97 protein-coding genes, 13 pseudogenes and 2 riboswitches (2 of these 112 only partly in view) are annotated in these 115,343 nt (G+C 37.4%); of the genes and pseudogenes, 26 read left to right on the forward strand and 84 right to left on the reverse strand.

The genetic code is table 11. The features are described from left to right. The 7 genes from gcvPB to glyA all read right to left on the reverse strand — a co-directional run. Positions 1–733, reverse strand: the 5' end (the start) of a protein-coding gene (gene gcvPB / locus QFZ72_RS28075; RefSeq protein ID WP_307440336.1) for an aminomethyl-transferring glycine dehydrogenase subunit GcvPB. The gene continues 758 nt to the left of window position 1, outside the view; only the first 733 of its 1,491 coding nucleotides appear in the window; the start codon lies at positions 731–733; its stop codon lies beyond the left edge, outside the window. Further along, positions 726–2,078, reverse strand: coding sequence for an aminomethyl-transferring glycine dehydrogenase subunit GcvPA (gene gcvPA, locus QFZ72_RS28080; protein WP_307440337.1), 1,353 nt, complete (start codon positions 2,076–2,078; stop codon positions 726–728). The genes gcvPB and gcvPA overlap by 8 nt, the downstream gene beginning before the upstream one ends. Before the next feature lies 1 nt (position 2,079). Beyond that, the gene (gene gcvH, locus QFZ72_RS28085; RefSeq protein WP_307440338.1) at positions 2,080–2,475 is read right to left on the reverse strand and encodes a glycine cleavage system protein GcvH; all 396 of its coding nucleotides are present in this window, start codon (positions 2,473–2,475) and stop codon (positions 2,080–2,082) included. A 140-nt stretch (positions 2,476–2,615) separates the two neighbouring features. Further along, positions 2,616–3,731 (reverse strand): glycine cleavage system aminomethyltransferase GcvT, encoded by a 1,116-nt coding sequence (gene gcvT, locus QFZ72_RS28090; protein ID WP_307440341.1) that lies wholly within the window; start codon positions 3,729–3,731, stop codon positions 2,616–2,618. Between the two features lie 14 nt (positions 3,732–3,745). Beyond that, positions 3,746–4,627: an L-serine ammonia-lyase, iron-sulfur-dependent, subunit alpha gene (gene sdaAA / locus QFZ72_RS28095; protein ID WP_307440343.1), complete on the reverse strand. Its 882-nt coding sequence runs from the start codon at positions 4,625–4,627 to the stop codon at positions 3,746–3,748. Further along, positions 4,627–5,145 (reverse strand): serine dehydratase beta chain, encoded by a 519-nt coding sequence (locus tag QFZ72_RS28100; protein ID WP_307440345.1) that lies wholly within the window; start codon positions 5,143–5,145, stop codon positions 4,627–4,629. The genes sdaAA and QFZ72_RS28100 overlap by 1 nt, the downstream gene beginning before the upstream one ends. A 15-nt stretch (positions 5,146–5,160) precedes the next feature. Continuing rightward, positions 5,161–6,411: a serine hydroxymethyltransferase gene (gene glyA / locus QFZ72_RS28105; protein ID WP_307440346.1), complete on the reverse strand. Its 1,251-nt coding sequence runs from the start codon at positions 6,409–6,411 to the stop codon at positions 5,161–5,163. 94 nt (positions 6,412–6,505) lie between these two features. Further along, positions 6,506–6,626, reverse strand: a riboswitch (glycine riboswitch). Positions 6,627–6,628: 2 nt separating this feature from the next. After that, positions 6,629–6,735, reverse strand: a riboswitch (glycine riboswitch). 1,056 nt (positions 6,736–7,791) lie between these two features. Between glyA and QFZ72_RS28110 the strand changes: the two genes are divergently transcribed. Next, entirely contained in the window at positions 7,792–7,989 is a 198-nt protein-coding gene (locus tag QFZ72_RS28110) for an IDEAL domain-containing protein (protein WP_307440347.1), read from the forward strand. A 510-nt stretch (positions 7,990–8,499) separates the two neighbouring features. Here QFZ72_RS28110 and QFZ72_RS28115 read toward each other — a convergent pair. Next, positions 8,500–10,200, reverse strand: coding sequence for a pyruvate oxidase (locus QFZ72_RS28115; protein ID WP_307440349.1), 1,701 nt, complete (start codon positions 10,198–10,200; stop codon positions 8,500–8,502). Positions 10,201–10,778: 578 nt separating this feature from the next. On the opposite strand from QFZ72_RS28115, the gene QFZ72_RS28120 reads away from it, so the two are divergent. The 4 genes from QFZ72_RS28120 (at position 10,779) to QFZ72_RS28135 (ending at position 13,610) form a co-directional block, all read left to right on the forward strand. After that, the gene (locus QFZ72_RS28120) at positions 10,779–11,327 is read left to right on the forward strand and encodes a TetR/AcrR family transcriptional regulator (protein WP_307440350.1); all 549 of its coding nucleotides are present in this window, start codon (positions 10,779–10,781) and stop codon (positions 11,325–11,327) included. A gap of 2 nt (positions 11,328–11,329) precedes the next feature. Further along, complete coding sequence (locus QFZ72_RS28125) at positions 11,330–11,653, forward strand: DMT family transporter (RefSeq protein WP_307440351.1); 324 nt, start codon at positions 11,330–11,332, stop codon at positions 11,651–11,653. Positions 11,654–11,674: 21 nt separating this feature from the next. Then, the gene (locus tag QFZ72_RS28130) at positions 11,675–12,022 is read left to right on the forward strand and encodes a DMT family transporter (protein WP_307440353.1); all 348 of its coding nucleotides are present in this window, start codon (positions 11,675–11,677) and stop codon (positions 12,020–12,022) included. A gap of 583 nt (positions 12,023–12,605) precedes the next feature. Continuing rightward, positions 12,606–13,610, forward strand: coding sequence for a DUF3231 family protein (locus QFZ72_RS28135; RefSeq protein ID WP_307440355.1), 1,005 nt, complete (start codon positions 12,606–12,608; stop codon positions 13,608–13,610). A 738-nt stretch (positions 13,611–14,348) separates the two neighbouring features. Here QFZ72_RS28135 and QFZ72_RS28140 read toward each other — a convergent pair. Continuing rightward, positions 14,349–14,870 (reverse strand): hypothetical protein, encoded by a 522-nt coding sequence (locus QFZ72_RS28140; RefSeq protein WP_307440357.1) that lies wholly within the window; start codon positions 14,868–14,870, stop codon positions 14,349–14,351. A gap of 205 nt (positions 14,871–15,075) precedes the next feature. Then, a complete protein-coding gene (locus tag QFZ72_RS28145) occupies positions 15,076–15,528 on the reverse strand; it encodes a JAB domain-containing protein (protein ID WP_307440358.1) in 453 nt (150 codons plus the stop codon). Positions 15,529–16,588: 1,060 nt separating this feature from the next. Between QFZ72_RS28145 and QFZ72_RS28150 the strand changes: the two genes are divergently transcribed. Next, on the forward strand, positions 16,589–16,927 hold the full coding sequence (locus QFZ72_RS28150) for a hypothetical protein (RefSeq protein WP_307440360.1): 339 nt from the start codon (positions 16,589–16,591) through the stop codon (positions 16,925–16,927). 162 nt (positions 16,928–17,089) lie between these two features. Here the strand turns inward: QFZ72_RS28150 and cntE are convergent, their stop codons facing one another. From cntE to QFZ72_RS28215, 13 genes are all read right to left on the reverse strand, one after another. Next, complete coding sequence (gene cntE / locus QFZ72_RS28155) at positions 17,090–18,268, reverse strand: staphylopine family metallophore export MFS transporter CntE (RefSeq protein WP_307440362.1); 1,179 nt, start codon at positions 18,266–18,268, stop codon at positions 17,090–17,092. A 166-nt stretch (positions 18,269–18,434) separates the two neighbouring features. Further along, on the reverse strand, positions 18,435–19,181 hold the full coding sequence (locus tag QFZ72_RS28160) for an ABC transporter ATP-binding protein (protein ID WP_307440363.1): 747 nt from the start codon (positions 19,179–19,181) through the stop codon (positions 18,435–18,437). Beyond that, on the reverse strand, positions 19,168–19,992 hold the full coding sequence (gene cntD, locus QFZ72_RS28165; RefSeq protein ID WP_307440665.1) for a staphylopine uptake ABC transporter ATP-binding protein CntD: 825 nt from the start codon (positions 19,990–19,992) through the stop codon (positions 19,168–19,170). Before cntD ends, QFZ72_RS28160 begins: the two co-directional genes overlap by 14 nt. After that, positions 19,992–20,885 (reverse strand): staphylopine uptake ABC transporter permease subunit CntC, encoded by an 894-nt coding sequence (cntC, locus tag QFZ72_RS28170; RefSeq protein ID WP_307440365.1) that lies wholly within the window; start codon positions 20,883–20,885, stop codon positions 19,992–19,994. Before cntC ends, cntD begins: the two co-directional genes overlap by 1 nt. Further along, on the reverse strand, positions 20,886–21,818 hold the full coding sequence (gene opp1B / locus QFZ72_RS28175) for a nickel/cobalt ABC transporter permease (RefSeq protein ID WP_307440367.1): 933 nt from the start codon (positions 21,816–21,818) through the stop codon (positions 20,886–20,888). 126 nt (positions 21,819–21,944) lie between these two features. Beyond that, positions 21,945–23,570, reverse strand: coding sequence for a staphylopine-dependent metal ABC transporter substrate-binding lipoprotein (gene cntA / locus QFZ72_RS28180; protein ID WP_307440369.1), 1,626 nt, complete (start codon positions 23,568–23,570; stop codon positions 21,945–21,947). 340 nt (positions 23,571–23,910) lie between these two features. Then, entirely contained in the window at positions 23,911–24,219 is a 309-nt protein-coding gene (locus QFZ72_RS28185; RefSeq protein ID WP_307440370.1) for an FbpB family small basic protein, read from the reverse strand. Between the two features lie 29 nt (positions 24,220–24,248). After that, positions 24,249–25,187 carry a CobW family GTP-binding protein gene (locus QFZ72_RS28190; RefSeq protein WP_307440372.1) on the reverse strand — a complete coding sequence of 313 codons (939 nt, stop codon included), beginning with the start codon at positions 25,185–25,187 and terminating at the stop codon, positions 24,249–24,251. A 132-nt stretch (positions 25,188–25,319) separates the two neighbouring features. Further along, positions 25,320–25,742 (reverse strand): Fur family transcriptional regulator, encoded by a 423-nt coding sequence (locus QFZ72_RS28195; protein ID WP_307440374.1) that lies wholly within the window; start codon positions 25,740–25,742, stop codon positions 25,320–25,322. Next, entirely contained in the window at positions 25,739–26,542 is an 804-nt protein-coding gene (locus QFZ72_RS28200; RefSeq protein ID WP_307440378.1) for an MBL fold metallo-hydrolase, read from the reverse strand. The genes QFZ72_RS28195 and QFZ72_RS28200 overlap by 4 nt, the downstream gene beginning before the upstream one ends. Next, positions 26,539–27,003: a Fe-S cluster assembly sulfur transfer protein SufU gene (sufU, locus tag QFZ72_RS28205; RefSeq protein ID WP_307440381.1), complete on the reverse strand. Its 465-nt coding sequence runs from the start codon at positions 27,001–27,003 to the stop codon at positions 26,539–26,541. The genes QFZ72_RS28200 and sufU overlap by 4 nt, the downstream gene beginning before the upstream one ends. A gap of 30 nt (positions 27,004–27,033) precedes the next feature. Then, positions 27,034–28,017, reverse strand: coding sequence for a CobW family GTP-binding protein (locus QFZ72_RS28210; RefSeq protein ID WP_307440666.1), 984 nt, complete (start codon positions 28,015–28,017; stop codon positions 27,034–27,036). Between the two features lie 26 nt (positions 28,018–28,043). Then, on the reverse strand, positions 28,044–28,430 hold the full coding sequence (locus QFZ72_RS28215) for a (2Fe-2S) ferredoxin domain-containing protein (protein WP_307440385.1): 387 nt from the start codon (positions 28,428–28,430) through the stop codon (positions 28,044–28,046). A 190-nt stretch (positions 28,431–28,620) separates the two neighbouring features. Between QFZ72_RS28215 and dcd the strand changes: the two genes are divergently transcribed. The 4 genes and pseudogenes from dcd to QFZ72_RS28235 all read left to right on the forward strand — a co-directional run bounded on the left by dcd (position 28,621) and on the right by QFZ72_RS28235 (position 30,775). Then, positions 28,621–29,193 carry a dCTP deaminase gene (dcd, locus tag QFZ72_RS28220; RefSeq protein WP_307440387.1) on the forward strand — a complete coding sequence of 191 codons (573 nt, stop codon included), beginning with the start codon at positions 28,621–28,623 and terminating at the stop codon, positions 29,191–29,193. Positions 29,194–29,213: 20 nt separating this feature from the next. Continuing rightward, the gene (locus tag QFZ72_RS28225) at positions 29,214–29,735 is read left to right on the forward strand and encodes a MogA/MoaB family molybdenum cofactor biosynthesis protein (protein WP_307440391.1); all 522 of its coding nucleotides are present in this window, start codon (positions 29,214–29,216) and stop codon (positions 29,733–29,735) included. Next, a pseudogene (locus tag QFZ72_RS28230) lies at positions 29,734–29,892 on the forward strand (Tn3 family transposase); the annotation flags it as partial. The gene QFZ72_RS28225 and the pseudogene QFZ72_RS28230, both read left to right, overlap by 2 nt. Positions 29,893–30,400: 508 nt before the next feature. After that, positions 30,401–30,775, forward strand: a complete 375-nt coding sequence (locus QFZ72_RS28235) for a hypothetical protein (protein ID WP_307440394.1) — start codon at positions 30,401–30,403, stop codon at positions 30,773–30,775. Positions 30,776–31,149: 374 nt separating this feature from the next. Here the strand turns inward: QFZ72_RS28235 and QFZ72_RS28240 are convergent, their stop codons facing one another. Next, positions 31,150–31,530 (reverse strand): potassium channel family protein, encoded by a 381-nt coding sequence (locus QFZ72_RS28240; protein WP_307440397.1) that lies wholly within the window; start codon positions 31,528–31,530, stop codon positions 31,150–31,152. A gap of 105 nt (positions 31,531–31,635) precedes the next feature. On the opposite strand from QFZ72_RS28240, the pseudogene QFZ72_RS28245 reads away from it, so the two are divergent. Beyond that, positions 31,636–32,989, forward strand: a pseudogene (locus tag QFZ72_RS28245) (TrkH family potassium uptake protein). A gap of 525 nt (positions 32,990–33,514) precedes the next feature. On the opposite strand, the gene QFZ72_RS28250 reads toward QFZ72_RS28245, so the two are convergent. The 6 genes and pseudogenes from QFZ72_RS28250 to QFZ72_RS28275 all read right to left on the reverse strand — a co-directional run bounded on the left by QFZ72_RS28250 (position 33,515) and on the right by QFZ72_RS28275 (position 39,934). Next, positions 33,515–34,030 carry a hypothetical protein gene (locus QFZ72_RS28250; protein WP_307440399.1) on the reverse strand — a complete coding sequence of 172 codons (516 nt, stop codon included), beginning with the start codon at positions 34,028–34,030 and terminating at the stop codon, positions 33,515–33,517. A gap of 178 nt (positions 34,031–34,208) precedes the next feature. Then, entirely contained in the window at positions 34,209–34,607 is a 399-nt protein-coding gene (locus QFZ72_RS28255) for a DUF3888 domain-containing protein (RefSeq protein ID WP_307440402.1), read from the reverse strand. 369 nt (positions 34,608–34,976) lie between these two features. Continuing rightward, on the reverse strand, positions 34,977–36,248 hold the full coding sequence (locus tag QFZ72_RS28260) for a metal-dependent hydrolase family protein (protein ID WP_307440404.1): 1,272 nt from the start codon (positions 36,246–36,248) through the stop codon (positions 34,977–34,979). A gap of 73 nt (positions 36,249–36,321) precedes the next feature. Then, positions 36,322–37,509, reverse strand: a complete 1,188-nt coding sequence (locus tag QFZ72_RS28265) for a hypothetical protein (RefSeq protein WP_307440405.1) — start codon at positions 37,507–37,509, stop codon at positions 36,322–36,324. A gap of 44 nt (positions 37,510–37,553) precedes the next feature. After that, complete coding sequence (locus tag QFZ72_RS28270) at positions 37,554–38,744, reverse strand: amidohydrolase (RefSeq protein WP_307440408.1); 1,191 nt, start codon at positions 38,742–38,744, stop codon at positions 37,554–37,556. Between the two features lie 4 nt (positions 38,745–38,748). Next, positions 38,749–39,934 (reverse strand): annotated as a pseudogene (locus QFZ72_RS28275) (amidohydrolase). A gap of 251 nt (positions 39,935–40,185) precedes the next feature. Here QFZ72_RS28275 and QFZ72_RS28280 point away from each other — a divergent pair. Then, positions 40,186–41,136 (forward strand): LysR family transcriptional regulator, encoded by a 951-nt coding sequence (locus QFZ72_RS28280; protein ID WP_307440409.1) that lies wholly within the window; start codon positions 40,186–40,188, stop codon positions 41,134–41,136. Positions 41,137–42,907: 1,771 nt separating this feature from the next. Here the strand turns inward: QFZ72_RS28280 and QFZ72_RS28285 are convergent. From QFZ72_RS28285 to QFZ72_RS28325, 9 genes are all read right to left on the reverse strand, one after another. Continuing rightward, positions 42,908–44,098: an MFS transporter gene (locus QFZ72_RS28285; RefSeq protein WP_307440411.1), complete on the reverse strand. Its 1,191-nt coding sequence runs from the start codon at positions 44,096–44,098 to the stop codon at positions 42,908–42,910. 106 nt (positions 44,099–44,204) lie between these two features. Further along, a complete protein-coding gene (locus QFZ72_RS28290) occupies positions 44,205–45,305 on the reverse strand; it encodes an alkene reductase (protein ID WP_307440413.1) in 1,101 nt (366 codons plus the stop codon). Between the two features lie 80 nt (positions 45,306–45,385). Next, on the reverse strand, positions 45,386–45,649 hold the full coding sequence (locus QFZ72_RS28295; protein ID WP_251438192.1) for an ArsR/SmtB family transcription factor: 264 nt from the start codon (positions 45,647–45,649) through the stop codon (positions 45,386–45,388). 438 nt (positions 45,650–46,087) lie between these two features. Further along, on the reverse strand, positions 46,088–46,285 hold the full coding sequence (locus QFZ72_RS28300) for a hypothetical protein (RefSeq protein WP_251438193.1): 198 nt from the start codon (positions 46,283–46,285) through the stop codon (positions 46,088–46,090). A 195-nt stretch (positions 46,286–46,480) separates the two neighbouring features. Further along, positions 46,481–47,149, reverse strand: coding sequence for an NAD(P)H-dependent oxidoreductase (locus QFZ72_RS28305; RefSeq protein WP_307440415.1), 669 nt, complete (start codon positions 47,147–47,149; stop codon positions 46,481–46,483). Continuing rightward, positions 47,133–47,420, reverse strand: coding sequence for an ArsR/SmtB family transcription factor (locus QFZ72_RS28310; RefSeq protein WP_307440416.1), 288 nt, complete (start codon positions 47,418–47,420; stop codon positions 47,133–47,135). The genes QFZ72_RS28305 and QFZ72_RS28310 overlap by 17 nt, the downstream gene beginning before the upstream one ends. 493 nt (positions 47,421–47,913) lie before the next feature. Next, the gene (gene fabF / locus QFZ72_RS28315; RefSeq protein WP_251438195.1) at positions 47,914–49,161 is read right to left on the reverse strand and encodes a beta-ketoacyl-ACP synthase II; all 1,248 of its coding nucleotides are present in this window, start codon (positions 49,159–49,161) and stop codon (positions 47,914–47,916) included. 716 nt (positions 49,162–49,877) lie between these two features. Further along, positions 49,878–51,164 (reverse strand): IS110 family RNA-guided transposase, encoded by a 1,287-nt coding sequence (locus tag QFZ72_RS28320; protein WP_307440417.1) that lies wholly within the window; start codon positions 51,162–51,164, stop codon positions 49,878–49,880. Between the two features lie 258 nt (positions 51,165–51,422). Beyond that, on the reverse strand, positions 51,423–51,842 hold the full coding sequence (locus QFZ72_RS28325) for a hypothetical protein (RefSeq protein WP_307440418.1): 420 nt from the start codon (positions 51,840–51,842) through the stop codon (positions 51,423–51,425). A gap of 570 nt (positions 51,843–52,412) precedes the next feature. On the opposite strand from QFZ72_RS28325, the pseudogene QFZ72_RS28330 reads away from it, so the two are divergent. Continuing rightward, positions 52,413–52,577 (forward strand): annotated as a pseudogene (locus tag QFZ72_RS28330) (radical SAM protein); the annotation flags it as partial. A 160-nt stretch (positions 52,578–52,737) separates the two neighbouring features. On the opposite strand, the gene QFZ72_RS28335 reads toward QFZ72_RS28330, so the two are convergent. The 5 genes from QFZ72_RS28335 to QFZ72_RS28355 form a co-directional block, all read right to left on the reverse strand. Further along, positions 52,738–53,502 carry an SDR family oxidoreductase gene (locus tag QFZ72_RS28335; protein ID WP_307440419.1) on the reverse strand — a complete coding sequence of 255 codons (765 nt, stop codon included), beginning with the start codon at positions 53,500–53,502 and terminating at the stop codon, positions 52,738–52,740. 246 nt (positions 53,503–53,748) lie between these two features. Continuing rightward, the gene (locus QFZ72_RS28340) at positions 53,749–54,570 is read right to left on the reverse strand and encodes an NmrA family NAD(P)-binding protein (protein ID WP_307440421.1); all 822 of its coding nucleotides are present in this window, start codon (positions 54,568–54,570) and stop codon (positions 53,749–53,751) included. Then, positions 54,567–54,962, reverse strand: a complete 396-nt coding sequence (locus QFZ72_RS28345) for a MerR family transcriptional regulator (RefSeq protein ID WP_307440422.1) — start codon at positions 54,960–54,962, stop codon at positions 54,567–54,569. The genes QFZ72_RS28340 and QFZ72_RS28345 overlap by 4 nt, the downstream gene beginning before the upstream one ends. A gap of 381 nt (positions 54,963–55,343) precedes the next feature. Continuing rightward, entirely contained in the window at positions 55,344–55,766 is a 423-nt protein-coding gene (locus QFZ72_RS28350; RefSeq protein WP_307440424.1) for a hypothetical protein, read from the reverse strand. A gap of 242 nt (positions 55,767–56,008) precedes the next feature. Then, on the reverse strand, positions 56,009–56,869 hold the full coding sequence (locus QFZ72_RS28355; protein WP_307440426.1) for an arylamine N-acetyltransferase: 861 nt from the start codon (positions 56,867–56,869) through the stop codon (positions 56,009–56,011). A gap of 296 nt (positions 56,870–57,165) precedes the next feature. On the opposite strand from QFZ72_RS28355, the pseudogene QFZ72_RS28360 reads away from it, so the two are divergent. After that, positions 57,166–58,117: pseudogene (locus QFZ72_RS28360) on the forward strand (IS3 family transposase); the annotation flags it as partial. Between the two features lie 81 nt (positions 58,118–58,198). Here the strand turns inward: QFZ72_RS28360 and QFZ72_RS28365 are convergent. Continuing rightward, complete coding sequence (locus tag QFZ72_RS28365) at positions 58,199–58,747, reverse strand: recombinase family protein (RefSeq protein ID WP_307440667.1); 549 nt, start codon at positions 58,745–58,747, stop codon at positions 58,199–58,201. Positions 58,748–58,894: 147 nt separating this feature from the next. On the opposite strand from QFZ72_RS28365, the pseudogene QFZ72_RS28370 reads away from it, so the two are divergent. Then, a pseudogene (locus tag QFZ72_RS28370) lies at positions 58,895–58,987 on the forward strand (ComEC/Rec2 family competence protein); the annotation flags it as partial. Between the two features lie 189 nt (positions 58,988–59,176). Here the strand turns inward: QFZ72_RS28370 and QFZ72_RS28375 are convergent. From QFZ72_RS28375 to QFZ72_RS28425, 10 genes and pseudogenes are all read right to left on the reverse strand, one after another. Further along, on the reverse strand, positions 59,177–61,099 hold the full coding sequence (locus tag QFZ72_RS28375; RefSeq protein WP_307435313.1) for a PTS fructose transporter subunit IIABC: 1,923 nt from the start codon (positions 61,097–61,099) through the stop codon (positions 59,177–59,179). Between the two features lie 15 nt (positions 61,100–61,114). Next, a complete protein-coding gene (locus QFZ72_RS28380; RefSeq protein ID WP_307435316.1) occupies positions 61,115–61,993 on the reverse strand; it encodes a ketose-bisphosphate aldolase in 879 nt (292 codons plus the stop codon). Between the two features lie 17 nt (positions 61,994–62,010). Next, positions 62,011–63,876, reverse strand: a complete 1,866-nt coding sequence (locus QFZ72_RS28385; protein WP_307435318.1) for a BglG family transcription antiterminator — start codon at positions 63,874–63,876, stop codon at positions 62,011–62,013. 639 nt (positions 63,877–64,515) lie between these two features. Then, a complete protein-coding gene (gene lpdA / locus QFZ72_RS28395) occupies positions 64,516–65,928 on the reverse strand; it encodes a dihydrolipoyl dehydrogenase (RefSeq protein WP_307440428.1) in 1,413 nt (470 codons plus the stop codon). Between the two features lie 47 nt (positions 65,929–65,975). Further along, positions 65,976–66,245 (reverse strand): annotated as a pseudogene (locus QFZ72_RS28400) (hypothetical protein); the annotation flags it as partial. Positions 66,246–66,382: 137 nt separating this feature from the next. Continuing rightward, positions 66,383–66,811, reverse strand: a complete 429-nt coding sequence (locus QFZ72_RS28405) for a PaaI family thioesterase (RefSeq protein WP_307440430.1) — start codon at positions 66,809–66,811, stop codon at positions 66,383–66,385. Positions 66,812–66,861: 50 nt separating this feature from the next. Beyond that, positions 66,862–67,125 (reverse strand): MFS transporter, encoded by a 264-nt coding sequence (locus QFZ72_RS28410; protein ID WP_307440432.1) that lies wholly within the window; start codon positions 67,123–67,125, stop codon positions 66,862–66,864. Between the two features lie 244 nt (positions 67,126–67,369). Further along, complete coding sequence (locus QFZ72_RS28415) at positions 67,370–68,068, reverse strand: SDR family oxidoreductase (RefSeq protein WP_307440435.1); 699 nt, start codon at positions 68,066–68,068, stop codon at positions 67,370–67,372. Positions 68,069–68,266: 198 nt separating this feature from the next. Further along, positions 68,267–69,025, reverse strand: a complete 759-nt coding sequence (locus QFZ72_RS28420) for an SDR family oxidoreductase (protein ID WP_307440436.1) — start codon at positions 69,023–69,025, stop codon at positions 68,267–68,269. Between the two features lie 188 nt (positions 69,026–69,213). Then, positions 69,214–69,678, reverse strand: coding sequence for a MarR family winged helix-turn-helix transcriptional regulator (locus QFZ72_RS28425; RefSeq protein ID WP_307440438.1), 465 nt, complete (start codon positions 69,676–69,678; stop codon positions 69,214–69,216). 471 nt (positions 69,679–70,149) lie between these two features. On the opposite strand from QFZ72_RS28425, the gene QFZ72_RS28430 reads away from it, so the two are divergent. Further along, complete coding sequence (locus QFZ72_RS28430; RefSeq protein WP_307440440.1) at positions 70,150–70,701, forward strand: recombinase family protein; 552 nt, start codon at positions 70,150–70,152, stop codon at positions 70,699–70,701. Positions 70,702–70,720: 19 nt separating this feature from the next. Then, positions 70,721–72,043 (forward strand): annotated as a pseudogene (locus tag QFZ72_RS28435) (DUF4158 domain-containing protein); the annotation flags it as partial. A gap of 145 nt (positions 72,044–72,188) precedes the next feature. On the opposite strand, the gene QFZ72_RS28440 reads toward QFZ72_RS28435, so the two are convergent. After that, complete coding sequence (locus tag QFZ72_RS28440) at positions 72,189–72,773, reverse strand: recombinase family protein (protein ID WP_307440442.1); 585 nt, start codon at positions 72,771–72,773, stop codon at positions 72,189–72,191. Between the two features lie 1,122 nt (positions 72,774–73,895). Here QFZ72_RS28440 and QFZ72_RS28445 point away from each other — a divergent pair. The 4 genes from QFZ72_RS28445 to QFZ72_RS28460 are packed head-to-tail and all read left to right on the forward strand — an operon-like array spanning position 73,896 to position 78,069. After that, the gene (locus tag QFZ72_RS28445; protein WP_307440668.1) at positions 73,896–75,494 is read left to right on the forward strand and encodes a spore germination protein; all 1,599 of its coding nucleotides are present in this window, start codon (positions 73,896–73,898) and stop codon (positions 75,492–75,494) included. After that, a complete protein-coding gene (locus QFZ72_RS28450) occupies positions 75,481–76,707 on the forward strand; it encodes a Ger(x)C family spore germination protein (protein ID WP_307440443.1) in 1,227 nt (408 codons plus the stop codon). The genes QFZ72_RS28445 and QFZ72_RS28450 overlap by 14 nt, the downstream gene beginning before the upstream one ends. Positions 76,708–76,712: 5 nt before the next feature. Then, entirely contained in the window at positions 76,713–76,946 is a 234-nt protein-coding gene (locus QFZ72_RS28455) for a hypothetical protein (RefSeq protein WP_307440445.1), read from the forward strand. 16 nt (positions 76,947–76,962) lie between these two features. After that, positions 76,963–78,069, forward strand: coding sequence for a GerAB/ArcD/ProY family transporter (locus tag QFZ72_RS28460; protein WP_307440447.1), 1,107 nt, complete (start codon positions 76,963–76,965; stop codon positions 78,067–78,069). Positions 78,070–78,865: 796 nt separating this feature from the next. Here QFZ72_RS28460 and QFZ72_RS28465 read toward each other — a convergent pair. From QFZ72_RS28465 to QFZ72_RS28535, 15 genes are all read right to left on the reverse strand, one after another. Next, a complete protein-coding gene (locus QFZ72_RS28465) occupies positions 78,866–80,674 on the reverse strand; it encodes a reverse transcriptase domain-containing protein (RefSeq protein WP_307440448.1) in 1,809 nt (602 codons plus the stop codon). A 539-nt stretch (positions 80,675–81,213) separates the two neighbouring features. Continuing rightward, complete coding sequence (locus QFZ72_RS28470) at positions 81,214–82,311, reverse strand: C40 family peptidase (RefSeq protein WP_307440450.1); 1,098 nt, start codon at positions 82,309–82,311, stop codon at positions 81,214–81,216. Next, positions 82,298–82,474, reverse strand: a complete 177-nt coding sequence (locus QFZ72_RS28475) for a hypothetical protein (protein ID WP_307440451.1) — start codon at positions 82,472–82,474, stop codon at positions 82,298–82,300. The genes QFZ72_RS28470 and QFZ72_RS28475 overlap by 14 nt, the downstream gene beginning before the upstream one ends. A 1-nt stretch (position 82,475) precedes the next feature. Next, positions 82,476–82,931, reverse strand: coding sequence for a hypothetical protein (locus QFZ72_RS28480; RefSeq protein ID WP_307440453.1), 456 nt, complete (start codon positions 82,929–82,931; stop codon positions 82,476–82,478). A 24-nt stretch (positions 82,932–82,955) separates the two neighbouring features. After that, on the reverse strand, positions 82,956–85,259 hold the full coding sequence (locus QFZ72_RS28485; protein ID WP_307440455.1) for a CD3337/EF1877 family mobilome membrane protein: 2,304 nt from the start codon (positions 85,257–85,259) through the stop codon (positions 82,956–82,958). Then, the gene (locus QFZ72_RS28490) at positions 85,256–85,690 is read right to left on the reverse strand and encodes a hypothetical protein (RefSeq protein ID WP_307440457.1); all 435 of its coding nucleotides are present in this window, start codon (positions 85,688–85,690) and stop codon (positions 85,256–85,258) included. The genes QFZ72_RS28485 and QFZ72_RS28490 overlap by 4 nt, the downstream gene beginning before the upstream one ends. Beyond that, entirely contained in the window at positions 85,687–88,260 is a 2,574-nt protein-coding gene (locus QFZ72_RS28495; RefSeq protein ID WP_307440459.1) for an ATP-binding protein, read from the reverse strand. The genes QFZ72_RS28490 and QFZ72_RS28495 overlap by 4 nt, the downstream gene beginning before the upstream one ends. Next, the gene (locus QFZ72_RS28500; protein WP_307440460.1) at positions 88,238–88,666 is read right to left on the reverse strand and encodes a conjugal transfer protein; all 429 of its coding nucleotides are present in this window, start codon (positions 88,664–88,666) and stop codon (positions 88,238–88,240) included. Before QFZ72_RS28500 ends, QFZ72_RS28495 begins: the two co-directional genes overlap by 23 nt. Before the next feature lie 26 nt (positions 88,667–88,692). Next, the gene (locus tag QFZ72_RS28505; RefSeq protein WP_070874648.1) at positions 88,693–88,914 is read right to left on the reverse strand and encodes a hypothetical protein; all 222 of its coding nucleotides are present in this window, start codon (positions 88,912–88,914) and stop codon (positions 88,693–88,695) included. Positions 88,915–88,937: 23 nt separating this feature from the next. Then, on the reverse strand, positions 88,938–89,477 hold the full coding sequence (locus QFZ72_RS28510) for a conjugal transfer protein (RefSeq protein ID WP_307440465.1): 540 nt from the start codon (positions 89,475–89,477) through the stop codon (positions 88,938–88,940). Next, on the reverse strand, positions 89,458–89,913 hold the full coding sequence (locus QFZ72_RS28515; RefSeq protein WP_307440466.1) for a conjugal transfer protein: 456 nt from the start codon (positions 89,911–89,913) through the stop codon (positions 89,458–89,460). The genes QFZ72_RS28510 and QFZ72_RS28515 overlap by 20 nt, the downstream gene beginning before the upstream one ends. 105 nt (positions 89,914–90,018) lie before the next feature. Beyond that, complete coding sequence (locus QFZ72_RS28520) at positions 90,019–90,354, reverse strand: hypothetical protein (RefSeq protein WP_307440468.1); 336 nt, start codon at positions 90,352–90,354, stop codon at positions 90,019–90,021. 54 nt (positions 90,355–90,408) lie between these two features. Further along, entirely contained in the window at positions 90,409–91,299 is an 891-nt protein-coding gene (locus tag QFZ72_RS28525; protein WP_307440470.1) for a replication-relaxation family protein, read from the reverse strand. A 14-nt stretch (positions 91,300–91,313) separates the two neighbouring features. Continuing rightward, positions 91,314–93,932 carry a type IV secretory system conjugative DNA transfer family protein gene (locus QFZ72_RS28530; RefSeq protein ID WP_307440471.1) on the reverse strand — a complete coding sequence of 873 codons (2,619 nt, stop codon included), beginning with the start codon at positions 93,930–93,932 and terminating at the stop codon, positions 91,314–91,316. 915 nt (positions 93,933–94,847) lie between these two features. After that, positions 94,848–96,404, reverse strand: a complete 1,557-nt coding sequence (locus QFZ72_RS28535; protein ID WP_307440472.1) for a primase C-terminal domain-containing protein — start codon at positions 96,402–96,404, stop codon at positions 94,848–94,850. 1,092 nt (positions 96,405–97,496) lie between these two features. On the opposite strand from QFZ72_RS28535, the gene QFZ72_RS28540 reads away from it, so the two are divergent. The 3 genes and pseudogenes from QFZ72_RS28540 (at position 97,497) to QFZ72_RS28545 (ending at position 101,184) form a co-directional block, all read left to right on the forward strand. Next, entirely contained in the window at positions 97,497–99,338 is a 1,842-nt protein-coding gene (locus tag QFZ72_RS28540) for a hypothetical protein (RefSeq protein WP_307440474.1), read from the forward strand. A gap of 803 nt (positions 99,339–100,141) precedes the next feature. Next, positions 100,142–100,271 (forward strand): annotated as a pseudogene (locus QFZ72_RS29715) (carbon-nitrogen hydrolase family protein); the annotation flags it as partial. Between the two features lie 241 nt (positions 100,272–100,512). Beyond that, positions 100,513–101,184, forward strand: a complete 672-nt coding sequence (locus QFZ72_RS28545; protein ID WP_307440476.1) for a GNAT family N-acetyltransferase — start codon at positions 100,513–100,515, stop codon at positions 101,182–101,184. 125 nt (positions 101,185–101,309) lie between these two features. Here the strand turns inward: QFZ72_RS28545 and QFZ72_RS28550 are convergent. From QFZ72_RS28550 to QFZ72_RS28575, 5 genes and pseudogenes are all read right to left on the reverse strand, one after another. Continuing rightward, positions 101,310–101,452, reverse strand: a pseudogene (locus QFZ72_RS28550) (enoyl-CoA hydratase); the annotation flags it as partial. Positions 101,453–101,784: 332 nt separating this feature from the next. Next, positions 101,785–102,156, reverse strand: coding sequence for an iron chaperone (locus tag QFZ72_RS28555; RefSeq protein ID WP_307440478.1), 372 nt, complete (start codon positions 102,154–102,156; stop codon positions 101,785–101,787). A gap of 207 nt (positions 102,157–102,363) precedes the next feature. Beyond that, positions 102,364–102,492: pseudogene (locus QFZ72_RS28565) on the reverse strand (SDR family NAD(P)-dependent oxidoreductase); the annotation flags it as partial. A 443-nt stretch (positions 102,493–102,935) separates the two neighbouring features. After that, positions 102,936–103,994, reverse strand: a complete 1,059-nt coding sequence (locus QFZ72_RS28570) for a hypothetical protein (protein WP_307440480.1) — start codon at positions 103,992–103,994, stop codon at positions 102,936–102,938. Positions 103,995–104,254: 260 nt separating this feature from the next. After that, the gene (locus QFZ72_RS28575) at positions 104,255–104,749 is read right to left on the reverse strand and encodes a DinB family protein (RefSeq protein WP_307440482.1); all 495 of its coding nucleotides are present in this window, start codon (positions 104,747–104,749) and stop codon (positions 104,255–104,257) included. 417 nt (positions 104,750–105,166) lie between these two features. Here QFZ72_RS28575 and QFZ72_RS28580 point away from each other — a divergent pair, with 417 nt between their 5' ends. Together QFZ72_RS28580 and QFZ72_RS28585 are read left to right on the forward strand one after the other, a co-directional pair. Next, on the forward strand, positions 105,167–107,017 hold the full coding sequence (locus tag QFZ72_RS28580) for a CocE/NonD family hydrolase (RefSeq protein WP_307440484.1): 1,851 nt from the start codon (positions 105,167–105,169) through the stop codon (positions 107,015–107,017). A gap of 372 nt (positions 107,018–107,389) precedes the next feature. Next, positions 107,390–107,536: pseudogene (locus QFZ72_RS28585) on the forward strand (hypothetical protein); the annotation flags it as partial. Positions 107,537–108,047: 511 nt separating this feature from the next. On the opposite strand, the gene QFZ72_RS28590 reads toward QFZ72_RS28585, so the two are convergent. The 8 genes and pseudogenes from QFZ72_RS28590 to QFZ72_RS28625 form a co-directional block, all read right to left on the reverse strand. Beyond that, on the reverse strand, positions 108,048–109,337 hold the full coding sequence (locus QFZ72_RS28590; protein ID WP_307440486.1) for an MFS transporter: 1,290 nt from the start codon (positions 109,335–109,337) through the stop codon (positions 108,048–108,050). A 571-nt stretch (positions 109,338–109,908) separates the two neighbouring features. Beyond that, positions 109,909–110,922, reverse strand: coding sequence for a sugar kinase (locus QFZ72_RS28595; protein ID WP_307440488.1), 1,014 nt, complete (start codon positions 110,920–110,922; stop codon positions 109,909–109,911). A gap of 6 nt (positions 110,923–110,928) precedes the next feature. Continuing rightward, the gene (locus QFZ72_RS28600; protein WP_307440490.1) at positions 110,929–111,576 is read right to left on the reverse strand and encodes a bifunctional 2-keto-4-hydroxyglutarate aldolase/2-keto-3-deoxy-6-phosphogluconate aldolase; all 648 of its coding nucleotides are present in this window, start codon (positions 111,574–111,576) and stop codon (positions 110,929–110,931) included. A gap of 31 nt (positions 111,577–111,607) precedes the next feature. Further along, positions 111,608–112,456: an SDR family oxidoreductase gene (locus tag QFZ72_RS28605; RefSeq protein ID WP_307440492.1), complete on the reverse strand. Its 849-nt coding sequence runs from the start codon at positions 112,454–112,456 to the stop codon at positions 111,608–111,610. Then, a complete protein-coding gene (gene uxuA, locus QFZ72_RS28610) occupies positions 112,450–113,529 on the reverse strand; it encodes a mannonate dehydratase (protein ID WP_307440494.1) in 1,080 nt (359 codons plus the stop codon). Before uxuA ends, QFZ72_RS28605 begins: the two co-directional genes overlap by 7 nt. A gap of 190 nt (positions 113,530–113,719) precedes the next feature. Continuing rightward, entirely contained in the window at positions 113,720–114,379 is a 660-nt protein-coding gene (locus QFZ72_RS28615) for a GntR family transcriptional regulator (protein ID WP_307440670.1), read from the reverse strand. Positions 114,380–114,499: 120 nt separating this feature from the next. Continuing rightward, positions 114,500–114,625 (reverse strand): annotated as a pseudogene (locus tag QFZ72_RS29720) (Tn3 family transposase); the annotation flags it as partial. Positions 114,626–115,049: 424 nt separating this feature from the next. Then, positions 115,050–115,343, reverse strand: the 3' portion of a protein-coding gene (locus QFZ72_RS28625) for a MerR family transcriptional regulator (protein WP_307440495.1). Its footprint extends 129 nt past the window's final position; only the last 294 of its 423 coding nucleotides appear in the window; the start codon falls outside the window, past its right edge; its stop codon occupies positions 115,050–115,052.

Consider the following 115,343-nt stretch of genomic DNA (forward strand, 5'->3'; position numbering starts at 1 on the left):
CATCATAGTACAGTAAACCACCTGATTCATGCACTACTTGAGAAATTTCCATAATTTCCTTTTCAAAAAGTCCAAGTGTATTTGGATTGGTCAGCATTAGGGCTGCAGTATCACTATCCATATGTTTCTTTAATTCTTCCAAATCGACTAATCCATGTTCATTAGATGGAATCGTAACCGTTTTAAAACCTGCCACTGAAGCACTGGCAGGATTGGTACCATGAGCTGTGTCTGGAACAAGTACTTTAGTTCTTGTCTCTCCTTTTTGTTCAAGGTAGTTTTTGACCATCATTAAACCGGTCCATTCTCCATGAGCTCCTGCTGAAGGCTGTAACGTCACCGCATCCATACCTGTAATTTCAGCCAAATCTTCCTGCAATTCATATAAAAGCTTGAGTGCTCCCTGCACCGTTTCGGCTGGCTGATACGGATGAATGCGGCTAAAACCTTCGAAACGAGCCACATCTTCATTAATCTTCGGGTTATACTTCATCGTACAAGAACCAAGTGGATAAAAACCATTATCAATCCCGTGGTTTTTATTGGAAAGTGCTGTGTAATGGCGAACAAGCTGAAGCTCTGATACTTCTGGGAGTTCTGCTGGTATGTTACGAATCAAATGCTTGGGAAGCTTATCTTGTAAATCAATTTTATCGACGTCACTTTCTGGAAGGCTTGAACCAATACGACCTGAACGACTGATTTCAAAAATTATATCGTTGTATTCAACCATGTACAACCGCCTCCAATACATTTACAAATTGGTCAATCTCTTCTTTTGTCCTCTGCTCTGTTACCGCAATGAGCATTTGATGTCTAAAGCCGTAATCACGGTCTAAATCAAATCCACCGATGATTCCTGCTTTTAGAAGCTTGTCATTGACTTCCTTAGCCGGAAGTGGGAGCTCAACAATAAATTCATTAAAGAATGGTGCTTGATTCATAATCTTATATCCTTTTTCCTTAAGACGATTTGCCATGTAATCAGCTTTATCAAAGTTCAGCTTTGCCATATGGCGTATTCCTTGCTTTCCGAGTGCCGTCATACAAATGGAGGAAGCTAGTGCATTTAACGCCTGGTTTGAACAAATATTGGAGGTGGCTTTATCACGGCGAATATGCTGCTCACGTGCTTGCAATGTTAGCACAAATCCCCTATTGCCTTGTTCATCTGTTGTTTGACCCACGATACGTCCGGGTATTTTACGCATAAACTTTTTATGAACCGAAAAATAACCACAGTGCGGACCTCCAAAGCTCATCGGTATCCCTAAAGGCTGCATATCACCTATCACAATGTCTGCTCCTAGATTACCAGGTGGCTGCAAAAGCGCTAATGCCAGTGGATTAGCACTAACGATCAACATAGCTCCATCTCTCTCGGCAACTTTCTTAATTTCTGTTAAATCCTCAATAGAACCAAAAAAATTTGGATATTGAACAATAACAGCTGCTGTGTCTTTATCGATTTGTTCTTGCAGTTTCTGTAAGTCTGTACAGTCCGCAGCAAGATTTACCTCTTCCACTGTATACCTTTGACCATCTGCTACTGTCTCTAAGATGGCACGCGATTCCGGGTGAACCGCCCTTGATACAAGTACTTTCGAACGTCTTGTTGATGCAATGGCAAGTGATGCTGCTTCTGCAAGGGATGTAAAGCCATCGTACATGGAAGAATTGGCAACATCCATTCCTGTCAGCTCACAAACCATGGTTTGAAATTCAAAAATGGCTTGTAATTCACCCTGGCTAATTTCCGGTTGGTAAGGGGTATAAGCTGTATAAAATTCAGAACGGGAAATCATATGATTCACAACACTTGGAATGTAATGATCATAGGTGCCCGCACCAAGAAAGATCGGGTAGTGATTGGCATGTTTGTTTTGCGAAGCAAGCTGATGCATCTTTTTCAACAGAAGTGGTTCAGGAATCGCATTAGCTATGTTTAAATCCCCTTCCAGACGAATTTCATCCGGGAGATCTTCAAAAAGTTCATCTGTCGAAGAAATTCCTAGAAAGGACAGCATTTCCTCTTGATCTTGTTTTGTATCAGGAAGGTAACGATAAGTCGCTGTCATCTTATTCCTCTCCTTTATTCACAAACGTTTTGTATTGATCTTCATTTAGAAGTGCTTCTAATTCTTCTGAATTTGATATTTCCACTTCTACCAGCCATCCTGCTTCATATGGCTGTTCGTTAATCATTTCAGGCGCATCATCTAACTCCTCGTTTACCCGAACTACCGTACCGGATACAGGGGAATAGATTTCTGAAGCTGTTTTAACCGACTCGATCGTTCCCATTGATTCATTAGCCGTTACTTCATCATCCACTTCCGGATTTTCAACAAAAACGATATCACCTAATTGTTTTTGGGCATAATCAGAAATTCCAATACGCACTCGGTTTTCATCTAATTGCAGTACCCACTCATGTTCCTTGCTATATAATAAGTTTGCTATTGATTTTGTCATTGTCTTTCTTCCTTTCATCCACTTTTAAATTTTATAATATTCAGTTTTTACCAGCCGTAAAGTGCTGGCTTTTTCGTGCATGGTTATCTAAAAATAATCAATTTTTTTGAAATTGCCACACTCTTACTCTATTAAAAATGCTAATAACCTTTTTTATAGAACGGTGATTTTACCACAATAGCATCGACCATCCGCTTACGTATTTCTACTTTAAGTTGCGTTCCTATTTCAGCATATTCTGCTGATACAAGTGCGAGACCCAAGCTTTTCTTTAAAGACGGTGAATGGGTTCCGGATGTAATAAAACCTATTGCCTCTGCCCCTTCAGAAAACACTTTGTAACCGTGACGAGGAATGCCCCTTCCTGTCATTTCAATTCCAACTATTTTTCTTCTTAATCCTTCTTTTTTTTGTGCTGTAAGTATGTCTTTGCCGATAAAATTACTTTCTTTGTTCGTTTTAACAGCAAAACCGATTCCAGCTTCAAGAGGGCTGATTTCTTTTGTGAGCTCTTGACCATAAAGAGCAAGACGTGCTTCAAAGCGAAGAGTGTCACGTGCACCCAGTCCACACGGCTTTAAACCTGTTCCTTTTCCTGCTTCTAGAAGCTTAATCCAAAGTGCTGGCGCTTTATCCGCTGCTAAATAAAGCTCAAAGCCGTCCTCCCCTGTGTATCCCGTACGGGAAACAAGCACCTCCGTAATGCCATCCAGTTTGACATGTTGAGCAAAGTGGAAAACATGAATTCCCGATAAATTGATATCCGTTAGCTTTTGTAAAATGGCTTCCGCCTTTGGGCCTTGAATAGCAATCTGCGCGATTTCACTTGACATATTATGAAGCGTCACATCTCCTTTTATATGCTGCTTCATCCAGTCGTAATCTTTCTCAATGTTTGCTGCATTAATCACGAGTAAATATTTATCATTTCCCAGCTTGTAGACCAGTAAATCATCAACTGTCCCGCCAAATGGATAACACATCGCGGTATATTGTGCTTGATTGATGCTAAGCTTTGTTACATCGTTTGTGACAAGGTAATTAATAAACCTTTCCGCATCTTTACCTTCAACAAGCACTTCCCCCATATGAGAGACATCAAAAAGTCCTGCTTCCTTTCGGACGGCCTCATGCTCTTCTAAAATGCTTGAAAACTGTACTGGCAGTTCCCATCCTCCAAAATCAATGACTTTTGCGCCGTATTTTTCATATGTTTCAAATAGCGGTGTTCGCTTCAATCCGGTTACAATACTCATGGCTACACCTCCAATTAAGATCTCTTGCTAAATAATTTTTCTTTTACCTTTTTACCTGTTTCTGTCATTGCAAGACCACCAAGTGCTGTTTCTCTAAGTGTTCGAGGCATTTCTTTTCCAATCTTGTACATGGCTTCAATGACTTCATCACATGGAATGCGGCTTTCCACTCCTGCGAGAGATAAATCAGCTGCAGAAAAGGCAATGGATGTACCAATCACATTCCGCTTAATGCAAGGTACTTCAACAAGCCCTGCAACTGGATCACAAACGAGACCTAACAGTGATTTCAAAGCAATTGCTGTTGCATTCACCACTTGTTTTGGGGTGCCGCCTTTTAACTCAACTATGGTCCCTGCCGCCATCGCTGTTGCAGAACCGACCTCTGCTTGGCATCCTCCTGCTGCTCCTGATATAAAGGACCGGTTGGCAATGACATACCCAAGAGCACTTGCTGTAAACAATCCCATGACTAAGTCTCTGTAGGAAGTTCCGTCATTTTTGTGAAGCGAAAACAATACTCCGGGTAAAATACCGGCCGCTCCTGCTGTCGGAGTGGCCACAATGACTCCCATTCTTGCATTGCTTTCAGATGTCGCCAGTGAGAAAGTCATCGCATCGCTTATATAACTTCCTGAAAGTGAGTTACCTTGATTCACGTAATTGTTCATTTTAACGGCATCACCGCCAGAAATACCACTAGGTGCAGCTGAGGCATCTTTTTTACCGCTCTCAACAGCTTCCTGCATTTTAAGTAACCGTTCTTCCATCATGCGGATGATCGTCTCTTGATCTCTCCCCGATTTTTCTATCTCCATCATCAACATGACTTCACCAATCGTTTTCTGGTTTTGTGTACAAAATTCAATCAGCTCGTTCATTGACCGAATTTCCATCATGCACCCTCTAACGACGCTTTTTTCACCACATATGGGTGATAGCGTGCTGCGAGTAGCGAAAAGTCATCGCTAGTGCTTAAACGAATATCAAACATTTTATCGTCAATCATAAAGATTTTGGATAAGCCGCCCCCAAGGGAGGCACCACCTACTTTTACCAGCCATTTCCCTCGTTTCGCCGTAATGACCGTTGTATTCGGATGTTCAAAATAAGGGCAGCTGTCTTCAAACTGAATTTCGTAATATAGTCCATATTCTATAGTTTGCTCAATGGCATATTTAATCCTAGAGTCATCTGTATCCATGCCTAGCAATCCGCCAAGAAGGGCTTTATCTGTTCCGTGACCTTGATAGGTTTCTGCAAATGAATCGTAGAAAACAATGTTCGCCTCTTCCGGGCAACCACCTAATAGTTCATGAATGAACTTCCCAATCGATACAACACCAGCAGTATGAGAACTAGACGGCCCTACCATGATAGGGCCGATAATGTCAAAACAACTTTGAAATTCCATGATGTTTCTCCCCTCTTAGACCGTTATAGGCTGTTGAAACAATGGATATCCGTTACAAATCGCTTTTGTTGTTTCTTTTGCTTTTTCTAACACGACTGTATCTCCTTTACTCTTTAAAACAGCTGCGATCACTTCTCCGATTTTAACCATTTCTTCCTGCTTCATACCGCGTGTCGTTAAAGCTGCTGTTCCCATTCGGATGCCGCTTGTGACAAATGGGTTTTCAGTATCATAGGGAATCGTGTTTTTGTTGACTGTAATACCGGCTGCTTCTAGTAATCTCTCTGCTACTTTTCCAGTTAAATTCCAAGGACGAACGTCTAATAGAACGATATGGTTGTCCGTTCCACCCGAGACAAGAACCGCGCCTTCTTTCCTTAAAGTTGAGCCAAGTATTGCTGCGTTTTCAATGATTTGTTTAGCATAGATCATAAAGCTCGGTTCCAAGGCTTCTTTAAAGGAAACCGCCTTTGCCGCAATAATGTGCATGAGAGGCCCCCCTTGAATCCCTGGGAATACAGCTTTATTTATTTTCTTTATCATGTCTTCATCATTTGTTAAAATGATTCCGCCGCGTGGACCGCGCAATGTTTTGTGCGTGGTGCTTGTCACCACATCTGCATATGGGATGGGCGATGGATGAAGACCTGCTGCCACAAGCCCGGCAATATGTGCCATATCCACCATCAGTTTAGCACCAACTTGATCTGCAATTTCTTTAAAACGTGCAAAATCTATCGTTCTTGGGTAGGCACTTGTCCCCGCAATAATCAATTTTGGTTTTTCTTTTTTCGCGATTGCTTCAAGCTCATCATAATCTATCAAGTGAGTATCTTCTCTCACACCATAAGACACAATATCAAACCACTTCCCAGAGATGCTGACGGGACTTCCATGTGTTAAGTGTCCACCATGTGAAAGATTCATCCCCATCACTTTATCGTTAGGCTGAAGCAGTGCATAAAAAACAGCTAGATTTGCTTGTGCACCTGAGTGCGGCTGTACATTTGCATACTTGGCACCAAAAAGCTTGGTTAGACGTTCAATCGCTTTTTGTTCTGCCACATCCACATATTCGCACCCGCCATAGTAACGCTTCCCAGGATAACCTTCTGCATACTTATTAGTGAGGACAGACCCCATGGCTTCCATTACCTCTTTACTCACGAAGTTTTCTGATGCGATTAATTCTAACGTATTATGTTGTCTTTCTCTTTCACTTTCCATGGCATTATAAATCTCTGAATCATAGTTTTGCAGACTCATTAACATATCCTCCTCTAGTTTTTCTTCTAAGCTCCGTTTTTCCTTTCCTCACACAAAAAAGACAGAGGAAAGGCATGATAAATATCTTGCCTTTCCTCTGTCCTTTTTACCTGAGAGATTACCTTCTGTATGAAAATGTTACAAAAAATTCGGTCTTGTAACAACCTTTCATCAAAAAGATTCCCCTTTGGTGGCTTTTCAGCTCTCTCCAGAGGTGCGTCCAATTGCAGTCTTTTTTACCTGAGAGTTTCTATCCCAAGGTTATTTTGGGACTTGCTCCTTCGGTGCCGAATAGATTACTTCGGTCTCTCCCACAATCATCATCCGCTGTTATTATTTTACTTTATTAGTTGTATATTAACGGACTTTAATAAAAAATTCAATAATTATCTGAAAAAATTTTATTTTCAGAAATTATAACATGAACGATATAGAGCTTTTCTGACACATCATAAATATTCGTTGGACTTTCTTGGGTAACTGCCGTAGAAAACCAATTCTTCAAATTATTCAGCTTGTGGCCCTTACACTGGATTGGTCCTTCAAAAAGGTAGTAAAAAAAGACATCCAATCCTTTTTTCCTTAGAACATTAAGCTTTAAATTTAGGGGGATTAGTATTACCAACTGCACAGGTAACAATGGTTAGTATTCCATTTCCATTAGTCCGGGTATCTATGCTGCTATAGCTCATAAACCAATCGTTTGTTTATTACGTTAACAACAATAACAACAATAACAACATATATAATGATATATATGTTTTAGTATACAATAAAGTTAAAAACAACACAGTTCACATTGTTATTTTGAAACTTAATCTAAATAGGAAAAGTAGAATCTATCAAATGGATAGATTCAATCACCATGGTTATATGGAACAAAATTGTAAAATGGGAAATTCGTTAACCAAAGGGGGAAAGAGTAATAATAATGTATTTCTTTCAGATAAATCATATATGTCGACATATGTATTATCGTATATATCATCAATATAATTGTCTTCATTTTATGGTTAAATGATATGAAATCTAAAAAGTATACTCTAAATAGCTAACAGAGTGGTGTTTTTTAAACCCTGTAAGCAGTAATAAGATCGTTAAGCTTTAAACGGATCAATAAAGTGAGAGATTTTCTCTTCACTGAGATATAAGTAAGTCAATTCATTATTTGATTCCATATTAAGTAAACTGAAAGAATAGTATTTTTTGAGATAAATTAAAAATATTCTTGTTTAAAGACCATAACTGAAGGTTTCAATGAGTTTACACTTTAAATGTAAACTCATTGGTTATATATACCATGAAACTACCAAAACAAAATAATTGAATAGTCTGAAAATCATTAGTATAATAGAAAAAAGGTCAAGGAGTTGGTTTCCTATGGAAAGGAATTTGCTTAACATACCACCACAACCCGAAGTAAACGTCACGGATTCTGAATTTGCTGAAATGGTGTTAAACAAAGCCCTTCGTAATTTCCGAAAAGAGCAAATCCGAAAAGAGATTGACCAGTCATTACAGGATCGAAACAAAGAAGAATTCCTACGATTAACAGAGAAATTGAAAAATATTTCTTAAAATGTTGTATTATTTCGAGATGATTTTGAAATGAACTTAACATAATCAAATGTTATCGGCATACTAAAAAGGATCTTCGTTGAAGATCCTTTTGTGCTGGCTTATTTAATTAATGCACCCTTTAGTTCAACAATCATTATTTCACACCACCGTATAATTATCTTCCAATGTCCTTATTTTTGGTCAGATATTACTCCAAATGTAGAGGCTTTAATATATGTTTGTCCTTGTAATGATCCAGTTGCTCAGATGTCCCAGTTACAACAACTCCAATAATTTCCACATCACTTTTTTTCTCCTCTATAAAAAACTGGATAGCCATGTTCGGCTAATAAATCAATATACAAATTAACATATGTTTTGACATATATTAATTTGTATATGTCAAAAACATTATTAATAATAAATTATTGTTGCTACACTAAATTATATAACTAGTTACTAGTTATATAATGATGAAAAAATTGATACAGGATGAGAATTATGCTCATCCTGTATCAATTTTTGGTTTTAGAGTGGTGGCTTATGGATTGTTCCTTCCTGAAACAACTCTTTTAGCATGTGACGGGCATAACCTTTAGCCTGTCCAAATGTTACTTTTGCGGGTAACGGCGCTTCACTTGCATCCACAATAACATCAATAATACACGGTTTTTTTGCAGATATCGCTTTTTTCAATGCAGGTAGTAAATCCTCTGGGTGTTCTACATGATATCCTATTCCTCCGCAAATATCAGCATAACGGGCAAAATCTGGGTTATGTAAATCGGTACCAAATTCAGCATTGCCCATTACTTCTTGTTCGAATTTAATCATTGCAATTTTATGATTATTAAGAACAATTACTACAAGTGGAAGATTATATTTTACAGCGGTGACAAAGTCATTCATCATCATTTGGAAACCGCCATCCCCACAAATTGCAAATACCTGTTTATCCGGATAAGCGATCTTTCCAGCAATTGCTCCAGGTAAGCCGCATCCTAATGTTGCTAGCCAGCTTGAGATGACAAACTTTTGATTTGTCATGTTGAAATGGCGAGCCATCCATACAGTAACATTCCCTACATCGACAGAAAGAATGGCATCATCATCTGCAACTTTCTGCAGGGCACGAATGACACGCTGAGGTTTAATTGGTATTGAATCGTCTTGTTCCTGCTCATGTAATTTTTGCCGCCACTCTTTTAAATTTGCCTGACATTCATTAAGAAATGAACCATCATTATGATCTTCAACCAAGGTAATGAGGTTGTTTAAAGTTTGATAAGCATCACCTGCTAGTCCAACATCAACGGCATAACGTTTTCCGATCTGAGATGGGTCATTGTCTAAATGAATGGTTTTTGCATTTTTAGGTAGATATCCTGTAAATGGGAAAGATGTGCCAATCATAATTAACGTATCAGCTTCTTCCATTGCCAAAGTTGCTGGTTTGGTGCCAATTAACCCAAGTCCTCCTAAACAAAAAGGATGTTCATCTGGAATAACACCTTTACCGGGTAGACTAAGAACAATTGGCGCTTTCATTTTTTCAGCAAATGTAAGGAGAGATTGACTTGCACCTCTAGCTCCTTTTCCTGCTAAAATAACAGGCCGTTTTGCTTCGTTTAAGATTTCAATAGCTTTCTTTACATCTTTTTCTTGAGGAAGTATGTTGGACTGAACATAAAAAGAACTAGTTAGCCTAGCATGTCGCTCGACTTCAAAATTTGGTATATCATCAGGAATGATAAGAACGGAGACACCTTTTTTATCATAAGCTGTTCTTATTGCCTGATTTACTACCGCTGGGAGTTGTTCCGCTGACATAACCATTTGACTATATACGGCTACATCCTTAAAAAGGTTGGCCAGATCGATTTCCTGAAAGAAATCTGTTCCCATTAAATCTGTTTCTACCTGTCCTACAATGGCTAATACTGGAGCTTTATCTAGTTTTGCATCATAAAGTCCATTTAATAAATGGATTGCACCAGGTCCAGCAATCCCCATACACACACCCAGTTTACCTGTTAATTTTGCATAGGCTGCTGCTGCTAAAGCACCAGCTTCTTCGTGCCTAACCTGTATAAAATTAATTTGGTCTTTTACCTTTCTTATGGACTCAATTAAAGTATTTATCGAGTCCCCCGGCATTCCATATATATGATCTACCCCCCAATCTATCAAAAGGTCCATCATATAGTCACCTGCAGATGCTCTAAACATAATATACCTCCTAGCTTTTTTGACTAGTTGGTATTATTTCCAATATGTTATAAAATCATTTATTTATGAAGCATTAGGGTTATTGACTATAAATTATTCTAAAAATACCGCGAACGAATCTGCTTACAATTTTATTAAGAGTCACCAGAAATAAGGCTAAATTTTTAAGACATTGTGAATGTTTAAAAAAATGACAATACGTAACAAGCAGTCTTAATGGTTTGTGATCATTCTTTACAATTCAGAAGCACGTGGAGACTGTTGTAAAAAAGAAAACAAAAAATTTTTACACATCTAAAAAAACTGGATAGCCATATTCGACTATCCAGCACTTTATATAGTACTTGTAAAATTTATTCAGCAAGAATTCTTAAGCTATCACCTTAAGCAAACCTTAGCTTGTGCTTTTATAGCCAAATTCCTATCTTTTTGATTTCCTGTAACCGGCAGCTATGGCCTCGGCCTGGGTGCAAAAACCTAAATCGGATTACTTTAGCAGTCATTACGTTGATAAAAAACCGTCCAGACGGTACAATAAAAATAATTAATGTTAATAATCAACTAAGGAGAGAACTTCAATGGAATCAAGAGCCGATATTAAGCGTCGTCTTATTTTAGATACGGCAAAAAAAATTGTAATGGAAAATGACTATAACGCTTTGACTTTAGACGCGGTAGCTAAACAAGCAGGAATTAGTAAAGGTGGTTTGTTATATCATTTTCCAAATAAAGAGCTACTTATGAAAGGTTTAGCAGAATACGTTCTTGAAGAATATGAAAAGAATTTCAAAAAATACGGAGAGAATGATTCAACTAAGACAGGAAAATGGACTCGTGCATTAATAGAAGTTACTAAATTTGATTTAGAACATAATGCTGAACTAAATGTAGGTCTTTTTGCTGCCTCCATCTTAGACCCAGAGATGTCTAAAAATATTTCCGATAGGTATAAGTCTACCCTAAAAAAATTAGAAGATGATGGGATAAATCCATTAACTGCAACTATCATCAGATTAGCGTTAGATGGACTTTATTACTCGCAAACGTTAAATGTAGCTCCTTTGGAAAAAGAAAGGGTAAATGAAGTGATTCAACAATTATTGAAAATGTCAAAAAGTGAGGGATAACTATGAATGCTTATTTACTATTAGCAATATCCATTGTAAGTGAAGTATTTGGTAGTTCAATGCTTAAAGCCACAAACGGATTCAAAAAAATCCTACCTTCTCTTGGTGTAATATTTGGATACGGGATAGCTTTCTATGCTTTATCTTTATCATTAAAGACGTTGTCACTTGGAGTGGCTTATGCCATTTGGGCAGGATTAGGAACAGCACTAACAGCATTAGTTGGAATTGCCATATTTAAAGAGAAGTTTAATGGCAAAAAGCTCTTTGGGCTGGTTTTGATTATCGGTGGAGTGATTTTATTAAATGTTGGCGGAGCACATTAATTCTAAAGAAGGGGAAGGGATATGAAGGGTTATATTTATTTAACGGTTTCAATTATTGCAGAGATTTTTGCTACTATCATGCTCAAACTGTCAGCTGGATTTACCGTTTTATTTCCGTCTGTTGGAGTAGTTGCTGGTTATGTACTTGCGTTTTATTGCTTATCATTATGTCTTCGTACAATTCCATTGAGTTTAGCTTATGCCATTTGGTCAGGAGTAGGAACAGCTTTAACTGCTTTAATAGGTGGAGTTGTATGGGGAGAAGTTTTTAGTGCTTTCAAGGTATTGGGGATTATATTGATTATAGGTGGAGTTGTAATATTGAACTCATCTAAAAATACAGGTGCAGAAAAAGAACTTTCAAACTAAGGTTCTTTTATTTTCGTGCTTCAACTAACTCCCTCTATAAAGAAAGGAATAACTCTGGATTTCTAGCTTTTTCTTAAGGTTTCATCATGATTTGACATCAAAGTTATGGATGTAAGTTAAAAATAAGGATATTTTTGGTTTGTTAAAGAAAAAAAGTCCTTAACTACCTAACCATGGTATTTTGAACAAAATGACCTCAATTCAAATCCCCCTTTAACGGAATAGTATTTTTACACTTTTTTCTTATTGGCTTTGTTAAGTAGTATTGTTGTTTTTCAGGTATAAAATATGGGAACGTCCGATTTGGACGTTCCCGTTCTTATTCCATTAAAGCCCCCGATTGTGGAATATCATTTATGTTGTCTTATTGAAGAAAAGCACCCGTTTGTTTAAGTGTAATTCTTCACAATCTTTAAATTAGTTTTAAGTAAAGTAAAATTATTCTTGGAAAAATCGCAAGTGAAAAATCGGCTAATTATTCTAAATTAAACTTTACATCTAATCTTAAAACTGGTCATCTTTTTATAAATCAGAAATTCATATCTCTTGGTGAATTGGTAAATAATATCCAAGAGGTGACAGGATGGAAAAGGATAAATTAAAACTCACATCTTCCGAAATTGGAACTTTGTGGGGAGAGTATGTAAATGGAACAGCTGTTGATATTGTAAATAGATATATGATTTCTATTATTGAGGACGAGTCAATAAAAGCCATTTTCGAGGATGCTATCAAGACTTTCGAAAAGCAAAAGAAACAAATCGTTACTTTTTTGGAGAACGAGAAATTTCCAGTTCCAATTGGATTTACTGAATCTGACCTCTTTAAAGGTAAACAGAGGTTGTTCACGGATATATTTTGCCTAAATTATTTACATATCATGACATTACATGGTTTGCTAGGACACTCAACTTCATTGGGCGTTTCTGTAAGAGAGGACTTACGGTATTTTTACGACTCTTGTGATAATGATGGGAAAAGGATGTATCATCAAACAATTGATTTATTGCTTGAGAAAGGGAGTTTTCAGAGAGATCCGCTTTTTTACCCTACCAAAAATCCTGAATTTATTTCTAGCCAAGATTTCACCGATGGATTTTTCGGAAAGGGTAGAAAATTAGCTGCAACAGAAATCATCAGTATTTCTTTCAACCTTAAAAAAAGTATTATGGCTAAAACTCTTTCTATCGCATTTAGTCAAGTCGCTCAATCAAAAGAAGTAAGAAAATTTTTAGAGGATTCCGAGAAAACGGCTGATCAACAAATAAAAGCCTTTTCAAAAATCATGCAGACGGATAATTTACCAGCTCCTAAATCGTGGGAAACAGAAGTGACAACTTCAACGGACTCTCCTTTTTCCGATAAGCTAATAATGTATCATATTGGTTTCTTGTACCAAGCTGCACAGGCGTATCACGGATTAGGTTTAGCATCAGCCATGCGAGCAGACCTTGTCACGGCTTATGAAAGCATCATTTTAAAAAATCTAATGGTAACAAAAAAATGGTTTAATATTATGGTACAAAATAAATGGTTAGAACAGCCTCCACTTGCTCCTAATAGAAAAGAAATTGCAAAAGAAAAATAATATTTGAATATGTGGGGATGACCCAATGAATAAAGTTGGTTTAAAAAAAATTTACACAATACTAGTCAAGGTAATTTGTTTCAGTAGAGTTTCCTAAGTCTACAAAAGAAAACTCAGTTTATTTTCATGGAATATTTAAGTACGCATCCGAATTATCGGGTGCTTTTTTATTGTGCTTTTAGTGAAGCCACTTCGGCAGAAATGCCTTCCATTTTCAATTAAACTTACCTTGAATGGCTTATTCAACAATCCTGGCCCTTTAACGGAATAACGTTTATTCCGACGTTAACTTAATTACCTAAATTTGCTGCTGAATTATTAATGCGAAATTGCACATCTTTTAGCCAGTTTGATATGCCCCTAATTAAGTAGTTATAAAAAAAACAAAAGCATGACACAAAGTATATCCAGAGTATGCGAATGTATTGATAACGACCCAATTGAGATATGAAAAGGTTTATTTAGTTAAATTTCAACCAAAATATGCTGGTTTAGGTTAAATACCTGGTTATTAAACAATTTCAATCCACTTTATCTTTTCAGGATCCCAATGAAATTCAATTATACTGTTATTCTTATAAAGAGAATTAATTTTCTCTTTAACTTGTTTCTCCTCCATGAATATTAACATCTTACAATTCCGTAATTAACAATTACAGTTTTTGAGAAAAAATTTACATAAACTTCAAATAAACTTTTTTTATTTATTAGCAAAGACAAAAAGATCCTACCGTGTATTCACGGGTTCTTTTCGTTCTTTACAACACGCTCTGTGCGAATAATCATTGGCCACCTTTTATCGTTCTTGATGTTCTCTAAATACTGAACCAAATACGTTTCCGTTATTCTTACAGGTACATATCCTAATCGCTGTCGGATGATATTTTCAACAACAAACATCTTTTTAGACAGATATATATAATTTCTGCCGGTTTCTTTTTCTATCTTTTTATATCGATCTGTATCTTCTTGTTCACCTGCCCGATGAAAAGTTTTCATATGGTGATACATTTCTCTTCTCTCTTTTCTGACGAACTTTAATAAATACAAAAGTTCGTAAGTTGAAAAAGTCATTAATTCCTGAGTGTTCTTATCAATATAATGATCGGCTACAAATTCCCTCACCCGTACTTTCAGCCTTTCATTATTCTGCATTGCCCTATTTGAATTCACTCTCATATCACAGAACCCGCAGTAATACTGAAATTCATTCATTTTTTTTATGTCACTTCCGCAATACGGGCACGTTATCTTTTTCATACTTGCTCTCCTCCTTAATGGATTGAACATGGTAATGAACTTTGGAAAAAGCTGCGTCAGCAGCCAATTACAGGCTCGATGCCTGTTAGATCTTATCCTTGAAAAAACGAATGTTTTTCTTCTATTCGTAGAGGTTTATAAATTCATTCACAATCTTAAAACTCTTATATTATATAAACAAAGGGGCAACGCCCCTTTGTCTTTCTTAAAGATAGCCTTTTTCTTTCAAGCTTATGTGGTTTCCTTTATGAGTTACAATGATATGGTCAAGAAGCGCTATTCCTAAGGTCTTCCCTGCATCAGCAATTCTCCTTGTAACTTCTATATCTTCTATGCTTGGTGTTGGGTCGCCGGAGGGATGCTGATGACTGACGATAATAGAGGCCGCATTGTTTAAAATAGCTGATTTCATCACTTCTCTTGGATGAACAACACTTGCATTTAAACTTCCAACGTGTGCCCGATGTAGCCCTATTACCTCATTTTTTGTATTAAGCATCATGACGAGAAACACTTCTCTGTCCTCATCTGCAATATAGGATGCCGCAAGCTTCTCTGCATCCATTGGGGAAGTGATTTTGTATGCGGCAAAAACTTCTTTTGCTTCCCTGATTTCCTGTCTGATTCGCACCACTTCAAAGATAGATTCTAAAGTCATTATTCATTCTCCTTTATGATTTTGGATTTTTCTTTTCCTTATTTCTGAGAGTTTTAAGGTTGTTTCCTATCCTCCTTTTCTTTTAAGTCCTGGGTTGTCCATTATGAAGCCGAAACGCTGATGTTCCCCAAAGGGGGATGATTTTTCCCCTTTTGCAAGGAGAACGAAAAACACGCATAGTCAATTGGTCAAGGGTGGTTTGAGCACAAAAACTTTTTTATGCTAGCAAGCAATCTTATAAAAAAGTTTTTTGCCCCTTGAACGATTGGCTCGCCGTCTTCGTTTCCTGCCGGAAAGGTTCGGGTTCCTGCCGGCTGGAGATGTAGTCGGCTAGCGCTGTTTTACGATTCGGATTCAAAAGGGAAAAGCACAATAAAAAGCAGCCACGAATGGCTGCTTACCTTTTGATCACTTATTCTTTAATTTTTTATATGTAGAATTTCAGGTTTCCGGCTCGTTCGGTATGGCGGCTGGCCGCAAATGGAACAGGAACCTGTGGAGTGTTAGGCGAAAGCCTTACAGCCCGCGGTTATCGGTCCATTTAATGCCGAAGCGACACGATACAGAATGACAGAAAGATGTTATTCCCTTTCTGATCAGTCTGTATCGTGTCGCCAAAATAAATAGCTTTTAAAAAGGAAATAGGCCTAACAGTGCTTCATAGAGTCTTCATTTTTATACTTATATGTTTAAACAAACGTTTATTTAAATATTTGTTGTTCATCAAAAACAGTTCCTCTAAACACGCTAAGCAATTTGGTTAAGTAATTTTTAATTTAGTTACTATTACTAGTTGTAATTCTTTCGTTTTTAAAAGCGTTCTTGGGGATATCAATAATGTCCCATGTAGTAATAATACCAAGTAAGCTTTCATGTGATTTCCCATTTTGGGTGATTAGTAAGGCATCCAATTTTTATCAATATGATTAAAATTGGATGTTATTATTTATAGTTCTGCTAGTTAAATCATTTTTTATGATATTAAAGATTAAATTTCTATTTTGATTCATTTAAGGAAATACTTTAAAAGAACAAATAAGACTGAGGAGGGATAAGAGAAATGGAAAACGCTATCCATAAAGGAGAACATCCGCATCGACATAGCATAGCTTGTGGGCATACCAAAATTCAACATGATGATCATATTGATTATGTCCATGACGGTCATCTTCACCGTGAACATGAAGGTCACTGGGATGAATGTAAGATCCCAATCAGTGAGACTAACCCTGATCATTGTAAACCGATTACTTGCGGTTGTAACCATGAAAAAGATTGTGGACATGAATTGGTTCCACATGGGGATCATATGGACTATATAATAAATGGAAGATTACATCACGTTCATAATGATCATTGTGATGACCATGGACCAGTCGAAATCGTTACAATAAAATAACCAAAAAGGGGTCCTACACTACAAGGACCCCTATAAACTCTTTTAAACTAATATATTTACATTAAGTGCGGAGTTTCTTATCTCTGAATAGTTATAGCGAGTTCTTTGGCTCCGTCCACTTTGACATTGTATATTATGAAACTTTGAGAAATTTCTCTATATTTACCCAACAAATATTTTTCGTCGATCATAGGCAAAAATAATCATCGCCGTACCTAAGATCGCACAAATAATATACATAGATGAGTATGAGAAAATATCAGCCATAGGCCCCATAATGACACCTCCTAGCGAAACACCTAAATCAGCCATAGCAATAAATAAACCTAGTAACACATTGCGGTTCATCTGCGGCAAGACAAAGCTTAAATACGTTGTTAATGTTGGATAAATGAGTGCCTGTGCGATCCCCATTAACATTGCACCAGCATAGAAAAATACAGCTCCACCCGTTGTAGCAAAGCTTACACATTGCGCGGCTAATGCTAAAAGAAACATAGTCCCCATGATAAAAAATGGATGCCATTTTCCATCTGAAGGAATTTTTTTTCTTAAAGCAAAACGTGCAAAGACAACAGTACCGGCCTGAAGCATCAGATAAATTCCGGCATTGCCGCTTTTCAATTGCATTGCGTACAGCGGTATAAAAGTAGTAATAGCCCCAAATACAACGGAAGAAACTAACATCAAAACGCTGCATTTAAACAAATACGGATTTTTTATTAACTGACCAAATGACTTAAACATACTTACTCCCTGTTCCATACTATTTGTAACAGGTTGATCCTTTCTTTTTTCCATTTTGGCACTATAGCCAACTACTCCTGTAAACAGAGCAATTGCTATCATCACGATTGTGAAATAATCCATCCCGCCTTGCCAAATGCCTAATGCCAGTAGGGGGCCAATTATACCTGGTATATAAGAGAATAAAGAATAAAGTGAAATGCCCTGAGAACGGTCCTTCTCTGGCAGTGCATCAATAATACCTATTTGTAATGCCATCGAAAAGAAAGCTGTTGAAACACCTTGTAACATACGGGCAACTAAATAGCCCCCTAATCCAGTAAACGTATATAGGATTAAAGCAAACCCATTAATAATAAGAAGAATGCGTAACACTTTTATCGGTCCATGTTTTTGAATAATATGACCTGCCCATGGTCGAAAAAACATGGTTGTAAACAAATATGCCCCCATGATCAAGCCAATAGTTGTATTGCTGGCTCCTAATGATTCCCCTTGTAAAGGGATAAGAACATTTAGTATCGAGTTGGCACTAAAATATAGAAGAACCAACAGATACAAACGCAGAAAGGGCCAAGACAGCGCTCCACTCACTATTTACTCTCCTCCTAAAAAAGTTCTTTGACTTTTTGTAGTTAATCTGCTCTCCTTTCGAAGTCTTTTCATTACACACAAAATCTGTATTTCTTTCCTATTTACTCTGCGAAAGACTGAAAATGTGGATATTCCTGCTTGTCTTACTTCGTCTTTAAAAATACTATTAAAACGTTATTAACGCCTGTAATAATTTCCTTGCGTACTCTGACTGAACGTCCTTTAATTGTTCGATTTGTACCGTTTCTTCAATTTGACCATCTCTAAAAATAATGACTCTTTCACAAATAAAAGCAGCCGCCTGTATGTCATGGGTTATAAAAACATAACTCATGTTGTAGATTTTTTTTAATTCTTTTAATAATTCAAGGACCTGTGTTTGAACAGAAACATCTAAAGAACTGATGGCTTCATCCAATAAAATACATCTAGGTTCTGTAGAAATGGCTCTTGCAATACACACCCTCTGAACCTCTCCTCCTGATAACTCATTAGGATATCTTTTTCTATAAGATGGATTTAAACCAACTTGATGTAATAGATGATCAATCTTATTTTCATTTTCTTTTGTTACCTTATTTTTCATTTTCAATGGCTCCATAATGGCTTCTTCAACAGTGAAGAATGGATTAATGGAAGATTTATAGTCTTGAAAAACAGCGCTGATATTACCTAATCGCACTTCTCTATTTTCTACATCCTTTCCCTCAAACAGAACGTTTCCACAATCAGGCTTTTCAATTCCTAGTATCAAACGCCCTAATGTTGATTTTCCACTTCCGCTTTCTCCGATAATACCGAGACATTCCCCTTTCTTACATTCAAAACTAACATTCTTTAAAACGTTCTGTCTTTCTGAAGAAAACAATCCACCTTTTTTATAGGACTTCTCAACACCATCAACCTTTAGCAACTATAGCTCCTCCCTCCATTAATTTCTTAAAGTTATTACTCAGGGCTAGTCTAGTAGACACTAAATATTTCGTGTAGTCATGTTCCGGTTCTGAAAAAATGACTTGTGTACTCCCTCTCTCGATAATTACTCCATCCTTCATTACTAATACTTCATCCGCAATTTTTCTTACAACTCCTAAATCGTGTGAAATAAAAATCATCGAACAGCCCATTCTTTCTCGCAACTTGATAAACTGTTCAATGACCTCGAATTGCGAAATAGTATCAAGCGCTGTTGTCGGTTCATCAGCGATAATAATGTCAGGCTCTAAGACGATTGCTAGCGCAATCATAATTCGCTGCAACATTCCTCCAGATAGCTGATGTGGATATTTGTTCATAATCTCTACCGGATTTTTCAGCATGACACTCTCCATGGCATCTTTCATTTTTACTTCCATTTCTTTTTTACTCCAGTCGAAATGTTCATCAAGTGTTTCCTTTAAATGAACACCAATCACACAAGAAGGGTCAAATGCACTCATCCCATTTTGTAAAATCATGCAAAGGTTTCGTCCCCTTTTCTTTCTCATCTCCTTTTCGGAAATTTTTGTTAAGTTCTCTCCTTTAAACAAAATATCCCCTGATTGGCGAAGCGAGAACCTATTTAATCTCATGATTGACCTGCAAGTAACTGACTTACCGCTTCCGCTTTCTCCAACTATTGAAAGGCAGCTTCCTTTCTTTACATTGAATGAACTATTATGGATTATCTTCTTACCCGTATGAACATCCCATATCTTTAGGTTTTTAACTTCTAATATATTTATCATTTAATCTCCACCTCTTGTTCTTGAATCTTCATTTTAGATAGAGGCATATTGTGTTTGTTTTTGCAGTTTACTAATTTAGGATCTAAAGCAACTTGAAGGGCATCAGATAAAAAATTAAAAGCTGATACGACAACTATGATGGCTAAACCGGGTGCTAACATTAACTCAGGTCTTGTAAACATCACTTCCCTGGCCTCATTTAACATCATTCCCCATTCAGCATTTGGAGCTTGAATGCCTAAGCCCAGGAATGAAAACCCTGAAATTTGCAAGATCATCGAACCAATAGAACTGCTTGAAATGACGGCGATATCAGAAAATGTAACAGGCACAATGTGCTTATAAATAATTTTTATATCACTTAAACCAGATGCTTTTGAGAATTTTACATAGTCTAATTCCGCATACTGCATAACAGAAGTTCTGATGATACGAGCAAACCAAGCCCATTTAATCAAAATAAATGCAATCAATATATTTTCAAGACCCACGCCCAAAATACCAATAATCGCCAACGCCATAACGTATCCCGGAAATGAAAGCATGATGTCACACATTCTCATAATAGAGGCATCTATTTTCCCTCTAAAGTAGCCTGCTAGAAAGCCTAATACAGCCCCAATCAAAACAGATATGAATAAGGCGACTAGCACCCATAAAATGCTAGGGCGAATCCCATAAATTAATCTCGATAAGATACATCGACCAAGGTGATCATTACCTAATAGGTATTCCCACGAAGAGGTTGCATACCGAAGGCTCATATTTACTTTGTTAGGATCATGTGGGGCAAATATAGGAGCAAATAGCCCAATGACTATTGTTACAAAAATGACGAATAGAGATATAGTACCTAGCTTATCTTTACTTAAATTTTGCATGATTCTCATTTAGAGTTCATTCCTTAATTTAGGATCCATCGCAGCATTTATTATGTCAGAAATCGTATTAAACAAGACAAAGGCTACTGCTAATATAAGAACATACGCTTGGATAATAGGGAAATCTCTGCTTAGTATCGCTCTAACACTTAGACTTCCTAACCCTGGCCAAGCAAAAACGTTTTCTATCACGACTGTACTTCCCAATATAATGGGTATAGCCATACAAAAAATCGAAACGGCAACTTGCAATGAATTTCTTAAGATATGAATGGTGATTTTCCTCTCTGTTAAGCCACATGCCCTTCCATAAAGTACATAGTCTTCATTTAAATTGCTTAACATTGAACTTCTAACGACCCTAAAATAAATGCCTGCATAACTTATCGCGATGACGATAACCGGTAGAATGTAACTCTTATAGGAATTCATACCGCTTGTTGGCAACAAATCCAATTTAACAGAGAAATACCAAATCATCAGAGATGCCAGCCAGTATGACGGCATCGCCGTTAGGAAAAATGAAAATCCTCTTACTGACTTATCCAATATTTTTCCTGCTTTCATCGCACAAATAACACCTAATAGTATGGATAAAACAATAATGACAACAGATGAAACGAACGTTAACTTGAACGTATTCAGAAATGCTGGACCTATTAATGACCAAACTGGTTTTCCTGTTACATATGATTCCCCAAAGTCCAACTGTAAGCAGGCAATAACCCACTCAAAGTATCGTATGATAAATGGTTTATCCATTCCAAATTTCTCTTTCGTTTGAGCAATTAATTCATCAGTTATAGTTGGAACACCTTGTGCTTGCAATACCACTTCGGCTGGATCTAAGGGAGAAAGATTAATTAACACAAACGTAAAAAATGAAATGACCAGAAGCAAAGGGATTGAAATGAATAGCCTTTTAATAATGTAACTTCCCATACAAAATCTCCTTTAAATAGAAAATCACTAGAGCAACACACATGTATCTACATTTTTATAAATTTAAATAAAAAGATTTACTCTTCACATAAATAAAAGGGGAAAGATCCCCCTTTTTTTAATTTTCTATTTAAAGTTCATTTGCTCAAATGGTAACTCAAATTGTGTTTGCTTAAAGGAAATGTCGTTTAACCTTTTGGGAGCAACTACAGTGACACTGCCATTTGATATTGGAATAAAGACAGCTTCATCATGAACTATTGTCAAAATATCAGCATATAACGATTTTCGTGTTTCCTCATCCGTGGACACCATTACTTCATCAATTTTTTTGTAAAGTTCATCTGCTTTCGCAATGCCACTTGTCGTATGTAAGTAAGAAGCCTCAGAAGTAAAAGCAGAAATTGTACTTTGTGGATCATACGCCAGACCCCATGTTTGATTGAATAATAAATCATAGTCACCAGTTGATCTTCTATTAGCGATTGAAGTTGATTCCTCACCGATAATCTCTAGCTGAATACCTGTCTCTTTTAATGAATTTTGAATAAATTCAGCCTGTGTTTTTTGGGAAGAAGAATTGCTGTCATAATAAAGGTTCATTGCTAATTTTTTGCCATCTTTCGTTCTAACTTCAGCACCATTACCTAATTCCCAGCCGGCTTCTTCTAATATCTCTTTCGCTTTCTCTAAATCGTAGCCTCGTTTCTTCAAATCGACATCTGCATAATTGACATTAGATGAAAACAATTTATCGGCTACTGTTTCTGTACCATTTAAAATATCCTTACTAATTGTTTTACGATCGATAGAGTACCAAATCGCTTCACGAACAGCTTTTTCACTTACTGGGTTATCAGATTGACTACTATTAGCTACGATCATTTTCGTATTCATTGGTTCACTTTTAACAAATTGATAATCACCAGATTCAACTAATTGATTCATTGCTTCGACATCAAGACTGTCTGCACCTCGATCATCTGTAAATGCAAAGTTAACTTCCATTTTTTGCAAGGCTAAAAATGTCGTTTCCCCTGCTGGAAGAACTTTAGAAGTAATTTTCTTGATTTTAGGTGAGCCACCCCAGTAGTTTTCATTGGCTTCGAAAGTGGCAAACTCATCCGTTTTATGATCAGTGAGAACGTACGGTCCTGTACCGTTGTAGCCATTTACGCCGTCTTTTGTTTCCCCGTCAATGAAATTTTTGGGTGACAGGAATACATAAGGTCTAGTCATAGACAATTCAACCAAAGTTGGATAATAGGCTTCTGACAGAACTAATTCAACGGTATACTCATCTACTACATTACAACTCTCTATTTTTGTTGATAGCTTAATCCAGAAATGCTTTTCTGGATTATTTTGTACAGCCTCAATATTCTTCTTCACTGCTTCTGCGTTAAATGGTTCCCCATCATGGAATTTCACATCTTCCCTTAAATGAAACGTGTATACTTTTCCATCTTCTGAAACTTCCCAGGACTCGGCAAGTAAAGGCTTAATCCCCTCTTCCGTATTTTCAACTAATGATTCATACACCATTCCTTGAGCTGGCATTGAACCTGGGTACAAATGAGGATTCATATCGTTAATATCTTTGGCTGATGCATAAACTAATTCGTTTTCACTATTAGCTGCATCACCATCCTTTTTCTTACCATTAGACTTTTCCGAAGTTGCAGAGCAGGCAACTAGAATAGTTAAAACCAAAAAAACGAGAACTGCTAATTTATATCTTTTACTAAACAATATAATTCCTCTCCCTTTAGCCTTACTTTACTTAATTTGAACGTGACTTTTTTTATTGACCCAATATGATCTCCATTCACCCCTTCTATAAATCGAAATGATTACTATTTAAATAGTATATAACCTCTTAGTTAAATACAAGGACTAAAATTGTAAGGACTTACCGGTTAACTTTCATCTTTATTGTAACCAAGCTCGATTACCGATTTGAAGATATTTCCAAATACAGAATTCCCCTTTGAACACACTATGTGAAACCCTGACCAATCTAAAACTACGAGTGAAACTTAAATCCCCTTAATATCATGTCTGATTCCGTTTTATGATTGGCAGAGGCCTTTCATTTATCAACCTTTTGGCTTTTTATGTTTGTTGAGCCTGCCCTTTTATTATCTATTTTTGTATAAATTTCTTCTAATAAGTCAGGATCCTCTGAAATAGACCGCTTATTTTCATCTACTAATTCTTTAAAGTTTTTCTTTCTCATCATTTTCTCCTCTTCAATGACATGACGAAACTCTCTTTCCAAGTCACTAAGGCAAAGCTCGTATAATTTTTCTTCGGTCTCCATGTCTGTTCCAAGTTGCTGAAGTTGGCTGATGATGAACTTTTTTCTATTTTCAACGGCATTTCGCAAGATAGCCCCCATAAATGGTTCACCTTCAAATATATATTCGATTAAGAAAGGATCCCCTGATCCTTTTCAAGGGTCATTAATTCCTTTTTTAACCTTTCCTTATCCAAATGATCTCCAATCAAAACTAAATTGGTCGAAAACCTAATGGATTGAGCAAATATGTATGGAACTCCATAGGAATATTGAATCAAGTGGGTACGAGAGTCTTCCTTAAAGCGTAGAAATCCTTTTATCCTAAAAACGTTAGGCGACATGGCTTTAAGCCAATTCTCAAAGGCTTCTCGATGTATTTCTACTTGAAATTGATAGGTCATGGTTTGGATGTGCAGGTGATGATGGACATGCATCTGTTCTCTGCTTTGATCGTCTTTCACTTCCCGTCTTGTTCGGAAAGTGGATATTGGTACATCCGCAAACGTGGTGATAGATAGCTGTGCCCTGGGGTTTAATTCTTTTATTTCTGTTTGAATGTCTGCTAATTCCACTGAAGACACACAGTCTGCTTTATTAAGCAAGATGTGGTCTCCATGCCTTACTTGTTCCGCTAATAACTTTTGAAGCTGATTGTTTAATCTTGCTCGATCTAGCCACCTTTTAGCATCGACTAAATTAATAATGGATTTCACCTGAACGTAAGGGGCAATGACAGGTGATAAGCATGCGTCCAATATTTCGATCGGATGAGCAACACCTGTAGCTTCAATATAAATAACATCCGGCTGCTCTTGCTGGTACAACATCAAAAGCTGAATCTCCACTTCGTCTTTCATCGTACAGCAAATGCAGCCATTTAAAAGCTCCGTAAGGGTAACATCCGACCCGATTATTCCTGAATCAACCGAGTATTCTCCTAGTTCATTCATTAATACAGCGACTTTACGGCCTTTCTCTTTCTCTTTCATCAATAAGTTTTTCAATAAGGTCGATTTCCCACTACCTAAAAATCCAGCTAAGATATAAATTTCAACATTTTTTTTCATATACATTCCTTCTTTCTTGCTTTCCAATAACATCCAGTACCTTTTTAGAAATAGGAAATTGCAATAAGGCAAGACGTTCGGATTTGCTAGGTAAGTTAACTAATAATCTCTCCAACTATGAATAATTTTGATTTATAAACAGGAAGGGCATAGTCCGTAAACTTCAAACTTATGATGATGGACGGTACATCCCTCAAGGGATGGATCTATCAAAGACATGGGAGATATCGAAATTTCTTTAGCAGATAGACATTTTTTGCATATAAACAAGTGCTGGGGAGATTGCTCATCGCTTTTTAAATAATAGAGACATTCTCCATCGCTGTAAGTGAACTCCATCATTCCTAAATCAGAAAATAAAGAAAGATTTCGATAAACGGTATCCGTACTAATGTTTCCTAAGGTCCGGTAAAGATGTTTGGTAAGGCGTTTAGCCGAAATCAACTGATTTCTTTGCTTAAGAAAATAAGATAAAATCTCCAACCGCTTCGGGGTGCATTTGTAGCCTTTTTCTTTTAAGATAGCTTCGCATACCTCCAATAGCAAAGGAATCATCTCCTCTCCTCTACTGCGGAAACCCACTCCCACTGTCCATCCCTTATTTCAACATGGCCTAATCCGGGAAAAGGATAGTGGCAGACAAACAGCAGCGTTGAATGTTTATGAGCTTCTTCCAGAAAAGAGGTACGTGTTTGTTGCCCTATTTCTGGTGATACCTCGGCCGCAATATGAGACGGTAAGTGCTGCAAAGCACTCGGATAACTGAGAATATCAGAAGCAACGAATAAGCTTTTTCCCTCTGACTTAATAGAGACGGCCAGATGACCTATTGTATGACCGGGGGTATGCTGAAGACGGATGCCCGGATAGATTTCAAAATCCGAGGAAGCCAAAACAATTTGATTTTTAATTGGCCTTAATTTATCATGTTCTTTCGATTCAGGCCGGTTCATCCAATAGTTCCATTCTTCCTCTCTAATAATATGATTGGCCTTGGGAAAAACCGGAATCCCTTTATGCGACACTCCTCCAATATGATCCATGTGACCGTGAGTGATAATAACCGTGTCAATGTCCTCTGGATAAATCCCCTCTTCTTGAAGACGCTCTAGCAATTGTCCGCTTGTTGGCAGGTACTCCCTCCCGAAACCAGCGTCCACCAGCATCTTCCTCTCCCCTGTATCAACGAGCAAAAAGTTAAGGGGAGCAACAAAATGATTTGGAATATCTTCAATGATTTTTTTCGGTGTGTCTGCAAAAAAGAATTCCTTAGATACTGGAAAAACCCCGTCCGACAATACGATTAAATTGAATGTCCCAATTTGGAAATGCCAGTTTACTAACTCTTTTATCATCTCCCTCCCCCTCTCCTAATTGAAGGAATTTGATAGTCCTCTTCATCCTTTAGAATTTTATCGAGTGCTTGCCACGTCATCAATGCACAGTTATGCCGTGCTTTAAGTGCATGGACTCCTTGCAGTGATAAACTATCTTCTAAATCTACTTCATCTGTCACATCCCCATTGCGGATGAGCTGCTCAAATGCGTTCCTAAGTCTTGCAATTTCTTTTAAAGACTTATTTTCGATCAATTCTGTCATCATAGATGCAGAGGCCATACTAATGCTGCAGCCCTCACCAATGAAGGCTGCTCTCTTAACTCGATCCTCTTTAAGATCTAAATAAAGGGTCATAACATCGCCGCAGGTAGGGTTTTTATAATGAACTTTTCGAACATGATTCCCGTCCAATTCTTCAAAATTTCTCTTGTTCCTGTAGTGGTCCATGATAACTTGGCGATACAGGTTATCAAGCATAGATGAAGTTCTCCCTTCAGTTTTTTGCTTTTAGTTTGCTATGCAATTTTTAAACTGTCGTTCCAGCTCTCCTTTGTCCAGATCCTTTCCAATGAAAACAAGCTGACTTAATTTTGGTTCTGTTTCTTTCCATTTTCGATCCGGATGTCCTGAAAACAACATATGTAGTCCTTGAAAGACAATTCGCTGTTCCATTCCTTTCACATGAAGAATGCCCTTATACCGCAGTAAGTCCTGCCCTTTTTCACGAACAAGGTAGCTCATCCAGTGATCTACCTTTGCCATATCAAGAGGTTTTTCTTCCTGAAAAGCGATGGATGATACCGTATCATTGTGGTGATGGTGGTGATGGTCTTCCAAAAAATGCGGGTCAATTTCAAGCTTTCGACTGACATCAAACGTATTAATACCAAGAATATCTTTCAAATGAATTTGGCAGTTTTGAGCATGTATTCTTTTCGCAGCTGGATTGATGCTAGATATTCTTTGTTCTAGAATATTCAGATCCTCTTTAGATACTAAGTCTTTTTTATTTAGAATGATCACATCTGCGAAAGCAATTTGCTCCTGTGCTTCATCATGATCATCTAAGTGTATAGTGACATGTTTGCTATCGACCACTGTGACAATACTGTCTACTTCAAATTTTTCAGATAACATGTCGTCCATAAAAAAGGTCTGGGCGACTGGTGCAGGATCAGCAAGGCCTGTTGTTTCAATTAATATTCGATCAAATTTCACTTTTCCTTGATCCATAGAAAAAACAAGAGTACGCAGAATGCGAATTAAATCTCCGCGAACGGTGCAACAAATACATCCATTGTTCATCTCTAAGATTTCTTCATCAGAATCAACAACGAGCTGATTATCTATCCCAACTTCTCCATACTCATTGACAATGACTGCAACTTTTTGGTTATGTTTCTCGGTCAATATTCTGTTTAAAAGAGTTGTTTTCCCGGCTCCTAAATAGCCTGTCAAAATCGTCACCGGTATTTTTTTCGAAGACAGCATATTCATTTTTTTCATCTCCATTGGGCTTATTTTGAGACTCTAATGACGTTTTCCTTTTCCTTTTGAACTCCTTTTACAGCATGAGGAGATCGGTCAAAACCGCTCCCATTAAAGACATGGCTTACCTTTTCCTTATATACCTCTCCTTCAAGAAGAGAGTCGACAAAACAAGAGGCCTCTTGCGGCTGTAAGTCCATATACCAGGTTCCCGATGGATAATCGATGACCACACACTTATCATGACATCGTCCATTGCATCGTGTCCGAGTCGTGTGAATGACCTCATCCAAGTCTCGGTCCGAAATCTCTTTTCGGATGACTTGGGTTAATTCTTCTGCTCCGGCTTTATTACAGCTGCTTCCGTTGCAAAGCATCAAATGATGTTTTGTGTTCGTTAAATCCCATGTAGCCATATGTGTGTCCTCCTTATCACCTTACGATCGTTTAAATCAATGGCGGTCGATACATAATCAGGCACCTTAAAAAAACTTGTTCAAATTGAAGAGAAGTGGTAGATTATGAATAACCATTATAAATCGTAATCATTACGTTTTGCAAGTGGAGTGTTTACTATCTTTTCAATAACCTTGGAGGTCTTTATGTATGATTCTTTCCCACCAATCCATTCAAAAGAAGATGATGGATAAAAAGCTGCAGATTACTCCCATCACAGAAACTCAATTTCAGCCTGCTTCCGTTGATTTGCGTTTAGGGAATCATTTTTTAAGCCTTGATGAAACTTCTGTTCCTTATCTCTCATTAGAAAAGGCGGCTAGTTATAAAGAGTTTTGCGAGGATAAGATTCTTATTCCTCCCCATGGATTTGTCCTTGGCACGACTCTCGAATGGATTAAACTTCCAAATAACGTTACGGCATTCGTCGAAGGCAGGAGTTCCATCGGGAGACTCGGGCTCTTCATCCAAAATGCAGGGTGGGTTGACCCTGGATTTGAAGGAAACATTACCCTCGAACTGTACAATGCCAATCAGGTGCCCATTGAGTTGAGCTCAGGAAGACGAATTTGCCAGCTCGTGTTTGCCGATTTGGATCAAGAGGGGCCAGCCTATTGCGGGAAGTATTCTGGCCAGGATCGGGCGTTTGAAAGCAGGATATACTTGGATGAAGAGTGCAGGAAAAAGAGTGATCTCTGTAAAACGTTTAAAGAATTTGATTGATCAAAAAAGGAGGCATCAAAATGAGTGTACAGCAGCATAAAGCAGAAGCTCCAATAAATTTGATTTGCATGATTATAACAGTCAGTGATACGCGCATCTTTGAGACGGACAAAAGCGGAAAGTTGATCAAGAGCTTGCTGGATGACTATTCTTGTACAGTAAAAGATTATCTGATTGTCAGGGACGAATACGAAGAGATTCTGGAAGCCATCAAAAAAGGCTGTGCGAATGAGGAAATTGATGTGATCTTGCTTAATGGCGGAACAGGAATTGCTAAACGGGATGTAACCATTGAGGCTGTTCAAAGCCTATTGGAAAAAGAATTAACCGGATTCGGAGAAATCTTTCGGATGTTGAGTTATACGGAAGATATTGGCTCAGCTGCCATTATGAGCAGAGCCATTGCTGGAGTTGCAAATGATACCGCTATTTTCTCCATGCCGGGTTCTTCTGGAGCTGTCTCTCTTGCGATGAAAAAAATGATTCTGCTTGAGATGGCACATGTTGTGAGGGAGATACGAAAAGATCATCAAGTAAAATAAAGCAACAAAAACGCTAAAACAAAAAGGGACACTACAGGAAGAATTGTTACAGCACATTTCTCCATTAGGATGGGAGCATATTAATTTTCTGGGTGAATATAGATTTGATTTACAACGAATTCCTACAATAAATTCTTTACGTCCTCTTAATCAATAAAAAATGAAGCCGATATTCCTTAGCGTACAGAATATCGGCTAACTTTATGTTCAAATTTGCTTAGCGTACAAAATTCGCGTTTTTTGCTCTGGACCCCATTAATTTGCATTTTTTTATTTTTACCTTCTCATTCCATTTTTGTTGTAGAATCATCTATGACATGATTATCTTCTCTTCCAACAATCAATTACCTGCTTTTGTATACGTTAATTTCGAACATTGCTGCCACTTTACTTCAATATATAGGTGAGATCTCCTTCTTGAAGAAACGCACCCGTTCAACAAAAAACTACAATATTGGTAGCCTAATTCTCCTTTTATCCCGAGTGGATAATATTCCATATAAAAAGGACACTTTTAGCTAACTAAATGAATCGACTTTTTATTTGTCTTATTCATTTAAAGCGCCCGATTGTTGAATAACCCTGAATCTGACGTAAATACTAAAGTCGAAAATATATAACTTAGAAAGGAAAGTATTATCATTAGAAAATTAACATTAGTTATAATGCTTATTACATTGATTCCACTTACTGGATTTGATAGGGCAAGTCAATTAGAAATATCAAATATTCAAACCACAATTATTAAAGCAGAAAAAATTCTTCGTTACGATATTAAATTAAAAAATACAGGTTCAACCCCATTTAAAAGTGAATTTGATTACCCTGGGCAGAATCCTTACGGACGCGAAGTAGTTGTAACACCAAACAAAAAATTAGCCTCCAAAATGGAAATATTAAGAGGAAGTCAGTTTATTAAAATGACTTCAATGGGTAGTGGAAGCACTGAAATGATAGAGACAGGAACTGAGGGTTCTTTTCACGTTGAATACAGAATTAAAAATGATATAGACCTAAAAGGTATTGAAAAATTGATTTGAAAGAGTTTTACGTGAAGTTGACAATCAAACTCTTATTAATACTTTATCAATAAGAAATTTGAATAAAAAGGCACATTGCTTTGCTCAAATATTACTAAGGGAAAATATACAAAAAGCTAAATGTGCAGGTGCTGATGAAGTGATTTTTAACAATGATGTTCTTGTAGAAATGTTAAGCTCTTGTATAAGAAAAAAAGAAAAAAATAGGTTATGTATTATAAAGTGACTGATTAATGGGATAAAGAGAAAAAAGCATTTGTTTTTATATATTGATTCTTAGATCTTATCCATTGGAAACAGTAGAATAGATAGTGCTCAGTAGTAACTAAAGCATGGATCTATCCTAGTACCTATACTAACTAGGTATTTAACGTTTATACCTCATTTTCCTCAAAACGTGTCAAACCCTCATTATCACCAATAACAAACAATATATCATTTTCTAATATTATAGCCGAAGGTGATATAATCATTTTATTATTTCTTTGAATTCCAATAATGGTACAACCATACCGTGCTCTAGCATCTAAATCAAGAAGGCTTCTATTACTCAATTTTTTTGTAGCTTTGATTTCAACAAGACTATAATCAGAGGAAAGTTCAATATAATCAATAATCTTTTCTGATCCGATGTAATGAGCAATTCGTCTTGCCATATCATGTTCAGGCAATATAACACGATCCGCACCTATTTTCTCAAGTACTTTCTTGTGATAGAGATTAGATGCCTTAACCCATACTTGTTTAATTCCCATTTCCTGTAGCCAAGAAGTTGGGGATAATTCTAAAACCTCCTAAAGCAAGTGAGAGATAAACCATTAATAAGATATTTATCTAATAAATGTAGTAAAGGAGATATCATGTTAAAAGCCAATCAAAACCAAAGAAGAACAATACGATTGCATCCTGCACATATATTGCTGCTTGGATTTATGGGATTAATATTACTTGGAACCTGTTTGTTAATGATTCCTTTTGCTACGAGTGACCGGCATCATCTAAGTTTCATTGATGCTCTTTTTGAAGCAACCTCTGCTGTTTGTGTAACTGGGTTAGCTGTCGTTGATACGGGCACCACGTTTACATTGTTCGGAGAAATTGTCTTACTGGTGCTTATCCAATTAGGCGGTTGGGGGTTTATGACCAGTGGAATTCTAATGTTTATTATTCTTGGAAAAAAAATCGGGTTGAAACAAAGGCTATATGCTGCAAGAATCTATAAACTCTTTCTCTATGCAAGGAATCATTAAATTAGTCCAGCGTATCATCATTATTACCTTAATAGTTGAAGCGATTGGAGCGCTAGCTCTTGCCATTCGTTGGTCACAAGAGATGAGTTTGGGAAAAGCCATTTATTTCGGAATATTCCATTCTATCTCTGCATTTAATAATGCTGGTTTTGGCTTAGAACCAGACAGTTTAAGTAAATGGGTAGGCGATCCAACTGTAAACATCTTCATTACTTTATTATTTATACTTGGTGGAATTGGATTCTTTGTAGTAGCAGATATTTATGAAAAGAAGCGTTTTAAAAAGTTTTCTCTCCACACCAAGATTACATTGTTATTTACAATCCTAATTAATGTAGTTAGCACACTGATTATATTTGCATTAGAGTTTAATAATCCTGCTACATTAGGGAATTTAGGGACGAATGATAAATGGTGGGCTGCTTACTTTCAAGGGGTTGTACCTCGAACGGCAGGCTTCAATACTGTAGATATAAGTCAATTAACGTTAAGTTCACAAGTTTATATAACAGGCTTAATGTTTATAGGAGCATCTTCTGGTTCTACTGGAGGAGGAATTAAAGTGACCACTTTTGCTTTATTGCTCTTCGCGCTATGGTCCGTATTAAGGAATAAAGAAGATATAAATATTTATAATCGCAGGATACCTAAATCCCTTGTGTTTAGGGCTTTATCAATTGCCGTTTCAGGCATTATCTTTATTTTTGTCATTTTCTTCTTGCTTACCATTACAGAAAGAGGAGCTGATATGTCTAAGTTGGCATTTGAAACAGTCTCAGCCTTTGGAACAGTTGGATTAAGTGCTGGCTTAACTCCGGAGTTAAGCCCTATGGGACGTATACTCATCACTATTATGATGTTTATCGGAAGAGTTGGCCCATTAACTATGGCCTTCGCACTTGCACTCCGTTCAAATAATAATGCAAAAATACGTTATGCTGAAGAGAAAATACTAATTGGATAAATTGACATTAAATGGACAACTCTAACCGCTCTTCCATAAATGTTAATTTATACAGAGAACCAGGTGAATAAAGATAAATTGATTGCTCTTCAATCAGAAGCTAGTCAATTTATCTTTATATGGGAAAAATTTAAGTACAAGGTTCTTTTTAGTTCTGTTATTATTTCTGCGAGCATGTTGGGGAACTCATCCATGTTGGATGCAGTTATCAGATTAGCTCGGTAGCTGGAGAAACCAAAGGATATCCCTGTAGCACAGGAGGTAAAGAGTAATCTGCTTTAATTGGAAAATGGTTTTTTACTTTACAATAATAAATCATTCAGATTGTGATGTTTTTCACTTAAACTAACCTGCTTATATTTAAGTACATTCCTTCACATCTCATAAAATAATAACAAGTATTAATTGAAGTTCTTACTCCATTAAATGGCCCGATTGTGGAATAAGGATTTAAATCAAAGTTAACTGTATTGACAAAATTGACATAAAAGAATAATGGGATTTTGCTCTATCCAACTCGTGAACTTATATTCCATTTTCCAGTAATCTTAAAATTTCAATTGTAAAACCTATAGTAGAAAATATTGCAATGGAAAAAATGAAAATAAAATACGAATATCTAATGAGTAAAGGGAATTTATTAAATGGGAATTTTAAGGATATTTGTTCCAGAATAAAAAACATAACCGCCACAAATATAGAAATAAAGCTAAAACCACTAGTATAAGAAAGAAACAGAAAGCTAAATAGAATACTAAAACCTAAATATAAAACAAATTTGAATAAAACTTTTGAGTTCAAAGGGACTTTATTTGAAAATGCCTCAGTTAAAACTGATATAGGTAAAGCGTAAAATATAACCCCTAAGAAAAGGAAGAAATGAATATAGGTATATGTGAATAAGTCTTTTAACTCAAATTTTATTAATCCTATCATATTTAAAGTGAAAGAAATTAAACACAATGATAATACATATAGAACAAAAGAGACATTTACTTTATTTAGTATCAAATACCAGTTATCACTATAATTCTTCATCAATTTTCACACCCCTAGTTTGAACACTAAAATGGACGATTACTATGTTATTCAATTAAAGCCCCCGATTGTTGAAGATCATTTATGTTGTCTTATCGAAGAATAGCGCCCGATTGCTGAAGATCGTCTTGGAACATCAATGGATACTCCAGAATAGCCCCCCCTTTAATGGAGTATGTATCTACTTAACCTGAAGAGGTTTTCGACACTTAATTTTTTTCCCATCTAACCTTTCAACAATTACATCTTTTAATGTCCACTCTGTAAGTTTTTCATTTTCGACAGTGAGGGTAAACAAATGATATGGAGGTTTATGTGCTCCCTCAAATGTTTGGAATTGATATGTTATTTCGTAAGCGTAACCCATATTCGGTTTTCTTTTGACCTCAATAAACTTACAGAAAGTGGACTGTTTGATTTCACCAAAATAATCATTAATTGCTTTATCTTCTAATGGGTCTAAAAATGTAAAGATGACATCTTCCAGTAACATTTCATATCGAGTTTTTTCTGTTTCTGCTTGTACAGGAGTTATAGAAATTAAACTAAGGATACAGGTGATTAAAAGAAATTTCTTCATTCCAATACCTACTTTCATTTTTTCAATTGTTTATAGGTATTTTTCCCAATATATGAATCAACATCCCTCTTGTAGTAACCTGTCCCGTTCGTTTAAGTACAATCCTTCATAATCTCAACTATATTTAAACATATTCAATTTTTTTTAAAGGTGTTGTTCAATTATCTGGCCCTTTTCTGGAATAAGTGAGATGAGGTTTGAAACATCTTTTTTGTAAATGAAACGACTTTATTATAAGGGAAACATCTTTATTGTCACTCAATAGTAGCAAAAAACGAACAGAGGGGGAACCCATATCCCCCAGAATTTATCTTTCTTTCAAAAAAGCCTAAATCCCATACTGAATTCAGGCATTTTTATGATTAAAAATTATCGTTGAACGGCCGTTTGTTTACTTTTAACACGGATGTCTTTTTCGATGATTCCATCTTTGACAACCACGACAATATTATCGCTATCTTCCAGGGACCTAATGTTTTCCAACGGATTGGTTTTGGTAATAATAAAGTCTGCTAATTTTCCGGTTTCAATAGTGCCCAGTTTATCTCCCCAGCCCATGCATTCTGCCGCTACTTTAGTTGTTGCAACGATCGCTTCCATTGGCGACATCCCAATATCGCACATAAGACCTAGTTCACGCAGGTTTGTTCCATGCAGCATTACCCCTGCATCAGTTCCCATGGCAATTTTCACCCCCGCGTTATAGGCTTTGGAAATACTCTCCCGATGAATTTCTACCACTTCACGTGCCTTTTCTACTGCATATGCAGGCATATCTTCATTGACTTTACTTGCTTCCAGTACGGAAACAGGGGCAAGCAGGGTTGGAACAAGATACGTTCCTTTTACGAGCATAAGTTCAATCGCCTCATCATCAAGGTAAATGCCATGCTCGATGGAATGGATACCAGCCCGGACAGCATTTTTAATTCCTTCCGTCCCTTGAGCATGGGCCATAACCTTAACTCCACGGCGGTAGGCTGCCTCTTGAACGATGATGGATAACTCCTCTTGTGAAAATTGGGTGAATTCTGGATGGTCAGTGGGGCTCATGACACCTCCTGTTGCGTGCACTTTAATAATATCAGAGCCAGCTCGCAGCATTTCTCTTACCTTTTTCCGAACTTGTTCCGGACCGTCACATATACCGGAAGGCATTCCCGGATAGCTTTTGCTTGTGACATCGATACCGGAACGCATCCAGGAGTCTCCATGCCCGCCTGTAATCGTTAAAGGATTAATACTAATTTGCATGCGCGGCCCTTTGACCAACCCTTTTTCGACCGCCTGCTTGACTCCGAAATCCGTGAAACCCGCGTCTCGAACCGAGGTAATTCCAACATACAAGGTTCGCTTCATATATTCGATTGCCTCATAGAATTTAAGAGAAAATGGTGTGACCAACATCTCGCGCATATCCTTTATTTCGACCATCATATGAACATGGGTATCGATCAATCCCGGCAGAATAAAGCCGCCTTGGGCATCCAAAATTTCAATCGTCTCATTAGGGAGGTTAATGTCATGGATGGTACCCACTGATACAATACGATTGTCTTTACACAAAACTGCGGCATTCGTACTGATTCCCTTGCCTGTCCCGTCGATAAGACTTCCATTTTTCACTAATTTATAGGCCATTTTTCGATCCCCCTATAATGAATTTAAAAACCTTCAATCTTCAAGAAACTTCGGGCGGTGACAGGCACCGGCCCTATAATGTTTTTACAAGAATGCTGGCAATAATAACAGATGCGATGGTAACGGAAGTAAATCCGCCAATGAGCATCGGTGGCAAGATTTCGCCCAGGATTTTCTCCTCTTCTTCCTTCGTCCTTCCAATACTTCGGCTAACTTCTTGTGACACAAGATAGTCACCCGGAAAACCATACAATGCTGTTAAAACAACGGGAATTCCTTTATTAGAGTCCCATTTAAATAATTTTGAACCAATAAATCCTCCGATAACGAGGCCAATGGTACCTACGATAAGGATCACGGCAACGGCCGGCAAAACGCTGACCATTTGTTCTAACGTAATGGAGGCTAACGAACCAAGAACAAGGAATACTAAACCAACCATCGCAATGCTAAATCCATTCGCCTTTTCTAATGACTTTTCAGGATAAAAACCAAAGTAAGCACCGATAATCCCGATGGCTAAACCCCAAAGGCTATAGCTAATGCCGGTAAGACCATCTAACCATACAGATAAGGCACCACCAATAAAGATTAAGAATAATAGAATAAAGGCACTATCCATATACTTCTCTGGAATAAGACTTCTTTTTTTGGACACTTCACTTTGTGTACCCCGTTCTATTACATCATCATCAGCAATAGCTGCTGCAGCGAATGTACCTGCTTCCATCGTTCGACGAAGATTCATTGCATGTCTTCGTAACAAAAGGGTTGTTAATGGCATGCCAACGACTCCTTGTAGAGTAAGAACAATAATAGGAATGGCAAGTAGAGCTGTTAATCCGGCTTTTTGAAGAGCCTCAGACGTGACCAGATAGGCAATCAAACCACCTGTTAATGGCCCTGCTCCTGCCACTGCCGTTTTATAATCAAAGATTAGGGGCACCACAAGAAGCATCAAAGCAATAGAACAGGCCAAACCGATCAAGGTAATTAAAACAGCTTTATATTGACTTTTCATGACCTTCATTGGGATTAAGGTTCCCATGTGTACGAGCAAAGCCGGCTGCAACACCGTACCGACAACGGCAAATGTCGAGGCTTCAATGATATTAGAAGGTACAATTCCTGTTTTAAAACCAGTAAAAATAATGATCATGACTACAAGCAAAGTTGGCACTTTAGCTCTCGTCCAAATAGAGATAATTTCTCCTACCGTAATGATGGCTAAAACGATTAATGTCGCGATGACCGGATTCATGACACTTCCTACCTTCTTTCTGACATTTATTTGTTTACAATCTATTACTCTTTCTTATTGAGCTTAAACGGTGCATGGACCAGAAGCTTTAACCCATGCTCAAGCGCAGCTTCATCAACTGAAAACCTTGGATGATGATGCGGATAAACCATTCCCATTTCTTCATTTCCTGCAGCAACCATTAGAAAGCAGCCCGGGACCACCTGTGAAAATGCTGAAAAATCTTCACTTCCCATCATGGCACCGGATTCTAAATGGAGAATAAACTCCTCTCCGAGTACCTCTCCAATGAGTTCTTCCATTTTCTTTGTCAGTTTTTCCTCATTGACAACGGAGCTGTAGCCAAATTCATAATCAAAATCATACCAAGCCCCATGAGCTTCCGTAATTCCCTTAACGATCCTTTCCATTAATTTAGGAATCTCTTCTCTCACTTTTGGATCAAAGCTTCGAACGGTACCATTTAATTCTACGGATTGCGGGATGATATTTTGTGCCGAACCGCCATGGATTTGTGTAACAGAAATAACCGACTTTTCACTTGTGGCGATATTCCGCGATACGATATGCTGAAGGTTGCTTACGACTTCGGCACTAATGACAACAGGGTCAATGGCCGTATTTGGCTGCGAGGAATGACCGCCCTTGCCTTTAATCGTTATATTGAACACATCACAGTTTGCGGAAACAGGGCCATAGCCGATGCCGATTTTACCTGTTTGGAACGGTGAGGCTAAATGTAAACCAATGATCTGGTCCACGCCATCAAGAACCCCGGCATTCACCATTTCTGCCGCTCCACCAGGAGGCAGTTCCTCCGCGTGTTGAAAAAGAAACCGGACTTCACCGCTAATGTGATCCTTTAATTGGGAAAGAACTTTCGCAGCTCCCAAGAGCATGGCAGTATGGCCATCGTGACCACAGGCATGCATAACACCCGGATTTTTCGAAACAAAATCAAAGTCATTTTCCTCATGGATTGGAAGCGCATCCATATCTGCCCTTAAGGCAAGGACACGTCCTGGTTGAGTGCCAATTAACCGTGCAACGACACTTGTTTTGGTTGGTCTCGAAATTTGCAAATTCCGAAAGCTTTCAAGAGTTTCATAGACAAATTGAGATGTCTTTTTCTCTTTAAACGATAATTCAGGATGTTGATGGAGATATCTTCTCCACTCTATCACAGTGTCTTTCACTGAATGGATTAATTCGTCCACTTTAATGGTTCCAATCATTCTCTTAACCCCTTCCTAAAATTTTCTTTGAAAGAGAGACAAAAATACGAACTCCATACTCCAAAGATTCCTCATCAATGTCAAAACGCGGGTGATGGTGTGGATGAACAATTCCTTTCTTCGCATTTCCCGCTCCTACAGGAATAAAACAGCCAGGTGCTTTTTCCAAGTAGGCGGAAAAATCTTCTCCTCCCATTGCCCCTTCTCCATAGAGAACAAATTCGCTACCAAACTCTTCGGTAATGCATCCTTCCACGATTTTGGTTAAGTCAGCATCATTAAAAACGGTACTGTAGCCGTAATGATATTGAAATTCATAAGAGCCGCCGTGAGCTTGTGTAACCCCTTTTGCGATTCGTTCAATTAACGAAATGGCTTGCTCTCTCACTTTCGGACTAAAGGACCTGACGGAACCACCAATTTGAACAAATTCCGGAATCACATTTTTGGCGCTGCCAGCTTGAAGCGTGGTCGTAGAAATGACTAATTTTTCTTTTGGATCCAAATTTCTCGAGACGATCTGCTGAAGATTTGTAATGAACTGAGCAGTCATAACGATTGGATCAATGGAATTTTCAGGCTCTGATGAGTGTCCGCCTTTACCGATAATTTTTAGATCAAACATATCCGAGTTTGCCGTAACCGGTCCATAGACAATGCCAATTTTGCCTATAGGCAGTGTCGACATAAGGTGGATTCCGACAATATAATCGACATCATCGACAACTCCTGCTTTTCACTAATTCCTGTGCACCGCCAGGCGGCAGCTCTTCCGCATGCTGAAAAATAAATCTGACTTCTCCTTTGATCTCATCCTTCATTTGTGTTAAGACTTTTGCGGCACCAAGCAGCATGGCTGTATGTCCGTCATGACCACAGGCATGCATGACTCCAAAATTTCCCGAAGTATAGTCCATATTATTTTCTTCATGGATGGGAAGAGCATCCATATCCGCACGCAGACCTAAAACTTTTCCCGGCTGGCTTCCCATTAGTGAAGCGACCACGCTCGTTTTGGTTGGTCGGGTTACTGTTAGTCCGCCAAATGATATAAGCTCATCATAGACAAACTGGGAGGTTTTTTCTTCTTGAAAGGACAATTCAGGATTTTGATGAAGATATCTTCGCCAGTTCCTTACGGTGTCCTTAACAGCAGCTATCATTTGACCTTCTAAACTTGTATGAAACATTCTTTCACCCCTAGTATTTAGAATAATTAATTTTTTCAGAAAATAATTTTCGGTTAATTTAGCATAGCATTTTCTTTGTACTCAAAAGTAATAAATAATTTTTATATCCTCTAAAAGACTATATAATGCGTTTTTCTGGGCCATAGAAACTATTTATGGGATAATTTACACCAATCATTCGTATTGAGCACATAGAAAAATTATTATAAAATCTATAAAAAGATAGAATATTCTATCAAAGGAGTGTTTGAATGGATTTACAAGGTCTGGAGTCTTTTTTAACAGTTGCTCAGAAAAAAAGTATTTCCAAAGCTGCCGCTTATCTTCACATAACTCAGCCTACATTAAGTACGCGGATTCGGAAATTGGAAAAAGATCTTGGTTTTCAGCTGCTGGAAAGAAGTTGGGAAGGGATAAAGCTATCCAAACAGGGCCAATACTTTTTACCCTATGTTGTACACATTCTTCACGAATTAAGTAATGCTTCAACCGTAATAAAGGACTTTCATGACCTTGTCTCTAAAACGCCCGTTCAAGAAGTAAGCAAGCATAATGAGTGTTTACGAATAGGAATCAACCTATGGCTTGCTCCCGTTTTTACCAATGCCATTATTACCGAGCTTAGCCAACACTTTCCACACCTCGAATTTAGTTTTATTACTCGTCCGACAAATACGTTAAAAGAATTGATGGAATATGATGAGATTCATATGGCCATTTATTATCAAAATGAGAAAAGAACCAGGCATTTTAGCCAGGTTCTGTTTAAAGATGAGATGGTGCTTTTATGTTCGAATGAGGATTGGAATATGATTGGCAAGGATATCAATAATATCAATAATATCATGTATTTAAACAAGCCCTACTTACTTTTTGATAATCCTGTAATAGCCAACAATACTAAATTCATCAACACTTTAAGGAGCAGATTAAATATTCAAAAGTGTCGAATGGTGGATCATGTCAATGTCATGCTTAGTTTGGTTACTTCCAATAAAGGATACAGCGTATTGCCGAAAACTGGTTTACACCAATTGGGAGATTTAACCTCCCTTCCAGTAAAAACAGTTCCATTAGGGAATTCATTTCCAAGTATTGATATTCATTTGGAATATGATATAAACTCACCACTTATTACGCCTATAAAATCTATTGAAAAGATGTTATTAACTTCTTCGTTTGAGACTGAATTTGCTAGTTAACACAAATAATTAATATTTTCACCAGAACCATTATTTACATAATAGAAACTTTAGGAAGTAAGCATATTTAAAACCCCCTTGGTGTCTAAAGGGGTTCAACATGCCCAAATCCACCATTTATGAAGGGTTTTATACATGGTTGATAAATCAAAGTTTTGGCTTCTGAAGAAGCCTAACAGCTGTATGAAATCCCATTTTTTATACAACCATTTATTCAACTAAATGGCCCGATTGTTCAGTAAGCAAGTTTAACAAAATCTGTATAAATATTTATGACTATACAGTTTCTCTCTGAGAAATGATTCAAAAAGATTAATAAATATACTGCCGAAAAATACATCAATTAAATGCCAGAAACAATTTCAGTTGTAGCCTTGAAATAAAGTTTGATTAAATTAACTCTATAAACCTTGATAAAAGAGCAAATAGAAAGAGCATGTTTTGAAAAAGTTTGATCAAAATAAGCTCTTAATATATTCAAGTGAATCAGTCTTTTATAAAACAGTTTGATAATTTCTGTGATCCTTATTCAATTAAAGCGCCCGATTGTTGAATAAGAATGCTTCTTTTTAGCCTCCGTCAATTACTCCGTATCTATTTTGTTTTCCCATCCAAGAACTAGCATCACGCCACTTTAGACTCTTGGAAGAAATCCAGCTATTAGTGCCAAGTGTATAATCTTTGGGTTCCCAATCATAGTCATCAGCCCAATAAAATAAACCTTTTTGTAAAATCAGTTTTGCATCATAAATGATTGAATCGTAATTAATTGGACTTGGAACGATGTGAAATTGGGTTACACCTTCAAATAATAACTCAATTGCAGAAGGGTCACGAAACTGCCTTTGGAAATGTATTCGTACATTAATATCGAGTTGGGTGACATACCCATCGATAAATTTTCATCAACATAACTCTCAGTCCACATATATAATTCCTTTAAACAACTATCATGAAATCTACTAAATTTGTCCAAAAGTTTTTCAATATCTTTACTATCTTTAACTTCTATCCAATCCATCGGATACCACCCACTTATTAGGTATTCTTTTCACATTAAATAATAGGACTCCATCAGTTAGATAAATATGGAAAATCAACATTTCAATTTACAGGAATTTTAGATGATGTAATAAGTGGGTTTTTCCATTCCATTCGATGATACATTGCTCTACACCTAAAACGGCTGTTCTGGTTTCGTGATTTGCTTATGAATCCATTCCTTAATTGAAGGCAATATCTCATTATTAAATTGAATATTTGCCATTTGGGGATAGAGGTCTTGGGGTATTGGATAGAAACTAATATTTATTTTTTTATCTCTGTTACAGGAAATCGATGCTACTACAGTACCTTTAAGTTGTGGTGGGCGTGAACATCGACTATCAAATTCAAATTTTCTTTTTTGACCAAAAGAAATATAAATATCTTCTTCTTTGGATAAATTAAACTTAATTTGCTGTTTATTGTTGCGTAAGTTTCTAATTTGTTGAGATTTCGATAAAAACCATCCTCAATTCCCCACCCCCATAAATTGTGACAACAATTAATAGTCCACCTCATTTTATTTATTCCCTGCTTAATACTCTTATTGAAGTAATCTGCCTGTTAGTACAACAAGCAAAAAAAAATCGCCGCAGCTAAAATGGACCGCCCATTTTTTTATAACTTATCTAAAAGACTATTAACCCTATATAAAAAGGCTAGTCGATTGACTAGCCAAATTGTGTAAACAAAATGCAAAGATAACGATTTAAGACTCCCAATTTGATCAAGCTCGCTTTTGTGCCGCAAAATCTTGGTTGACTACCTTTTTATTATTTAAGAAACGTGATAATCCCAATGTTGTAATACTTGCAAACACAACACTTAACGCACTGAACCATGTAATTGAAGTTAATGATATTTGCCCCACAATTACTCCACCTAAACCTGCACCAAAAGCAAAACCTAATTGCATCATGGATTGGTTCAGACCCAGCAACACATCTGAGGATTCAGGTGATATCGTTGCTAAATTATATTGCTGAGTTGCACCTGATGACCAGGCTGCAAATGACCAGACTGTCAATATAATAAATACTGCAATATTTGAATGTGATATGAATGAAAGCACGACTAAAGATGTTACGTTTACAAGTAACCCTCTTTTTAATGTGAAAATTACGCCTTTTTTATCTGCCCTTAAGCCACCTAGTTTAGAACCAAATAAGCTTGCAACTCCAAGAACAAGAAAAGTAATGCTTAAAAGATGATCACTCATACCTACAGTATTTACAAGGAATGGAGATAAATAAGTAAAAATAATCGCGTACCCTGTCATTAAAAAGAAGGTGATTGATAATGCTAAAGCAATTTTTGGTTTTTTGAACATAGCAATTTGTCTCGTTAAAGGGATTGAAGCATCACCATTCATTTTTGGTATTGTATTTATAACAATAAAAATGACAAATAAAACTAATAATGCGATACCGATAAATACAAATTTCCAGCCATACGTAGATGTAATAAAACGTCCAATAGGAACGCCAATGATTAATGATGCGGTAAATCCCATGACAACTGTTGCAATTGAACTTGCCTTTTTATTAGCAGGGGCAATCTTTGCTGCGATACTTAAAACTGTAACGACTGCTACACCTGTACTTAAAGCCATAATAATGCGAGCAATCATAAATAATCCATACCCTGGTACAATCACTGAAAGTAAATTTCCTACAATAAAAACAAATAACGTATAGATCAGTAATTTACGTCTTTCCATTTTAGACGTTAATACCATTAATATAGGTGTACCGATTGCATAGGCTAATGAAAAGGCTGTAATTAATTGACCAGCCGCTCCAATTGACACTCCTAGAGCATCTGCCATTTTATCCAAAATACCTGAGATGATGTATTGTGAAGTACCAACTAAAAAACTTATCAATGCTAAAATATAAATCTTTGCTGTATTTGACATGTGAAATTTTCTCCTCAATATCACTATTAATTTCTATATTTCTATAAAAACTGAAATAATATACAAAATGAAAGAATCTATATAAGCTTCATTCTATTCTAGTGCTTTAAATTAATGTACTATGATGCTTCTTACTATCGTATTCTTCCAATTCTTTACCATTTTTTAAACGATGAATAAAATCAGGATTAGAAATTAATGGACGTCCGAAAGCAGCGACATCAATTATTCCTTCTTCAATCGCCTGATTCGCCATTTCTGGATTTAATGTACCTACCCCAATAATGACACCGTCCCAGTATTTTCGGACTAATTGATGCATCGTTTTTCCATTTGCAAGCACTCGATCAAATTGCATAATAGATGGGTGAACCATTGTTGCACCCGCTTCCTTAAATGCCTCAACAAATGTACGAATAGCCATTTCTGGATCTTCCCACATGTAATTTGGTATATCTGTTTTATGAGCAGAGAATCGGATCATTGTTCGTTCTGTACCGATTGCGTCGATAACTGCTTTAATTACTTCCTTCATGAACGTTAATCTTTGAGCAAGGTCACCACCATATTCGTCTGTACGATGATTTGTTATATCTGAATTAAATTGGTCAATTAAGTATCCGTGGGCACCGTTAATTTCCACACCATCAAAACCTGCTGCTATTGCATTTTTCGCAGCTTGCGCAAATTGATTGATTACTTCATTAATATCTTCAATTGTCATTTCTTCAGGAACATCATATGGCTTACGGAAACGAGAGACAAGGCCTTCAGCGGGAATAGCTGATGGTGCTTGAGGAGGCAGATTTCCAGCAAGATCGTTATGAGATAAACGACCAACATGCCATATTTGAGCGATCATTGTTCCTCCCTCTTTATGCACAGCATCAGTCACTTTTTTCCATCCCTTTATTTGTTCATCTGAATAAATGCCTGGAATTCCAGGATAGCCTTTTCCACGAGGACTAATGATCGTTCCTTCTGAAATGATTAAACCAACTCCATCGGCAGCACGTTTTCGGTAATATTCAACAATATCCTCTCCTACTACCCCCGTTTGATCGTCTGCAAAGGTTCTTGTTAATGGTGCCATTGCGATACGAGAGCGTAAATTCCAAGCTCCGATTTTTATCGGTTCGAACAATTTACTTTCTAAACCATTTTTTAAATTTCCCCAAGAATTTGTTTCTTTGCTAATTTGACCCATACATTTTCCTCCGTTCATTTCGGTTATTCGTTATTTCTATAAATACTGAAATTTAAATTAAAATTATTCCGCTTTGAAATTTAAAACAAAGCGGGAGCGTATTGTGCAAGGACTTCTCGTTGTAAACTGTAATATCTGAAGGTTCCCTCTCTACGAACTGCTAATAATCCGCATTCGAGTAATGGTTTTAAATGATGCGTCAATGTTGAATTGGCAGGGATTTTTAATTGATTTGCCATTTCCAGGCAAGCTAACTCTGATTGTTGAGCAAGTAATTTTACGATTTGTAAACGAGTCGATTCACCTAGTGCCTTATAGACTTTTACTGCAATATCATCATTCACCACTAAAAACCTCCTTTCAGCAATTCTTATTTTAGTATTTATAGAAATATTGTAATTAATCAGAGATGCTCTGTCAAGAGAATGCTTTTCCATTTTTTAATTCAAAGGCTGTTTTCTTAATTTAAGAATGTGATTGTGATTTCCACTTCATGATGCTCGCTTCTAAATAAAATAATTATATTAAAATATTTTTTAGTCTTCTGCACTTTAGTCTAATTATCTTTTTTAACAATATTTTCAATCTTTTTCTTTTCCAATACAATTAACCTTAACTAACGTATTTTCCAATACTGCTTTCATTGTTATTGTCGTGAATGCCGCATGTATCACCACCATACGTACCGTTAGCATTTAATCCTAACCAACGTTTTCCTAATGGGTTGCGAGGATCGCCCCCAGGAGTATGTCCCGTATAGTAAGGACGATTTTTAATTTTGTTCACGACTTTAAAAATGCCCACAGATGTTTTATCCCACGTTTTCCCGTTGCTACTGGATCAACCATTTCAATATAACCATTATAAAAATACGGAAGCTTGTTGTAGTACTTGTTAATAATGATTAAATCTTGATTCGCTGGTTTATTTGCAGCTTCTGTTTTCCCCTCATTTACTCCACATAATGCGACAATCAGCAACCAAAGTTAAAAACCCTGACGGGTTTATCAAGAAAGCGAATTGTTGGATTACGGAGTCAAAATTGCAGCTCCCGTGATAAGATGGGTTAGGGTCAACAATTTTAGGGGAAATAAAAATGTGGAAGCAGACTGAGGTTTTCGCTGTTTTTATAAAAAATAGGATGGTTAGTCAACCATCCTATTTACCTTACCTATTTACCTTGCCCATTGAACCACTTGGTCGAGGCTTCTTCTTGTTTTTTCACGTTTTGGCTCATGAATTCTATAGCCGAATGCCACCATAACGGAGACATCAAACTTGCCATCTTCAAGAAATCCTTCATTTTTCAAAATGTCATGCACCTGATCGTAGTTGAAACCTTCAATTGGGCAGGAATCAATTCCGATTTGAGCTGCAGCTGTCATCATATTACCGAGGGGGATATACGTTTGTTTACTTGCCCAGTCAAATAAGTAACGCTCGTTTTCCAATAGACGGAAATCCTCTTGGAACGTTTTCAGTCCATGAATCATTTGTTCTAAAACGTCTTCCGGCATTTTTTGGACATTTTTATAAATGTCTAAAATATAGTCAGAGTCGTAGCGCACATCTGTACGAGCAAGAAGGATGACGAAATGGCTTGCTGTTGGCAGCTGTCTTTGTGCACCCCAAGAAACGGCTTTTAATTTTTGTTTCAATTCCTCATTTTCGACCACTAAAAATTTCCACGGCTCAGACCCGATTGAACTTGGAGATAAGCGGCCAGTTTCTAAAATGAATTCAAAATCTTCATCGGAAATCCGTTTTGTCGGATCGAATTCTTTTGTAGCATAACGAAATTGATATGCCTTTAGAATTTCTTGTTTTTTATCTATGTTGTTCATCTATATACACACCTTTCGAAAAATCGTATTGTGCAAGGACTTCTCGTTGTAAACTGTAATATCTGAAGGTTCCCTCTCTGCGAACTGCTAATAATCCGCAATCGATTAATGGTTTTAAATGATGCGTCAATGTTGAATTGGCAGGGACTTTTAATTGATTTACCATTTCCATGCAAGCTAACTCTGATTGTTGAGCAAGTAATTTTACGATTTGTAAACGAGTCGATTCACCTAGTGCCTTATAGACTTTTACTGCAATATCATTATTCACCGTTAAAAACCTCCTTTCAGTTATTCTTATTTCAGTATTTCTATAAATATTGTAATTAATTAGAGGTGCTCTGTCAAGAATGTGCTTTTCCATTTTTTAATTCAAAGGCTGTTTTCTTAATTTAAGAATGTGATTGTGATTTCCACTTCATGATGCCCTCTTCTAAATAAAAAAATTATATTAAAATAACCTTTAGTCTTCCGTACTTTAGTCTAACTATCTTTTTTAACAATAATTTTCAATCTTTTTCTTTTCAAATACAATTTATTTCTTTAGAGTTTTTCACTAAAATAAAATAACGCACATCAGGTTAAATAAATATAAGAACAAATAGTCACCAAAACATAAAGACTGTATCAATGATTACCAAGTAATCATTGATACAGGCTATTTTAATATTCGTTATTTTACCATCGCCCCCGTTAGTTGAAGAAGCATCTAATTAATTAGCATTTAATCGATAAGATAATATATGACTTACCGATTAATCCTTTTATTTAGTCTTAACTATCGAAAACTTCTTAAATGCCAAGACTGCATTATGTCCTCCAAAACCAAAACCATTAGAAATAGCATAGTTTATTTCTGTCTTAACTGCATGGTTTGGAACGTAATCTAAATCACAATTTTCATCTGGTATTTCGTAATTAATAGTGGGAGGAGCTATATCTTCCATGATACTTTTGAGTGCTATAATGGACTCAATTCCCCCTGCAGCTCCGAAAAGGTGTCCAGTCATTGATTTGGTAGAACTCACCTTTAAATTATAAGCATGAATACCAAAAACACTTTTAATTGCTTTAGTTTCTGATTTATCTCCTTCAGGGGTACTAGTTCCATGGGCATTTATATAATTTACATCAGTAAGGTTGATTTCACCCATTTCTAAAGCTAATTTCATAGCATTTGCTGCACCGTTATAATCAGGGGAAGTAATATGATAGGCATCCGTTGTGGAACCATATCCTACAATTTCTCCTAAAATTGTCGCTCCTCTTTCTTTAGCGTGTTCATACTCTTCAAGGAATAATACACCTGCTCCTTCTGACATAACAAAGCCATCACGTTGACTGTCAAATGGACGGCTTGCCCTTTCTGGAATATCATTAAAAGTGGACATTGCTCTCATTCTTGAAAATCCAGCAAAAGCTAAAGGATTAATAGGAGCTTCAGCCCCTCCAGCTAATATTCCATCAGAGTAACCATGCCGAATATTTAAAAAAGCCTCCCCAATCGCTTGATTCCCTGTTGCACAAGCAGAAACAGGAGAATAGCTAGGTCCCTTAAATCCTGTTTTTATGGAAATAATACCTGAAGCCATATTACTAATCATCATAGGAACCATAAATGGAGAAACTCTTCTTGGTCCTTTTTCAATTAAGAATTTATGATTATCTAATATGGTATTAATTCCTCCAATACCTGAGCCAATATATACCCCGAATCGCTCCTTATTTATATTATCTACATCAATATTTGCTTGGTCTAAGGCTTGTTTAGCAGCAGCATAACCATATTGCACAAACAAATCATATTTCCCTAATTCTTTTTTATCAAGATATTGCTCTGCATTAAAGTCGGTAATAAAACCACCAATTTGAGTGCCTATATCTTTGAAGTCATCAGATTGAATTTTTTTGATCCCTGATTTACCTTCTTTAATATTATTCCAAAACTCTTCTACGTTATTTCCTAACGGTGAAACTACTCCATATCCAGTCACTACAACTCTACGTGGCATAATCAACACTCCTCTTAATTCTTAATTCTTCACACTATACTTAAAACGATTATTTCAAAAGACTTCTAAAAAGTTCGATTACATTTGAAAATAATGTATTCCCCCAAAACACGCTATATTGTAGTCCGCCTTTTGTGCTTGAAATCAGAAGGACAGCTAATGATTCTTTCCTGGAACATGCGAATCTATCACACTGTTTTGGATTTGAACATAGAATAATCACCTCGTTTTATGAATTATATACTTGGTATTAATACCTGGTACTAATTATACACAAAAAAAATTCTTCTTCAACTAACCTCCCTCTATAAAGAAAGGAATAACTCTGGATTTCTAGCTTTTTCTTAAGATTTCATTAGGATTTATTTTAATTAGACATCAAAGTCATGGAAGTAAGTTGAAAGTATGGTTATTTTTGGTGCGTTAGAGAAAAAAAGTCCTTAACTACCTAACCACTCCTATCCAAAAAGTGGTTACCTAGTTAAAGTATGGTTGCACTGGTGGATGTCCACATGTCTCATGGAGGTCAACCCTCCCATATCTCACAGAGTCTACGCTCCAAAATTCCTTCGTCCAACCTTTCCATGAGGTGGATGTCAGTGATGCTGCCCGACAGGATCAAAGTCCGTACTTTAATTGTTTTACTGACTAATCCGTGCTTCAAATGTCTAAATAATAATCCTAAATAAAACCTTTTGAATATTAACTAATGAACCCTAAGCTGCTTTCAGTAAAGGAGCCATATGAGGAATATCCTTCAACATTCTATCTTCACTAAATTCACATTGTTTTGTACCAATCGTAAAAAGAATACGTATCAGCTTATTACATATCGCTATAAGAGACTGCATTTTCTTTAGAGGATTATTTTTACGTGTTGTAAAATACTCATGTAAAGCTTTAAAAGCAGTGTTCTTAGCTACCAAAGGCATCGCTACTCGGAAGAGGAGAGCCCTTAGTGTCTTCCTGCCTCTCTTTGTAATCTTCGTATGCCCTTTGTGCTTTCCAGAGGTGTTCTCCTTTAAACTCAACCCAGCTAACTTGATGATTTGTCGAGGGTGAGAATAGTAACTTAAATTCCCTACTTCAGAAAAGAAGCCAGCTACAGTGTCCTTGCCGATTCCTTTGATGGCCAACATTTGTTGAACACCTGGTATCCGTTCAAGGAGTCCATCAATATCAGATTCTAGTTCTTCGAACTTTTCATTTATTAACTCATACTTGTCTAGTAAAGTGCGAAGCTCTAATTTAGCCATCCTTGAACCTTCACGAATACCGATAGAGTCTTTGGCTACCCGTTTAAGTTCTTGAATTTTACTGAGTCCAACCGCACGTTTTACAGCCTTTCTGAGGTGAATTAGGATCTCTTGTTCCGAGACTATCTCTAACTCATGTGGTAATACGTTTAACTTTAATAATTGTAATGCTGCTTTTCCTTCCCAATCCTTAAACACTGTAAGGAATTCAGGAAAATATCGATCTAACCAGTTATGAATTTGCCCCTGCACAGCTTGTAAGTCAACAAATAAGAGATCGCGTATTTTCCTTGCCACACGAAGTTCTGCATAAACTCCTTGTGGAATATTAGGTTCGGCATATCTCCCATCTTTGACTAGTTGTGCAATGACTTTAGCGTCCTTCACATCATTTTTGGTTGGAGAATTATCATCTAATTCTTTAGATTTCTTCACATGCATAGGATTTACAACTACAAACTTTATCTCCTCTTCTTTCAGAAAATGAGCGAGGTTGAGCCAATAATGACCTGTCGGCTCCATTCCTATTATCGCCTGTTCCATGCCGTTCTGTTCCATCAAATGTTTTATCCAGCCTAAAAAGAGTTCAAAATGATCTTTGGTGTTCTCAAAGTGACAAGGTGTTCCAAACTCTAGTCCTCTAAAATCTTGAGCACGAGCTACATGCTTGTACTTCGCAATATCTACACCTACAATTAGTGTTTGAGAAGTTATTTGAGCAATCTTTTCATTTTGGTTATAATTCATATTGAAGGCCTCCTGGTATATATGTTTTGTCCTTTTCGCTGGCCAGCTTCAGGACACTCATATCTTACCAAGAGGTTTATTTTTTGTTCAAATCCCATTTTTCTTCATTACAGGAATGCTGCCCGTTAGCTTAAGTACATTTCTTCACAATCTTCTCTATTTACTTAATATCCAATTTCCTTATTAAGTGTCCACAATCTGAACCTTTAACGGAACAACTCTATTTTTACTCAACAGTTCCTTAATCCATTTTTCAATTCAGATGTTCTTTTTCTTTTCCTTTTCACTATAAAAAAACCCTTTAGATAACCATATCCAAAGGGGGGAAAACATACCATCTTTGTCTTTTCCATGTCCTGCAAAAGTAATTGTAATACCTCCACCAGCCCAATCTTTATTACTTTTAAATTGAGCTAACCAGGCTCCAATTTGAAATATAGCCTTCGCAACTTCTTGCATTTTAGGATTTCTTAAACGGATATGTAATTTTTCTTTACCAGAAGCATACCAATCTTTTCTCCAATAATCTTCAAAATAATCTACGTCTGCAGTTGTATATTTTAGATTTGAAAACGCTCTTTGCCTAATTCCAGTTAAATACGGTTCAATTTCTTCTGAATAAAGTGGTCCACCCGCAGATATTGACAGATAAGCACGATAATATCTAATTTTCCCCATTTATTAGATTCCTTTTCATGATCTATTTTCACTTCTTCATTATTCCTAATCAACTTACATTCACCGATTAGCCCTGTAAAATATTATTATTTATGTTAACTTCCAAATTATAATATAAATTAATTTTTAATTCCTTCTTCAATTAAATGGCCCGATTGTGGAAGATCATTTATTTTATCTTATTGGGGTCCTACCAACAAAACGCGGAAAACATACGCTAAGAGAAATTCAGGATAAAAAAAGCCTTTTTTCCTACGCTAAGGGAGTAACATCAGGAAAATACAGATTTACAACGGTAAGGAAATCCAAATATAAAAAAGCCTAATTTCTCGCTTTTAACACCGAGAAATTAGGCTTTAGTTACTTCATTAAAGCGCCCGATTGCTGAAGATCATTAATCTAATCTTATTGAAGATAGGCACCCATTAGCTAGAGTGAACCCATATTTTTAAATACCCAAAAAAATTTTATGGCCATCGGAGCAGGGTATTTGTTAAGGACTACTCATCTTGATAAAAGCAATTCATTTCTATAGAAAAGTTAAAAATCTATTATTCCAGAGATTCTCATACTCAAGTTGCGATAGCGCCCATATTACCGAGCGGAAAAAATTTTCCTGTAAAATTGAAGCCATTCGTCGATCGGATATGTATTGATGACTTTTTTATGGGCGATGGCAGTGGAGGAAGACGTACAAAAAAACTAGGAATTCAAAAAAAATATGCCAAACAGGGTTCGAGCCGTAAAGATAAGGTTAATAGCTCTGAATTCATGAAAAAAGATTACGTTATCGGAAAACGAGTGTTAATAAAGAACTAAAGAAAGCGGCCGATAATTGCGATCGGCCGTTTTTTTTAGCTACAGGCGGGATTTCGTCTCTTTGAAGGAACCACAGTTACAAATGAGAGCCACCGCTGGCATCAATGGATTGCCCGGTTATCCATCTACTGTCGGGAGAGGCTAAAAATGCAGCGATATCCGCAATATCTTCCGGCTGCCCCCATCTTCCGAAAACAGAAAAGTCTGCGCCGAATTGTTGCGAAACAGGATCTTGTAGCATGGCGGCGTTCATATCCGTGGCGACGAACCCGGGCTGAATGGCATTGATCGTAACTCCCCGCGGGCCAAGTTGGTTGGATAGAGCGAGTGTTAAGGTATTGATTGCCCCCTTGGTCATGCTGTATACAGGAATATCGGGCAAGGAGATCCTAGTTACAGCGGATGACAAATTAATAATTCGACCTTCGTCTCGCAAACGTGGTAAAGCCTGTTTGATTAGGAAAAACGGTGTTTTTACATTGATGTTCATGATTTCATCGAAAGATTCTTCCTCGGTATCCTCAATGGTAGCGCCTAGTGGGATTCCGGCGTTGTTGACTAGGATATCGAAACGAGTGTCACCTGTACGTACTTGCAACACTTCATCCAATGCCTTATAGAGGGTATGAATGCTTTCCAAAGAACCAAACTTGACTCCGATCGCAAAGGCGCTTCCTCCACCTCCCTCAATATCCCGAACTACCGATTCGGCCGAAGCTTGATCCGTTCCGTAATGTACGGCGACCAATGCTCCTTCCTTCGCCAATCGCAATGCGATGGAACGTCCAATCCCTCTGCTTGCTCCTGTTACTAGCGCGATTTTACCTTTCAACCTGTACATTCCCTCATCTCCTTTTGATTTGCTCATCTTAGTTTTATCACAAGAGTACTTTTGAAATGTTGCTGTCATATTCAGTGCTATAAGAATTGGGCTACACTAACGGGACACGATAGTTCAATAAAACATCAGGGGAAGGCTGCCGACTGATGGGCAGCCTTTTGTCTTCCAGTGAAGATCCTTTTTGCTGCTTATTAAACAATCGTACCCGTTAGTTCAATCTTTAGTTGCTACTTTGGAACACCTCAATTATGGTTTTTTAAAATATTGCACGTGTTCAGAGACCCACTGAGTGAAGGTTTGTGCGGGCCGACCAGTAATCTCTTCGACAGTTGGAGTCACCGTATAAGCCGGTTTAGGCGGATTAAGGTGCCAACGAATTACGTAATCAATAGCGTCCTCCTGAACCCCCATCCTCCTCATCTGCTCACGTTCTTCTTCTTCAGAACTCTCAACAAATTGAATGTCACGTCCGATGACCTCACGAATAATCCGAACTTTATCTTGAACGGACAAACTCTCAGGCCCTGTTAATGTATATACTTTACCTGCATGACCGTCCTCAGTCAGTGCGACTGCTGCGACTCTTCCAATATCGGCTTCATGAACAGGAGCAATTCGTGATCCCCCAAACAGATCTCGAACTACCCCCTCAGAGCGTATGGAGTCTGCCCATTTCCGCGCATTTGCCATAAACTCAAAGGCTTGAAGTTGGGTCCACTCTAGATCGCTTGCTTCAACTGCCCTCTCGAAAGGACCCTTCTCGCCGTTCCATAAAACAGTAACTCTGCGTACTCCAGCCTTCACAGCAAGTTCTACGATTTCCGGTCCCGTTTCCAACGGGGTATATTCTGCACCTGTTGTAATCAAATGCATGCTGCTTACGCCAACCAACGCAGAAACTAGCGTACTCGGATCACTTAAATCTCCGGCGACAACCTCCACATCAGCAGGAAGATTGGCTTGCAGTGGATTACGTGTCAATGCTCGTACCTTTTGCCCCCTTCGAATCAGTTGGTCCACGACGTGCCGGCCTACTGTCCCCGTTGCTCCCGTTACTAAAATTGTCATTGTTCATCCTCCTCTACGGGTACCCACTTATCCCGGTTTTCCTTCATTAGGTTGATTTGCTTTTCCAAACGGACTTGAGCCTCATCCAATGCCTTTTTTTGCCGTATCACTTCATTCAACTTGGTTTCATATATTTGCAGCAATTCTTCACAATACTCGTCTTTTTTGTCGTACTCTTGATCTTCAGGGCAATGCAGAATATCTTTAATCTGGTCGGTTGTTAGACCTAAATTAAGATATAGTTTGATCGTATTAATAGCTTCGATAATCGAATCATCGAATTCACGATAATTATTGTTAAGACGAGAAACAGTTAACAACCCTTTTTTCTCATAATGCCGTAAGGATCGAGAACTGATCCCGGTCATTTTAGCTATTTGACTTATTTTCAAAGCTCCACCTCCCTTATTTTAAAATTACTAATTTCATCATAAAGTATGACACTAGTGTTAAAGTCAAGTTTTTTTAGATATTAAAATACCATTTGGTGATAAATGTATTACCTGCGTATCTGATAAACCATTATGAATTGTTCGTCGGAAAAGATTGTGATATTTAAGTCACGTCTTGGCATAACTGCACCCGTTGTTGAAGAAGATCCAAAGGATCGAATGAATACTCTATACAAATCTAGTTAACATAATCAATCTTATCGGCAATAAAAGAGGTTGGGTATCTATAAAGGTACCCAACCCTTTTTGTTGTTACTATAACAACCGTTCTAGGAAGCATTCTAATGGCCAATTATCCTAATCCTCTTTGACTAGTATAAATCAATCCCAGGCTGTTACAAATGAATTTCCACCTGAGTATTTTTCTAAATAAAATTCGGCTTGATCACCATCGACATATCCACTGATATTTTTGAAGACATGACAGCCATTTGAATCGAAATCATTACTACCTGCTGTTTTAAAATCGAGACCTATAGTACCATCATTAGAAAGTACTTTATCATCTGGATTATACGGATCTTCTTCAAATAACTGATAATAACCTGATTGGCTATCAGAACTGAGACAAATTTTAAAATCGCCTCCACCTGATAGAAAGATTTCACTTGAGTTGGTAAATTCATCGCTCCCTTGATTATCCCAATCTCCTTCTCCTGCTGTTACTGCTGCTAAAGCAGAAAAGGGGGAACTGACAATCATAATTAATGTTAAAATCCATGCTCCAGTCTTTATTTTCCTCATATTTTAACCTCCTTTTTTTAACTAACATTCAAAATTTTAACATATTATTCTTGTTTTTTAATGAAGGATTATACCTGTTTATTCTTCCGTTGTTGTTGTAATAAAGTTTTGTTATTTTTGGATTTTGGTTACCCTGGCATTTAAGGTTAATACGAAAAACATCAGAAATATAGGTTATTGAACGAGATATTAAACATGCATACTCTATACAATTTCAGTATACATAATGCGGAAAAGACCATTCATTCTTCTGAATCCTCAAATATGTCAACACCGAGTTCCTGAAGAACCATTATTGCATCTTCTACTGGCAGTTTAGGAAGCTTAAACTCATAATCAATCACTTCTCGAATGTCGTTACTGCCGGTTAATTTGTGCTTCTCAACGTTTCCATTATTATCACGTATATTTAATACATTATTAACCAAAGACAGCGATCGCTTTTGGTCTAATTGCCAAATTTGACAGCGTAAACTGGACGTAAATAAGTCATTGGGCTGAAAATACTTTTTTATTGCTGTTTGAAAATCATCAAATCGGTACGTTTTCTTTGTGTCGAAAGACCAAATCAATTCAGTGAGTAAATTACCATCTACATACCTGTAATACGTGTACGTTCCCGGTTCTTCTTCCGGACGTATTCTTACTTCAATCCCACCATAGTGTGACACATTACCATAATCCGTTTCCAATCGAACCGGTTCAAAAAATGGTGCGCTGTTTCCACAGTCGACATACATTTCTTCTTTTTCATTCGGAAGTCGAACGAGCAGCGCAACATGACCTCCGCCTAAAAGAGCGAAACGACTGTGGAAACCAAGCTGGTTCAACAACTGATTAAGACTGCTGTTGATCATATAACAGGTTCCGCCCATATGATGCTGAACGAGCTGCTTTACAAACTCTTCCTCATCTTGTACGAGCTTACCTTTCTTGTGATATTCTTTGAAATGCAATAACGTACTAATATTCTCAAAGGGAATACGATTTAGATGTGCGATGCAAATTTCTTTTAAATACTCATGTGAAGGCTCTTGAATAGGAACTTGAATATAGTGCAAGTAATTAATTGCCCAATGAGGTAATCGCTTCTGTTCAATCATTTATTAACAACTCTCCTTTTTCTAAACTTTACCATGTGGAAATTTGTATTACGATGAACTAAGGAACTATTTACATTTATATAAAATGACCATTTTTTTAGACAGCAACTAAGCAAAAAAGCTACTAAAGTATTAATTTTCTGAAAATAAATTAAAAAAGAAATCAAATGAATACTCTATACAAATCTAGTTAACATAAAGCAACCTATAGGAAGTTAATAAAAAGAAAACCCCTTGATACTGAACTGCACCCCAATTGTTAGACATTATCTAACAATTGGAGGTGCAGTTTTTTTATGGCTAAATTTTCAAAAGAAGAAAAAATAATGGCCGTTAAAAGATATCTAGCAGGTGAAGATTCTTTTAAGGGAATCGCTAATTCTATTGATGCAGATACAGGGGATTTACGTACTTGGCTTAAACGATTTGAATATTACGGGGAAGAAGCATTTGAAAAGGCATATACAATCTATTCTGCAAGCGATAAACTGGACGTACTTAACTATATGCACGAACATAGGACGTCAACAAGAGAGACAGCTGCTGTTTTCAACATCAAGGATCCAAGTACCATTCGTAGATGGATAACTCTTTACGAAAGTGGAGGTGTTGACGCCCTGCAAACAAAGAAAAAGGGGCGTCCATCCATGAAGAAGAAAGAAGCAAAGAAAGCAACACCCGTTGAAGGATCTTTAGAGGCTTTACAAGCAGAAGTTGAATATTTACGTGCGGAGAATGCCTATTTAAAAAAGTTAAAGGCCTTAGTTCAGGAAAGAGAAGTGTCCAAACGCAAGAACAAGCGAAAGTAGTATACGAACTAAGGAAAGAGTTTAATTTGGACCTATTACTCAGCATATCTGAGCTAGCCCGCAGCACGTATTATTACTGGGTAAACGCCTTCGGGCGTCCTGACAAATACGATCGATTGAAGACAATCATTCAAGACATTTTCATACGCATAAAGGACGGTATGGTTATCGCCGTATCACGCTTGAACTTCGACGTCAGGGCTATTTCCATAATCATAAAACGGTGCTCCGCCTGATGAAAGAATTAGGACTAAAATGCTTGGTCCGCATAAAGAAATATCGCTCGTATAAAGGAAAAGTTGGTAAGATTGCCCCGAATCTTTTACAGCGTGATTTCCAGGCCACGAAGCCAAATCAAAAATGGGTGACAGATGTGACTGAATTCCACCTCTTTGGTAAGAAGCTCTATTTGTCCCCTGTGCTCGATCTATTTAGGGGTAGTGACAGGGTTCGTGTCATAGACCGCAAAGTAGTGTCAATGATGAATGATACTAAGGAAATTGGAGCAGAATTTGCTCCATTATTTTATTTTCAATTCTAAATTGCGCTTATGAATAGCCCGATACAAAGATCCCTGGGAGACACCAGTGCCTTCTATAATTTCTTTTACAGAGTATTCCTTGCTATCATACATTCGTAGCGCTAATTTAACTCTTTCTTTATCTATCATTGGTCTTCCCAGCTTTTTGCCACGTTTTTTACTTGCTTCAAGACCTTCTTTTACACGTTCTGCAATTAAGTTTCGTTCCAATTCAGCGATTACACACATCATCTGAAACATAGCTCTTCCTGTAGAAATCCCAGTATCCATATTTTCCTTCAATGAGACAAACTGTATCGACTTTTCTTCAAATTGCTGAATGATATATAGGATATCGAATTTTTTACGACCTAGGCGCGAGATGCTTTCTACTACGACTGTATCTCCTGACCTTATTAGATCAAATAGCTGCGTTAAGCCTTTTCTGTCCCGAGTTGTGCCAGTGAATTTCTCAGTAACAATCTTTTCGCATCCATAATCATCCAGCATCGTCATTTGCCGATCTAGATTTTGGGGTAGCGTCAGGATTTTGACATTTTACAACGTTAAGGTAAAAACTCTTGTATCAATAGGGTTTACCCTATTGAGACTTTTTGTTTTGATACCGGGGTACCGCCAACTGTAAGTATGAACCCATATGGAATGCGGACTCATGCAGCAACAAACAAACTAACCGTCCATAACATTAATATTGGCCAAGGTGGTGCTGATGCTATCTATATCAAGACACCTAAGGGAGAAAATATTTTGATTGATGCTGGAAATAAATCAGATGCGTATCACATCGAGGGAGTAGTTGCGGCTGTGATAATACTCTCTAGTCAGACTATTATCCCTCATTGTATAACAAAATAAGGTAGAATCCCTTGGGAATTTTCAAGGGATCTACCTTTAGTTTTGTGCAGGGACTTTTCAGTAGCCCCGTACTGTACCGATGTCATTTTTCACTCGTATAAATTATACTGCTTTAATTGCTACTGTTATATTTCCTGACTTCTCACTAGTATTACCTTGTGTTCTGTAAACAGGTTTTTTTAATACTCCAATTATACAAGCTGTAATAATTGAACCAATTAAAATACATGCAATGTATAGCAATGGACTGCTTGCAGCAATAGGAATTACAAAGATTCCACCATGAGGAGCCTGTAAAGAAATTCCTAATGCCATACAAATCCCTCCACCAATTGCTGAACCAACAATATTTGCTGGAATTATTCTTAATGGATCACTTGCAGCAAACGGAATTGCTGCTTCAGTAATAAAAGATGCCCCCATAATATAAGCTGCTTTTCCTGCGTTTCGTTCTTCAAGTGAGAATTTATTTTTAAATAGTGTTGTTGCTAATGCAATCCCTAATGGAGGGACCATCCCTCCAACCATTAGTGCAGCAGATGGTTCGTAAATATGATTTGCAAACATCGCTAAGCCAAATGCTGATGCTGTTTTATTGATAGGGCCGCCCATATCAGATGCCATCATTCCTGCCAAAAGCGCTCCTAATAAAATTGCATTCGAACCAGTTAAACCATTTAACCAACCTTGTAACGACTCATTAATCCACGCCATCGGACTATTAATTACAAAGTGCATAATAAAGGCTGTTACAAACGTACCTATTAAAGGAAGTATAAGTACCGGTGAAAGACTTTGTAATGAATCTGGAATGCCTTTTAATAATTTTTTCAATCCTAAGATTGTATAACCAGCAATAAAACCTGCAATCATACCTCCTAAAAATCCTGAACCACCAAGGGTTGCCATCATACCACCAATCATACCTGGTGCTAAACCTGGACGATCCGCAATACTATACGCAATATATCCTGCTAGTACTGGAACCATTAGTGCGAAGGCTGCGCTACCACCTGCTGTACCTAGAAAAGCAGCGAATGCATTATATTCTGAGCTAGTCGGGTCAGAAGCATGAATACCAAACATAAAGGAGATTGCGATTAATATACCGCCAGCGACAACAAATGGAATCATAAAAGATACCCCATTCATTATATGGCTGTATATTTTAGGTTGTTTTAATCGTGTTTTTTCTTTTGCTTCCTTTAACTTGTTGTTCCCCTGATTTAAAACCGTACCTTTTCCAGAAATAGCATCTTCAATTAAATCCTTTGCATGATGTATCCCATTTTTAACAGACGTTTTAATAACCTTACGATCACCAAAGACATCCATGTCCACTTTAACATCTGCAGCAACAATTATGCCATCTGCTTCATCAATATCTTCTTGAGTTAATCTGTTCTGTATACCCGTCGATCCATTGGTTTGAACTTTTATTTGAACGCCAAGCTCCTCAGCAGCATTTTTTAATGCTTCTGCAGCCATAAATGTATGTGCTATTCCAGTAGGGCATCCAGTAACTCCGACCAATTTCTTACCAAAATACTTCTTATCATTCGTATCTACCTGTCCCATTTTTTCTTCAGCATTTGCAAATAGCTGGACAACTTCATGACTATCTTTGGCAAGAATAAGCTTAGCTCTAAAGGTTTCATCCATTAGAAAAGTGGAGATTTTAGATAAAGTCTTTAAGTGCTCAGTTGAAGAATCTTTGCCGGCTGCTATCATGAAAAATAAATTACATTTTTCTGAACTATACTTAATTCCACTTAAAGATCTTCCCATAATAATAGCAGGCGATTTAACTCCATCAGATTTTGCATGTGGAATAGCAATACCAAACCCTACTTCTGTTGGAACCTGATCTTCACGAGCCCAAATATCCTGTTTAAATTGTTTAAGATCATGTAAATAGCCGTTTTTATTTAATTTTTCTGCAAGCTCATTAATTAAGTCCTCTTTCGTTTCAGCAACTAGATCTAATATTATGTTTTCTGGCCTTAAGACACTAGAAGTCTTCATATATGATCCCTCCTCTTAAATTTCTCCTAATTTATAGAGTGATGCTTTTCCAGTTGAACCAAATAGATCCATTTTTTTCTTTACTAATTCAATAGCTGCCTTCGTTGCTTCAGGCATTAATAGATCTGGTTCATATGCATTTGGATTTTCATCCAGCGTAGCTCTTAATTGGTTATAAAACGCTCTCTTCATATCTGTTGATAAATTAATTTTGGCAATACCATGTTTCACAGCTTCTCTTATTTCTTCATCTGGGTTGTCTGATCCACCGTGAAGAACTAAAGGAATGTTTACTTTTTCATGAATCTTCATTAATCGATCAATTTTAATAGAGTGATCTTTCGTTTTTGGATATAAGCCATGTGAAGTTCCAACAGCAACAGCAAGGGTATCAATTCCTGTTTTTTCAACGAAAATAGCTGCTTCATCAGGATTCGTATATAAAATCTCATCTGCTCCGCCTTCTGAACTACCCTCATTACTTCCAATAGTACCCAGTTCACCTTCTACAGACACACCTACCATATGAGCAAGTTCTACTGCTTTTTTTGTTAATGCCATATTTTCTTCAAATGGTAAATGTGACGCATCCATCATCACAGACGTATAGCCATTTCTAATAGATCGAGTAATATCTTCGATTGTTGCCCCGTGATCTAAATGAATCACAAAAGGAACTTTAGACTTTGACGCCGCCTCTCGTACATATGCCACAAATTCATCTGTCACTAAATTAATTTCATTCGGGTGAATTTGAAGTATAGCTGGAGATTTTTGCTCCTCTGCAGCACTTACTACAACTTTGACAAATTCGCTATTGGCTACATTAAATGACCCGACTGCAAATTTATTCTCATAAGCTACTTGAAGTAAATCTTTCATATTAACTAACATTTCTATTCCTCCTAATATTATTTGGAAGACCAAACTTCCAAAAACTCATCATAATTGGTTACATTTAATAATTTTTCTGTCATATTTGTTTGCTTAAACACATCATGAATCTCTTCAAAAAACTTTGTATTATTCACCTTTTGATTTTTTGGAGGGATAAATAGAAAGATAATCTGAGCCATTTTATCTCCCCACAAAATTTTTTGTTTATTTATTGCCACTAACACTCGTAATTTTTTGTTATTTCCACAATCAAATGGATGCGGCATCGCCACTAAATTTCCAATATTAGTACTCGACATCTTTTCTCTTTCATTAATGCTTGTATACAGATGTTGAATATCGCCAAACTTCGTAAGGGTTTTCAATAAATCTTTTTGATTCTCTTCATCTAAGAAACAAAGATCATTCGGAGATAAATAGTATTTCAGTAAGCCACGATTTATTTGAATATAAATAGTCTTCATATCTTCATTTGTGATCATTTCACTAACACGAATACAATTTTTCACATTTAGGTGCTGCTCCTCAAGGATTTCACTAGTAGTTACTATAGTTTCTATCCCTTCAGGAAGTGAATGGATTTCATGATTTGCAAATAAACCATCAATTTTAATATTTGGGAAGTATAAATTTATTTTTCTTTCTAATAGCTTACCTACTAACGGATTTTTCCCATAAATAATTGCAATTCTTTTCCTTGTTTCTTGGGAATTTTCGATAATATTCATAATATGAAGTGTCAAGTAACCGATTTCATTTTCTGGTATCTTTATATTTAAGCAAAATTGTAATTCTTTCGCTAAAACCACTGCAATATTATAAGCATTCATATATTCCGACTTTATTTGAGAAATAAATGGATTCTCTACAGGAAAGTAATATTTTAATGGATATAATGACTTTGTAATATGTTCCAATAGGAGATTAAATAACTTTTCATTCTTTCGACTTGAAAAACCATATCGAGCCCCAACTTTTTTTATAACCGATTTTACTTTTTCCTCTATTTCATCTGAGTGTTCATGTTCAATTACTTCATTTTTCTTCGGTAATATTTGTAAAACGATTAACAAGTAGCATAAATACTGATATTCATATTCGTCAAACTGTACATTCATTTCCTTAGCTAAACGAGTAAGGATTAACTTTGCTATTTTTAATTCTTCAAAGCAAGTATTATCTAACCTCATGTCTTTTTCAGCAATTTTTTGATCAAGGCCTACTCGTTTTAAACTAATAATTATGTTCACACATATTGAGAATAGTTCTTGAGAGCTTAGTAATAAATTATACTTAGTAACTTCTTCTTCAATACAAGAATATACTAATTGAATTGAGGACTGACTAAACCAATCACCAAAATAGTATTGCAGCGCTTCATCAAGCGACATTCTCTTTAAACAATTTGTTGTTACTAATTTTTTTAGTAATAGACGTTTTTCTACTTCACTTCCATTAAGCCTTATCCCTTGGAAAATAATTGCTTCAACCTCAATGTTCCGTTTTTCGGCTTGGATTATTTGAAATAATTTTTGTACGTCTTTCCTAATTGTTTGAGTAGAAAAATAAAGTTTTTTTGCCAATTCATCATAAGTTATAAAATCAGTTTCAGATAAAAGTGTTTTTATTATGTGAAAAGCTCGTTCTTCGTAATCATCTTCATTTTGATGAATATTTGATAAATCCCCAACTAATTTATATCCTTTTTGAGTATTACCAGTAATTATTACTTTATCTAAATAATTTTCATTTATTTCCCTAATGTCATTTCTAATTGTTCTTGTCGTTACATTAAATAGATTAGCAAGTTCGCTTCCACTTACAAAGTCATTCTCAGATTGTTCTAAATGCTCTAATATCTTAATGTAACGTTTTTTCATTAGGATTTCCTCCTCACATTTATTTTAATGTAAGCGCTTCATCTTTACCAAGCATATACATTTTCCTAATAGTTAGGAAGTTTTTTAATATTAGGATGAACGTGAATAATAGATTTGAGTCGTTTCTGGTGCGATTTCGTCTGAAATCTCTCGACACATAAAAAAACACCAGCCTTTCCATGATATTACAGAAAGAATAGCGTTTTTTTCGTTTTTGCGGTAATGATTTGCCTTAGCTTGATGGGCATGGGGTACCGCCAGCAAAACGCGGAAAACGTACGTTTTCCGCGTTTTGCTGGCGGTACCCCAAATATAACAATAAAGTCGTTTAAATCTATATGTTACTCCACAATAGCGCCCTTTTCTTGAATAACTAAAATAGAAATCTGGTCCATTCCATATTTCATTGAACTCGCGCCAATACGGTTAAATCTTTATGCCTTCCAAAATCATGATCTTAATTCGTCTTTTTATTTATAGTTTGTAAATCTACTATTTCAAAATGCTAAACTGTTATTAAAGGCTTCCTCAAATTTCTTAAACACTAAAACGGCATTTTATCCACCAAACCCGAAACCATTTGTGATGGCATAGTTTACTTCTGCTTGAATTGATTGGTTCGGTACATAATCCAATAAATTATTTAATGATATGAATTGGGGTTCCAAGTGCAACTTCGGCAGCTTCCATTGTCATTTCTCCAAGTGTTGGATGGGCATGGATTGTCATAGCGATGTCTTCTGCAGTCATTCCTGTTTCAACAGCCAAACCTAACTCCGAAATGATATCTGATGCATTTGCTCCGGCAACTTGCGCTCCGATAACAAGTCCATCTTCTTTACGAGTTACAAGCTTAACGAACCCGTCTGTGCTGTCAATTGACAAGGCACGTCCATTTCCCGCATATGGGAATTTCCCAGCTACTACTTCAATACCTTCATCTTTTGCTTGTTGTTCAGTATAACCTACAGTTGCAAGCTCAGGGTCTGAAAATACAACTGCTGGAATACCTATATAATCAATTTCAGATGGATGTCCGGCAATCGCCTCAGCAGCAATTTTTGCTTCATAGAATGCCTTATGTGCTAATTGTGGACCTGGAACAACATCACCGATTGCATAAATATTAGGAACATTCGTGCGGCATTGCTTATCGATTTCAATAAGTCCACGGTCTGTCATTTTTACGCCTGCTTGTTCAAGACCTATTTCATCCGTATTCGGGCGGCGTCCGACCATTACAAACACATAATCAGCGTCTATTTTCTTTTCTTCACCTTTTACCTCAAAGGTTACAGTGACGCCATTTTCTGTTTCTTCTACACCTTTTGCCATTGCTTTGGTATAGAATTCTACACCTTTTTTCTTCATACTCTTCTTAACAACGGCAGACATTTGTTTCTCAAAACCTACGCCTAAAATTTCATCTGCACCCTCTAAAATCGTTACTTGAGTACCAAAGTTTGCATAGGCGCCGCCAAGTTCGATTCCGATAACACCGCCGCCAATAACAACGATTTTTTCAGGAATTTCATTTAAGCTGAGGGCACCAGTCGAATTTAGAACGCGTTTTGAATATTTAAATGTAGGCAACTCGATTGAACGCGATCCTGTTGCAATAATTGCATTTTTAAAGTTGTATGTTTGAGCATTTGTTTCGCCCATTACGCGTAATGAATTACTGTCTACAAAGAATGCTTCACCACGTACAATCTCGACTTTATTTCCTTTTAATAGTCCTTCGACACCGCCAGTTAACTTTTTCACAACACTAGCTTTCCACTCTTGTACCTTTGAAAAATCAACCTTTACATTCTCTGCTGTAATTCCATATGCATCCGAATGCTTAGCTGTTTCATAGCGGTGACCAGCGGCAATTAATGCCTTTGAAGGAATACAGCCGACATTACAACATACACCGCCCAAATATTCCTTTTCAACAATTGTTACTTTTTGTCCCAGCTGGGCAGCACGAATTGCTGCTACATAACCCCCAGGACCTGCACCGATGACTATAGTATCTGTTTCAATTTGAAAATCTCCGACAACCATTTACTTACGCCTCCTTTAACAATAGTTCTGTGTCGTTTAATAATCGCTTAATATGATTCATTGCATTCTGCGCTGTAGCTAGGGGCTTCCTTAATTTTCTTAAACACTAAAAAGGCATTGTGTCCACCAAATCCGAATCCATTTGAGATGGCATAGTTTACTTCTGCTTGAATTGATTGGTTCGGTACATAATCCAAATCACATTCTTGATCAGTATGTTCATAGTTTATCGTGGGAGGAATGATATCTTCCATAATGCTTTTAAGGTTGATGATGGCCTCCACCCCGCCTGCTGCTCCAAATAGATGTCCTGTCATGCCGGATTTTCCCAACTTAATATTATTCCATAATGTTTCCACATTATTACCTAATAAGGATACGGTACCATAGCCTATTATTACGACTCTGCATTGAATAGCAAGCCCCTCCGCGATTAAAATTAACGATAGTTTAACTATCTATTTATTGCCTTTTCTCCGTTTAGTGTCATACAAGTTGAACTGGCTTTCGCTACCAATGCCTCATTCTCATCAAAAATAGTGCATTCGATAAGGCCAATGGAACTTCCCTTTTTCACTACAATGGCATTAGCTTTTAAGGTCGTTTTCCATACGGGTTTCAAATAGTTAATTTTCAACTCGATCGTTGTATACGTTTCTCCTTCATCTAATAATGTAGCGTAAGCCACTCCCATTGCTGCATCTGCCAAATCACATAGAATACCACCATGTACGGTTCCCATCGGATTAAAATGCGTTTCCTTTGTCTTTAATGTGAATACGGACTTTCCATTCTTAACTTCTACTAAATTAAACCCAATTAACTTTGCCACAGGTGGGATTGAAATTTCCTTGTTCGCATTTAGTTTAATCGTATTCTCCATCATCCATTCCCCTTTACGTTGTTTGTGTTTTATGTTTCCAATACAACTTATTACTTTTCACTTACAAAATAAGTGAGTATAAGGGCAGTAAAAAATATGAATATGGCAAAGACATATGCCTCTCGAACTCCCCCTAAATGCTCAATAATTGATCCTGCAAGAAAGGGTCCTACTAATTTGCCAGTTTCAAAGAAAATGGTTATGAAGCCCAAGACGGCTGGTACTCGATAAGGAAGAGAGCGTTCTGCTGCCATCGCTTGGACAAGGACCATGAGACCTCCAATGGAAAAACCAAATAAAATTGCCGAAGCCATAAAACTTATTATGTGATAATCATTGACGACTGGAATAATACGAATCCGGTAATTCGCTCATCGCCATTTTCTTTAAACCCTCTAAATGATTCATTATTTTCACCTTTCCCTATAAAAAATGAAAAATCTTCGGCAAAATCAATCACATTTTAGAACGTTCATTCTAAAAATATTAATCCAATACAGCTGAAGTTGAATCTAGCATGTGGTACTGTCTATGATGGTTACAGCACTATTATATTGCTCATGAAAACTGTGGATACAGAGCCGACACACCACCAGAAAGTCCTTTTTGAACTTTTCGGCTTACCTCATCGACAAGAATTTCATATTTATCAGCCTCAATCCCGTCGATAGCAATCTTTGCGACATCAGTAGCATTCAATTTAGGAACAGCGATTTGTGCAGTCAATTCCGTGTCAATATATCCAACATGAAGTCCTGCTACGCGAATATTTTGTTCAGCCAATTCTAAACGAATTGCGTTAGTTAGAGTCCACTCAGCTGACTTTGTGGCGGAATATGAACCTGAATTAGCACTAGTGAACCAAGACAATGCCGAAAGAATATTTAGAATCGTACCTCCACCGTTAATAGTGATTTTCGGTACAAAGGCACGAACCACTGAAAGTGTTCCAAATAAATTCGTATCAAATTCTGCATGGATATCATCCAAATTACCGTTGATTAAGGAAGCACCTGTCATTACTCCCGCATTGTTAATCAATAAAGTTACATCTCCTGCGATTTTCGCTGCAGCTGCCACAGAATTGGGATCCGTGATATCGAGTTGTAGTGGGATTGCTCCTGGTATTTGAATATTTTCGGGATTACGTGCCCCAGCATAAACAGTAGCACCACGAGAAATAAGCTCAATTGCAAGTTCTTTACCAAGCCCTCTGTTTGCTCCAGTGACAAGAGCGATTTGTTCTGAAATTTTCATAATAATGTTCTCCCTTCAAATGTCCAAACTTACAGCTAAATTATGAAACAAACAATGTATACTTATTCGTACCAGTCGAGTTCCATGAGTCAATTCACTAGCATTTTTTAGAACGTTCGGTCAAAAATAACAACAACAACAATCAATAATAAGATTGCTGTTATTCCTCGTCCATATCCGTACCAATGTTCCGTATAGTTAACTCTTGTTTTTGCTTAACTGATTTAACATAAACTGAGGCGCAACACGACTCATGAACTTCAGCGCACTGCTCTGGCCCGGCAGGATCTCAAAGCGATCCTTTTCCAAAGCCTTGATTGTGTACCTAACCATCTTATTGGCATCCATTGGTTTCATGGCTTTGATCTCGTCAGCATCAAAAACTTCAACTAAAGGGGTCTGAATAGCTGGAGGCGCCAATTCAAACACTTTAATATTAGTATTTTTCAGCTGGATTCGCAGTGATTGTGTAAATGAATGAATACCAGCTTTCGTCGCACTATATACCGGCATTGCCGGATAAGGAACAAATGCAAGTGCGGATGAGACATTCATAATCGCAGCGGATTTCTTCGTCTTTAAATGCGATAAGAATTGGTTCACCATGCGGATCGAACCACTGAGGTTAATTTCAATCTCGCTACTGAAATCCACTAAATCAACCTCTTTGGTATGAAAGTTCAATTTACGCATAACCCCAGCGTTATTGATCAGAACATTTAGTTCTGGAAATTGACTAATTACTTTTTCAAAAAGGTCAGAAATTGCCTTTGGATCGCTTACATCACTCTGAAATGTGTGAACGTTTGGCAGTTTCTTTTTGGCTAAGTCCAGTTTGGACTGATCCCGCCCGGTAATAATTACGGTGTTCCCAAGCTGAAGGAGCTGAGCAGCAAGCTCGAATCCAATCCCGGATGTTCCACCCGTTATGAGTATTGTGTTGGAATCCATTTTCATAAAAATCAATCCTTTCTCTATAAATGATTTATATAGTGGCTTTACTTGCTTTATTGTGCAACAAGATTCTCAGTGGTGGATTACGCAGAGGATTCGTAGTAACGCACAACTGTGGGATGTTTGTTAATTTTGGACACTTTTATCCATCCTTTCATATTAGGTGTATATACACCTTTTGGTGAAAAAAATTAATCTTGCCTGTTCAGCTTAACGATATCAGACAATTGACCAAGGAAACCTTTATAACGGTCATCGCCCATATAGTCTCGAATACGGATTTGCGCCTGTTCCCATAACGGCAGCGCACGCTTAAGAAGGTCCCGGCCGTCAGGTGTCAGAGCAATTAATCGTTTTCTACGATCCTCCCCTTCCGTGATCGACACCCAGCCTTGTCTCTCAAGCGGCTTAAGATCCCGTGGCAATGTGGTCCGATCCATCAGAAGAAATTCTGAGAGAGATGTAATGGTGACAGACCCGGCCTGTTCAAGTGCCATCAGTAATGACAACTGTGTAGACCGAAGCCCGACTGGCCTTAAATATTCATCATATAATCTGGTAATGAACCGGGACGCTTTTCTTAAATTCAAGCAAGCGCACGCTGCTGCATAATCGGTCGTCCCTGAAAAATCTGCCGTTGAATTTTGCTCTCTCATAATTTTCACCAACCTTTCCTACAATCAAGAAGATATACTCAACTGTTGAATTTTGTTCTCTTATAATTACGAGTATATACACGTATTTTGCCGATGTCAATCTTTATAATCATCTTAAACCTGGACGGATGCTTTTTTATTATGTACAAAGAAGCGGCTGGAAGTATACCGCCAGTTCCCCTTCCCCTTAATTTTACCATAAAAATGTAAATTCCTTCTTCAAGATTACTGACCTTTAGTTTAAGTGTAAATCTTCACAATCTTTCTTCTATATTAACATAAATCTCCAATTTTCCCCTATTAAGAAAGAACCGAAAACGACCGTTTTTGGTTATGAATTGAGAACTTCTCAAAAAACCTCAAAAACTACTTATATATATAACCAAAAATATAACCAAAATCTAAATACTAATATATCCATCTCTCCCCCCTTTTTGGTATAGTTACGGTAGTAAAAAGGGGGAATTCTTGTTGAAATTTGGATATGCACGGGTCAGTACACAAGATCAGTCATTATCGTTACAACTTGATGCATTGACTCACTACGGAGTGGACCAGAATTTTGAAGAAAAAGAATCAGGGAAGAAAAAAAACCGACCACAGTTGGATGAGCTTCTTAAAGTTTTACGTAAAGGCGACACGGTAATAGTCTATAAATTAGATCGTATCAGTCGGAGTACCAAACATTTAATTGAGCTTATGGAATATTTTGAATCGGATGGTATTCATTTTGTGTCCATTCAAGACAAGATTGACACGACAACTGCTATGGGACGGTTCTTCTTCAGAATGTTGGCCAGTATAGCTGAATTGGAACGAGACATTATTAGTGAACGAACAAAAGATGGATTGACGGCAGCAAGAGCTAGGGGAAGAAAGGGAGGCAGACCGAAGGTAGAATCAAAAAAGATCGAGCTCGCCATGAAAATGTATCAAAGTAAAGACTACTCCTTGTCTCAAATTAAAGTAGCCACAGGGATTGGGGCAACAACTTTATATCGTTACTTGGAGAAGAAAGCATGATCCAGCGAGGAAGTGTAGCATGAGAGGAAAAGAATTGCTTACAGCTGACCAAAGAGCAGAATTTGTACAGATTCCAGTAGATATGACCGAACGGGAACTAGAAACCTACTATACTTTTTCACAATTTGATCTTGAAATTATTAAACGACACAGAAGAGATCATAATCGTCTAGGATTTGCTGTTCAATTATGTGTTTTGCGCTATCCTGGTTGGTCCCTCTCTGATGTTGAACCGATTCCAGATTTCGTAATCCAATACATAGCAAGACAAATAAATGTTAATCCTACTTCGTTTTCTTTATATGCACAACGCGACCCAACAAAACATGAACATTTGGAGGAAATTCGGCAAGTGTATAGCTATCAGAATTTCTCCGCAAGTAAATATCGTGAGGTAGCTCAGTTTCTTTTAAAACATGCCCTACAAAACGGGAATTCCATGTATCTTCTTCGTACGATTCAAGAAGAACTACGGAATAGAAAAATTATTCTTCCTGGTATGACTACATTAGAGAGACTTGTATGGGAAACTCGGCAGAGAGCCGAGGAAAGGATTTTTAAATCAATAACCTGTACTCTTTCAAATTGGCAAAAACAAAAGTTGGATAAACTTATCGATCCCTTTGTGGAAAGTAGAAAAACTCCATTAGCATGGTTGAAGGAACTTCCCGGCCAATCTTCACCGGAAGCCTTTTTAAAAGTAATAGAGCGTTTGGAATATATTCGAAATTTGAAACTTTCGTTAAATACATATGAAGTTCATCCCAATCGGTTTCTTCAATTATCCCGTATTGGAGCACGTTATGAACCCCATTCATTTCGCAGATTTAAAGAAAATAAGAAATATGCCATTCTTGTTTCATACCTTGTGACACTCAGTCAGGATTTAATTGACCAGGCGATTGAAATTCATGATCGGCAAATGATGATATTACAGTCAAAAGGTCGCAAAACACAAGAGGAAATGCAAAAAGAAAACGGGAAAGCAGTCAATGAAAAAGTCGTTCATTTTGCAGATATTGGGGCTGCACTTATTCGAGCACGTGATGAAGGGCTTGATCCATTTAGCACCATTGAAAAGATAATGCCGTGGGATAAAATCATTACTTCCGTTGAAGAAGCCAAAAAATTAGCACGCCCGATGGATTACGATTACCTCGACTTGTTAGGAAATCGTTTTTCTTACCTAAGAAAGTATACCCCTACTTTTCTTAAGTCACTTGAATTTCGTTCTACGCAAGCTGCAAGGCCACTATTGCGTGCTTTAAAGACATTAAATGAGATGAACGAATCGGGTAAAAGAAAAGTTCCAAAGGATGCCCCGTTAGATTTTGTCCCTAAAGGGGTACGGCAACCAAAACGACTTTCAACCGCCACATCTGAAAATTTTTCCAATAAAATAAAAGGCTGCTATTTTGACGAGCCTTTTAACCTTTTGTCTTATTGAGACGGTTCCTGCTCAGATGATTACAAATAAAAATTAAAAATTAAGATCTTGCTTTTATTTCTTTCATTTCTTCAAGCTTTCTTTTATTAATCGCTCGATAGAGCGATCCTTGTGAAATGCCTGTTCCCTCTACAATTTCTTTTATGGAATATTCATTACTGTCATACATTCGTAGTGCAATATCAAGCTTATCTTTTTCTAACTTAGGTCTACCTAATTGTTTTCCGCGCTTTTTACTTGCCTCAAGTCCCTCTTTTACCCTTTCAGCAATCAAGTTCCTTTCTAATTCTGCAATCACACACATCATTTGAAACATGGCTTTACCTGTAGAAGTTCTTGTATCCATATTTTCTTTTAAGGATACGAACTGAACCCCCATCTCTTCAAACTGTTGAATAATAGTTAGGATATCTAATGTTTTACGTCCGAGACGAGAGATACTTTCAACAACAACCGTATCGCCTTTTCTAATCACCTCAAACAACTGATTTAAACCACTACGATCTTTAATGGTACCGGTGAACTTTTCCTTTACAATTTTTTCACACCTATATTCTGAAAGCATACTAATTTGTCGATCTAAATTTTGGTCAACTGTGGATACACGAGCGTAACCGATAATCATATGCCACCCTCCAGTAATTGTGTTTAGTTTTATTTTACTTCAGGTTTAATTGTTGTAAAGGTATTTGGTAATGTTTTTGGTAATTACTTTTGGTAATGAAGAAACTTAATAAAATCAGAGACTAGTAGCATGATAAGAGGTTGTTACAAAAAATATGGTTTTTGGTAATCTAGTTGAGTAAAAAAAGTTGTTAAATTAGTGTTTAAAATTTATGTGTGCTTGAAGGTGATTAAATGACCTCTCAAACACGTTAGTTATTCAAGAAAAGGGCCATTTAATTGAATAACATTGTGTTACTTTAGACTATCTTATTTGAAATTGTGGATATTTGATATGGGGCTGGCTTATGTTATTGGAACTATAAAAGACAATATTTTCATGTAGATGAAGATATGGAGCAAATTGAAGAAATACAAAAACGTAGAAGTGAATATTTGAAGAATAAGTGAAGGAGGTTCTAAAACGGAACCTCCTTTTTATTTGCTAACGCTTTTTTTGTCTTTTCAATGTAATTTTCTAATCCATCAATTTCACTTTGAATAATATCCATGAATTTTTTAAAGTACTCGGCTACTTCCATTCTCCTGTCTTCAGATTCAAAAGGAGTAAGATGAAATGCTTTCTCACCAGGCCCTCCAATAACCAAGAGAAAATTTGCAAAAAGAGATGATTATAAGGAATCACTCTAAAGAGAGGTATTTTTATTAGCCCCCAGGCAGTCATATTTAAAGTCTTTGATTGAAAAATAATATAAATAAAATGTGTACAGATGTTCAAGACAACCCTTGAATCTTTAATATATAAAGATTTCTATACTTTCTCTTGCCTTAAGTACATTCTTTTTCAGTTCAGTCATTTTTCTAAATATAAAAAATGATAAATCATACAGCCTGAGTTCTACTAGGATTCAGGCGGTATCGTTTCTTTTGGAGCCGTTTGAGATTAAGAAATATAAGTTTTTACTGCAGAATTAACCTTTTAGTTTTCATTAGCGATTTCTTGATTATCTGGAACTTCTTGTCTACTGGGAATGCTTTCATTCCCCTAATAAATATTTCGAAATGAATATTAAAGGCCTATTCGGAAAATATTAATAATAAACGGGGAGTTGTTTTCTTGGGAATGATCAAAGCCATCCGAAATATCTTTAATTTGCCCCCAAAGAATCAAAACCAGACAAATGAGGATGAAGGTTCAAAAATCCCATTAAAAACCGATCTTGAAGAAAACATTAAGACGGTAAAAGCTTCTCTTGGACATAGCCCTGACATCGTTATTAGAGAAATTCAAATCGGAAAAAAAGGGAACATCCCTGCTGCTGTCATTTTTACAGATGGATTGGCTGATACGAAATCTGTAAATCATTTAATTATTGAATCATTGGTGACGGATATTCGAATAACGGAATTGGATCCAGAGATTTCATCTCAAACAAATACATTTGATAAATTAAAAAAATTTGCCCTTGCGGTAGGAGATATAAAGGATTCCACGGATTTTGAAACGCTTTTTACGTCTGTATTATCCGGAGATACCGCTTTACTGGTGGATGGATTTGCTCAAGGCTTAATTATCGGTCTAAAAGGCTGGGAAGATCGTGGTGTACAAGAATCTACCTCACAGAATGTTATCCGTGGGCCAAAGGAGGGATTTTCTGAAAACATTCGAACCAACACTGCTTTAATCAGGCGTAAAATCAATGATCCAAACCTTTGGCTTGAAAATCAACAAATAGGACGAATAACGAAAACCAATGTCTCCTTTATGTATATCAAAGGAATTGCGAGTGAAAAAGTCATTGAAGAAGTACGTGAAAGGCTTGGAAGGATAGATATAGACGGTATTTTGGAAAGTGGTTATATAGAAGAATTGATCCAGGATGAGAAATTTACCGTTTTTCCTACTGTATTTAATTCTGAAAGACCTGATGTGATTGCTGCAGGTCTATTGGAAGGTCGCATTGCTATTCTTGTTGATGGAACCCCCTTTGTTCTCTTGGTCCCTGCCATATTTACTCAATTTTTCCAATCTGCAGAGGATTATTACCAACGTGCCGATATCGCCAGTCTTGTCCGTATATTACGTTACTTATCATTTTTTATTGCTTTGCTTGCTCCTTCACTATATATTGCGATTACTACATTTCATCATGACTTGCTTCCTCCCCAGCTTCTATTTAGTTTAGCAGCTCAACACGAAGGGGTTCCTTTTCCTGCATTAATAGAAGCGCTAATAATGGAAATCACCTTTGAAATTTTGCGTGAGGCTGGTATACGGATGCCTAGATCAGTAGGACAAGCCGTATCGATTGTCGGAGCCCTTGTCATAGGTCAAGCTGCAGTTGAAGCAGGAATCGTTTCAGCCGTAATGGTTATAGTCGTAGCCATTACGGCTATCGCAAGCTTCGTTTTACCCGCTTATAATATGGGTAATTCTGTAAGGATATTACGATTTGGGTTAATGTTTATGGCGGCATCCTTTGGTCTATTCGGTATTATGTTAGGCTTGATTGGAATCGTTCAACATCTATGTCAGTTACGTTCTTTTGGAATTCCCTTTATGGCCTCGTTTGCTCCTTCAATCCCTTCAGATAAAAAAGACGGTTTAATTCGTTTGCCGCGATGGGAGATGTTTTCAAGACCGCGTTTTTTAAGTCAGAGAAATATTATTCGTGAAGATTATCCTCCTATCCGTGGGTCGAAACATAATGGAAAAAAATAGTCGTTATTTGAAAGGAGAAATAACTACGAAACGAAAATGGTTGATTGCCTTAATTTTGATACTTACACTTTTCATGGCAGCAGGTTGTTGGAACCGAATAGAATTGAATGAAATCGCCATTTCAGTAGCCCTTGGAATAGATAAGGAGGGGGACAAAATTCTGATTTCAGATCAAGTAGTCATTCCCGGAGCTATTGCTTCTAAAACAGGCGGGGGTTCTGAAACACCGGTAACGTTGTATAAAGAGTCAGGTGACGGAATTCAGCAAGCTGCTCGCAGAATGACGACTAAAAGTTCAAGAAAAATCTTTGTAGGACATTTACAGATGCTTATCCTCAGTGAGGAGATTGCGAAAGAAGGAATTGCAGATATATTAGATCACGTAACTAGAGACCATGAATATCGAAAGGATTTCTATGTGGTAGTAGCCAGGGAAATTAGAGCGGAGGACGCCCTTAAGATCCTCACACCGATTGAAAAAGTCCCGGCAACTCAAATGCGTTCATCTCTCGAAACTTCTCACAAAGCTTGGGCAGGAACGGGAGCAGTAAAAATTGATCAACTCACTTCAGATTTAATTAGTAAAGGGAAAGAACCGATATTAACAGGAATAACACTGCAAGGAAATTTAGAAGGAGGAATGACAGACAAAATTGAAAATACAGCGATTTTACAGTACAAAGGTTTAGCGGTGTTTAAGAAAGATAAGCTGGTAGGCTGGTTAGATGAGGAGGAAACGAAGGGTTATAACTATATCCGAGGTGATGTAAAAAGCACTTCCGGGCTTATACCATGCAATGAAAAAGAGAATGCCACTATAGAAATACTCAGCGCAAATAAAAAAATAAAATTAAAGATGGAGCATGGCAAGCCTCAAATAGATCTTAATATCAGGTTGGAAGGCAATGTGTCTGATGCACAATGCAGTATAGATTTTTCCAACCCGCAATCGTTTCTCAAATTAGAGAAAAAAACAGAAAAACGCCTTATAGAAATTATAAAGAAAGCGTTAAATAAAGCACAAAAAGAATATGAGGCGGATATTTTTGGGTTTGGTGAAGTGATAAACCGAAAAAATCCAAAATATTGGGAAAAGGTCGAGAAGGACTGGGACAAAGAATTTGCAGATTTAAAGGTCAATGTAAAGGCAACAGTAAAAATACAGCGGATTTTTAAAACGCAAAAATCCTTCCGTGAAAGGATAAAAGAGTAAATTCGATGTGGCCAATCATAGGAATCGTTATGGCAGCAGTTATTATGATCATTATTGATGTACCTTCGACTTGGAAAAAAGGAGAAAAAAAGGAATTATGGGGATTTTTTATTCTGCTATTCATTGGGGTCATGTTAAGTATTGTACACGAGCGCAATGTTAATATTCCAAATCCACTTGATTTGATCTCTGTTATGTACAAGCCATTCGGTGAATTTCTTTTGAGGTTATTAAAATGAAAAGTAGGGGTGCTTCATGCTTGAAAAGGGCAAGATAGGTGCCGGTCAATTTATGAAATTAGTTATTCTTTTTAATATAGGTTCTTCCATTTTATTAACACCGAACATACTTACTTCGGGAGCAAAACAAGACGCGTGGATCGCATCCATTCTCGGCATGGGAATTGGTTTACTCCTAGTATGGATATACAACATATTAGGCAGCCAATTTCCTCAAATGACCTTGGTTGAATACAGTCAGAAAATCCTTGGGAAATGGGCAGGGAAAGCGGTCTCTTTTTTGTTTTTTATATTTACATTTACCCTTTCTGCCCTTGTTTTAAGAAATATCGGGGATTTTACGGAGTCAGCAATATTCCCCGAGACCCCGATCAAAGCCATTCATATCGTTTTTCTATTGATACTTATCATCGGAGTCCGATATGGTCTTGAAAACATTGCACGAACTTCAGAAATTTTTTTTCCATGGGTTATCATACTTTTTAGTATTTTTGTTCTTTTACTATCACCGCAAGTTGAAATGGAAAAACTACAGCCTATTCTTTCGAAAGGAATAAAACCTGTAATACATGCGACTGTGCCCTATATTGGTTTTCCTTTTCTGGAACTTATTTTGTTTTTGATGATTTTTCCCTATGTCAACCGGAAAGAAGAAGCTAGAAAGGCATTTTTTATAGGAACTTTTATCGGAAGCACTGTTTTAACGATTTTGACAATCATGGCTATTTTAATTTTGGGATTCGAAGAAACATCAAGTAATCTATACGCCAGTTTTGAAATGGCAAAAAAAATAGATATAGGTGAGATAATACAAAGAGTAGAATCGATAATAGCAGTGATTTGGATTATTACAATCTATTTTAAACTTTCAGTTTGTTTCTATGTGTCCGTATTATGTTTTGCCCAAACTTTTGAATTCAACAATTATCGTGTACTTACATTGCCGCTGGGAATGATTTTAGTGATTTATTCCATCATTATTACTCCTAATGTGGGCTATTTGATTACTTTTAATGGAAAAATATGGACACCATACGCATTAACTTACGGCCTTTTTCTTCCTCTATTACTCCTGGGAGTAAATTTATTGAAAAAAAGGTTTTCGCGAAGTAGTAAATTGTAATTACATCATTTAACTCGAGCTAAGAGGGAGAATATTACAATTAAAATTAGTCTTTTAGGTGAACACCTCTTTATCAGATTTTTAATCTTAACTACACTCTGCAATCCAATTATGGGGTCCAGCCAGCAAAACGCGTATTTTCGTACGCTAAGGCTGAATGACCCTTAAAATAAAGGTTCTTTGTACGTTAATCTCATTTCGTCAATACAACATAAATGAAGTTGTGTTGTATTAAATATCCATTATTGTTGTTGATAACGTCCTTATGCAACACAATTTAATCTTGAGGGCACAAATCTAACGCAACATAACTCTTAGCGTACGTTTTCCGCGTTTTGCTGGCGGTACCCCTTATTGAATAAAAGCACTCGTTCGCATTAAACATAGACTAAAAAAGCTGAAGAGTACTTCAGCTTTTTTAGTCTATGGTGTGGTAAAGAAGAGCACAATGAAAAATCCTATAACAAGCACACTAATTATAATAAAGTTTGAATCCCCAAATTTTTTCAATAGCTGATTCTACTCCTTATACATTACTTATATTCATTCGAATTAAGATATCTACTATTAAATTGTTTATATCCTTTTTACACGTCCATTGAATACATCTTTCCAATATCCTTTTGTCATATCTGCTATCGCAACCCCAGTACTGGATTGTGCTCCTATGAACTTCCCATTTCCAACATAGTAGGATAAGAACCCAGCGCCTTATCATGTTTCCATGACAGGTTTCCAAGAACTCTCCCCCGAACCGTACGTACATGTCTCCATGTATACGGCTCTCCACTTAATCTTAGTCTAGTTTTCCACTGTGTAAATCCTTGTGACACTTTGTACACAGAGCTACAGTTTTACGTTTCCTTCCAAGCATCCACTTTTCCCATTTTGCTTTACCGCTTAAATCTTTCATTTTTCTTATATGGTGCATCTCAAGAGGAACGTCAGTTTTATCACACCATTCACATTGTCTTGCCTTAAGCCTGTCTATCAGGCTTGTTTCTCCCTTAAGTTTCTGCTCATTAGGAAGTAAGTCTTCTGGAATATCCGTGTTTATTTTCGTATTACACTTGAACCCTTCGGAGTACAACGTACTCTTTCCTTGTCCTTTTTTAGTTTCATACGTTATGGTAAACACTCCATCATGACAGTACTTTTTCGTTATTTTGTGTATGGTGGATTTGTATTTATTGGCGAAGGTTTTGTAAAGGCTGTATTTCATGTGGTAGTAAAATTTGTTAAGCACACTTACATTTTTCGCCAATTTATAGTAGTTGTACATTCCTCTTATTTGTGCATTGTAGATGCTGAGAATTTCTAAATCATCGAAATCGATTAAACTTGCTCTGTGAGTAGGCATCCAAGTACCTTTTGGCGTTATTTTTAAAGCTCCTATTTCTTTTAACTTATCAACCCATTTTTCCTGCGGTACATATAGTGTGCATGTATAGGATTTGGTTCTTCTCATCTTCCCATCCTTGCACATTTTTCTGTCCTGGTTGCGCGAAATGATCACGTCATATCCTAGGAATCTAGCCGGTTTGTTAGAATGTGTAATAAGGGTTTTCTCCTGCGAAAGTGTCAAGTTCAGTTCCTTACTTAGGAACTCCGATAACGAGTCTTTTATTTGTTGTGCTTCTTGCTTGCTCCCAATTATCCCTATTAGAAAATCATCTGCGTACCTCGTATAGTACATTCGTTTGTATTCTTTGTCCTCAGGTTTAATAGCTGGAATTTTGCTCCTTAGTTTTCTCAACTCCTGTATTTCTGATGTGATTTTCTCTTGTTCGATTGGACTTAAGGATTCGTTATGCAGAGTATTCTTTAGTTGGAATAGTTGTCTGTTGATTTTGTTATATTGGGAGTTCGCTTTCCTTTTGATGCCCTTATTAAATTCATTTATTAACTTCTCTACATATTTGTCTAGCTCGTTTAAATAGATGTTTGCTAGGATAGGACTGATAATTCCACCTTGTGGTGTTCCGCTGTATGTTTTGTGATAGACCCAGTTTTCTAAATAACCTGCTCTTAGAAACTTCCAGATGAGGTTGATGAACTTCTCGTCGTCAATTCGTTCCCTTAGGATGTGCACCAGCCTATGGTGATTGATATTATCGAAAAAGCTTTCTATATCTCCTTCAATAAACCATCTTGTACCGTCAAAGTTAGTTTTGACTTGCATTAAGGCTGTGTGACAGCTTCTGTTTGGTCGAAATCCGTGAGATAGTTCCGAGAATGAACTTTCATATATAGAGTCCAGTATCATTCTGACTACTTCCTGTACCAGTTTGTCGTCTATCGACGGAATACCTAACGGTCTTCGCTTTCCGTTTTTCTTAGGTATATATGTTCTTTTGGCAGGTTGGGGTTGATAAGTTTCAGCTCTCAACGCTTCGATAAGGTCGTCGATTCGTTTTAAACTCATACCATCAATCGTTTTCCCGTCTATTCCCTTTGTCATGTTTCCTTCCTTTGCATATATTTTCTGATATGCTAGGTAGTAAAATTCAGGGTTGTACAAATTTCTGTATAGGCGTTTGAAGGTATAAGTAGAATCTTTAGATTTGGAAACTAGACTGTTTAACACATTGTTTGGACTTCTCATGAAGCCTCACGCTCCTTCCATACGTTGTATTAAACGATTAAGCTGTTTCCCTTCGCCATGTACTAGGCTTTCCCTAGCTCGGACTACTACGGAAACTCCGTTATCATATGAGCTATTCAGACTCTTTAAGTCATAGCCTTATGGCTTGCTCACTTAGATAATCCCCGTTTAGCACTCTGAAGATAGCTTGTGATAATGTCGGATGTGACTTTCGTCTTTTTCCCTTCACTAGGGCTGCGTAACTCGTAGAACATACGGAAAGACCCGGCATCTATTAGTCATTCCTTTGAGTTATATGACGTCTTCTAGTTACCTTTCGTCATAAGCCACGTTATGCTCGCTCAGACTATCATTCAAGCAGTTTAGCTTTCATCCTCGTTTATAACGTTTCGCCTCGCCATTCAGTCGTGTCATGGTAACTTGACAACTTATGGCTTTCCTAACATGCTACACTCCCCATTTGGTTTCCCTTATGGATAAGTTAGGTGACGATAGGTGTAATATGTTCTTTACCTATTGCTTTGCTAGAGCAAAATCTTTCAGAGCCCTTGCGGGCGCACGATTCCTACATGTCCATCTTTTTTATAAGTATCGAAGAAAACAACATCCCCTGGCTTCATTTCACTGGCAGATACAGGCTTGCCTAGATGCTTTAAGGTTTCCGTGCTGGAGGAGGTTAATGGACCTAAGTTAACACCTGTTTCTTTAAACGCCCAATGAACAAAACTCGAACAGTCGAAACGTCCTCTGGCTATGTCACTTTGATTTCTTCCTCCACCAAACACATAAACTGAATTTCCAATCCACTTGTTACCTACATCTACTACAGCTATACCTGTACTTTCGCCACTACCTCCGCCAACTGTAACATAACCTTTTACATATTGATCCGCAAAACCGAGAACTTCTTCCACATACCAATCAGAATGATTATAAGCAAATACAGCTCTTCTTAAATCACCTTCAGCTGCACCATTCGCTTTCAGATAATTCGCTGCAGAATGGATCGCATCCTCTATATCCCACGGATCAGCCTTTCCATCCCCGTTTGCATCTACACCATATCCACCATACTTTTTAATAATAGCCGGATCGGTCAAAATCTTGTTCGGAATACTGGCATTACCTAACCGGTTTCCTCCCGGATAAGACCAGCCGACCCACGTTAAAGGCATGAACTGCAAGTGTCCCGCGGCCCCAACCGGGGAAACCATTACTTCCAACGTAGAAAATCGGGTTTCTACCCGATGGTGTGCGGCAAGCAAATTCCATGGCACACCATATTTTTCCTCTGCAGCTTTATAGATTGGTATATATTGAGACGGAATTTCATTTGCCCCAAACTCTGAAATTTCTCCTCCGTAATACCCCGTACTGGGATTCATTTCTTCTTCTCCACCAGTCGAAGATAAAATAACAAAAGCGATAATGATAAGCCCGCCAATGAGCACAATGGCTGCAGCTGTAATACCCAAAACGACAGGAAGTCCAACAGTAGTACCAGCAGCTGCGGCTGCCTTTGCAGTTGCTGCTTTCACAGCTTTTTTCGTCACGGCTTTTCCGGCTTTACCTGCCGTACTCTTCAAAGCAGAACTTCCATCGGTCTCGTGCGCATTAGGGTCATTAATTTGGGACATTTACTCTCACATCCTCCACTTGCCATTCGCCATCAACGCCACGGAGGCCCACTAAGTACCAATCTTCTGTTTGTGAAACCTTTCCATCAACTGACTTTGCTTCCCCTCTGACAATGACATTCCAGCGAACAATCATGCTGCTCTTGTTTACGACTGGTGTCACATCAGTTTTCTTTTACTGTCAAATATGAGCGTTCAAGCACTTCACGTCTGCCGTTCCGGTTCATTTTTTTAAATAAAGCATCAGTCATATAAGGTTTGGACTTATCAAGGTAAACCATCGGTTTATCTGCATTGTAAGTATGAAAAGCTGTCACAAACTGAACAGCAATCTTTTTAGTGTCTTCAAGCTCTTCTTCAGAAAAATGTTCTGTCTGATCATATCCGTTCACCTCTTCTTCCTCAGATTTTGATTCTGAATTAGACAGATCAGGTGAATCGGCTGCTAAAGACGATTCTTCTGTACTTTCAGGTTTTTGCTCCCTCGCATTAGTTGTATCATCATTCAGGCTTCGAAAAAGAGTTGAAGCAGTAAAACCCACTGCGAGAAAAAGGACGAGAAGAAAAAGGAACAACTTGAAACGATCACTTTTACTGTTTTGAAAATCCCATCCGAACATAGTTCAACCTCCTGTTTTCTCCTCCTACTCTTTCTTTCGGTTTCTGGCATTGATTTGTTGTTGAGCTTCCCACTGTGTAATATGTTTATCACGTTTTGCGGATTTCTCGGCAGAACTATACTGTTTATTATGTCGATTGGCTTCTTGAGAAAGGGTCTCCCTGTTTGTTACATTCTCTTGCGACCTGTGATGTATTTCATTTTCCAAGTTATTTCGATCTGTCACATGATTAACGGTTCGATCATTATTTTCATTTTTTATTAGATTACGAGTCGCTGTATCATTGATATTGCGTTCATTATTTGTATTTACTAACCCTTCACGATTTATTTTATCTTGAGGAATTTCTTGGTCTGTCGTTTTATCTAGCACTCTGCGTTCAGCTAATTGATTACTTTGTTTATCGTTGATCTTATCTTCGTGACTGTTTTGATTCATCAGGTTCACATTACACTCACTTTGCATTCGATCTGAGACTTCTGTATCACTCATTTCCGGCCGTTCTAATGTGGCTGAAATTTCTCTTCGTGCATCCTGCAGCGATTGGCGATCTGCTAGTGGAGCATTCGCAAGACCTCCACTTCCTAAACGGCGACGTCGTAAATCTTCAATTGATGTAATGTTTTCGTTTTGAGTTTTCGTTTGAGTCCCTTGGGTACGATCAATCAACTGTTCCTGATCTGTACTGGCATTTTCAACTCCAGTAGGATTTTTCACCTTTCGGTAATCTTCTATGTCACTAGGAATTTCCTGATTACTGCGATCAGCCATCACAACTCCGATCGCTCCTGCTGACACACCACCTTTTGGTTTAAGGAGCCCCTCTTTTGATGATTTCAGCTGCTGTTGTCTTTCTGCTAATTGCTCTTTGGTAAATGTGCCTATCTTACTCTGTCCTAAAGGCTTTCTTTCTGTTAGGGGCTGATTACGAATCCGTCCTTTATTGCTTTCACCCATACTATTCTTGGCATTTCGGGCCATATTTTTTGCTTGGCTGAATTTCTGCCGATAGCTTTGCAATGTAGCTCCAGTGCTGCTTTCAACATTATTTACAGCCGTTGATACAATATTAAATAGTTCTTTTCGTTTCGCCCAAACCCCAACAAAACAGATAATCTGAAGGAGCATCATGCCAAGATATCCTAAATCAGAACTTTCTGTGGCACGGTACAGTATTGCTGAAATGCCGAACAAAATCGTTAATAACAAAGCAATGGAGATTTTCATTAGCTGAGCATGAAGAACTTTCATGCCCCAATCAAAAGCTGCATGTTTCCATCGCGGCACCAGCGCCATAAGTAACGGAACAGGTGCGAAAAGGACCAAAGCAAGAAAAACCATCTGATAAAGGATAATTGTGCCTGAAACCATCAGAAGGAAAATTCCAATGATGGTATTAGCTACAAAAAGCAAAGGGACAAATCCTGCACGCTGCGATATTCCGTCAATAGACATCATTTTATTTTGTTGATCTTGTACTTCTTTCTTAACTTCTTCTTGTCTTTTTTCACCATCAAATGGATCAATTGAAAGAATGGTATTTACACGACTCTCCTCAATCTCAGTTGTACCATATTGCATGAGCATATAAGGTTTTTTTACCATTAGATCAAACATCTGATTGCGTATAGTCGCTATTCCTTCTTCTTTAGAATAAGAAGCACCTGGATTTACGACACTTGCTGAAACAGCTAAGACATCGCTTTGAAGGTCACTGGACCAGTCATTAATGCCTTTTAAGATTGTTGGTGCATTCGAGAAAAAACCGAGTGCAAAAACAAAAATAACTATTGAAGAAATTAAACCACCCCAGGCACGGCTACTTTCACGTTTGACCATACCCACATACGTTGCCCAAGCTCCTACAATGGCGATAATAAACGTCACAAGTAATGGCCATAGGCCACTCCCTATGAAACCGCCCGGACCAAAACCTGCGATATTCTGAATTGCTGATCCGATTTCTTCCGTAACACTTGAGACAAAGTCAAGCTCGAATGCTTCTTGGACGATTTTCATCGTAAAATTAGCTAATAGAATATTAACATTCCAAATGGCATTGATGATTTCCATCAAGGCAATATAGATTTGTTTGCCTGCTCCATCAGCCCAATTCCAAGGCATCCAATCGCCGCCAGTATCTACCCACGTGTCTAATTTATAGTGGTGTTGAGGATGTTCATTATATTCTAGATCTACTTCTCCTACAGAACCTGTATCAGAATCTTGTGGAACTAGATTATCTTGAAGGCTTTCTGCCGAAGCATGAATTTGAAATACCAGAAGCAATGTAATAGAAAACAATAAGAGCTTCATTAGTTTTTTCATTCATCGTGCAGCTCCTTTAGGACCTTCCCATCTAGACTTTCTACAAGGGTTTCAAAATTTGAAAGATTATCAAATTTTGTACGCTTCCAGCCATCATCTGTTTTAACAATTTCCATTGTCTCAGTGCGACCCTCATCAGCTTCCGGATCAATGAATTTAATTCTATAAAAATACTTATCATCATTAGCTTTCCATTCGGTTAACTCATAACTTCCTAATTTTTGTTTATTTTGTGGACCTTTATCAGCAGACATAACACCATCATTTTTCATAAGTAATTCCGCTCTAGTAGCTTCATCCCTTTGAATCATTGCCTGTGCCCATTCAATTGGGATATCTTCTGGTCCTTTTCCGTTAACCTCGTTGTTACCACATGCTGCTGCAACAACCATTAATACTGAAAGACTCATGATTAAGAACAATTTTTTCATACAAACACGCCTTCCTTTTTATGTTTTTCTTCTTTCTTCAGGTGTCCATCAATTGGAAGATCCCCATCAGGAATGATCTCTCCCTCTTCCAGTTCTTCTGCTGGAGGACGTGTGTCAAAAGCGTCAAAAAGGTCTTTAAATAATGCATTAATAGATACAACACCTACACGTCCTGTAATGTCTTGGAACAAGCATTGACCGTTCTGAAGCTCTCTTAAAGTGGAAGCGTTGTACTCCGTGTTTTTCAGGTTTAATAAAGATAGAACATTCTCAATCTCGTTTGGGTCAGTGCTGCGGAATGCAAACTTCATTCCGATATGGTTTTTCATTTTTTCATCAAGCAGATCATTCGCATTTTGTGTAACAAAATAGATACCGGCATTCATCGAACGTCCTGCACGGACAAGTCGAGAGGCTAAATGACTTCCCTGGCTTGTATTCAAGACGGCCCATGCCTCGTCCAGCAGCACCGTTTTAAAGATCCTGCGGTCACTGTGAATGAACTTTAAGGCAAATGATGAAATCGGAAGCATCATCGCAACAGAAAGCATTTCTGATAGATTGTATTTCTCTTGCGGCGTATCCGGTGCCGGAAGCTCAAGGTTTTGAATCTGTAGAACATTTAAAGCTGTTCGAAGGTTAATGGCTGAATCATTCTCACCATCGCCGAAAAGCAGCTGCGCAAATGATAATTCTTTAAAAGAACGTATGTGTTCACCTAACTGCTTTGCCGTTTTATCTTTACTGCTCATTAGGTTGTTAACTACTTTCCCAAGACACGGTTTATCGCCTTCAGCTACGGAACGGACAGCTCGAGTAAGCTTTGGAAAACGTTCTGAATCATCAAGTCGCACACCCGTTAAAAATGTAAGGATATCAAGAGCCAGTGTCTCAGCTTCTTTAATATCATTGTGAATGGAAAATGGATCTAATCTTCCTTTATCCTCTGGCTTTGTCGAAAGGGAGATGATATTAACCTGGTCACCCAGCTCGTAAAGATCCCGTTTCCAGTTCCCACGCTCACCCTTAGGATCAATGACAAGAGCTTTTCCGCCGGATAAAACTGACAGGTAGGTGATCAGGTTGGAACTGAAGGATTTCCCTCCTCCCAATGAACCCAAGAATGCTGCAGAAAGGGCGTTGGTCTTTGTTCCGCGAATACCCTGCGCAGCTCGGTTTGGCATTATATATACGGGCTGATCAAGGATCCCCGTACTTCCAATAAAGAACCCTTCGCCATCACCAAGCTGTTTTGTTGCCCCAAACATGCTGCCGGCAACGGTTGCCGGTTCCATAAAATGAACATAATCCTTGATATAGCGTTTCGCACCGGGAAGAAATTCGTTGAAAGCAAGCCATTGATCACCATATGGCTGTTCAACCTGAAACATCATATCTTGATATATGTCTTTGACCGTATCGCAGCGACGTTTTAATTCATCTTCATTCGTCGCCGACACGGCTAAAATGATGGACGTTTTAATTAAAGGCATACGGGATTTTTGCAAATGGGCTTCAAGTTCATGGGCTTCGGCTCTTCCGTCAAGGACATTGAGCCCGGTATCATTCCCGGTCTCTCTTGCATGCCGGTCTTGGTCTTTCAAGTCTTTCTGCGCGTTGCGAACAGAAGATAAGGCTTTGCGGTTTTCCATCATTTCTGTCCGTACACTGATTTCAACAGGGAAATCCAAATTTTGAATGACATACATCCATTCCTCGCCTGGAAACTGCATTTCATACGGTACATTTGAGATGGTCAAAAAAGCGACATGGCCTTCCACTTCTTCACCTTCGTGTATTTGCTTCAATATGATGCTTCTCTTTGGTGAATCATCAACAAATCCTTCTGATAAGCGCAGCACATCATGATATAAGGGCCGGCGTACCTTAATTTCTCCCTCATCATACTCTTTATAGTCAACGCTATAATCCGGGCTCCAATTCTTTAAGACAGGAGCTTTGCCGATTGAACGATACCAGTTGCGGCGCACCAGCCATTGAATGTCTTCTTCAATGACAGGTAGAGCTTGAAGCCTGGTGGATACCTTATTAAAAACACGGCGTTCAGCTTTCCTGTACCGGTTAATTTCAGCTTCAATGATTTCAGGTGAATCAAGCCCTGATGCCTCGTTTACTCCACTGATAAATTCCATCCATGCTTCTTTTATGTCCTGAAAAAGAGAGGTTTTTTGCTTATTGCCCTCAGTCTTTTGTAATCTCACACCGATAAAGAAGCGATATTCGGTTCCTTCTTTACCTAACATCTTCTCAAGCTGAACGGCTGCATCATCCGTATGTTTTAAAGCTGCATCTTTGAGGGGACCGGTTAATTTATGTTTAAAGCGTTCATGCTTTTCTTCAATTGATTGGAAGTTCGGAACAACTAGCAGATGTGTATCTAGATTGATTTGCCAAAAGAACTGCTTGATCTTTGTAAAAATAATCTCTTTTTCATCATCTGCTAAAAAATCATAATTGTATCCGGCTAGCTGATAATATGCCCAGCATGATCCGTCCTGGGAGAAAACAAGATTACCTTCAAAGTATTTAATCGGAAATTCGATGGTCATCAGCTTCACCCCTGTCATAATAGCTAAGCTTCCGGTACCCGACTTTACTCGCATATTTATAAGGTTTTTTTATATCAGATACTTCTTTGTAGCGATTCAGAAGATGTGGCGATAAGTGATAGCGCCCTGCACTTATGAAAAAACGATGCGGGGCTTTCCCATCAAGCAGCTGTTTAGTGAAAAACCACGCGAAAAGTCCCGGCAAAAAGATATATTCAACTAACCCAAGTTCAAGTAAACTTAAAGGGGGAAAGTGGTTTAGTACCCACACAAGGAACACTCCACCCCCGAAAAATCCTATCTGCCGATACGTCAGAGGTATCGGCAGTGGGATATCTTGAATCCCGTATAAGACCTTCTCTACCTTCCAAACACTGTTATAGGTGCGTAAGATCTTAGGCTTCATGGTATTACCTCACTTTCATCTGTTCTTCAACTTCCGAAAACAGTAGCCCAAAGCTTAGTGCCCAAATCTTTTACGCTGTCCGGCGTAAAGACAAACACCCCTACAATCATGGCGAAAATGGCAAAGCCTACAAATCTGGAAAACTCGCGTCTGACTAAAAAGTAGATGGCAATAGCTCCGATAATTACCAGGAATAGCGCTCCTACCTGTGTTGAAAACCAATTTTGAATATTTTCTCCAAAGTTCATAGTCTTTCATCCTCCTACTAGTTTTATTGATTTTTTATCTCTTTTACAAACAAGCGATTCTCTTCCTTTACAAGCACTAACTCATATGGGTAAATCACTTGTGCTTTGGAGTGATTTTCCTGAAAAATCACTGTCGCATGGACTTTATATTCATTTTCAGTATCACCCTGCTTTATGATAGTGTCCTTTATTTCCTTAAACGTAGTGATGCCGGTCATGGCTTTGATTTCATCGCTTTTCGTATAATAAGACAATTCTTCCTGAGTTCCTGTGGTATATACTTTGAAAAATGTAGTGAGTCCTGAAGTAATTTCATCTTGAAGCTGCGAATCTTGGATTTTTCCTTCTTCGCTGATTGTGGCGTCTGATTTGATTTCTGGTTTCTTGGCTGGAGGGACAAAATAAGGAACTTTATGAACAACATATGATTTTCCATCACTCTTGACTGGAATAACAATATACTTTTCAAATGGTTCTGATTTTTCTTCTTTAGCCTTTGGGAGTGGTTTTTTATTTTTCTTTGCTTGTTCGACGGCTTTGGCGTCAGGCGGTGTGGTTTTCATTAACGGTGTGGTGTACTCGAAGGGTAATTAACGCTGTATTTTCTTCTGTTTCTTCTACATTCCATACTTGTGAATCTGTTAACTCACTGCTCCATTCCATTCCTTCAAAAGAGAGACCTGCCTGTTCATCAAGTCCTTTGGCAAGGAATGGCTGAAGGCGTTTTGCTCGTTTTTTTATTTCTTCGTCGGCATTGTCCCAATTGAAGTACTCAACAGCAAAGTTCTCTGCAAAAGACTGTGCACCGACGCCAGCAGCAAAATTCTTTTCTTTCATTACATCTTCAACTGGCTTATGTTGTATTGCACCCGCACCGGCATTTCCACTTCGTTCAATGGCCACTACTGACAGAAACAATACTAATGTAAAAGCAGTCCAAAATATTCCTTTGAAAACTTTTTTTAATATGACAGTTCTAGGGTATTCACGTTTCTTCATAGTGCCTCCTTTCAAAGCTATAACTCTACTAAACTCTTATATGTCTCAAAGTCTGTGGAGCATCCTCCCTATTAAAAGTAAAGGTGAACCATTCTTGAGCCTATCCTATTTCATCATTTCATTCATGGCTTGTTTGCGGCGATCTTTCCTCTTTGTTTCTTCACCAAAAGCCCAAACGGCAAGACAGATAAATCCTATCATTCCAAGCGTTGCCCAGACCCCGTGTTCCACGTAGAATCCTCTGACAAAAAATACGACATCATTGGCAGCTGCTGCAAAAGCTGGAAACGCATCATACGCAAATTGAAAAAGAAAATAACCGATAGCCACCATTACGGCCATACTGATCACAACGACCATCAGTCTTCTAATAAAGCTTAACAACATCTCTTTTATGGAATTCTCCGTTGGTGTCGAACCGCGTTTCACCTTGTAGCCCACCTCTAATCACCTCCTTTCAAGCTTCTTTTCACTAAAGTTAAATAATATTACAAATTATTCAACTCTTTTATATAAACTATATAATTTACTGGAATCTGATGAATCTTTCGCTTTCCAGATCTGACCGAATGGATCTGCTATGACATCTTCATAAGTTCCAAACAATAAACTGCCGCCTATTTTTTCAATTTCACGGGAATCAGCTTTATGTGAATTCTCCATAATCTTATTTCGCTCAGTATCGTTATTCGAGATGAATAACACACGGACAACACGTACACCTTCACCAAAAATCTCGTCATTCTCAAATGATCTTTTTCGAACATACTCGTTATAGCGTCTGATCTTATTTAACGTGACATCCACTCGCTGCCTGCTTCTCTCGAGTTCTACAAAAAACAAAAACTTCACTTTTTGGCCGTTTATTTCCCTCTCAAGCGTAAACGCCCCATCCGGACGAATCACGGTTGTAGAAGATTGTTTTTTCTTTCCTTCCTTATCTTTTGTGATCTCGCCATAATTGCGAAAGGCTCTGCGTTCAGAGAAAAACTCTTTAAATGTAAACTGATTATCTTTTTGTGAGGCATAAGCAGCCTGTATATGTGACATTCTCAAAGAGTGAAAAACATAAGTTGGTGTTCTCTGTGTCCATCTTGAATCCCAATCAGCTTCACCCAGAATTTCTTTAACTTCTAGTACACCTTTTGAATCGAGCGTATAAACGAGTCGGTCCCGCCCTTGCACGGCAGCTTTGGCAACCGGGAATGACTTGATATACCCTTCTGCTTCCATAGCCCTCATTTGCTTGGAAATCCAGTACTTGCTATAGGGCTTTCCGTCTTCATGAACGTATATAAATTTTTCTAAATACTGCACATCAACAAATACTAAATCATGCAAAGATACAAACAATTCTTCTTCTAAATCGGTTATTCTTTTGGCCATATTTACTCCCCCTGCTACACCCATAAGTCATCGTTGCTGATGACTTTTTTTGTCTCATCAGTTTTTTTCTCTTTCTGCGCGTCTTCCTTTTCACTTGAAGATTCCTGAGAATCTAAGTGCTGAGAACCATGAATTATATTTTTCTCTTCTGGTTGCAACACTTGTTCAGCTCGACCATGAGTTTTATCATGATCTCTTGATAGAAGATTTAATTGATTATTTTCTATGTCTTTGCTATCTGTATTTTGCAAAGGACCTTCTATTGTTCCAGCGACCTTGTCTATCAGGCAATTAGGCTGACTGGTATCTTGTACACCTTCTTCAGCAAGGTACAATTCATATGTTGCTTTTTCTTCGTCTTCCATTTGTTTCTCTTTAAACTGGAATCCTAAAGTAGTCTGCCTTTCAATTTCCATGGCGTCTGCAATTGTTATTTTCTTTAGTTCTGAAATTGAATCTGCGTACAAGGCAGGCCCAGGTGCCTTCATACGAATTAAGAATGGCCGGGTTCTTTCATTTCCAACCTGCATTCTCATATACGCACTATAAGGCTCGATTTGCAGATAATCTGTTTCTTGAAGTACTTCTGATGACATGGAGCGATTCACATATTGAGCGTCATCAGGTTCTCCTAACCGAAAAGAAACAAATGTTCCGAAGTTTCTGAATATAGCAGACGCAACTTCTCTCGGCAATTGATCTTTGATTCCCTGCATGCCTAAAATGATAGATGTTTTGTATTTTCTAAGCTCCGATGCAAAAGACTCAATCGCATCTATGCTGTGTTCCATCAGGGTTGGAGCCTCGTCTACCATTACAAAATGATAAGGAAGTTTGTGACGCTCCGAGACAGGAGTGTCTGCCCTGCTTTTCCCGGCAAGTTCTGCATACGTCAAACACATAGAACCGATAAGCTTCTTCTCGTCACTTGTTAGCTCGGATAAATCAAGCAGATTGATCATTCCCTGATCCATGCTTTCACGGAAGCGCAGTCCGTTCGTTTTAGCACGAAGCATTTTCCCCAACACGCCTGACAAGGTGATTTTCCGCAGCTTATTGAGTGTTGAATTCGTTTTTGCCTGCAGTTCACGATCTTGAAGCCCCTGCAGGTTTGCAAAATACAGATAAAGATCATTCTCGATAGGGTCATCACGATTTAGGCGTTCCAGGACATTTTCCCGGTAGTCAGGATCACTGAGCAGCCTTTGCAAATTCGGAAGACTCGCTTCACCTAACCTCTGCAGAACAATTCCGCCATTTAAGAAATTATCATCAATATTTGGACCCCAAAAATCCTTCCAGGTCCTTTTTAATACATCCGCAACCGTCTGGGCAATTTTATCTTCTGCCGTGGCAAAATCAACATCATAGACGTTAAAAGGAATCTCGCCTTCTGAAAACTTAATGTATCTGACAAGATGCTGTTTTTCCGGCGGAATCCTTGCTGCAATATCCTGACACAAGTCACCATGCGGATCAATGATAGTTCCACCTATTGTTGTGCCGGCACCTTCAAGATTGATTAAATCTTCAACCAGGTTATACAATGCTGTCGATTTCCCCATTCCCGACATCCCAATAAAAGCAGCATGGTAACGCAAGGTTGAAAGATCAAACATGACATCCGTCTGCTTACCATGATAACAGTGTTCTCCTAGACGAACAGATAAAGAAGGATCAAACACTAAATTCTTTAATTCTTTCGGAAGTGGCGTAGAGCGCATTTTCAACCGATTAAGTTTATTGCTGCGAACTCTTTCGCTTGGAAGCCGCATTATAGCAGCCATCTCTTCAGAACCTAAAATCACTCGCTTCTTCATAGGCTCAATCGGATATATACGATTCTTATACTCCCAGCGAAACAATGGCCGAATCGTACGGAACCACCACCATTCACGTCCCTTTAATTGATTTAACCGTCCACTTGAAAAAGTACCGATAAACCCTTTAGCACTCTTAATCAGCTCTTTTGAATCTCGTTTGTCTCTTCCAAATGCAACAACCTTAACCCCAATTCTGGAAAGAACTCTGGTTGCCTTTCCTTCTATTGCTGATAAGTACAGTTCATTATCCTTCTCGAGCGTCTCATCATACTCACCCTGTTTATGAAACTGGCGGACAATTCCCCGAAAGCTCCTTTCAGTGCGATACGCAGGCTGCACAAGAAATTGCATGTGAATCTCCTGGCCTTCTTCTAAACCATCTAGAAACTCTACAATTTCAGCCTGAGTATCAACTACTTCGTTATGATACGTTTTTATAGGGATCGTCCAATGACTTTCGGTGAATAGCTTAGTACCCGCGTGAGGGCGGCTAAAATCAATGGAGTAATGATCGGCCTCCACAATTTCAACATCCGAATGTTCGGCATAAAACTTAGCTTTAAACGCTCTGCCAATATGTTCATCTGGCACCCATACAAAATACCGGATCTCATCTTTCGTAGCAGCAATCTCCCAGCTGATCCATTCCTGCTTAACCCATCGGCGGTACCACGGGCGCGTCAAAAAACTTAGCATCGTTGTCCAGGCTGTCTCATCCTTAAAATACAAAATCTTAGCATCCATCGTTGTCCTTAACTCATAAACCTTACCTTCTCTCGGAATCAAAAACGGCAACAAATGAAACCTCACACCCATTCACCCCTTCAAAACCAAACTGAAAAGTTTCTCAATTAATACAACAATTTCTCATTTGTACTCTTCTCATCAAACTAACCAAAACCCACTTCTCCTAAATCATACTCCGATCCATCTCTCTTGAACTTACTCTTGCTGCACTTGAACTTAACTCTCTTACTCTCTTGAACTACCTCCCTTGAACTTACACTCACTCACTTACTACCCACACTCTCTACCTCTCTCTCCCCTCCTCCTTACTACTACACTTACTTACTCTCTTACTCTTACTCTCTCACATACACACTACTCACCACCACACCTTACACACTATATTCATTTAAAATGGGTAAGTGGATTAGTTATCTAAGGTCCTGATAAATGGTCACGGAATAATTCTCCATCATGCCGTGACCATTTATCAGGACTGCACATGACTTTCCGGGCATTAATAGTTGTATTAGATGTTGTATATAGAAATAACAGCTTTTACTACAGTAATTACAAGAGTTTTTACTACTTAATACTACCATTATGGTAAATATATGGAAAGAGACTTTCTTCCTGTTTAGAGATCAAATGTTCTTATTTTGATGTTTACTTTATGAAATTTATCCCAATAACTTTTCACATCAAATGAACATTATGAACTTATAACTAATACTGAGCTGAAAAATCTCCGGACTCAAGTAAATCTCCAATATAAAATACCTTACCTTCTTCAAACTTAATTTTAATTCAATACCCAAAAGATATAAGTCCTGTGACATACCAAAATAGTAAATAAAATAGAGAATAACTTAAGAAGTAATTTGTAATTATTACAATATAATTTGTTCTTAAAAGTAGCTTGGTAGCTGCATAACACGAAACAGCATAGTCTAACAGCAGGAGAGTATAGATATGTATTGGCAGACTGGCTTATTATTTTCAGCTTGTATTCTTGATCGGAGGAAGTTGCCCAGAATCATTAAATATATCTATCTCTTCCTGTGATGAAAACGGTGTGTCAAACATGTTTATTACTAGCTGTATCTCTCTCTTTATAGTAGATACCTTGTCGATTAAAGGTGCAGCTGCTGATTGGTTATGGTTTATTTGCTTTTTGCGCATATGGAGCAAACCTTTAAGTAGCATACTCCTGCTGCTGACTTTTGTAACAGCCGCGCGCCCCCGGCCAACGGTTCTTTTAATAATCCTGTTTGAGCGTTTGAGCACTTCTTTTAGGGATGAAACCGCCATACCAAACGTTTCTGCAAGCATAGCTAAAGAACCCTCTAGAAACGGCATTTCTGGGCTTTTATGCTTCTCTATGTATCTTAGAATATCTTCTTCCCATTCATCATAATGGGAGCGTTCTCTCTCTTCACGATCCTTTTTGAATTTATACCAGCCCTCTTTCCCTTGAAACCTGGCAGTTCCATCTGTCCATAGCTCTAGCAGACCTTCTACATAAGAGCGCTTTACACCCTTATATTTTCCTGAGTATGCACTTTTTAATGTTTTCTCAAACTCAACTTTGCTTAAAGGATTCTCTAAAAAGCTGTTGAATTGATCGAGTTCATCATAAGCCACGTCAAAAGAACGCTCACTTGCATAATTGGCAAGGGCTAGAGTCATTAAAGCATTATTCCGGCTGGCACTGTTATGACCTTTTTCAATATAAGTTGCATGGATTAAGGCTTTATACCAATCTGAGGAGCAAAGATCAATTGATGAAGAGTTATTATAGACAACACGAAGAAACTTCCTTCTTTCTTGTTCCTCAAAACTTTTTGACCAAGAAAGAAGCAGGCTTGTGTTAGCTGATTGTTCATAAAAATCTAGAATATTGTCTTCTTTAGGAATCCGATAAAAGCCAAATGGGACACAGTTCATATCGATCGGAACATATTTGCATAAGGCTTTGCGAATGTTATCAGATAGGCGTTCTGCTACTCTCAAAGACTTGTATTCATTTTGCCTATGTACATAAAAAGGCGTTTCTAAAACAAAAAAGCATTGATAACCTCTTGGTGTCTCAAGCAGAAGGTTTGGCCTGGGGAGTTTTAGTTCTTCGCAGCCTAAATATAATCCGTAAAGATCCACTTCTTTTGTATCTATATCAAAACCAATCACATTAATTTGCTTTAAATTTTCGCGCTTATGACCCTTGATGATTCGTTTTTTGAAATCATAATAGGCACCGCCGCGATAAGTGTTTGGCGTCCAATGAGATAATTGCTGATACTTCTCCCCTAATGTTTCATATGAAGTTACTACATAACCTTTGCCCTCAATGAGATCATCTTTTGTTGGAGACACAAATACCGCACCTTTACGGTACGGATTATTTTTTTCGGTTTTCTGATAAACTGTTATTCTATCTAAAGGGGCACGGGACCCCTTCTTTTTGTATAGCAGCAGGCTGTTATGGGTCATGAATTGCATGATTTCAGCTGGTGAAACCACACTCTTTGTCATTCTATTAACTTCATGTTCTCCCATCTTTAACACCCTCTTAAGTTTCTTAAATTTATTGGAATATTTTGCTGTAATAAGTATATCGAAATCGAATTTTGTAAAAGTGCGCTCTCTAAGCAAAATGCACCAAAATTAAAAACACCCTTGGAGCTTAGAGCCCCAAGGGATTGAAAAAAAGTTTTATTTTTTTTGTTATGCAGGTTTCGCTCAACTTTTGCACCATTTTTACATCAAATGCACCAATTATATATATATATCAACTTTCAAAAGAAGAGATAGAAAAGCTTACTCTATCAATCGATTAGTAGAAATTTGACTATGAAAATTCTATACAAGTTCCGCTCACTTTACACAGAGCATGGTGCATTTTTTCTATACAGGTTCCGCCTAAAATCCTCAAAAGACGCCACTTTTTTTACCATTTTAAATAGATTTTTCTCATGTATTTAAGGTAAAGACTGATTTTTAGTGTTGTTTTTGCTATACAGGTTCCGCTCAAATTGACGAAACTACATAAAGATTGGTGCATAATATACGAATTTTTGTACACAGGTTCCGCTCAAACGTACAGTTTGGATCATTTCTAAATACGAATTGACCAAATCCTGGGAGCTATCTGAGCAGTAATTGCCTGTTAAACGAACTAAAAAGACTATTGGTGCATTTTCTGAATGTATACACCATGTATTCTTTTGAGTCTTCACTGATTATCCAATAAATCTTTAAGTGTGTTTGCACAATGGCGGAACTTGTATGGTAAATGGTGCATTTTTTTTATTAATACCATTAAGAAAAATTATAGTTTTCTAAAAAACCATTATATATGGTAATAACTGTTATAAATAAGTCGTATTGGTGCATTTCACTCTTACTTTTCGGAACCTGTATGGTATTTGGTGCATTTTATATACAAAAAGGATTTTTTCCTTGCTATAATACTAGTCAAGTGGTGCATTTTCTTTAAATTGATTGAGTTACTTATATTGATTCGACTGGTTCTTTATTAGTTATTATACAAAGTAAGTATACATATAAATTTTACTGGTGCATTTTATCAAGGTTTTTCAATTTATACTTTTGGTCTTACAGCATTTAAGAGAAAGGATGCTTCTTTTAATGAATTATGAAGACATATCAGACCGTTTAATCCTGAACTATGAATTATTAAAGATTGTTATATTCGAAGAATCAAAGTACTTATTTGAAGATCGGCCATATATTTTGGAAGATTGGAAAAAGGAAGCTTATATAATGAGTGATGAAGAGTTTAGAAGGCAAGCTCCCTGTGAAAAGATGAGGCCAAGCTTCCGAGCATTATTCTTCCTATTTACTCAAACATTGTATTCTGAAAAACATATAACAAAGAAGATGATTAAAGATGCGGTGGCTAAGTATAAAGAAACCATCAAGATACTTTTAGCCGGCCATTTCATAAATGAATATCCTAATGATGAAATAAAACGCAGTGTGAACGAAGAAAAAATAGATGAAGCGTTAAACCGTGATTATATTTATGGAAGCATGGATATGGACTATCATTTAATGAGAGACATCGTTACGAAGAAAAAAGAGTTTAAAGAAAGCGAGACGGGTCACTTGGCAACTGAGATTATAGACAACCGCGGAAAAGTGAAAGGGCTGGCAGAACTCAGACCCTATGAATCACATGTTACTGAAGTAACCTCAGAGCAGCAGGCCATGTGGCTTGAAATGATTGGTTCTACAATAAACTCTTTAGATGAAATGACAGCTGACCTTTTTGATCTTATTACATATTTATGGATGGTAACCCCTAAAAGCATCGACGGCTATGTCGAGTTTCACAGCAATGATGCATTGCGACTAAGGAACTTAAAAAAGCGGACATCTAACGGCAGAGAGCTAGACTTCCGCGAAGAAGATCGGTTCAACATTATGAAACGAGTAGCTGCACTTTCAAGTATTTGGATTTCTCTGGGAGATCAAAAGGTAAAAGTGTTAAATACTCAGGAGATGAAAGAAAACGAACTCTATAACTTTAAAGATTTCCAAAGAATGTTTGAAATCGGAAAAATCAGAGTAGCCTATGATAAAAAGTCTGGCGAAGCAAAAGGAATCTATGCGGTTCAAGTTAAACCCACTTCTATTCTTACTCCTTACCTGGTGGGACCTAACCGATCTATCGGCTTATTGGACCTTAAAGTATTTCAATACAGCCATTATACACAGAGGGAACAAAAGCGATTAACAAGGTATTTGAACCTGCAGTGGAAAATCCGAACGATTAAACGTTCGCTGCAACAGCCATTTAAAGTTGCTACATTGCTTAAAGTAATGGATATTTCATCCCGTTACAATGGTGTTCAAGTAAGGGATAAATTTGAAACGGTATTGGATGAGCTTCAAAAAGATGATGTAATAAAAAGATGGGGATACACTGAAGAGATTCAGGAAGAGAAAGTTGGCAAAAAGGGATGGTTTAAAAACTATTGGACCAAATTAAGCGTTCTCCTTTTGCCGACTGATATCGTGATACAAGAAAACCAAAAAAACCTTTTGGCTGATACGAGCTATAGTATAGAGGAAAAAATTATGAATAGCATGTTTCAAATGAATAAGGAAAATGCGGCAACTCCTTCAGCTGAACTTTCTTTTTCTCACATTTCAGAACTTGTACAAAATGAAACAGCAGCAGGTGTAGACACTGAAATTTCGATGAACAAATCAGATCGCGAACCTATGCAGCAAGCATTCAAGTTCAATGAAAATATTGATGAGGATAAAGAAATTACCCTTTCCCCAGAGGCAATGAAAGAAATGATAGACACCCTGAATGTGAGTATTCGCCAGACTGCACTGGATATAGGCATCTCTCACTCCACCCTCTCTCGTTATATCAGGAAAGAGAATAAGCGACAGAATAAAAACAATGACCAGAAAATGCTAAATTGGTTGAAGGAAAAATCAATAAAACTCTAACCTATAAAATGGTTAGAGTTTTCTGTTTTTTTAAAACTTATTCGGTGCTGGCAACTACAACTATGATGATGTATATATTAACATATATATAGACATATGTTATAGCAAATAAAACAACATATACAACATTTTTAAAGTTAATAAAATTTAAGCCAAACACTTTGATAAATGTTGCTTAATAATTGTTTGATCTTGTTCTGATAATCTTGATAAATGAACAATAAAAAAAGCGTATTCCGACAAATAAATACTACCCTCTGCAAAATGACTCATCTTTATTTTGTCCTCGTTTGAAATCTCATACAGTATACTTTTTTTTACTATCTATCATTAAAGTGCCTACTTGTTAATTTCAGTTATATACTTAATAATATTTTTATTAAGAATAGAGAAAGGGGAGTTTTATTGCAACAAGGAGTATCAGTAGCAGAATATGATCTTCATACCATAAATTCTATCTAAGAATTTGCGGAGCAAGTGGACCATTATATGAAAACAGCAGAAGAATTTGGATCTGATTTTGTGCTTTTCCCTGAGTTTTTACAATTCACCTTATGTCTATAGGAGATGCAGAGGTAATTGCTTTGACGATAGATTATTTACCGTAATAAAAGAAACAATACTTAGAGTTACTTAAGAAGATCTTGTATGAAAAGCAGGGATGCATATTATTGACGGTACGCATGTCATTAAAAAAAGGCCGCTATATAATGTAGCTCACTTATTTTATTCGTATGAAGAGTGTCTTAACAGGCAAAGCTTCATATTCCACCAACAGAAGTATATGAGTGGCATATAATTACACTGGTACTGTAGGTTTACTTTCAACTGTTGACTTTATGAGAAGGAAACTTTGGTCAAGCAGCTGTTATTACGCCAAAAAATGATATACTTTTTCATCCGAAAGGGATAGCAGTTGAAGGTGAAATCAATCAGCCGGGAAGATGCCGGGATGTAGCCATCATTCTTGTAACTTGTAACCAGAACACTATATTTATCGTGTCCTAAAGGGAAATTTTTTAGATTCAGTTATCTCGCTTTTGCTACGCTGCGGAGACCGCCTGCCCGTATCGTTGTCAATTACATAGAGGACGAGAGAATCGTATCATAACAGCTCGTTAATAGAATTTAAAAATCCTATTAAAAATAAAAACAGAACAGAGGGGGAAAAAGGATGGAGTTTAATAGAATAATCAGTATTAATGATCCATTGTTTAAATCAATGCATGAACTCATGAAGAAGGTTTTTCCTCCTGAGGAAGTGCTGGAATTCGATCTTTGGAAGGAGCCGCTTGAAGATCCGGGAATAAGAGTATTTGTTGCCGTTCACAATGGAGATGTTTTGGGTGCAACGGAATACCGATACTATGAGGATTTTAATGTTGCAATGACTGACTTTACAATTATCAGTCAGCCAGGCCTTGGAATTGGAGCATTTTTGGCTCAAAAACGGTTGGCAGACCTTCAATCATTAGCAGCTGAAAACGGAAAAACCTTAACAGGTATGTTTGCAGAAATCTATGATCCCTATCAAGTAGAAAACTACGAGTTTGGCGGCGTTAAGCCTATGGATCCTTATGTGCGCCGCGAGGTACTGAGTCACCTTGGATACAAACGTCTGGACTTCACTTATGTCCATCCATCCTGGAACAATGATGGCGAAGCGGTGACAGGACTTGATCTGGGTTTTCTTCCAATGACAGAAAATCTATATGAGCTAGAAGCAGATCTTATAGTACACTTTTTAAAACGATATTATTCTGTGCTTCCAAATAAACCTCAGGCGTGGCTAGAAATGATTGAAAAATTGGAGACAAAAGAAAAAGTGGCACTGCTGCCATTATAATGTTGGAAATAAAACCTCGTAATCAGAGAGCTCTGCAAAATTAGCCCTGTCTATAGGCTTCACAAATAAAAACCCTTGGCGTGCATTTTGATAACGCCAGGGCTGTTTTCAGCTAAAAGAAGTCCTCATTTTAGAGATAAAAAGGATGCAATAATAACTGTTCTATTATTTTCTTGCCTTTCGTATTTTTCAATTTTAACTTCACATATTATTATATCCCCCGTAACACAGGTCTTAAAAACTCAAAATTCATAGTACGAGCCAGTAAGTATATCTCCTACTTTTAATGGCATATAAGATCTCTCCTGAAGGTTTTATAATTATGGTTAATAATAATCTGAATATTAAAACGATATCAAATGATATTTAACTATCCTCGTTTTGTCTCTATATATGAAAAAAAGTTAGAAACCTCTTCATGCTCGCTAACATCTAATTGATATGTATGTAGAAAGCTTTCATCATCCATTGACCGGTGCTGGGGAAGTATTTTGACGGGCGTTCGCATATGCTACTATTGAGCTGTTGGCGCCTTAATTGAGTTGCAAAAAACACATGACATATTTTCGTGTCATGCGTTTTTTGATAAGGCGTGATGTATTATTTCCGCCAAAAATTCGTATATTCTGCTTTATCCTGAATATTAAATTCAATCATTTTCTCAAGCAATTCGTAATTTACCGGTTCATTCCACGGAATTCGAAACAAGCCTTTGGTAGCGCTGTAGCCAGCTTGTGCAATGTCATCGGCAAAGTGCGCAATGCCTACTTCTTCGGGTGCAACGCTCAAATGATGCTTCGCTGTGGAAAAGCCGATGATAAATGTGCCGTGATCGGAAAACATTGGCGTATTCCACTTGATTTGCGGATCCAAATTTGGGAATTTATTAGCAACCCACGCCAAAATTTCCTCTGTTCGATCGCGGTGATCGGGGTTATCGATACCTGTTAAATATTTTGCAAAAACTTCCATGTCTTCCTCCTTCGATATTATGCTATTGCCGCCAAAAATTCGAATTCTCAGCCTTATCCTTGAGATTAAATTAACTTATCTTCTCTAGCAATTCGTAATTAACTGGTTCAGTCCATTGAATTCGGAACAAGCGTGAAGAAGCGCTGTAGCCAGCTTGGGCGATTTCATCGGCAAAATGCACCATTGTCTCTTCTTCGGATAAAATTTTAAATCATTTAAGGAATGCTCATTAATATCGCATGCAATTACTGAAGCACCTTCACTTAAGCACTGTTTAACAATTTCTTTTCCAATTCCAGAAGCTGCACCTGTTATTATTATTTTTCTCCGTTTCAATTCTATATAACCTCAAATACTACTATGAAACCAATTGTAACATGATCCTAACCCCTTTACCTTTTTAAATAACCGCTGTTAATTTAATAAAAATAGCTGCCTAATTTGGCAGCTGGTTCTTAAAGTAACGCGCCCAAAACATAAAGAAAGATCACAATGCTTATTGAAAAATTTCGCCCGATTGTTGATCAAACTCTTGAAACCTCATCTTCAACTATACTGCCCGATTGCTTAATACCAATTATTTCAAAATTAGGTGATTAACTCAATCTTTTATTCCATTAAAAAGGACACTTACCTTATTACAGATAAGCGCCCTATAGTTGAATATCAACGAATAGTAAAGTGAAGGAAAATAAAAACTCTCATGTATACAATCTATAAGTAATCTAAATTCGCCACATTTGGTTTTATTTATGTTAAATGACCATTAAAATGATGAGTTAAAGTTTACCACAATGCTTGCATCGTCCCCGCCTTTTTAAATAATAGGCTAGAATTGCTATCCCTAGAGATATTCCCCATGGCAACCAGAACAAAAAAGGAACAAATTGTCCCCAATTTTCATTGGTAATTGAGCCATTAACCATCATAAATATGATTTGTGGACTGAGCTTTAGCCCCGTTATCGTGATAATAGCCGACATCAACATAGCAGGAACCATAACAAACCAAATTGGAATTTGTTTACCTGCTAGAAAAAAACACCACCGTGGAAAAATCACTCCCCATCTTTGAATAAGTCCAAGAGTTAGAATTCCACCGCCAATACATAATCCTCCCAGTATGGCTTCAACTATTACATTGTCTTCATTCCCAACCATTGATGAGTCGTTTGTCCCCAAAGGAATTCCTAACGCCCACGCCCATCGGACAATACCGTATGGCAATGCCATAATAACGGCTAAATAGGTAAACCACTTTCCCCACTTTGCTGTTGCTTTCGCTGATGATCCTTCTGTAGCGTCATTCCTGCCACAATTGCCGCAAGCATTCTGTGTAAGACGATAATATGCTATTGCAGAAGCGCCCCATATGAACCCGCCAACTATACAAAAAACTTGATTAATAACTCTCCAATCCAGCAGATCAAAGTGAAGCAAAAACAAATAAGCAAAGTTCTGCACAATTCGCGAATCTGGAACTATAAATATAAGCGTCACACTCATTATCCAAGCAAAGGAGAGAAATATTGCACGAGGAAAACGACTACTACTTCCCCATGTCATTATCATCGCTATAGCTACTACTGTACCTATCAATCCAGCTATAGCAATGACTGCTCCCCCGACATCAACATTAAGATTTGATAAAAATGATCCCATCATTTCTGCCCGTGAATCGTTATTACCGAAAGGAAATCCGTTGCCACCTAATAACCAGTACATCCCGAGTAACCCGTATAGTAGGGACCATAGAGCAGCTGCATACCCAGTCCACTGCGGCCAACGCGACAGCCAGGAAAAATGTGTTGAATTATTGATATTTATTTTCGGTTCCATTTCACCCTCCCTAAAGCATTTTCATAATAAAAATTAAAATGCCATACTCCAAGATATAGTAACCCTTTCAATTAATTAGTTTCCAAAAAGGATCTTACTAATTTTACCATTATTTTCTTCCTAAATTAACCTCCCATTACAAGAAAATAGCTTTATTCCTTGCTCCATAATCTGGCCCAATTCTTAACTAAGGAGATGATCACACTATATGCAGCAATCGCCCCCTATAATGGAATAACTGTAAAGCTAATGAAGCTTTTTTAAAAGCTGCGTTTCCCTGCCCAAGCTCCTTGCATTTTACTAAGGAATACAATTTGCCCAATATGAGATGCGTCGTGCATTGCTAAACTCTTCAGTTCAAGCACTAATGAATTATCTTCTCCTGGGATCTGTCTATACAAATCTTCATGTTCTGATTTTGCTAGTATTTTTCCAAGTTCACGATGAACATAAAAGTATTCTTGTTTTGTTTCCTTCCAATTTTCTAACGTCTCAGTTGGTAATCGAAATGTAGATTCATTATTTTCTGCCTGTGGTTCATTCGCTGTTTCACCAAGAAATCGCATCAGAAATCTCTTTTCATAGAAAAGTAAATGACAAACTAATTCCCAAATGGAATTCATTGCCCCATCAGCTGGTTTCCAAATTGCCTGTTCAAAAGTGATATCCTCTAGCACTTTTTCAAGTGGTGGAAACCAGTCTTCTTCATCTAAGCAGCTTGCCCATTGCTGTAACAAAAGTGTTTTTACATCCATTTTCTATTCCCTCCAATTTAATCCCTTTAATTGGTCAAAATTCATTTGCGGCTTGTTGTAGAGAGGTCACTAATTAAGGTGTCATGCCAATTCCTTGTTCAATTAAACTGGCCCGATTGCGAGATGCATTAATATGTCGCCGATTTACAAATGCAACCGCTTTCTTATTTTTCCATTTTTGTTCTCGTTCAAGAAATCTATGAAACTTGGATTACTGATCCTACCACTCTAAAAAAAGGTGTGTGATCGATCTGAAAAATCAAAGTTTATTCAAATGGAAGCATTTTCTGTAATGTGAAAACTATTCGCTGTTGACAACGCTTACACTTCCTGATTTAATAAATTCTAAGTTAATATTTTATAGTGATGGAGATTGAGAGATTCACATGAATTGTCCTGTTTTTAACAGGCAAATTTATGTTGGGTCTCTTTTTTATTACAGAAATATTAACCAACGAATCGGATGGGGGAAAAGATATGGGGAGATTTTTGAGTATTGTTGTTTCATTATTGTTGGCGCTCACTTTTTTTATACCGGGAAATAGCGCACATGCTGCCACTAAACAATGGAGTTTTTACGATCGGCCGGAACAATACGGTTTGGTTAAAGAGGCAGATATACCTATTACCATGCAAGATGGTGTTGTATTAAGAGCTGATATTTATCGTCCTGATGCTCCCGGACATTTTCCGGTAATCTTGACACAGACCCCTTACAATAAAAACTATGAGGTGGGCGCAGGGGCGCAGCCGGGGCTTCGTGAGAATCCGTACTTTGTGAAGCGCGGGTATGTTCACGTAGTTGTCGATGTTCGAGGTACTGGAAGCTCCCAAGGTACCTGGGATGCATTTGGACAAGCTGAGCAACATGACAGCTTAGAGATTGTAAACTGGGCTGCTATCCAGCCTTGGAGTTCTGGCAAAGTTGGTTTATGGGGCGGATCCTATCTGGGCATCAATCAGTTTTTTACTGCAGCTCAACAGCCACCCGCTCTGAAAGCGATTTTCCCTCTTGTGCCATTGGGTGACAGCTATCGTGATATTGCGATGTCAGGTGGATTAATGAACACTGCGTTTATTCCTTATTGGGTTACTCTAGTTACGATCGGGGGTGTTATACCGCCTACGTACACATTGGAAGACCCATTATCGGCCACTTCCACAATTAACGGTCACGTTGCTGGGGATCTCAGTTTTGTCGAGCCAACGCTTCTCTCGATGGCAACAGGTGGCGATCTTGATTATGACGGTCCATTTTACCATCAGCGTTCACCCCTTAAGGTGATTGATAAGGTGAAGGTTCCAACGTTTATCACTGGGGGTCTCCATGATATTTTCCAGCGTGGCGAACCACTTCTCTATGAGGCTCTGAAAAAAAATGGAGTGACAGCGAAGCTTCTGATGGGTGACTGGACCCACGGTAACTGGGGAAGTGGATTGCCTGCAGACGGTATCCCCAACCTCGACCAGGTTGCCCTGCGCTGGTTTGATAACTATTTGAAAGGTATTAACACAAACATTAACGAAATTCCAGATGTGACACAATTTGAGCTAGGGGGCGGACACTTCGAGGTTCAATCCGATTGGCCTAACCCGCTCGCTCATACGAAACGTTATTATTTACGCAACTTTAAAGCTCTTTCAACGGATGCACCTGCTGTTGGAGGTTCTGAAACCTTGCTTCAGCAACCGGTTACCGGGGTCTGCTCGGGAAGTGCCAACCAGTGGACTGCAGGGCTTCTTGGGGCTTTGCCGTGCACCAAGGATAATCGTTTGACTGAGCTGAGCGAGGTCACTTACACGACGCCGGAACTGGTTAATGACCTTAAGCTCTCAGGACCCATTGGAGCTGAAATATATGCTTCTACCACAGCAAAAGACGCTGTCCTGTCTGTGCGAGTCACGGATGTTGCACCTGACGGAACCTCTACGGAAATTACTGCTGGTTTGCTTGCTGCATCCTTCAGAGCAGTAGATACTACGAAGAGCCGGATTGTGGAAGGGAATAACATTCAACCTTGGCATCCATTTACTAAGGACTCCGTTCTGCCGGTTACTCCTGGTGAGATCATGAAGTTGAATATTGAAATTTTTCCAACCAATGCGGTTATTAAGGCAGGCCATCGCCTAAGAGTTGCTATTGGGCCAAGTGACTTCCCGCATGCCATTTCACCTATGAAGCAAGAATTAAACCAGTTGGGTGGAGAGATCACAATCTACCATGATCCACAGCATCCGTCCTTTGTTGCTGTACCTGTTGTAGAATAGTTCAAAGTTTTAAGCATGATGAACCCGTTGTCGCGACACAGTTCCTCGATCGCGGGTTTTTATTTGGAAGGTTTTATGCCGGTAAATGAATAACTTAGCAATCCACCCGGCTTCAGTTTTACTCGATTCCGTTTTATGGGGTATATCGTTCTTCTGTTTGCCTGTTATATAATTATTATTCGAATCACTTCGGGTAATTTGGTGCCGATTCGAGGTTTTTTTCGAGTTTTTTAACACTTGAATATAAACAGGATTCTTATTTACTCCTTATTGGAACTATGCTAGTACTACCCGTGCGCGTGTTAGTAAATGAATTTAAATTCCTGTTCTTATGCCAAAACCTATTAAAATTAAGCCAGTTGATTTTTGGACGCTGTATTGTGGTTTCTATTTCTTGTTTATCTAATTGATTACGCAAAAAAATGGTTGAACAACTCAAAATTCCAGAAGGCACCTAATTTGATTCTCTCCGTTCAAAAAATTGAACGGTTTTTTCTGTTTATCATCGTTTGTTTTTAGCGTGCAACTCCCCTAAATTTATCATGGTATTTTCTTTAATCATTAACTAAAACCTAAAACTCTTTGTCATCTGTGAAATCATAAAAAAAAACAAATCCATTGAGCTATTTTGCCTTTCCCAAGCAACAGCAAGTGTAGGCGAGTAGCTTCTATATCTTTCGCATCGACTCCTGCTGCTCCTTTATTTCTTCTGACCCTTTCAAAGGCCTGGTTCAGATTATCTCGATCTAGAATTATTTCTATCAATGTTTTAGTAAGTTTCATATTGTTCCTATATTATTGAGGTTGTACAAGAAGAACTCCACGCTATGTCTATGGCTTCCTTCAGATTCCACGTCGCCATGGACACCCTTGCCTTTAACTAATGGTTTGCATATCCCAACGCCCATAACGGACTTTCACCGTCAAATTGATGAACATGCCTGGCACACAAAAAAGCTAGCCCTAACCAAAGGCTAACTCAATTTTAAAATCAATAAATGTATATAATTACCTATTCTCTATAAACACATTAGCTATGCAAAGTATTAATATTGGCAGTACCCTTTTCTGTTTTAATAGGTTTTACAAAAAACACCACTGCTAACGACCCAAATATAGCCAATGATGCAGCCAAGAAGAATGCGGTATTGAAAGTTCCGGTACTTTCAATAAAATACCCTGTAACTGTTGGTGCAATAATTCCGGATATATTCGAAATAAGATGAATGAATCCGCCGGCTGTACCCACGTTATTACTAGGTACAGTATCTTGAATAATTGCCCAGTAGATCATAGCTGTTAGGTAAAGGAAAAAGACAGCAATAGCCATCAATGCTACAGCAGCTGCTGCAGTCTCAACTAAAACTACAAAACCTACACATATAGCTGCTCCAAACAACCCCGTCACAAGAATAATTTTGCGTGAAAACATTAGTTTTTTTGTTTTTTTATAAATGTAATCAGATATAAATCCACCAGAAAATAATCCGATCGCCCCTACAAGCCAAGGAATAACTGTTACAATGCTCATGTCATGGACACTTAGATTTTTGGCATCTGTTAGATAACTAGGGAACCAAGTTAGGAAAAAGAAATTATTATAATTGTAAGCAAAAAATGCAACAGCAGTAAATAAAATCGTCGGATGTTTAATTGTTTTCCATAGACTTACTCTTTCTGTTTTAGATGGATCAGAACCAGTGCCTTGACCTAGTTGAATTTCCATTAACTCAGCTTCAGAAACTTTTGGATGTTGCTTCGGATGATCTTTTGTTAATTTCATCCAAAAATAAGCTAGCAATAATCCTAAAATCATTAAAACGATAAAAGCTGTTCTCCATCCATATTGAATAGAAACAAGACCCACAAGGGGTGCTGCTATCGCACCTCCTAAAGGCATTCCTGCTGTATATATTCCGATAGCACTTGCTCTTTCTTTAGCAGGAAACCAGTTGTTAACCATTTTATTTGATGTGGTTGCAACAGGACCTTCAGCAAAACCAAAGAATAATCTAGAAATATACAACGACGTGAAATTAAACGTTACTGCCGTAGCACCAATAAAAATCGACCAAAGCCCTAAAGATCCACCAAATACTTTTCTTGGTCCAAAACGGTCAGCTAAATATCCACCAATAAAATTGAAGATGGCATAACCTATAAAGAAACTACTGAATAATAACCCCAGTTGGGTAGGAGTTAGATTGAATTCTTTTGAGATAAAGGGAGCCGCTACTGAGAATGCCACTCGATCCATATAATTAAAGGCTCCTGCAAGAAACAGTAAAAAGACGATAAACCACCGATATTTCTTGAACATTATTCTTCCCCCTAGTATTAATGTCATAAATTGGAAAATATTTGAAAATGAAACTTCTTAATTAAACTATTAAAACGTAAAACGTTTACAAATTATTAAACTTAACAAACAATCGTCAGTGTAAAGCAAACTAGTTCAACCAACAAATATTGTTAAAATAATTCTGGTCTTTTTAAATTTTCATTTCGTTTCTAACTAGACGATTATTGTTTTCTCTTACAATTCTGCCAATTACCGTTTCGCTCCTATTGGAATTTCCAATTAATCTCCTGTATCCGAAACCAAGTTCATACTGTAATTTACAGTATTATCCATCAATATGAGATATAAAGTATTTAGGATATATATTGTATTCGTTTTCATTTCAGTGTAAATATTCACCCCTTCAACTCACACTACCACACTTGTATGGTAGTGTGAGTTGAAGGTTTCCTCAGCAAAGTTTACAAACAGTATGTTTATTACATCATGAGTATTAAAATCCTAAAAAATCCATTAAGTAAATAGATGACTTAATAAAATGTCTAAATGGTCAATCCCTAGATAGACTTTTTATCAATAGGAATTACCTTCACCTTTGAACATGAAAGGAAGAGTATTTGAAAAGATTTTCTACTTCTTCTACTTTGGAGATGGTCATATCTCCAGGTATTGTATGTTTTAAAGCTGCCGCTGCAGCAGCAAATTCTACTTTATAGCCATTATCCATATTTGATAAATAGGCATATAAGAACCCTGCAGTATAAGCATCGCCCGTTCCAACTCGATCAACGATATCGATGGAGTAGTGTCTGGATTGATAGATTTTTTTTCCATCATATTGTATACCTTGGTAATGGTTTCTTGAAGCAGATTTAACATCCCTAATCGAAGATACAATGTATTCAAATTGATATTTCTTGTAAATCTTTGAATATAAGTCCTCGTAATAGCTTAAAATATCGGTTTCTTCCAAACTTTTTTCAGGTTTAATTTCAAGAATATTTGTAAAATCAAGATGGCCTGCAAAAATAATGTCAACATACTCTAATACTTGTTCAAACTTTTCCTTCGCCTGTTCTAAAGACCATAGCTTGCTCCGATAATTAAAATCAAAGCTAACTTTTAATCCTTTTTCTTTTGCAGCTTTTATTAACGTTTTCGCCAGTTGAAAACTTTCTTCACTTATTCCTAATGTAATTCCGGACACATGGAACAAATCCTGATCTTTGAATATTTCATCAATGTTAAATTCATATATTTTTGCTTCCGTTATGGCAGAGCTTTTTCGATCATACACCACTTTGCTCGATCTTACTGAATAGCCGTTTTCTAAAAAATAAATCCCGATTCGATCGCCGCCCCTAATAATATTAGAAGTATTAACTCCAAATTCTCTTAACTTGTTAATTGCTGCATCTCCAATTTCATTATTAGGGAGTTTCGTGACGAAAGATGTGCTGATTCCATATTGACTTAAAGATACAGCCACATTTGCTTCACTTCCGCCATATGTTACATCTAAAAGCGATGTGCCGATGATTTTACTATTTCCTGGAGGTGATAGTCTAAGAAGGATTTCACCTAACGTTACAACCTTTTTCATTTGATCTCACCTTTTTTCATTTAGTTCCTGCCGAGCTTCTTTCACTTTTTTTACAAATTGTTTTGCTTTTGCAGTGATTTGTTCAGATGATCCTTTTGTAAGTTCACCTCCAACCCCTACAGCGATTACGCCATTTTTGATCCACTCTTTTACATTGTCCAGGCTTACTCCTCCCGTAGGCATAATGTTTGCTTGCGGAAGTGGTGCCTTAATATCTTTTACAAAGGTAGGTCCGAATGCTCTTCCTGGGAATAGTTTAATAATGTCGCATCCTGCTTCTAATGCTTGAATCATTTCCTTTATCGTCATACAACCAGCCATGTATGGAATTTGATATCGATTACAAAGTTTAGCCGTTTCTAAATCAAAACCAGGAGATACGATAAAGTCGGCTCCAGCTAATATTGCTATTCTAGCTGTTTCGGAATCTAGTACTGTGCCAGCGCCAACAATCAGATCACTTCCGGGAATTTCCTCCTTTAATGCAGTGATAACATTCGAAGCACCTGGTACTGTATAGGTGACTTCAATTACTGATATTCCACCTTTAATGCACGCATAAGATATTTCCTTCGTTTGAGCAATATTGTCTGCTCTTACAACAGACACAACACCAACGTCAACGATTCTCCTAAGGATGTCAATTTTTTTCACTTTCACACACTCCTTAAATTGAGATTTAAAATTATACTCCAGAATAAGCCATAAATCCGCCATCTACCGGAATAGTGATACCTGTTACAAAGCCTGACATGTTTTCATCAGCTAACCAAATTAATGTTCCTAAAAGGTCCTCCGGCTTACCAAACCGCCTCATTGGAGTGTGAGATAGAATTTTTTGAGATCTCTCAGTTAACGAGCCATCTTCATTCGTTAATAGCTTCCTATTTTGTTCTGTTAAGAAAAAGCCCGGTGCAATAGCATTTATGCGAATTCCTACTTCAGCCATGTGAACAGCCATCCACTGGGTAAAATTATCAATACCTGCTTTTGCTGCGCTATAAGCTGGAACTTTTGTCATTGGACAAGGCGCACTCATCGATGACATATTTATCACAATTGAGCCTTTTCTATTGATCATTTTCTTTGTGAATACTTGTGTTGGTATGAGTGTTCCAAGAATGTTTAAGTTAAATACAAATCCAAAACCCTCAGCATCTAAGTCAAAAAATGAAGTAATTTCATTATTCATCAGGTCTTCCGGCTTTAACGTTTCATTTGTGGTTGTGCCATTAGGATGGTTTCCACCTGCGCCATTGACTAAAATATCACAAACGCCGAATTGTTCGGTAATAATTTCTTCTGCTCTCTTTACATCTTCAATATCTAACACATTACAGGCAACTGCAATAGCTTTACCACCAGCTTGTCTTATTTCTTCTGCTACTTTTTCGCCTTTGTCTACAGTTCTATTTAAGATAGCTACTTTTACTCCTTGTCTGCCAAGTTCTTTAGCCATTTGACTGCAAAGAACTCCACTTCCACCTGTTATAACAGCTACTTTTCCATTTAAGTTTTCATTTATTCCTAGCATGACGTTCCCCCCTGTTCAGATCTTACTAACGCATCCCAAATGCCCCATAAATACATAATTCCAAGAGCTCTGTCATAAAGCCCATAGCCAGGTCTGCATTCCTCACCCCAAATATGTCTACCATGGTCTGGCCTTGCATACCCAGTGAAACCATTCTCATGATAAGCCTTCACAATATCGTAAATATCTACTGAACCATCAGTAATTCGATGGGACGTCTCTATAAAATCGCCATTTTCATAGATTTTCACATTCCGAATATGTGCGAATGGGATTCGATCTGCGAATTCTCTTACCATTTCTGCTACATTGTTATCAGGATTTGCACCTAAAGAACCGCTACATAGGGTGACACAGTTGTAAGGGTTATCAACAAGGTTTAACAATCTTTTAATATTCTCTTTGTTCGTTATAATTCTTGGCAATCCGAAAACAGGCCAAGGCGGATCATCAGGGTGAATCGCCATTTTGATATCGTTTATTTCAGCGACAGGAATAATTTGTTTTAAAAAGTATTGAAGGTTATTCCATAAATCTTCTTCTGTTACATTTTGATATGCATCAAAAAGATTAGAAAGATGTTCTAGTCTTTCTGGTTCCCAACCCGGCATTGTAAAATCTGGGTTTTTTGTTATTTCTTCTACTAACTCCATTGGATCCATATTGTCAACCTTGTCCTTTTCATAGAAAAGGGCAGTAGAACCATCTTCTAGTTCTTTATGCAAATCAGTTCTGATCCAATCAAATACCGGCATGAAGTTATAACAAATAACTTTAACCCCAACTTTCGCTAGCTTCTCGATCGTTCTTTTATAATTTTCAATATACTGATCTCTAGTCGGTAGTCCAAGCTTTATATCTTCGTGAACATTTACACTTTCAACAACTTTTATGTTTAACCCATACTCGTCCGCTTGTTTTTTTACTTCAAGAATTTTTTCCATTGTCCATTCTTTACCTGTTGGAATATCATGAAGTGCCCAAACAATTCCCTCAACACCAGGGATTTGCTTAATCTGATCGAGGGTCACACTATCATTGCCCTCGCCATACCATCTAAACACCATTTTCATCACTTAATCCCTCCAAAACTCGTCTAACCTACGATTCATAATATCCTTGACTAGTTCTAAATCATAAAACACCTCTGCAACAGTAATAATTTTTAGTCTGTTTGTGATTAAACACAATAGACAACGCTTACAATAAAAATAAAAATCGAAGATAGTAAAATCATTGAATCTTCAATTTTCTATTTCATTGTTACTTAAAATAAGTAGGATACTCTTTTCTAAGTGTTTCTTTATCAAAAATAACCATTGTTAAGTGTTCCTTCATCATCTTTACAGCTACTTCCGGCTCTTTATTTCTAATGGCTTCTATAAGAAGTAAATGCTGATGATAGATGCCATCCCAATTTAAATTTGTTGCTAATCTTAACATACGTAATCGTTTAAAATGCATGTTCATACTTTGAATCACATACCAAATATTTCCTTTTTTACACCCATCAAAAATCGTTTGATGAAATTCCTCATCTAGTTGAAAGAGCTTTTCATAATTTTTTTCCTTCATGCACATTTCTTGCATCATTAAATTCATTTCCAAAGAAAATAGCTTTTCCTGTGGAAAAGTCTCACAAGCTAGTTGAATAACCGCAACCTCTAAATGCTCTCTCATGAATCGTGCTTCTTCCACAAGGTTTAAATCAATTAACGAAACGCATGTCCCCTTTTGAGGATAAATATCTAATAATCCATCTTTTGATAGCTGAATAAAGGATTCTCTAACTGGTGTTCGACTTACTTTAAATTTCTCTGAGATTTCTTTCTCAGAAATTTTATCACCCGGTAAAAGTCGAAATTTTAATATTTCTTCTTTTAAAAGAGAATAAATCTGCTCTCTTGTTGAGCCAGCTTTCATTTTTGAATCTTTATTCACTTAATCTCGCTCCTTATCACCATATTACCATACTACCATACAAGTATATCTAGATTCTAACATGCTAATATTCATTTGAGAAGAGGAGTCCAATAACATTTTTACTTGGAGTAGGTCTTGCCAGTGTGTTTCAATTAGATCCCAGTCAACGGTATCACTAAACAGCTGGTCAATATGCTGATACTTTATTTCCTTATCAGCCCTATAAAATTTTAGATCCTTCCAATTTGGGGTATTGACAGGGTTGCTGCCATAGACCGCAAAGTATAAACCTGCCTAGCTCAATAAGTCTTGTTCCATTAAATGGCCCTTATGTAGAAGAACTTCAGTATCCGCTTACTCCGTTAAACTGCCCTTTAATGGAATAACTACATATTCAAGATGAACTAACTAATTTCCTTACTTCAGAATCTGCCCGATTCAAAAAGGACGCCTTCTTATTCAAGAAGTGCGCCCTTTTCTGGAATACCTAAAATATGATTTCAATCTTAAAATCAATTAATTCTTCTTTCACTAAAGCCCCCGATTGTTGAATATCATTTATGTTGTCTTATCGAAGAAAAGCGTCCTATAATTGAATAAATAAAATCTGACTTCACTCATAAAGTCACTTAATTCTTATAGAACTAACGCACCCGTTAGCTTAAGTACATTAATTCACATTCTTAATCTCCAGACCGTGACATTTAAAGTTATAATTAGGATTTTTCCTAACCTCTTCTTTCTGAAGTTCATACATGGCTATTTTATAGTTTATTTCTTCCAAGTGTTTTACGCTTTCTTCAATTTTCTTCTGCACTTCCAATTTATGCTGCATCAACATTTCTTCTCTTTGCAGGAAGGTAGGGTTTCCTAATTCATAAAGTTCCTTATATTCTTTTATTTTAGAAAGAGGCATTCCTGTCTCTTTTAGACAACGAATAAAAGAAATCCAATCTATTTGTTG

It is taken from the genome of Bacillus sp. V2I10, from assembly GCF_030817055.1.
In the GTDB taxonomy this organism is placed as follows: domain Bacteria; phylum Bacillota; class Bacilli; order Bacillales; family Bacillaceae; genus Bacillus_P.

Excerpts from the sequence above, each read along its gene's own strand:
- uxuA (WP_307440494.1), bottom strand. The coding sequence starts at position 113,529 with ATGAAAATGGTGTTTAGATGGTATGGCGAGGGCAATGATAGTGTGACC.
- QFZ72_RS28210 (WP_307440666.1), bottom strand. The coding sequence starts at position 28,017 with ATGCTGTCTTCGAAAAAAATACCGGTGACGATTTTGACAGGCTATTTA.
- QFZ72_RS28355 (WP_307440426.1), bottom strand. The coding sequence starts at position 56,869 with ATGATTGAACAGAAGCGATTACCTCATTGGGCAATTAATTACTTGCAC.
- QFZ72_RS28270 (WP_307440408.1), bottom strand. The coding sequence starts at position 38,744 with ATGATTGGAACCATTAAAGTGGACGAATTAATCCATTCAGTGAAAGAC.
- QFZ72_RS28575 (WP_307440482.1), bottom strand. The coding sequence starts at position 104,749 with ATGGATGTAAAAACACTTTTGTTACAGCAATGGGCAAGCTGCTTAGAT.
- QFZ72_RS28415 (WP_307440435.1), bottom strand. The coding sequence starts at position 68,068 with ATGAAAATTTCAGAACAAATCGCTCTTGTCACTGGAGCAAACAGAGGG.
- QFZ72_RS28500 (WP_307440460.1), bottom strand. The coding sequence starts at position 88,666 with ATGAAGCCTAAGATCTTACGCACCTATAACAGTGTTTGGAAGGTAGAG.
- QFZ72_RS28185 (WP_307440370.1), bottom strand. The coding sequence starts at position 24,219 with ATGGGGGCTATCTTGCGAAATGCCGTTGAAAATAGAAAAAAGTTCATC.
- dcd (WP_307440387.1), top strand. The coding sequence starts at position 28,621 with ATGATTCTTTCCCACCAATCCATTCAAAAGAAGATGATGGATAAAAAG.
- QFZ72_RS28405 (WP_307440430.1), bottom strand. The coding sequence starts at position 66,811 with ATGGAGAATACGATTAAACTAAATGCGAACAAGGAAATTTCAATCCCA.
- QFZ72_RS28340 (WP_307440421.1), bottom strand. The coding sequence starts at position 54,570 with ATGACAATTTTAGTAACGGGAGCAACGGGGACAGTAGGCCGGCACGTC.
- QFZ72_RS28145 (WP_307440358.1), bottom strand. The coding sequence starts at position 15,528 with ATGACTTTAGAATCTATCTTTGAAGTGGTGCGAATCAGACAGGAAATC.
- QFZ72_RS28350 (WP_307440424.1), bottom strand. The coding sequence starts at position 55,766 with ATGAGGAAAATAAAGACTGGAGCATGGATTTTAACATTAATTATGATT.
- QFZ72_RS28470 (WP_307440450.1), bottom strand. The coding sequence starts at position 82,311 with ATGTCCCAAATTAATGACCCTAATGCGCACGAGACCGATGGAAGTTCT.
- QFZ72_RS28115 (WP_307440349.1), bottom strand. The coding sequence starts at position 10,200 with ATGTTTAGAGCATCTGCAGGTGACTATATGATGGACCTTTTGATAGAT.
- QFZ72_RS28110 (WP_307440347.1), top strand. The coding sequence starts at position 7,792 with ATGGAAAGGAATTTGCTTAACATACCACCACAACCCGAAGTAAACGTC.
- QFZ72_RS28290 (WP_307440413.1), bottom strand. The coding sequence starts at position 45,305 with ATGGGTCAAATTAGCAAAGAAACAAATTCTTGGGGAAATTTAAAAAAT.
- QFZ72_RS28590 (WP_307440486.1), bottom strand. The coding sequence starts at position 109,337 with ATGTTCAAGAAATATCGGTGGTTTATCGTCTTTTTACTGTTTCTTGCA.
- QFZ72_RS28320 (WP_307440417.1), bottom strand. The coding sequence starts at position 51,164 with ATGAATTATAACCAAAATGAAAAGATTGCTCAAATAACTTCTCAAACA.
- QFZ72_RS28570 (WP_307440480.1), bottom strand. The coding sequence starts at position 103,994 with ATGGAACCGAAAATAAATATCAATAATTCAACACATTTTTCCTGGCTG.
- QFZ72_RS28240 (WP_307440397.1), bottom strand. The coding sequence starts at position 31,530 with ATGGGAATTAAACAAGTATGGGTTAAGGCATCTAATCTCTATCACAAG.
- QFZ72_RS28130 (WP_307440353.1), top strand. The coding sequence starts at position 11,675 with ATGAAGGGTTATATTTATTTAACGGTTTCAATTATTGCAGAGATTTTT.
- QFZ72_RS28495 (WP_307440459.1), bottom strand. The coding sequence starts at position 88,260 with ATGACCATCGAATTTCCGATTAAATACTTTGAAGGTAATCTTGTTTTC.
- glyA (WP_307440346.1), bottom strand. The coding sequence starts at position 6,411 with ATGAGTCTGCAAAACTATGATTCAGAGATTTATAATGCCATGGAAAGT.
- QFZ72_RS28465 (WP_307440448.1), bottom strand. The coding sequence starts at position 80,674 with ATGAGAAGTCCAAACAATGTGTTAAACAGTCTAGTTTCCAAATCTAAA.
- QFZ72_RS28545 (WP_307440476.1), top strand. The coding sequence starts at position 100,513 with ATGGAGTTTAATAGAATAATCAGTATTAATGATCCATTGTTTAAATCA.
- QFZ72_RS28535 (WP_307440472.1), bottom strand. The coding sequence starts at position 96,404 with ATGGGAGAACATGAAGTTAATAGAATGACAAAGAGTGTGGTTTCACCA.
- QFZ72_RS28190 (WP_307440372.1), bottom strand. The coding sequence starts at position 25,187 with ATGAAAAAAAATGTTGAAATTTATATCTTAGCTGGATTTTTAGGTAGT.
- QFZ72_RS28425 (WP_307440438.1), bottom strand. The coding sequence starts at position 69,678 with ATGAGAGAGCAAAATTCAACGGCAGATTTTTCAGGGACGACCGATTAT.
- opp1B (WP_307440367.1), bottom strand. The coding sequence starts at position 21,818 with ATGGGAAGTTACATTATTAAAAGGCTATTCATTTCAATCCCTTTGCTT.
- QFZ72_RS28260 (WP_307440404.1), bottom strand. The coding sequence starts at position 36,248 with ATGGCCTATAAATTAGTGAAAAATGGAAGTCTTATCGACGGGACAGGC.
- sufU (WP_307440381.1), bottom strand. The coding sequence starts at position 27,003 with ATGCTTGATAACCTGTATCGCCAAGTTATCATGGACCACTACAGGAAC.
- QFZ72_RS28135 (WP_307440355.1), top strand. The coding sequence starts at position 12,606 with ATGGAAAAGGATAAATTAAAACTCACATCTTCCGAAATTGGAACTTTG.
- QFZ72_RS28490 (WP_307440457.1), bottom strand. The coding sequence starts at position 85,690 with ATGAAAAAATTGTTCTTAATCATGAGTCTTTCAGTATTAATGGTTGTT.
- QFZ72_RS28505 (WP_070874648.1), bottom strand. The coding sequence starts at position 88,914 with ATGAACTTTGGAGAAAATATTCAAAATTGGTTTTCAACACAGGTAGGA.
- QFZ72_RS28255 (WP_307440402.1), bottom strand. The coding sequence starts at position 34,607 with ATGAAGAAATTTCTTTTAATCACCTGTATCCTTAGTTTAATTTCTATA.
- QFZ72_RS28605 (WP_307440492.1), bottom strand. The coding sequence starts at position 112,456 with ATGCTAGGAATAAATGAAAACTTAAATGGAAAAGTAGCTGTTATAACA.
- QFZ72_RS28120 (WP_307440350.1), top strand. The coding sequence starts at position 10,779 with ATGGAATCAAGAGCCGATATTAAGCGTCGTCTTATTTTAGATACGGCA.
- QFZ72_RS28305 (WP_307440415.1), bottom strand. The coding sequence starts at position 47,149 with ATGAACAACATAGATAAAAAACAAGAAATTCTAAAGGCATATCAATTT.
- lpdA (WP_307440428.1), bottom strand. The coding sequence starts at position 65,928 with ATGGTTGTCGGAGATTTTCAAATTGAAACAGATACTATAGTCATCGGT.
- QFZ72_RS28420 (WP_307440436.1), bottom strand. The coding sequence starts at position 69,025 with ATGAAAATGGATTCCAACACAATACTCATAACGGGTGGAACATCCGGG.
- QFZ72_RS28265 (WP_307440405.1), bottom strand. The coding sequence starts at position 37,509 with ATGAATCCGGTCATCGCGACATTAATCGTTTTAGCCATCATTACGGTA.
- QFZ72_RS28125 (WP_307440351.1), top strand. The coding sequence starts at position 11,330 with ATGAATGCTTATTTACTATTAGCAATATCCATTGTAAGTGAAGTATTT.
- QFZ72_RS28595 (WP_307440488.1), bottom strand. The coding sequence starts at position 110,922 with ATGAAAAAGGTTGTAACGTTAGGTGAAATCCTTCTTAGACTATCACCT.
- QFZ72_RS28385 (WP_307435318.1), bottom strand. The coding sequence starts at position 63,876 with ATGAAAAAACGTTACATTAAGATATTAGAGCATTTAGAACAATCTGAG.
- QFZ72_RS28195 (WP_307440374.1), bottom strand. The coding sequence starts at position 25,742 with ATGATTCCTTTGCTATTGGAGGTATGCGAAGCTATCTTAAAAGAAAAA.
- fabF (WP_251438195.1), bottom strand. The coding sequence starts at position 49,161 with ATGCCACGTAGAGTTGTAGTGACTGGATATGGAGTAGTTTCACCGTTA.
- QFZ72_RS28380 (WP_307435316.1), bottom strand. The coding sequence starts at position 61,993 with ATGTTAGTTAATATGAAAGATTTACTTCAAGTAGCTTATGAGAATAAA.
- QFZ72_RS28325 (WP_307440418.1), bottom strand. The coding sequence starts at position 51,842 with ATGGGGAAAATTAGATATTATCGTGCTTATCTGTCAATATCTGCGGGT.
- QFZ72_RS28450 (WP_307440443.1), top strand. The coding sequence starts at position 75,481 with ATGGAAAAAAATAGTCGTTATTTGAAAGGAGAAATAACTACGAAACGA.
- QFZ72_RS28335 (WP_307440419.1), bottom strand. The coding sequence starts at position 53,502 with ATGTACAGGTTGAAAGGTAAAATCGCGCTAGTAACAGGAGCAAGCAGA.
- gcvPA (WP_307440337.1), bottom strand. The coding sequence starts at position 2,078 with ATGACAGCGACTTATCGTTACCTTCCTGATACAAAACAAGATCAAGAG.
- QFZ72_RS28215 (WP_307440385.1), bottom strand. The coding sequence starts at position 28,430 with ATGGCTACATGGGATTTAACGAACACAAAACATCATTTGATGCTTTGC.
- cntC (WP_307440365.1), bottom strand. The coding sequence starts at position 20,885 with ATGAGAATCATGCAAAATTTAAGTAAAGATAAGCTAGGTACTATATCT.
- QFZ72_RS28580 (WP_307440484.1), top strand. The coding sequence starts at position 105,167 with ATGTTGGGTCTCTTTTTTATTACAGAAATATTAACCAACGAATCGGAT.
- QFZ72_RS28555 (WP_307440478.1), bottom strand. The coding sequence starts at position 102,156 with ATGGAAGTTTTTGCAAAATATTTAACAGGTATCGATAACCCCGATCAC.
- QFZ72_RS28525 (WP_307440470.1), bottom strand. The coding sequence starts at position 91,299 with ATGGCCAAAAGAATAACCGATTTAGAAGAAGAATTGTTTGTATCTTTG.
- QFZ72_RS28150 (WP_307440360.1), top strand. The coding sequence starts at position 16,589 with ATGGAAAACGCTATCCATAAAGGAGAACATCCGCATCGACATAGCATA.
- QFZ72_RS28485 (WP_307440455.1), bottom strand. The coding sequence starts at position 85,259 with ATGAAAAAACTAATGAAGCTCTTATTGTTTTCTATTACATTGCTTCTG.
- QFZ72_RS28375 (WP_307435313.1), bottom strand. The coding sequence starts at position 61,099 with ATGAAGACTTCTAGTGTCTTAAGGCCAGAAAACATAATATTAGATCTA.
- QFZ72_RS28440 (WP_307440442.1), bottom strand. The coding sequence starts at position 72,773 with ATGATTATCGGTTACGCTCGTGTATCCACAGTTGACCAAAATTTAGAT.
- QFZ72_RS28285 (WP_307440411.1), bottom strand. The coding sequence starts at position 44,098 with ATGTCAAATACAGCAAAGATTTATATTTTAGCATTGATAAGTTTTTTA.
- QFZ72_RS28480 (WP_307440453.1), bottom strand. The coding sequence starts at position 82,931 with ATGTTCGGATGGGATTTTCAAAACAGTAAAAGTGATCGTTTCAAGTTG.
- QFZ72_RS28540 (WP_307440474.1), top strand. The coding sequence starts at position 97,497 with ATGAATTATGAAGACATATCAGACCGTTTAATCCTGAACTATGAATTA.
- QFZ72_RS28510 (WP_307440465.1), bottom strand. The coding sequence starts at position 89,477 with ATGAAAACCACACCGCCTGACGCCAAAGCCGTCGAACAAGCAAAGAAA.
- gcvH (WP_307440338.1), bottom strand. The coding sequence starts at position 2,475 with ATGACAAAATCAATAGCAAACTTATTATATAGCAAGGAACATGAGTGG.
- QFZ72_RS28460 (WP_307440447.1), top strand. The coding sequence starts at position 76,963 with ATGCTTGAAAAGGGCAAGATAGGTGCCGGTCAATTTATGAAATTAGTT.
- gcvT (WP_307440341.1), bottom strand. The coding sequence starts at position 3,731 with ATGAGTATTGTAACCGGATTGAAGCGAACACCGCTATTTGAAACATAT.
- QFZ72_RS28615 (WP_307440670.1), bottom strand. The coding sequence starts at position 114,379 with ATGAAAGCTGGCTCAACAAGAGAGCAGATTTATTCTCTTTTAAAAGAA.
- QFZ72_RS28455 (WP_307440445.1), top strand. The coding sequence starts at position 76,713 with ATGTGGCCAATCATAGGAATCGTTATGGCAGCAGTTATTATGATCATT.
- QFZ72_RS28515 (WP_307440466.1), bottom strand. The coding sequence starts at position 89,913 with ATGAAGAAACGTGAATACCCTAGAACTGTCATATTAAAAAAAGTTTTC.
- QFZ72_RS28225 (WP_307440391.1), top strand. The coding sequence starts at position 29,214 with ATGAGTGTACAGCAGCATAAAGCAGAAGCTCCAATAAATTTGATTTGC.
- QFZ72_RS28445 (WP_307440668.1), top strand. The coding sequence starts at position 73,896 with ATGATCAAAGCCATCCGAAATATCTTTAATTTGCCCCCAAAGAATCAA.
- QFZ72_RS28410 (WP_307440432.1), bottom strand. The coding sequence starts at position 67,125 with ATGGCTTCGGCAATTTTATTTGGTTTTTCCATTGGAGGTCTCATGGTC.
- sdaAA (WP_307440343.1), bottom strand. The coding sequence starts at position 4,627 with ATGGAAATTCGGTCAATGAACGAGCTGATTGAATTTTGTACACAAAAC.
- QFZ72_RS28235 (WP_307440394.1), top strand. The coding sequence starts at position 30,401 with ATGCTTATTACATTGATTCCACTTACTGGATTTGATAGGGCAAGTCAA.
- QFZ72_RS28280 (WP_307440409.1), top strand. The coding sequence starts at position 40,186 with ATGGATTTACAAGGTCTGGAGTCTTTTTTAACAGTTGCTCAGAAAAAA.
- QFZ72_RS28200 (WP_307440378.1), bottom strand. The coding sequence starts at position 26,542 with ATGATAAAAGAGTTAGTAAACTGGCATTTCCAAATTGGGACATTCAAT.
- QFZ72_RS28140 (WP_307440357.1), bottom strand. The coding sequence starts at position 14,870 with ATGAAAAAGATAACGTGCCCGTATTGCGGAAGTGACATAAAAAAAATG.
- QFZ72_RS28100 (WP_307440345.1), bottom strand. The coding sequence starts at position 5,145 with ATGGAATTTCAAAGTTGTTTTGACATTATCGGCCCTATCATGGTAGGG.